Origin of the sequence: Brevibacterium sp. ZH18, assembly GCF_022748595.1 — a bacterium.
GTDB lineage: Bacteria > Actinomycetota > Actinomycetes > Actinomycetales > Brevibacteriaceae > Brevibacterium.
On the sequence record NZ_JALDSX010000012.1, the window covers coordinates 1 to 92,396 of the forward strand.

77 protein-coding genes are annotated in these 92,396 nt (G+C 62.3%); 33 read left to right on the forward strand and 44 right to left on the reverse strand.

The genetic code is table 11. The features are described from left to right. The 5 genes from MPN20_RS06660 to MPN20_RS06680 all read left to right on the forward strand — a co-directional run. Positions 1-305: hypothetical protein (locus tag MPN20_RS06660; RefSeq protein WP_242780715.1), on the forward strand; the 305-nt coding region annotated here is incomplete at its 5' end. A 20-nt stretch (positions 306-325) separates the two neighbouring features. Continuing rightward, a complete protein-coding gene (locus MPN20_RS06665; RefSeq protein ID WP_242780716.1) occupies positions 326-1,924 on the forward strand; it encodes a molybdopterin-dependent oxidoreductase in 1,599 nt (532 codons plus the stop codon). Positions 1,925-2,067: 143 nt separating this feature from the next. Next, positions 2,068-2,259 carry a hypothetical protein gene (locus MPN20_RS06670; protein ID WP_242780717.1) on the forward strand — a complete coding sequence of 64 codons (192 nt, stop codon included), beginning with the start codon at positions 2,068-2,070 and terminating at the stop codon, positions 2,257-2,259. After that, positions 2,256-3,794: a sodium/proline symporter gene (locus MPN20_RS06675; RefSeq protein ID WP_242780718.1), complete on the forward strand. Its 1,539-nt coding sequence runs from the start codon at positions 2,256-2,258 to the stop codon at positions 3,792-3,794. Before MPN20_RS06670 ends, MPN20_RS06675 begins: the two co-directional genes overlap by 4 nt. Next, a complete protein-coding gene (locus tag MPN20_RS06680; protein ID WP_242780719.1) occupies positions 3,787-4,452 on the forward strand; it encodes a hypothetical protein in 666 nt (221 codons plus the stop codon). The genes MPN20_RS06675 and MPN20_RS06680 overlap by 8 nt, the downstream gene beginning before the upstream one ends. A 22-nt stretch (positions 4,453-4,474) precedes the next feature. On the opposite strand, the gene MPN20_RS06685 is transcribed toward MPN20_RS06680, so the two are convergent. The 4 genes from MPN20_RS06685 to MPN20_RS06700 all read right to left on the reverse strand — a co-directional run bounded on the left by MPN20_RS06685 (position 4,475) and on the right by MPN20_RS06700 (position 9,725). Continuing rightward, positions 4,475-6,535, reverse strand: coding sequence for an acetoacetate--CoA ligase (locus tag MPN20_RS06685; protein ID WP_242780720.1), 2,061 nt, complete (start codon positions 6,533-6,535; stop codon positions 4,475-4,477). 28 nt (positions 6,536-6,563) lie between these two features. Next, positions 6,564-7,985 carry a TIGR00366 family protein gene (locus tag MPN20_RS06690; RefSeq protein WP_242780721.1) on the reverse strand — a complete coding sequence of 474 codons (1,422 nt, stop codon included), beginning with the start codon at positions 7,983-7,985 and terminating at the stop codon, positions 6,564-6,566. Between the two features lie 146 nt (positions 7,986-8,131). Continuing rightward, a complete protein-coding gene (locus MPN20_RS06695) occupies positions 8,132-9,265 on the reverse strand; it encodes a helix-turn-helix domain-containing protein (RefSeq protein ID WP_242780722.1) in 1,134 nt (377 codons plus the stop codon). 43 nt (positions 9,266-9,308) lie between these two features. Beyond that, positions 9,309-9,725 (reverse strand): VOC family protein, encoded by a 417-nt coding sequence (locus tag MPN20_RS06700; protein WP_242780723.1) that lies wholly within the window; start codon positions 9,723-9,725, stop codon positions 9,309-9,311. 18 nt (positions 9,726-9,743) lie between these two features. Between MPN20_RS06700 and MPN20_RS06705 the strand changes: the two genes are divergently transcribed. After that, the gene (locus MPN20_RS06705) at positions 9,744-10,685 is read left to right on the forward strand and encodes a helix-turn-helix transcriptional regulator (protein ID WP_242780724.1); all 942 of its coding nucleotides are present in this window, start codon (positions 9,744-9,746) and stop codon (positions 10,683-10,685) included. 11 nt (positions 10,686-10,696) lie between these two features. On the opposite strand, the gene MPN20_RS06710 is transcribed toward MPN20_RS06705, so the two are convergent. From MPN20_RS06710 to MPN20_RS06735, 6 genes are all read right to left on the reverse strand, one after another. Then, a complete protein-coding gene (locus tag MPN20_RS06710) occupies positions 10,697-11,515 on the reverse strand; it encodes an ATP-binding cassette domain-containing protein (RefSeq protein ID WP_242780725.1) in 819 nt (272 codons plus the stop codon). Next, complete coding sequence (locus tag MPN20_RS06715) at positions 11,515-12,300, reverse strand: ABC transporter ATP-binding protein (RefSeq protein ID WP_242780726.1); 786 nt, start codon at positions 12,298-12,300, stop codon at positions 11,515-11,517. The genes MPN20_RS06710 and MPN20_RS06715 overlap by 1 nt, the downstream gene beginning before the upstream one ends. Positions 12,301-12,302: 2 nt before the next feature. Then, a complete protein-coding gene (locus MPN20_RS06720) occupies positions 12,303-13,244 on the reverse strand; it encodes an ABC transporter permease (protein WP_242780727.1) in 942 nt (313 codons plus the stop codon). Then, positions 13,241-14,341: an ABC transporter permease gene (locus MPN20_RS06725; protein ID WP_242780728.1), complete on the reverse strand. Its 1,101-nt coding sequence runs from the start codon at positions 14,339-14,341 to the stop codon at positions 13,241-13,243. Before MPN20_RS06725 ends, MPN20_RS06720 begins: the two co-directional genes overlap by 4 nt. A 2-nt stretch (positions 14,342-14,343) precedes the next feature. After that, entirely contained in the window at positions 14,344-15,915 is a 1,572-nt protein-coding gene (locus MPN20_RS06730) for an ABC transporter substrate-binding protein (RefSeq protein ID WP_242780729.1), read from the reverse strand. A 225-nt stretch (positions 15,916-16,140) separates the two neighbouring features. Beyond that, the gene (locus tag MPN20_RS06735; RefSeq protein ID WP_242780730.1) at positions 16,141-17,061 is read right to left on the reverse strand and encodes a LysR family transcriptional regulator; all 921 of its coding nucleotides are present in this window, start codon (positions 17,059-17,061) and stop codon (positions 16,141-16,143) included. Between the two features lie 113 nt (positions 17,062-17,174). Between MPN20_RS06735 and MPN20_RS06740 the strand changes: the two genes are divergently transcribed. The 4 genes from MPN20_RS06740 to MPN20_RS06755 all read left to right on the forward strand — a co-directional run bounded on the left by MPN20_RS06740 (position 17,175) and on the right by MPN20_RS06755 (position 23,684). Then, positions 17,175-18,308 (forward strand): PrpF domain-containing protein, encoded by a 1,134-nt coding sequence (locus MPN20_RS06740; protein ID WP_242780731.1) that lies wholly within the window; start codon positions 17,175-17,177, stop codon positions 18,306-18,308. A gap of 98 nt (positions 18,309-18,406) precedes the next feature. After that, positions 18,407-19,777 carry an SLC13 family permease gene (locus MPN20_RS06745; RefSeq protein WP_242780732.1) on the forward strand — a complete coding sequence of 457 codons (1,371 nt, stop codon included), beginning with the start codon at positions 18,407-18,409 and terminating at the stop codon, positions 19,775-19,777. A 164-nt stretch (positions 19,778-19,941) separates the two neighbouring features. Next, positions 19,942-21,075: a metallophosphoesterase gene (locus tag MPN20_RS06750; protein WP_242780733.1), complete on the forward strand. Its 1,134-nt coding sequence runs from the start codon at positions 19,942-19,944 to the stop codon at positions 21,073-21,075. Further along, entirely contained in the window at positions 21,072-23,684 is a 2,613-nt protein-coding gene (locus MPN20_RS06755) for an AAA family ATPase (RefSeq protein WP_242780734.1), read from the forward strand. Before MPN20_RS06750 ends, MPN20_RS06755 begins: the two co-directional genes overlap by 4 nt. On the opposite strand, the gene MPN20_RS06760 is transcribed toward MPN20_RS06755, so the two are convergent. The 5 genes from MPN20_RS06760 to MPN20_RS06780 form a co-directional block, all read right to left on the reverse strand. After that, positions 23,677-25,377, reverse strand: a complete 1,701-nt coding sequence (locus MPN20_RS06760; RefSeq protein WP_242780735.1) for an AMP-binding protein — start codon at positions 25,375-25,377, stop codon at positions 23,677-23,679. The genes MPN20_RS06755 and MPN20_RS06760 overlap by 8 nt on opposite strands. 179 nt (positions 25,378-25,556) lie before the next feature. Then, on the reverse strand, positions 25,557-27,290 hold the full coding sequence (locus MPN20_RS06765) for an AMP-binding protein (protein WP_242780736.1): 1,734 nt from the start codon (positions 27,288-27,290) through the stop codon (positions 25,557-25,559). Between the two features lie 49 nt (positions 27,291-27,339). Further along, complete coding sequence (locus MPN20_RS06770) at positions 27,340-28,545, reverse strand: acyl-CoA dehydrogenase family protein (RefSeq protein ID WP_242780737.1); 1,206 nt, start codon at positions 28,543-28,545, stop codon at positions 27,340-27,342. Then, entirely contained in the window at positions 28,529-29,467 is a 939-nt protein-coding gene (locus MPN20_RS06775) for an SDR family oxidoreductase (protein ID WP_242780738.1), read from the reverse strand. The genes MPN20_RS06770 and MPN20_RS06775 overlap by 17 nt, the downstream gene beginning before the upstream one ends. Continuing rightward, positions 29,464-30,498, reverse strand: coding sequence for a phosphotransferase family protein (locus tag MPN20_RS06780; RefSeq protein ID WP_242780739.1), 1,035 nt, complete (start codon positions 30,496-30,498; stop codon positions 29,464-29,466). The genes MPN20_RS06775 and MPN20_RS06780 overlap by 4 nt, the downstream gene beginning before the upstream one ends. Before the next feature lie 153 nt (positions 30,499-30,651). On the opposite strand from MPN20_RS06780, the gene MPN20_RS06785 reads away from it, so the two are divergent. Further along, positions 30,652-31,623, forward strand: a complete 972-nt coding sequence (locus tag MPN20_RS06785; protein ID WP_242780740.1) for an NADPH:quinone oxidoreductase family protein — start codon at positions 30,652-30,654, stop codon at positions 31,621-31,623. A gap of 61 nt (positions 31,624-31,684) precedes the next feature. On the opposite strand, the gene MPN20_RS06790 is transcribed toward MPN20_RS06785, so the two are convergent. Then, complete coding sequence (locus tag MPN20_RS06790) at positions 31,685-32,851, reverse strand: acyl-CoA dehydrogenase family protein (protein ID WP_242780741.1); 1,167 nt, start codon at positions 32,849-32,851, stop codon at positions 31,685-31,687. A gap of 321 nt (positions 32,852-33,172) precedes the next feature. On the opposite strand from MPN20_RS06790, the gene MPN20_RS06795 reads away from it, so the two are divergent. Both MPN20_RS06795 and MPN20_RS06800 read left to right on the forward strand, forming a co-directional pair. Further along, on the forward strand, positions 33,173-33,835 hold the full coding sequence (locus MPN20_RS06795; RefSeq protein ID WP_242780742.1) for a TetR/AcrR family transcriptional regulator: 663 nt from the start codon (positions 33,173-33,175) through the stop codon (positions 33,833-33,835). A 44-nt stretch (positions 33,836-33,879) separates the two neighbouring features. Further along, positions 33,880-35,442, forward strand: coding sequence for an AMP-binding protein (locus MPN20_RS06800; protein WP_242780743.1), 1,563 nt, complete (start codon positions 33,880-33,882; stop codon positions 35,440-35,442). 33 nt (positions 35,443-35,475) lie between these two features. Here the strand turns inward: MPN20_RS06800 and MPN20_RS06805 are convergent, their stop codons facing one another. After that, the gene (locus MPN20_RS06805; protein WP_242780744.1) at positions 35,476-37,092 is read right to left on the reverse strand and encodes an NERD domain-containing protein; all 1,617 of its coding nucleotides are present in this window, start codon (positions 37,090-37,092) and stop codon (positions 35,476-35,478) included. A 137-nt stretch (positions 37,093-37,229) separates the two neighbouring features. Then, the gene (locus MPN20_RS06810) at positions 37,230-38,615 is read right to left on the reverse strand and encodes an MFS transporter (protein WP_242780745.1); all 1,386 of its coding nucleotides are present in this window, start codon (positions 38,613-38,615) and stop codon (positions 37,230-37,232) included. A gap of 515 nt (positions 38,616-39,130) precedes the next feature. Here MPN20_RS06810 and MPN20_RS06815 point away from each other — a divergent pair. From MPN20_RS06815 to MPN20_RS06830, 4 genes are all read left to right on the forward strand, one after another. Next, complete coding sequence (locus MPN20_RS06815; protein ID WP_242780746.1) at positions 39,131-40,624, forward strand: amino acid permease; 1,494 nt, start codon at positions 39,131-39,133, stop codon at positions 40,622-40,624. Continuing rightward, on the forward strand, positions 40,621-41,511 hold the full coding sequence (locus MPN20_RS06820) for a universal stress protein (protein WP_242780747.1): 891 nt from the start codon (positions 40,621-40,623) through the stop codon (positions 41,509-41,511). Before MPN20_RS06815 ends, MPN20_RS06820 begins: the two co-directional genes overlap by 4 nt. A gap of 238 nt (positions 41,512-41,749) precedes the next feature. Next, positions 41,750-43,354, forward strand: coding sequence for a BCCT family transporter (locus tag MPN20_RS06825; protein WP_242780748.1), 1,605 nt, complete (start codon positions 41,750-41,752; stop codon positions 43,352-43,354). Positions 43,355-43,471: 117 nt separating this feature from the next. Then, the gene (locus MPN20_RS06830) at positions 43,472-44,446 is read left to right on the forward strand and encodes an NADP-dependent oxidoreductase (RefSeq protein WP_242780749.1); all 975 of its coding nucleotides are present in this window, start codon (positions 43,472-43,474) and stop codon (positions 44,444-44,446) included. 56 nt (positions 44,447-44,502) lie between these two features. Here MPN20_RS06830 and MPN20_RS06835 read toward each other — a convergent pair whose 3' ends face one another. From MPN20_RS06835 to MPN20_RS06850, 4 genes are all read right to left on the reverse strand, one after another. Further along, positions 44,503-45,222, reverse strand: coding sequence for a DeoR/GlpR family DNA-binding transcription regulator (locus MPN20_RS06835; RefSeq protein ID WP_242780750.1), 720 nt, complete (start codon positions 45,220-45,222; stop codon positions 44,503-44,505). Between the two features lie 10 nt (positions 45,223-45,232). Beyond that, on the reverse strand, positions 45,233-46,276 hold the full coding sequence (pdxA, locus tag MPN20_RS06840) for a 4-hydroxythreonine-4-phosphate dehydrogenase PdxA (RefSeq protein WP_242780751.1): 1,044 nt from the start codon (positions 46,274-46,276) through the stop codon (positions 45,233-45,235). 86 nt (positions 46,277-46,362) lie between these two features. Next, entirely contained in the window at positions 46,363-47,802 is a 1,440-nt protein-coding gene (locus MPN20_RS06845) for a four-carbon acid sugar kinase family protein (protein WP_242780752.1), read from the reverse strand. After that, entirely contained in the window at positions 47,799-49,325 is a 1,527-nt protein-coding gene (locus MPN20_RS06850) for an SLC13 family permease (RefSeq protein WP_242780753.1), read from the reverse strand. Before MPN20_RS06850 ends, MPN20_RS06845 begins: the two co-directional genes overlap by 4 nt. A gap of 346 nt (positions 49,326-49,671) precedes the next feature. Between MPN20_RS06850 and MPN20_RS06855 the strand changes: the two genes are divergently transcribed. From MPN20_RS06855 to MPN20_RS06865, 3 genes are all read left to right on the forward strand, one after another. Beyond that, positions 49,672-51,048 (forward strand): MFS transporter, encoded by a 1,377-nt coding sequence (locus tag MPN20_RS06855; RefSeq protein ID WP_242780754.1) that lies wholly within the window; start codon positions 49,672-49,674, stop codon positions 51,046-51,048. 41 nt (positions 51,049-51,089) lie between these two features. Next, the gene (locus MPN20_RS06860) at positions 51,090-52,373 is read left to right on the forward strand and encodes an amidase (protein ID WP_242780755.1); all 1,284 of its coding nucleotides are present in this window, start codon (positions 51,090-51,092) and stop codon (positions 52,371-52,373) included. A gap of 110 nt (positions 52,374-52,483) precedes the next feature. Then, positions 52,484-53,524: a LacI family DNA-binding transcriptional regulator gene (locus MPN20_RS06865; protein WP_242780756.1), complete on the forward strand. Its 1,041-nt coding sequence runs from the start codon at positions 52,484-52,486 to the stop codon at positions 53,522-53,524. Between the two features lie 72 nt (positions 53,525-53,596). On the opposite strand, the gene MPN20_RS06870 is transcribed toward MPN20_RS06865, so the two are convergent. From MPN20_RS06870 to MPN20_RS06890, 5 genes are all read right to left on the reverse strand, one after another. Then, positions 53,597-53,866 (reverse strand): hypothetical protein, encoded by a 270-nt coding sequence (locus MPN20_RS06870; RefSeq protein ID WP_242780757.1) that lies wholly within the window; start codon positions 53,864-53,866, stop codon positions 53,597-53,599. Next, positions 53,866-54,618 carry an SDR family NAD(P)-dependent oxidoreductase gene (locus MPN20_RS06875; protein WP_242780758.1) on the reverse strand — a complete coding sequence of 251 codons (753 nt, stop codon included), beginning with the start codon at positions 54,616-54,618 and terminating at the stop codon, positions 53,866-53,868. Before MPN20_RS06875 ends, MPN20_RS06870 begins: the two co-directional genes overlap by 1 nt. Before the next feature lie 74 nt (positions 54,619-54,692). Beyond that, positions 54,693-55,472, reverse strand: coding sequence for an SDR family oxidoreductase (locus tag MPN20_RS06880; protein ID WP_242780759.1), 780 nt, complete (start codon positions 55,470-55,472; stop codon positions 54,693-54,695). 83 nt (positions 55,473-55,555) lie between these two features. Beyond that, entirely contained in the window at positions 55,556-56,779 is a 1,224-nt protein-coding gene (locus MPN20_RS06885; protein WP_242780760.1) for an MFS transporter, read from the reverse strand. A 123-nt stretch (positions 56,780-56,902) separates the two neighbouring features. Further along, positions 56,903-57,790 carry a polysaccharide deacetylase gene (locus MPN20_RS06890; RefSeq protein WP_242780761.1) on the reverse strand — a complete coding sequence of 296 codons (888 nt, stop codon included), beginning with the start codon at positions 57,788-57,790 and terminating at the stop codon, positions 56,903-56,905. Positions 57,791-58,121: 331 nt separating this feature from the next. On the opposite strand from MPN20_RS06890, the gene MPN20_RS06895 reads away from it, so the two are divergent. Then, positions 58,122-60,200 carry a heavy metal translocating P-type ATPase gene (locus tag MPN20_RS06895; protein ID WP_242780762.1) on the forward strand — a complete coding sequence of 693 codons (2,079 nt, stop codon included), beginning with the start codon at positions 58,122-58,124 and terminating at the stop codon, positions 60,198-60,200. Between the two features lie 56 nt (positions 60,201-60,256). On the opposite strand, the gene MPN20_RS06900 is transcribed toward MPN20_RS06895, so the two are convergent. Continuing rightward, entirely contained in the window at positions 60,257-61,210 is a 954-nt protein-coding gene (locus tag MPN20_RS06900; protein ID WP_242780763.1) for a VOC family protein, read from the reverse strand. A 218-nt stretch (positions 61,211-61,428) separates the two neighbouring features. Here MPN20_RS06900 and MPN20_RS06905 point away from each other — a divergent pair, with 218 nt between their 5' ends. Both MPN20_RS06905 and MPN20_RS06910 read left to right on the forward strand, forming a co-directional pair. Beyond that, entirely contained in the window at positions 61,429-63,060 is a 1,632-nt protein-coding gene (locus MPN20_RS06905; RefSeq protein ID WP_242780764.1) for an acetolactate synthase large subunit, read from the forward strand. A 79-nt stretch (positions 63,061-63,139) separates the two neighbouring features. After that, positions 63,140-63,637 (forward strand): hypothetical protein, encoded by a 498-nt coding sequence (locus MPN20_RS06910; RefSeq protein WP_242780765.1) that lies wholly within the window; start codon positions 63,140-63,142, stop codon positions 63,635-63,637. A gap of 131 nt (positions 63,638-63,768) precedes the next feature. Here MPN20_RS06910 and MPN20_RS06915 read toward each other — a convergent pair whose 3' ends face one another. The 5 genes from MPN20_RS06915 to MPN20_RS06935 form a co-directional block, all read right to left on the reverse strand. Beyond that, on the reverse strand, positions 63,769-64,830 hold the full coding sequence (locus tag MPN20_RS06915; RefSeq protein WP_242780766.1) for a 2,3-butanediol dehydrogenase: 1,062 nt from the start codon (positions 64,828-64,830) through the stop codon (positions 63,769-63,771). A 201-nt stretch (positions 64,831-65,031) separates the two neighbouring features. After that, complete coding sequence (gene rraA, locus MPN20_RS06920) at positions 65,032-65,499, reverse strand: ribonuclease E activity regulator RraA (RefSeq protein ID WP_242780767.1); 468 nt, start codon at positions 65,497-65,499, stop codon at positions 65,032-65,034. A gap of 39 nt (positions 65,500-65,538) precedes the next feature. Beyond that, complete coding sequence (locus MPN20_RS06925) at positions 65,539-66,564, reverse strand: D-cysteine desulfhydrase (protein WP_242780768.1); 1,026 nt, start codon at positions 66,562-66,564, stop codon at positions 65,539-65,541. Between the two features lie 68 nt (positions 66,565-66,632). Beyond that, a complete protein-coding gene (locus MPN20_RS06930; protein ID WP_242780769.1) occupies positions 66,633-67,100 on the reverse strand; it encodes a hypothetical protein in 468 nt (155 codons plus the stop codon). Positions 67,101-67,505: 405 nt separating this feature from the next. Continuing rightward, positions 67,506-67,736: a hypothetical protein gene (locus MPN20_RS06935; protein ID WP_242780770.1), complete on the reverse strand. Its 231-nt coding sequence runs from the start codon at positions 67,734-67,736 to the stop codon at positions 67,506-67,508. 451 nt (positions 67,737-68,187) lie between these two features. Here MPN20_RS06935 and MPN20_RS06940 point away from each other — a divergent pair, with 451 nt between their 5' ends. From MPN20_RS06940 to MPN20_RS06955, 4 genes are all read left to right on the forward strand, one after another. Continuing rightward, on the forward strand, positions 68,188-68,370 hold the full coding sequence (locus tag MPN20_RS06940; RefSeq protein WP_242780771.1) for a hypothetical protein: 183 nt from the start codon (positions 68,188-68,190) through the stop codon (positions 68,368-68,370). Between the two features lie 277 nt (positions 68,371-68,647). Beyond that, entirely contained in the window at positions 68,648-69,649 is a 1,002-nt protein-coding gene (locus MPN20_RS06945) for a universal stress protein (protein ID WP_242780772.1), read from the forward strand. Between the two features lie 207 nt (positions 69,650-69,856). After that, the gene (locus MPN20_RS06950) at positions 69,857-71,713 is read left to right on the forward strand and encodes an acyl-CoA dehydrogenase (RefSeq protein WP_242780773.1); all 1,857 of its coding nucleotides are present in this window, start codon (positions 69,857-69,859) and stop codon (positions 71,711-71,713) included. Between the two features lie 164 nt (positions 71,714-71,877). Further along, complete coding sequence (locus MPN20_RS06955) at positions 71,878-72,060, forward strand: hypothetical protein (protein WP_242780774.1); 183 nt, start codon at positions 71,878-71,880, stop codon at positions 72,058-72,060. Positions 72,061-72,227: 167 nt separating this feature from the next. Here the strand turns inward: MPN20_RS06955 and MPN20_RS06960 are convergent, their stop codons facing one another. Beyond that, positions 72,228-73,541, reverse strand: a complete 1,314-nt coding sequence (locus MPN20_RS06960) for an MFS transporter (RefSeq protein ID WP_242780775.1) — start codon at positions 73,539-73,541, stop codon at positions 72,228-72,230. A gap of 341 nt (positions 73,542-73,882) precedes the next feature. On the opposite strand from MPN20_RS06960, the gene MPN20_RS06965 reads away from it, so the two are divergent. The 5 genes from MPN20_RS06965 (at position 73,883) to MPN20_RS06985 (ending at position 78,801) form a co-directional block, all read left to right on the forward strand. Beyond that, a complete protein-coding gene (locus MPN20_RS06965; RefSeq protein WP_242780776.1) occupies positions 73,883-74,728 on the forward strand; it encodes a methylenetetrahydrofolate reductase in 846 nt (281 codons plus the stop codon). Positions 74,729-74,816: 88 nt separating this feature from the next. Continuing rightward, entirely contained in the window at positions 74,817-76,220 is a 1,404-nt protein-coding gene (locus tag MPN20_RS06970; RefSeq protein WP_242780777.1) for an aminomethyl transferase family protein, read from the forward strand. 86 nt (positions 76,221-76,306) lie between these two features. After that, on the forward strand, positions 76,307-76,909 hold the full coding sequence (locus MPN20_RS06975; protein WP_242780778.1) for a PadR family transcriptional regulator: 603 nt from the start codon (positions 76,307-76,309) through the stop codon (positions 76,907-76,909). An 82-nt stretch (positions 76,910-76,991) separates the two neighbouring features. Continuing rightward, entirely contained in the window at positions 76,992-77,993 is a 1,002-nt protein-coding gene (locus MPN20_RS06980) for an acetamidase/formamidase family protein (RefSeq protein ID WP_242780779.1), read from the forward strand. A 49-nt stretch (positions 77,994-78,042) separates the two neighbouring features. Continuing rightward, positions 78,043-78,801: an SDR family oxidoreductase gene (locus tag MPN20_RS06985; RefSeq protein WP_242780780.1), complete on the forward strand. Its 759-nt coding sequence runs from the start codon at positions 78,043-78,045 to the stop codon at positions 78,799-78,801. 15 nt (positions 78,802-78,816) lie between these two features. Here the strand turns inward: MPN20_RS06985 and MPN20_RS06990 are convergent, their stop codons facing one another. From MPN20_RS06990 to MPN20_RS07030, 9 genes are all read right to left on the reverse strand, one after another. Beyond that, positions 78,817-79,014 carry a hypothetical protein gene (locus tag MPN20_RS06990; RefSeq protein ID WP_242780781.1) on the reverse strand — a complete coding sequence of 66 codons (198 nt, stop codon included), beginning with the start codon at positions 79,012-79,014 and terminating at the stop codon, positions 78,817-78,819. Between the two features lie 142 nt (positions 79,015-79,156). Beyond that, positions 79,157-80,257: an NAD(P)-dependent alcohol dehydrogenase gene (locus tag MPN20_RS06995; protein ID WP_242780782.1), complete on the reverse strand. Its 1,101-nt coding sequence runs from the start codon at positions 80,255-80,257 to the stop codon at positions 79,157-79,159. A gap of 1,062 nt (positions 80,258-81,319) precedes the next feature. Next, positions 81,320-81,919: a hypothetical protein gene (locus tag MPN20_RS07000; RefSeq protein WP_242780783.1), complete on the reverse strand. Its 600-nt coding sequence runs from the start codon at positions 81,917-81,919 to the stop codon at positions 81,320-81,322. Positions 81,920-81,962: 43 nt separating this feature from the next. Beyond that, complete coding sequence (locus MPN20_RS07005) at positions 81,963-82,847, reverse strand: amidohydrolase family protein (RefSeq protein ID WP_242780784.1); 885 nt, start codon at positions 82,845-82,847, stop codon at positions 81,963-81,965. A 37-nt stretch (positions 82,848-82,884) separates the two neighbouring features. Further along, positions 82,885-83,823, reverse strand: coding sequence for a 3-hydroxyacyl-CoA dehydrogenase NAD-binding domain-containing protein (locus MPN20_RS07010; protein ID WP_242780785.1), 939 nt, complete (start codon positions 83,821-83,823; stop codon positions 82,885-82,887). Then, positions 83,820-85,847, reverse strand: a complete 2,028-nt coding sequence (locus tag MPN20_RS07015) for an acetoacetate--CoA ligase (RefSeq protein ID WP_242780786.1) — start codon at positions 85,845-85,847, stop codon at positions 83,820-83,822. The genes MPN20_RS07010 and MPN20_RS07015 overlap by 4 nt, the downstream gene beginning before the upstream one ends. 11 nt (positions 85,848-85,858) lie before the next feature. Continuing rightward, positions 85,859-86,713 carry a crotonase/enoyl-CoA hydratase family protein gene (locus tag MPN20_RS07020; RefSeq protein ID WP_242780787.1) on the reverse strand — a complete coding sequence of 285 codons (855 nt, stop codon included), beginning with the start codon at positions 86,711-86,713 and terminating at the stop codon, positions 85,859-85,861. Continuing rightward, on the reverse strand, positions 86,710-88,293 hold the full coding sequence (locus tag MPN20_RS07025) for a long-chain fatty acid--CoA ligase (protein ID WP_242780788.1): 1,584 nt from the start codon (positions 88,291-88,293) through the stop codon (positions 86,710-86,712). The genes MPN20_RS07020 and MPN20_RS07025 overlap by 4 nt, the downstream gene beginning before the upstream one ends. Then, complete coding sequence (locus tag MPN20_RS07030) at positions 88,290-89,717, reverse strand: MFS transporter (protein WP_242780789.1); 1,428 nt, start codon at positions 89,715-89,717, stop codon at positions 88,290-88,292. The genes MPN20_RS07025 and MPN20_RS07030 overlap by 4 nt, the downstream gene beginning before the upstream one ends. 168 nt (positions 89,718-89,885) lie before the next feature. On the opposite strand from MPN20_RS07030, the gene MPN20_RS07035 reads away from it, so the two are divergent. Next, on the forward strand, positions 89,886-90,692 hold the full coding sequence (locus MPN20_RS07035) for a PaaX family transcriptional regulator C-terminal domain-containing protein (RefSeq protein ID WP_242780790.1): 807 nt from the start codon (positions 89,886-89,888) through the stop codon (positions 90,690-90,692). Between the two features lie 509 nt (positions 90,693-91,201). Here MPN20_RS07035 and MPN20_RS07040 read toward each other — a convergent pair. Beyond that, positions 91,202-92,396: helicase C-terminal domain-containing protein (locus tag MPN20_RS07040; RefSeq protein ID WP_242780791.1), on the reverse strand; the 1,195-nt coding region annotated here is incomplete at its 5' end.

Sequence of the window (92,396 nt, forward strand, 5' to 3'; positions counted from 1 at the left end):
CCGAGGTCCGCCGTCTGCGCATCCGCATCATCGGGCTCAACCCCCGACACCTCGCCGAGGCGGGGGAGCGCACGCCGGATCGGTCCCGTCGGGACACCATCACCGAGGCGCTTGCCGAGTTCTCCGCGATCGGATCGGAGAGCCGTACGGTTCCCGACCTCGGTGACCAGAGTCTGGCCGATCAGGTCGTCGTGTTGCTCGAGGAAGGCAGGCTCAGCGCCGAAGAGCTGGGCGAAAGCGAACGCGACGAGCAGATGACGCAGCTCCTCGACGCCGCGGTTCGGCTGCGCCGCAATCTCGCCTGAAAGGCAATGTCGAGCTATGAATGATCAGCAATGACGGACCTGCCATGATCGACCGACGTCCGCTCCACTTCACCCTGGCCGGGATTGCCGCAACACTCATCTACTTCGGCACCGCCGAGTTCATCGCTGGTGCCTTCCAGTCCGCTGCAGCGCCGCTGCTCATCCTCGGACAGGCGATCATCCCGCTCACGCCGACCGCCCTGATCAAGGCCGCGATCGCCGTCTTCGGCACCCATGACAAGCTGGCGCTTGTCCTCACCATCGTTGTGGTCGGAGTGGCTATCGGAGCCGGCATCGGCCGGATCGGCGTCAACCGGCGGTCATTGGCTCTCGTCCTCTTCATCGGCCTCGGTCTCCTCCCCGTGGTGCTCGGTTTGAGCACCGGAGGATCACTGGCCGCGGCCGTGCCTGCTCTCGTCGGTCTGGCAGTGGGCATCGCCGCATATCTCGGACTTATCCGCCTCGGCGAGCGCTCAGAGCACTCCATGCGCGACGTCACACGCTCAGACAGAGGTCCAGCGACAGGAACTCCGGGCCAACCCGACCGACGTGCCTTCTTCGGCCTGGCCGCAGGTGTCTCCGCCGTCGGCATTGCCGCGATCGCAGCTGGTCAGTCGGCGGCGATCCTCGCACGGAATGCGGCAGGCACCCTGACGAAACTCGTGCTGCCACGTCCGGCCACCTCGGCGGCACCGGTTCCGGCGGGCGCCAGCTTCCAGCTTCCGGGCCTCGCCCCGATCATCACACCCAACGAGAACTTCTACCGGATCGACACCGCACTGATCCCACCAGCAGTCGATGCTTCATCGTGGTCGCTGCGCATCCACGGAATGGTCGAACAGGAGGTCGAGATCACGATGGACGAACTGCTTGGCCTGCCCTTGGAAGAGCACTACGTCAGCCTCGCGTGCGTGTCGAACGAAGTCGGCGGTGACCTGGTCGGGAACGCGAAATGGCTGGGCTACCCGGTGCGCGAGCTCCTCGCTCGAGCGCGACCGAAAGCGGGGGCCGACATGGTCCTGTCGGCCTCCGACGACGGGTTCAGTGCCTCGACCCCGCTCGAGGTGCTCACCGACGACCGCGCGGCACTGCTCGCGGTCGGCATGAACGGCGAACCGCTCCCGCGCGAGCACGGGTTCCCTGCTCGGCTGGTGGTGCCAGGCCTCTACGGCTTTGTCTCCGCAACGAAGTGGGTGACCGACATAGAAGTCACCCGGTTCGCGGACAAGGAGGCGTACTGGACGACGCGCGGATGGTCGACTCACGGGCCAGTGCTGGTGGCCTCCCGCGTCGATGTGCCCCAGGCTGGAATCCACGTCACCGCCGAGAATGGCGGCACGATCGTCACCGCGGGAATGGCATGGGCCCAGCACACCGGCATCGCGAAGGTGGAAGTACGTCTGGACAACGGCGACTGGCAGTCGGCGCAGCTGAGCGACGAGCTGACGAAGGACACCTGGCGGCAGTGGCGCTGCGAACTCACCGGCGTTCAAACCGGCTCTCACACGGTGACGGTGCGGGCGACCGATGCCGAGGGCAATGTCCAGATCTCCGAACGTCGACCTGCCATCCCGGGAAGCGCGACCGGACTGCACAGTCGGGATTTCACCGTCGACTGAGCCGACCTGCGCGGAAGCAGCAGAGTCTTCTCACACGCATGCGTCCCCGCGGGGACGCGTTTCTGAGAAGCTTGTGAAATATCTGACAGAACATTGTATGGTCACCGGTACGTCCTGTTCGACAGCACAATGAGGTGGTCTTCGTGTTCGGCTTACCGACGGCAACAGTCGTCATCATCTTCGGCATCCCGGCGATCTGGGTGATCTACACACTCGCCTTCGTCTACCTCTCTCGAGGGTGGAAGGCCGAGGATGTCGCTGAAGATCAGGACCTCGTCGCTCGAGCCTCGGTGACCGAGCAGGGCTCGGAAACTGAGAACGGGGGACTGGTATGAACCTCGAGACCTGGTTCCTCGTCATCTACTTCATCGCCATGGCCGGCATCGGTGTGTGGACGCTGAAGATCGGCAACAAGGACAGCGAAGGCTACCTGTTGGGCGGACGCAGCCTCGGGCCGGCCGTGACCGCACTGCGGCTGCAGAGCTCATCGATGTCGGGGTACATGTTCCTCGGTGCCGGGTCCCTGGCGTACACGAAGGGCTACTTCTCGCTCTGGTACGCGATGGGCGATATCGGCGGCGGTGTGCTCAACCTGTCCATCCTGGGCAGGCGGATGCGCAAGCTCTCACAGATCCTGGGTTCCCTGACCTCGATCGAATACCTCGAGCACCGTTACCCGTCGAAGTGGATCCGCGCGATCGCCGCCCCTGTCGCCGTGTTCTGCATCTTCTTCTACGTTATGAGCCAGTTCATCGCCGGCGGTCGCGGCCTGGAGATGGTCACCGGCGTTCCCTATGCATGGGCCCTGCTCATCGCCGTCGGCGTCATCGTCTTCTACACCTTCCTGGGCGGCTACCTGGCCGTGGCCTACACCGACTTCGTGCAGGCCATCATCATGCTCATCGGCATGGTGTGGATCCTCATCGGCACACTTCAGGCCGTGGGCGGTTGGACGGCCGGCAACAATGCCGTCGGTGAGATCAACCCGAACTTGCTCACAATGTGGGGCCCCGACGGCATCGACTCCGTCCAGTGGGGCGTCATCATCGGCGCGGTCCTCGTCTTCTCCATCGGCTACATGGGCTGGCCGCACGTCAACGTCAGCCATATGGCCATGAAGCGGCCCTCGGTCGCGCGCACAGCGAGCATGTACGCCACCGGCTTCAACCTCCTGTTCATCCCCGCGCCCTACATCGTGGGCATCATGGCGCTCATCATCCTGCCCAACCTCGATAACCCCGAGCTCGCGGTGTTCCAGGTCGCGGACACGGTGCTGCCGAACTTCGCCGTCGGCATCGTCATGGCCGGCATCATGGCAGCGATCATGTCCACCGCGGATGCCCTGCTGCTGCAGTCGGGCACGATCGCCAGCCAGGACCTGTTCCAGCGCTTCATCAAGAAGGACATGTCCGACAGCCAGTCCGTGTGGGTCTCACGCTTCACCGTCCTCATCCTCGCCATCATCGGCTACATTGTGGCGGTCAATGATCCTCCGGCCGTCGCCGAGGTGGTCATCTTCTCCACCACCGTGCTCGGTGCCGCATTCGTTCCCGTCTACGTGGCCGCCGCTTGGTGGAAGAAGGCCAACGTTCCCGGCGCAATCTCTTCGATGGTCTTGGGCACCGTGTCCTCGGTCGTCTGGCAGCTGACCGGGCTCGTCGATGTCACCGGAGTCGATCCTATGGGCGTGGGCATCGTCTGCTCGACTCTGGGACTCATCCTCGTGTCTCTGGCCAGCCAGAAGTCCCACCCGGTGCCGGCACACGTTGTCGCCGCGTTGAAGGAGACTGACAAGATCGGGGCCATCCCGGCCCACATGCTCACCGGTCAGAACGATGCCTTGGCAGCACAGGTGCCCAAGGATGCGTGAGCACCCGGAAAATGTGCCCGGTGGGGGAACAGGTCAGCCTGCTCCATCTGCTCGGGGCGATGCCGATGGTCCGGGCACTCGGGAACCCGCGCTGCGGCTGACCCCGAACATCACCGTCGCCGAGGCACTCGCTGTATTTCAGCGCAAGCTCCCCGGATCTCACGCCGAGGTCCGGGAAGTGCTCCACCCGTTCTGGTGGACGGTGCTTACTGCTCGCACCCGGGGCATCTTCAGCCGTTCCCGGAATGGTCCGCTGAGCAGCGGTGCTGTTGGTGTGGGCCCAGTGTCTGGTCAGCGAATGAATGTCCTCGTCAACGCGTACTCGGGCAAAGGGTTCATCGCAGACTTCGAGCCGCGAGGTACTGCCGTCGGTGCTGCCGAGTGGGACGCTGCACTCGAGCCATCGGACCAGGCAGGTCCGAGGCCGAGTCTGTTCGAGGTCTCGCGAACGGCCCGTTCGCTGGTGCGGACCAAGGTTGTGAAGACGGTGAAGCTGGGCATGGGAATCACCCTCGACGAGGTGGCGCCACCTCGGGGGATCCTCAAACCCAATTGGCTCGTCACCGGCGCCAACGAGAAGTTCTCAGCCACGATCCTCGTCGACGGTCTTGACTCCTCCCACTACATCGTCCGCGTCGAGAAGCTGATCCGGGACTGACTGAGAGCCAAATGCGGTGCGATCAGCTCTGGTAGGGGTTCGCATTCGGTGTTCGGCTCCGGGCGAATTCATAGGCATAGTTGAGGTACCACTCGAGTACCTTCGGGTCTTCGGCAGCGGTCCTGCTGACGGCTGAAGGATCAGCGCCTTGGAAGATCCTCTTGATGGGGATTTCCATGAGCTTTCCGGTGCGCGTCTTCGGGACTGCGGGGGCCTCGATGACTTCGTCGGGCACATATCGTGGTGAGAGTCGTGTTCGGATTGCCTGTATGATTGCCTCCCGCAGGCTATTGTCGACGTCGACTTCGTCATCGGGGACGACGAACAGCGGCATGAAATAGTCGCCCTGTTCGAGCTCGGCGCCAATGACCATCGACGCCTGGACACCCGGGACAGTATCGACTACATGACAGATGTCGGCGGATCCCATTCGAATTCCGCCCCGGTTGATCGTCGCATCAGAACGTCCATGGAGAACATAGCCACCGTCAGGAACCTTCGTCGCCCAATCCCCTTGCCGCCACATTCCAGGAATGTCGTCGAAATATGCGCTTCTGTATTTCTCACCTGTGGGGTCATTCCAGAGCTTCACTGGCATTGACGGAAGGGGCTGTGCAATGACGAGTTCGCCGACCTCACCCTCGACAGCCTCTCCGTCCTCGCGAACTGTGCGGGCATCGACGCCGAGGTAGGAACCTTGTAGCTCGCCAACATAGACGGGGTCCAAAGGATTCGAGCCCAGTATCCCGGAGGCAATGTCCGTGCCGCCGGAATCTGAGCCGAGCCGGATTTCAGAGTTGATCGAGCCATACACCCATTCCCACGCGGAAGCCGGGAGGGGAGACCCTGTGGAGAGAATCGAGCGCAGCTTGTCGAGCGAGTATAGTTCACGTGGTTGCACGCCAGAGCGTTCGATCCGAGAGAGTATCGCCGCTCCTGTGCCGAACATGCTCACATCTTCATCGCTGCAGATCAGTAGATGTCTGTCGACTCGCGGATAGGTTGGCGACCCGTCATAGGTGACGATAGTGGCGCCCCGCATCATTGAGTCGACCAGCATGTTCCACACCACCCAAGTAGTTGATACGGCAAAATGCACTCGATCACCTGGACAGATGTCGTATTGCAACCCGTTGCTCTTCAACGTTTCGAGAACGATACCGCCGTGCGAGTGCACAATGCCCTTCGGCTTTCCTGTCGTCCCTGATGAGTACAACACCCACAGCGGGTGGGAGAATTCAACTGTCGCAAATTCCAATTCCTGCGGTTGTGCCAGAATCTCGCGCAAACGGACACTTCGAACAGGAGTCGCTTGGCCTTCGCGAGATGTGTCCCCGTTCGCGCGCTCGGGCGTCAACGAATCGCTCCATCCGGTGAGAGTGTCGCTGCTGTCTGTTTCAATGAGGATGTGATTCCTGACTGAAGGTAGAGCCCCTAGTATCTTGGGCAACAGTGGCAACTGTTCATGGACCTGGCCTGCAAACTCGTTCACGTTGACGGTGATGAGTACTTTCGGTTGGAGCTGGGTGAAACGGTCGGCGATCCCATCAACACCGAAATCGGTATTCACAAGCGACCACACAGCCCCGATGCTTGCGACAGAAAGCAGAGCAGTCACTGCATCTGGAATGCTCGGCAGCACTGCACAGACAGTGTCGCCGGGTTCAACGCCGAGAGACCTGAGATGCGCGGCCAACGAGCCGACATCCTGGCGCAACTCTCGCCAGGTCTTCGACGTTCGCGGGGCGGATTCGTGGATGCCCACGATGGCCTCGGCATCAGGAGTGACCTCAGCTTGCTTGAGCAGGTTCTCGGCGTAGTTCACATTGGTACCTGCGAACCAGCGGGTGTTGACCATATCGTTCCCGGAACGTATAGGACCCAAACTGCGATCGCCGATAACGGAGAAATATTCCCAGATCGACTCCCAGAACGAGTCAATATCTGCGATGCTCCAAGCGTGCAGGTCGTCGTAGGAATCGGTAGATATGCCTCGAGTCTGCTCCAGCCATGTCTGATATCTGCGTATTTCGGATCCTGCGACACGCTCGACGCTGGGTCTCCAAAGTTCAACTCTTTTCATGTTGTTTTCCCGTCAGCCAATTGTTTAATCACCAGCCGAGTACTGGTACAAGTAAAAAGATCGCACCGCAGATCAGCATCAGCACAACCATCGCCGTCATGCAGTAACCCCATATGTCCTTGAGCCCGAGTCCCGACAGTCCGAGCGCAGGAAGGACGAAGAACGGTTGGAGGAGGTTAGTGGTCATGTCGCCGACTGAGATGGCATTGACGATTGTCGCCGGGGCGACCTTCATTGCGCCGAGGGCTTCGATCATGACCGGTCCTTGCACCTGCCACTGTCCGCCGGCAGAAGGGACGAAGACGTTGACGATCATTGCGGAGACATAGGTGAAGAAGGGGAAAGTCGCCTCGGTGGCAATCGAACCGAACAATTGGCCGATCAGCACGATGAGACCTGAACCTGTCATCATTCCGATGATTCCTGCGTAGAACGGGAATTGCAAAACGATGCCAGAGGCTGCAGGAATGCCTGCTGTGATGGATTGCGCATATTTCACTGGACTGCCGTGAAGAGCCATTCCGACGATCAGGAAGATGAAATTGATGATGTTCAGTTCGAGGTTGAACCCCTGCGCAATAAAATACGTCGTAATCGCGATGAGCCCGAATATGACAATGGTGATGTTAATGAGTCGGCTGTTGTTGATTCGATCGGAGACGGTCGCTTGAGCAGGTTCTGGATCGTCGTCTACAGCCACTGTTGTAGCGGAGACGCTGTTCTGCCTTCCGCTGGAAGTAGCTGAACGTGTTGCGAGAGTAGGATTCGAGACTCCCTGAGATGTGCCAGCCGAAGAGGGCGCTGAATATGACACGACTTCGGCATCTTTCGGCGCCATGAATATGAAAGCGACGAGGACCCCAAAGAAACCGAGTACGGCGGCACTTATCATTGTCGGACTGAACAATGTCTCTGTGACTGGGACGAGTCCGATCTTGTCCTCCAACGAATGACCGGGAGTGTTGACGAGGAGGGGAGCAGTCAGCGCCAGGGAGACCGGTTGAGTGGCGATTACCGCGGCATAGGATGCGGCGACTAGGAGACGGAAGTCGGCTACGCGAACCCGGCGCGCGATTTCGATGGCGATCAATGTGCCGCCGACAAAGCCAAGACCCCAGCTTATGAAGCCGAGAACGCCCGAGACAACCATCGTCATGATCAGCGCAGCGATCTGGGTCTTCGGAATCGAGGCGAAATGTGAGAGCAACCGATTCACGATCGGCGCTTTGGCCAGGGCATAACCAGTGACGAGGACAACAAGCATCTGCATGGCGAATTCGAGGAACGTCCAGAACCCGTTGTACCAATGTTCCGACATCTCAGGAAGCGACTGTCCTCCCAAAGTCATGCCAAGGACAAGAGTGATCAGAGTGAGAATCAGGGCGAACAGATAGGCATTCGGAAGGAACCGTTCCACTGCGAGGTTGAGGGCTCGCGAAATTGTTCTCATAGATTGCTCCTTTGCAATTGATCGCAGGTGTCGGGACGAGCGTTTTGAACCGTCGCGGTCCAATGCTCCGTCTCCCATTTTGGTTGTTTACTGGACACCTGTGTATGGGTGCAATTGCGAATTTTGCGCCCCTGGATTGTACTCAATTACAAACGAGACTGTGCCTCGAACATCCACTCGAGAGCGATGATGGTTTCCGTATTGGAAATCGTTGTGCCGGTGAGTTCTTCGAAACGGGAGATCCTGTACCGCAGCGTGTTCGGATGGCAGTGTAAAAACTGTGCTGCCTGTCGATATGAACGGTTGTGCCGCAAAAAGTGGTGCACGCTGTGCAGCAGGACTCCCTCGCCTACTTTGGAAAGATGAAGTGGGGCGAGGAAGCGGCTCTGTAGGTGGTCTATGAGGGGAGTCTGAGCAACTACGGCGATTCTCCAACTGGATTCTTCAAGCGTGTGATTGCCTTCCGTGCGGGCGCCTGAAGTAGCGGCGACCTGTTCGGCAGTGTCAAATGATGAGGCAAGCGTATCTAGGCGGCTGCGGTGCCCATACGACACCGACACTTCGGGCATTGGCGTAAACTCGTGCACGGTAATACCGATGATCTGGTCCGTGTGAATGACGCTAATTCCTCGACCGCCGATGAGCTGTGATTCGATGAGTGCCATCAGGCTGTAGATATCGATATCGGAATTTGGCGAGGGCCGTGCCGTGAACGCCCGAAAATGCAGTTCGGTATTGAGTCGGAACCGAGCTAGGGCCTTGCTCACCAGTGGCTCTTCAAAACTGCCCGTTTTCAACCGTTCAATGACATCCATCTTCAGCTCATGTGTGTGGGTGTCAAGCTGAATCCGGTGCTGGCGGTATTCAGCTGCCAGTGCAGCTGTGTACGCGTCTATAACATTGCGAATCGTGCGGTAGGTCTCGAGGATCTTCTCCGTCGGGACGCCGTGATCCCCAAAAAGTGCAGTCAGTTCGTCCGCGATCAGACCGATGCTGAACGTGTAAGACCGAATGAGATCGTCGATGGGCACGCCAGCTTCAAAACGCCGTCGGGCGATTCGTGCCCACGTATATAGGCGGTTTGACTGCGGAGCGGCGGGGTCGGTCACTGCGAGCGAGCACATTTCGATATTCTGTCGGAATGAGGATTCCAAAGCCTCGTCTCTGACATCTGCATAACTCGGAAAATCTGAGCGAACACGAGCAAGGACCTGCGCGAGCAGTTCGGTCTCCCGTTCTCCTAGTTCAGCAAGTGCAGTGAGGGCGCCTGGTTCAATCATGTTCCTGATTCTGGCACGCCTTCTGTGAACGAGTTGGGTCTCTTCAGCCCCAGTTCTTTGCGTCAGAGATGCAGAACGGGTGGCCGGCGGGATCGATGAGCACCACCCAGGTCTCACCCGGCTGCGGATCGGCGCGAGTTGCTCCGAGCTCGACGCAACGGTCGGCCGCAGCCTCGACGTCGTCGGCTGCGAGGTCCAGATGGAACTGTTTGTGCCCATCATCAGGCCAGCTCGGCCGTTTGAAGTCGGGGATCGTCCCGATGCCCAGTGCGTGGCTGGGGCCGGTGAGCATCGCATAGTTCTCATCCGAATACGCCACCGGCCAGCCCAGCACCGCTGAATAGAAATCGCCGAGCGCCGCGGCGTCCGGCGCGTCGAGCGTGACCATAGCGAGCTTCGCAACAGGAACTGTGCCCGCAGTGGCTGTGGAATCGGCTTCATTCATCTCTGTGTCAGTCATGTCTGCCATTCTTGTTCCATGGACGATGTCGTCGCTAGGAAAAATCCGCCACGTAACGGCACTGCGACGCCCAATCATGGGAAACAGGCTGGAGTGGTTCCCGAATCGCCTCCGGAGCATTTCTTCGGGATCGTGCTCAGACCGGCTCAGATGCTCGAGCACGCTCACTATTCGGCCGTCACTGATGTCGCTGAATCACTGCGCCCGTGGGTGAAGCGCTATTGGTCGGTGAATTGGGATCAGTCGGCCGGCGAGCGCTATCAGACGGCGACGGTCTCGGAGCCGACGATCAATCTCACTGTCGAATACGGTGACATTCACCGAGCGAATACAAGCGGCGCGGGAATCTGGCTGACCGGCCCGGTGACGGGGCATCGATTCGACGTCGGACTTTTCGGCCGCGGCGGCGTCATCGGAGTCAACTTCCACCTCGGCGGCACTGTGGCCTTCGCGAACGAATCTCCCGCGACGATTCGGGACACGACGGTGCCCGCTCGGACCTGGTTCCCGGGCGTAGACGACGACCTGTCTGTCGGGGATGACCTGAATGCTGGTGGTGGTCTGAGCGCCGATGACAACCTGGCAGCTGCTGTGGGGTCTTTAGAGAAATGGCTGCTGTGCTTTCGCCCGCAGATGACCAAGGGCTATGCCAAGTTCCGCCAGGTCCTCGGTCTGCTCGATGACCCGAGGATCATCAGCCTCGGCGATCTGTCAATGCGCAGCGGTACAAGCGAGCGGTCGCTGCAGAGACTGTTCCAGGCCCACTGTGGCGTCGGCGTCAAACAGATCCTGGTCCGGGCACGGATCAGGGACGCCATCGCCGCACTTGACCGGGGATGGGACGGAGGATTCAGTGACCTGGCTGCAGAGCTCGGATGGTTCGATCAATCGCACTTCACCGCTGACTTCCGCCGCGTCACCGGATACACTCCGAGCGAATACCTCAGCGCACGCGGGTGAAGCGCCCCGACCTATCCGGGAATGATCCCCTTGCCGTCGACCTTCGGGATGGCTGCGAGGAGCTTCTTCGTATAGGGATGTTGCGGGTCATTCCAGATCTGTTCTGTCGAACCCACTTCGACAATGTTACCTGCCTCCATGACAGCCACCCGGTCAGCGATCTCGCGGACCACCGAGAGGTCGTGGCTGATGAAGATCATCGACGCACCGGAGTCGATGGCCAGGTCCCTCATCATCCGCGCGATCCTCGCCTGGAGGAACGCATCCAGTGAGGCGATCGGCTCATCACCGACGAGCACCTTGGGCCCGGCCGCCAATGCCCGCGCGATCGCGATGCGCTGGCGTTGTCCGCCGGAGAACGAATGCGAGAACCTGTCCGCAGCATCGACGGGCAGATCGACCGCTTCGAGGAGAGATTCCACCGTCCAGGTGTGTTCGGGGTCGAGCGCGAGTGCGTCGGTGAGCTGATCCCTGATGCGTCTGCGGGGATTCAATGATGCGTAGGGATTCTGGAAGACCATCTGGACTCCCAGCAGGTTCTTGGGCCGGCGGCCAAGGCCGAGGGGTTTCACCGGGTGGGATTCGAAGGTGATAGTGCCGCCTGCCGTCTTCTCGAGTCCGCAGATGAGTTTGGCCAGCGTGGACTTCCCGCAACCGGATTCGCCGACGAGGCCCAGTACTTCCGAGTGCCCCAGCTGGAGGGAGACGTTACTGACGGCGCGGAATCGGCCGCCGCCATTGAGCTTGTATTCGCAGGAGACATTGTCGAGTTCGAGCAGCGGTGCCGCGGACTCACGAGGGATGTCTTCGGTCGTTGTTGTGGTTGTCATCAGCGTGAGACCTCCGCTCCGGGCAGTGATTCGATGAGTGACCTGGTGTACTCATGCTTCGGTGCGGTGATCACAGGTTCACGATCGCCGGTCTCGACGACCACACCGTTCTGCATCACGACGATGGTGTCGGCCACCGAGGACAGCACACCGAAGTCGTGAGTCACGAGCAAAACGGCAAGTTTGAGGTCATCACAGAGTTCGCGCAGCAGTCGCAGGATTCCCGCCTGCACGGTGACATCGAGGGCGGTGGTCGGTTCATCAGCGATGAGCACCTTCGGGTCGCAGATGATCGCCGAGGCGAAGGCGATGCGCTGCAGCTGACCGCCGGAGAACTGATGCGGGTACTTCCCGATCGCTTCCTCAGGGTGGGGCACGCGCGTGCGCTCGAGGATGTTGACGGCGCGTTCGAGAGCTTCCTTCTTCGAGACCTTCTTGTGGTGGCGGAGGTGATCGGTGATCTGGTCACCGACGGTGAGCATGGGATGAAACGCCGAGGCGGGATCCTGGAACACCATCGACAGCTGCACCCCACGCAGTCGGTTGTGGACCTTGGCGGGCATTCCCACCAACTCGGTGCCGTCGAAGTCGATGCTGCCGCTCAACTGGGCACCGGCGGGGGAGAGGCCCATGATCGCCAGCCCGGTCTGGGTCTTGCCGGACCCGGAGGCACCGGCGACACCGGTGATCTTGCCCGCCTCCAGATCGAATGAGACATTGCGCAGAATGTGCTTCTCGTCCTTGCCCGTCGTCACCGACAGGCTGAGGTCTCTTATGCTGATCATGCTCATGAGGTGGTCTCTCCCACTTCCTGTGCGGTGTGCGGGTCAAGGGAGTCGCGCAGACTGTCGCCGATGAAATTGAAGGCCATGACGATCGTGAGGATGCACAGGCCGGGGAAGAACGCGATCCACCACGAAGCGAACTGTGAGACGCCTTCGCTGATCATCGCGCCCCAGTCGGGTGTCGGTGGGACGACGCCCAGCGACAGGAACGAGAGTCCGGCCATGGTCAGGATCGCCGAACCCACATCGAGGGTGGCGAGGACAACGACGGGAGAGAGCACGTTTGGTGAGATCTCGCGCAGGAGTGACTTTCCGGCGCTGAATCCCAGCAGCCTTCCCGCGACGACATATTCGCTGTTGCGTGCCGTCATCACCAGAGATCTGGTGACGCGTGCGTAGGAGGGCCAGGAGACGAGGAGGATTGCGATGATGGCGTTCTTCAGACCTGGGCCCAGTGCTGCAGCGATGACCATGGCGAGGATGATGGTCGGAAAAGCGAAGACGAGGTCGGCGATGCGCATGATGACCTCGTCCACGGCTCGCCCGAAATAGCCGGCGATTGCGCCGAGGACCGATCCGAGCACTGACGAGCAGATGACGACGAAGATCGCTGCAGGCAGTGTGGTGCGCGCGGAGACAACGAGTCGGGAGAGCACGTCGCGGCCCAGGGTGTCGGTGCCCAGCAGGTTCTCACCTCCGGGTGGGGCCAGCCGGGTGAAGTCCTGGGCGAGCGGATTGAACGGGGCGATGAGCGGCGCGAAAATCGCGACGATCAGCCAGATGGCGAGGATGACGGCTCCGACGAATCCCAACGGGGTGCGCAGAGCCTTGGGAAATCGGACTCTCCACCGTTTGACACCGAGGTCGACAGGATTGCCCTCAAGCACCTCGGCGTCGGTGTCGGGGGAGTTCGTCGGTGGCTGTTTGGGTGAACTGATGCTCATCGCACCCTCACTCTCGGATCCACGAAGCCGTAGATCAGGTCGACGATGAAATTGACGAGGATGTACACGATTCCGATGACGAGACCCACGCCCATGATGACCGGAAGGTCAAGGGTCGTCGCGCCACGGAAGGCGTACTGGCCCAGACCATTCCAGGCGAAGACGGTCTCAGTCAGGACCGCGCCGGAGAGGAGTGAGCCGAAAGCCAGGCCGACCACCGTGATGATGGGGACGAGAGCGCCGCGGAAGATGTATTTGAAGATGACGGTGCGAGCAGGAAGGCCCTTCGCCTTGGCCGCCGTGACGTAGTCGAGTCTGATGATGTCGAGGACACTTGAGCGGCTGAACCGTGTGAGCAGGCCGATCGTGAACAGTGCCAGGACGCATGAGGGCAGGATCAGGTGGCCGAAGGCGTTGACGAACGTCGACATCTGGCCGGCCAAGAGGGAATCGAGAGTGTACAGACCGGTGACCCTGGGCGGTGGCTGGAGCCACGGATCAAGGCGCCCGGCACCGGGAACCACACGGAGTTTGAAGAAGAAGACGTAGTAGCCGACGGCCGCGATCCAGAACGTCGGTGCGGAGATGCCGATGAGGCTCAGCGTGCGGATGGCGTGATCGAGGAACCGGTTCTGGTTGAGCGCGCTGGCCAGACCCAGCATCAGGCCGATGATGACCGAGATGAGGATGGCCCCGATGCCCAGTTCGATCGACGCAGGGAAGACCTGTCCGATCGATTGGAGGACTGGTGTCCGGGTCTGGTTCGAGACACCCATATCACCCTGCAGCAGATTGCTCAGATAGGTGAAGTACTGCACGATCAGGGGTTGGTCGAGCCCGAGACGCTCGCGGGTCGCCGCTACGATCGCGGGATCCGCGGCCGCCCGGTCGCCGAGGATGGCGGCGACCGGGTCGGTGGGGACCAGGTTCGTGAGCAGGAACGTCACGATGGTCACGCCCCAGATGAGGAGCAGACTGATCCCTATCCGGATGAGGATGTAGCGCAGCAGCGGAGGCAGCAGGGGCGGTTTTATCCGCTGTGCCTCGTCGGTGCTCGGTGGGGAAGTGGTGGAGCTATCGGTGGTGCCGACCGTCATTCTCACTCAGCTTTCGCGAAGTCGAATGAGACGTCAGCGTTGGAGACGTACTTGGTGATGCTCGACCCCACAGCCACGGTATTGACAGGCTGGACCAGGGGGATCCAGACACCGGTGTCTGCAGTCGCCTTGTACAGCTTGGCGTAGGCAGCGTCACGAGCCTCACCCTCAGTCTTCTCGGCAGCCTCAGCAAGCTTGGTCAGCTCAGGGTCTCCATCTTTGCCCCAATTGACGCGTTCGGCGACGCTGCCGCCGGGGATGAAGACGTTGTAGTTGGTGGGATCCGGGAAGTCAGCACCCCAGGTGCCGATGCCCATGGGCTGCTTGGCCGAGCGGAAACCATCAAGCTGTGTCGAACTCGGTGCCGGTTTGAGCGCGAGGTTGATGCCCGCCTCTTTCAGCTGAGCCTGCAGGGTTTCAGCCAGCTGCGCCAGATCGACACCGTTGACGGACTGATCACTCGAATAGTGGAAGGGGATCTCTTCACCCTTGTAACCGGCCTTCTTGAGCAACTTCTTTGTCTTCTCAAGGTCACGTTCGGGTGCCTGGTCCTTGGGGACGGCTCCGACGAACTCATTGGGGACCAGGCTGGCCATACGCTGCGAGCCTTCACCGGCGAGCTCGGTGAGCTTGTCGTAGTCGATAGCGGACGTGACGGCCTTGCGGAAATCGGGGTTGGCCGCAGGTCCGCCGATCTTCTTGTCGGTGTTGTTGAAGATGTAGAGGCTCTTCGTCGACGGCAGGCTGGAGATCTTACCCATGGAGTCATCGATCTGTTTCGCCTGGTCGGAGTTGAGGTCGAAGGCGACCTGCGCCTGGCCGGACTGGATGTCGGTCAGCTGGGTCTCTGCGGAGACGTTGCGGAGGACGACTCGCTTGTACTTGGGAGCGGGACCGTTGTAGTTCTCGTTCGCGGTCAGCACGACCTGACTGTCGGCATTGTAGGTGTCGACCTTGTACGGCCCCGAGCCCTGCGAGTTCTCATTGAGGAAGGCTTCGGCTCCGTCCTTCTCATCGGTGTTGCCCTTGTTCTCCTTGACGACCTTCGAATTGACGATGCCGATCGAGGAGTTGGGCAAAATGTAGGGCAGAGCAGGATTGGGCTTCTTGCTGATGAGTTCGAGGGATTCGTCGTCGACCTTCTTCACGGTCACGCCGTCAAGGAAGAACGAGGGATTGCCCTTGAGGCCTTGGAGCCGTTTGAAGGAGAAGACGATGTCGTCAACGGTGACGGGATCTCCGTTGGAGAACTTTGCGTCCTTCTCTTTGAGCGTCAGCGTCATCTTCTTGTCGCCATCGGACATTGTGAAGGAGCACAGACCATCGCTTGGTTTGGTCTGGTCGCCGTCCTTGAATTCCAAAGCGGTCTGATAGATCGCGTTGTCGATGGTCGAGCCGGTGAATTCGAACTGCCGGTGGGGATCGATCGTCTTGAGGTTGAAGGCGGTCTCGGCGACGAGCGTGTCGCTGGCGTCACCCCCTCCCTTGTCTCCTCCGCTGCAAGCAGCCAGACCGAAGGTGAGAGCGAGAGCTGAACCGATTGCGAGCACTCGGTGGGGGAGACGAGCCTTCATGTGGGATTCCTTACGTTAGGTGTTGTAGCTCACACTAAATCCCAATCAGCCTCCGTTCAATCAGCCATGCCACAACGCTGAGTGTTTTCTGCTGTGGCATTCCACCAATGTCTCACCAGGTGGGAGGCCTGACCTGGGCGGGAAGCTGCTGGCCAAACGTGTACAGGCGCGGCGCCTCTGCACTATCTCTGCATGTTTGGCCTGCGGTTGCAGAATGCAGTCGCCTCAGCTGTGCCATTCCTTCGAGCTGCTGATTTTGCGGAAGGAACGGACCAGAGCCAGTACCGCCGGTGACGGAACGCGTTCAGGCAGCTGTGACAGCACGATCCGACGAGGCGCTGGGTTCCCTCTGATCGAAACCACTTTGACGTCGGAGCCGTGTGAGCGCACGGCCAGGCTGGGAGCGATGGCGACACCGAGGCCGGCCGAGACCATTCCGAGCAGCTCCTGATAGTCGTTGGCCTCGAAGACGATGCGCGGGTCGAATCCGGCTTCGCGGCAAATGCGGCCGAGCACCGAGGCGACAGGGTGGGAAGAGCGGGTGATCCACGGGTCCTCTGCGACCTCTTCGAGAGTGATGACTCTGCGTCTGGCCAGAGGATGCGAGGAGGGGATGAGCAGTTTCGTGGGCTCTTTGAGCAGGGTCGTCCGGACGGGGATCTCCTGGTCGATCGGCGCCCACGGGTAGTCCCACAGGGTTGCCAGGTCCACTTCACGTCGTTCAAGTGCCTCTTGGATCCGGCCGAGCCGGTAGCTCTTGACCGTCACGTCCACCTCGGGGTGGAGGTCGTGGAAGTGCTGGAGCACCTTCGGCATCACCGAGGCTGCGAACGTCGGGAATGTCGCAATTCGAACCTCGCCGCGTTCGAGCTGCGCGAATGCCGACATGTCATTGCGCGCGGCGGTAAGGGCATTGTCGATCGTCGTCGCGTACGTGGAGAGCTTGACTCCTGCATCGGTGAGCCGCATTCCTTTGGGATGGCGCATGACGAGGGGCAGTCCCACTTCGCGTTCGAGTTTGCTGATCTGCTGTGACACCGCCGAGGTGGACAGGGCAAGTTCGTCCGCTGCTGCCGACAGGCTGCCGGTCCGATAGACGAGAAGCAGCAGGAGGAGTCGATCGACGTTGTAGGGCGCTGAACTCATGGTTTAAGAATAACTTATAGAGATGTAAATAAGTATTGATTGAACTTAATATGCCGATGTGAAAACTTGATTCCTGTCGTCGCAGACAGCGGCGAAGGATCAAGGAGATTCGAGTGGCTCATCAGCTCCACGGCCAGTGGTACAGAGGTGGAACATCCAAGTGCTGGCTGTTCGCCAATGACGAGATGCCGGCTGACAGGGCAGGCATAGCGCTCGCCCTGGCCGCTGCCTTCGGCTCCGGCGACGAGCGTCAGCTCAATGGTGTCGGCGGCGCTTCGTCGACGACATCGAAGGCTGCTGTCATCTCGCCGTCTGCGATTCCCGGCATCGACATCAGCTATCTGTTCGCACAGGTCGGGATCGGAGCATCTGGGGTCGAGTTCACGTCGAACTGCGGCAACTGCGCCTCGGCGGTGGCGCTCTACGCGATTCAGAACGGACTGGTCCGTCCGCAGGGCGAAACCACCCCGGTGCGCATGGTCAATGAGAACACCCGCTCGGTCCTCGTTGCCGATGTGGCGACGCCGGACAAGAGGATTCCGTCGAACGGCGCTGAGACTATCCCGGGCTCGTCGATGCCCGGCGTACCCATCAACGTCTTCTTCGAGAATGTCGACGGTGCGTCCACCGGAGAGCTGCTGCCGACCGGAGGCGCGATGACTCGCTTGGCATACGCCGACCGGTTCGTCGCCGCCAGCTGCATCGATGCCGGTGCCCCAGCTTGCTTCGTCAACGCAGCAGAGCTCGGCATGACAGGAATCGAATCGGTTGCCGAGACACGGCTGAGACTGGGTGAGCTCATCGCGATCCGGTCTGCGGCATCGGTGGCTATGGGGCTCTCGGCTGAGGACGAAGTGCCGAGTCCCGCTGTTCCCAAAGTGGGGACAGTCGCCGCCCCCACTGACTACACAAGCATCTCGGGGGAGAGGATCTCCGCGGCCGACTACGACATTTCGGCTCGAATGGTGTCGATGTTTGACCCACATCCGGCCATTGGGATCACTTCCGCGATCGCTCTGGCCAGAGATGCCTTCGTCGATGGCAGTCTCGTCAACTCGATCGTCGGGAGCAGGGCGCTCTCGGCCGTCGCCGGAGGCGAAGAGATCTCCATCCGCATCGGGACACCGGTCGGAGTCATCTCCTGCCAAGTCCAACTCGACGAGGCAGGAGGTGTCGCCCGCCTGGGAGTCAGGCGAGTAGCCCGCCGGATCGCGCATGCGGACATCGATCTTCCTCAGGTCGGCTGAACAAGGTCGGCTGAACGAGGTCGGCCAAGCGACCGCAACACGGACACTCTGAGTCTTCGCAATGAAGATCAGCTGACAATGAAGTTGGAGGAACACCAATGACGATGATTCAAATTCTTATGCTCGTGGTGCTGGTGGTGATGTTCATCGCCGCGACGAAGTGGCCGGTCAACATCGGAATCATGGGGCTTGTCGCCGCATTCGCCTTCGGCACCTTCGTATTCGGGATGGATGACAAGGAGATACTGGAGGAATTTCCCGCGAGCATCGTTCTCACGATCGTCGGCGTGACGTTCTTCTTCAGCATCGCCCAGCGCAACGGCACCATCAAGATCCTCGTCGATCTTGCCATCCGCGCCGTGCGCGGTCGCATCAACGTCGTGCCGTGGATCTTCTTCGTCATCTCCTCACTGCTCACTGCACTGGGCACCTTCTCCCCGGCAGCAGTTGCGCTGCTGGCGCCGGCCGCCATGGGTTTCTGCGCGACGACCGGCTACAGCGGCGTCGTCATGGCCGCGATGGTCATCAACGGAGCACACGCCGGCGGTTTCTCTCCGATCTCCGTCTCCGGCAACATCGTCAGAGACATCGCTGAATCCAACGGATTCGAGATCGACTCCGGTGCGCTCTTCGTCGCCGCCTACGCCGTCAACCTCATCATCACGGTTCTCACCGTCGTCGTGATGAAGGCTCTCAAACGACTGCGGACAGTGCCGGAACCAGAAGATTTCAACACCGAGCCCACAGCGGGTTCCCCCTCGACGGGATCAGATACGACGGGATCGGATCCGGCAGGCGGGCGTTACATGACGAGCGGTGGTCAGCGGACGGCTGTTGCCGTTGCAGCACCCGCGCCGACAGCGACGTCGAGCATGACCGGCCAGGTGTGGCTGACCATCTCCCTCATCGTCGTCATGGTCATCGGCGCCGTCGGGTTTGCGCTGCCCATCGGATTTCTCGCGCTGGCCTGCGGGCTGGTGCTGGCGTTCACCTCATTGAAGAACTCGGAGAGTCTGGTCTCGGGAATCTCGTGGTCCACCGTCCTGCTGGTGACGGGCATGATCATCTACGTCAGTCTGCTCACTCATGCCGGAGTCATCGACTCATTGTCGACGATGGCGGTGGCCATCGGTGCACCTCTCCTCGTTGCCGTCGTCCTCTGCTATGTGATCGGCATCAGCTCGGCCTTCGCGTCCTCGACGGCGCTGCTCACCGCGCTGATCCCACTGTCGATCCCGCTGCTTGAGCAGAGCGATCTCAGTGCGACAGCGGTGATGGCCGCACTCGCCGTGTCCGCCACGATCGTCGATGTCTCCCCGTTCTCGACGGACGGTGCACTGATCATTGCGAACACACAGGGCAAAGAGGCAAAGACCATCTGGCGCGATCTCATGATCTACGCGGGCTTCGTCGTGCTCAGCGCGCCGCTGCTGTCATGGGCTCTGCTGGTGCCAACCGGCATCATGTGACGATGTGAGCGCCCCCGGGCACTGCCGACGGAATCCAACCGGTTCGGCAGGCCCGGGGCGCTTTGTTATGCGCGCGAAAACGACGCTTCTCCCTGTCCATGTCAGTGCCGAATCGTAGGGTGGGGTCTGACTACATAGGATGGGGGAGACCCAAGGAGGAACCCATGAGATTCGTAGCCACTGGCGACTGGCAGCTGGGCATGACTGCGCACTACCTCAGTGCTGAGGCCCGACCCCGGTTCCATCGTGCCCGCCTCGACGCTGTTAAACGTATCGGTGAGATCGCTGCTGAACAGTCCTGCGAATTCGTCGTCGTCTGCGGTGACGTGTTCGAGTCGAACCAGCTCAATCGAGCGATCGTCTCCCGCACCTTCGAAGTCCTCAGCGCCTTTACCGTTCCCGTCGTTCTCCTGCCGGGAAACCATGACCCCCTCGACGCCGCCTCGATCTACGACTCACCGGACTTCACCTCTCGCAAGCCCGACCATGTCCATGTCCTGCGAGACAGCAAACCGTTCGAGGTCATCCCCGGTGTTGAAATCGTCGGTGCCCCCTGGTTCTCGAAGCGTCCCCAGGCCGATCTGCTCGCCCAGGCAACCCATGACCTCGCCGAGGTTGTCCCCGGGAATGTGCGCATCATCGCCGGTCACGGTGCCGTGAGCTCTCTTGACCCCGATCGGGATTCGCTGGCGACCATCGATGACTCTTCCCTTCGGAGAGTGCTCGGCGAGAACCGAGCCCAATTCGTCGTCCTGGGCGATCGGCACGCGACTCACTCGGTGACTGATCGCATCTGGTATCCCGGTGCACCTGAGGTGACATCTCGACGCGAGGACGATCCAGGCAACATCCTCCTCGTCGACATCGATCCCGAGACTTCCGCCAGCTCCGTGGAGAAGGTGCACGTCGGGGCCTGGTCCTACCTCGTCGTCGAAGAGGACGTGAACTCCGATGACGATGTCACCCACCTCGAGCAGCGCTTGGCCGACGTCCCTGACAAAGACTGCACGGCTGTCTGGCTGATTCTGCGCGGAACACTGTCGACCGCGGCCAAGTCGAGACTCGATGAAGTCCTCGACCACGCCTCGGACCTCTTCGCTTTGGTCTCCTTATGGGAGCGGCACACTGACGTCGCAGTCATCGCCGCCGATGACGACTTCGCCGGACTGGGACTGAGCGGATATCTGCAGGAATCGCTCGACGAACTCTCCGCACAGGCTGCCGGAGACGACGAAAGCGCGGTGGTCGCACAGGATGCCCTGGGACTGCTCTACCGGTTTGCAAGGAGCGGATCATGAAACTCCATTCCATCCACCTGCGGAACTACCGAGGGATCACGGACGCGCGCGTCGAATTCGCGGACGGCGTGACTGTCGTCGAAGGGCCGAACGAGGTCGGGAAGTCCTCGATCCACCAAGCAATCACCCACCTGCGTGAGGACAAATCGAGTTCGCGCAAGGGAAGCATCAAAGAAATACAGCCGGTCGGAGCCGATGTAGGTCCTGAAGTCGAGCTGCATCTGACGACTGGCGACTATGAGCTCAAATATCGGAAACGGTGGCTCAAACAGCAGGAGACGCAGCTCAATGTTCTGAGGCCTGTCCCCGAGCAGCTGAGCAGTGACGACGCCCACGACAGATTCTTGACGATCCTCGAAGAGACCGTTGACGTCGACCTCCTCGTCGCACTCGATGTGGCGCAGGGAGAGAGCCTGGCACAGGCGCCTCTGGCGCAGATCAAAGCACTGCACAGTGCTTTGGGGGAATCCGGGGCCGAAGTCGCCGACCACGATGACTTCCTCGTCCGGGTCGAGGCCGAATACCTCAAGTACTTCACCGCCAAGGGGCGGGAGACAGGGGAGTATAAGGACCTCATTGCTCAGGTGCCTGTTGTCGAAGCCGCCTACGAGGACCTGCTCGATCGCAGTCGCGGAATGGACGATCTCGTCGACAACCATGCGCGAGCCGCGGCGCGATTGGAGACCGTGCGCACCCAGTTGGCGCGGGCTGTCGCCGACAAGGACGAAGCAGAGAAGGCCTCGGCAGCGATCGCCGAACTCAAGACCGTCCTCGACCAGATCGTCGATCGCGCGAAGTCCGCCGCGCGCGATGAACAGATCGCCCAGGAGTCCCGGGATCGTCGTACGGCACTCATCGACGAAGTGACCGCAGCGGAAGCAGCCGTGGGAACTGGTTCGAAAGAACTGTCCGAGCTGGAAACGTCCCAGAAGGAGAAAGACACAGAATTCGAGACTCTGCAGAGGGCCCTCGGCGAGAAGCAGGAGGTGCTCAATGAATCGCGCACTTCGGCGAAGGAACTGACTCGCGAACTCACCCGGGCCCGCGCCACAGCAGAACTGACCGAGCTGCGACAGCGCCTGGAAACTGTGAGAGAGCACGACGAGCGGCGAACACGGGCACAGGCGACGATCTCATCGATAGCGGTCACAGGTCGAGACGTCGAGACGCTGAACTCGTTGGCGACGGACCTGCGCATCGCTGAAAATGCGAAGACGTCCGCGGCGGCGAAGGTCGTCGCCACTCAAGTGGGGGACCGGCCGGTAACGATCGATGGCGCGGTCATCGGGGAAGCGGCCACTGAAGACGTCGCTGTCGTCAAAGACGTGCACATCACCATCGACGGAATCGCTGACATCATCGTCCGGCCAGGTGTCTCCCCGGGAGAGCTGGACAAGGCGATCACCTCGGCGAAGAGTGCCTTCGACGCCGAGTGCGAGAAGCTCGGGGTGGACTCGGTCGAGCAGGCACGGGAGCGGGCTCACCGGCGGGCCGACGCAGAGGCAGTCTTGGCTGAAGCATCATCGACTCTCACCGCACTGCTCGGCAATGATGAGCGTCAGGACCTCGAAGCGAAGCTGGCACGAGCCCAGGATCTGGCGGGGGCAACGGTCGAAGATGGTGCGAATGCCTTTGCCTCCCGCACTATCAAAGAGCTGGAAGCGGCACTCGACGAGGCTGAGAAAGCCGCTGAGACAGCGCAGCACGACGTGGATGAAGCCCGATCAAGACTTGACCGACTCCGCACCTCACGCGACGAAGCCCGAGTCGCCACCGTCCGTGCCCAGACCACGTTGCAGGAGGCCGCTGCACAGCACATTCGTCTCAAGGAATCGCTTGCGCAGGCCCGTGCTGCAGCAGCAGATGAGGATCTCGAGAAGGCTGCGACAGCCGCCGCATCCGATTCCGAATCCATCGCTGTGAAGATGGCCGAAGCCAAAGCGAACTATGAGGCTGCTGATCCGGAGACCCTGGAGATGCAGCTGCAGAACGCTCGCCAGCTGGTCATCAGCAAGGAGGCGCAACGGGAGACCGACCGGCAGAAGGTCGACCAGCTGTCGGCCCTCATCGACGACCGCGCGAGCGAAGGCATCTACGAGAAGCTCGCTGCCGCTGAAGAGACGATGGACTCGGCCCGTCAGAGGTTGGCGCGTCTGAGACGCCAGGCTCAGGCGATCGACCTGCTCAGGTCCACGGTTCTTGCGCACAAAGAAGAAGCGCAGCGGAAGTATGTGGCTCCGTTTAAGGAGCAGATCGAGCGTCTGGGACGCTTGGTCTTCGGGCAGGGACTCTCCGTCGAAGTGTCGGAGAACCTCGAAATAGTCTCGCGGACCGTCAACGAGCGGACCGTTCCCTTCGAGTCACTGTCCGGTGGCACGAAGGAACAACTGGCACTCATCGGCCGCCTCGCCGTCGCCACGCTCGTCGACGGAGATTCGGGAGCACCGGTCATTCTCGACGATGCCTTCGGCTTCGCTGACGCCGAGCGTCTCAACGCCCTCAACGTCATCCTCGGCAACGTCGGTCAGAGTGCACAGGTTATCCTGCTCACCTGCCAGCCGGACCGGTTCGGGAGCATCGGCGGAGCGACGACAGTCAGTCTCAGCTGAGTGCCGCAGCCCGGGCTGCTTGCGCAGCGTCGACCGCGTCTTCACGCAGCGTTCGGCGCAGGATCTTGCCCGAACTCGTCTTCGGCAGCTCGCCGATGAACGTCACTTGGTGCGGCGCCTTGAAAGAGGCGAGACGTTCGCGGCAGTAAGCGATGATATCGGCGCCGCTGACGGCATCGGTATCGGCGCTGGGTGCCAGCGTGACGAACGCGGCGACGTCCTCACCACGGTACTCATCGGGAATGCCGACGACCGCGGCCTCCTGAATCGCCGGGTGAGTGTAGAGGACATCCTCAACCTCACGCGGCCACACTTTGAAGCCGGAAGCGTTGATCATGTCCTTCATCCGGTCAACGACGAAGAGCCACCCTTCGGCGTCCATGAAACCCACGTCGCCGGTGCGCAGCTCCCCACCGGGAATCTGCTCGGCAGTGGCCTGTGGATCGTTGAGGTACTCGGAGATCACCTGCGGACCAGAGATCGCGATCTCGCCGACCTCGTTCGGCCCGAGCGCCTGACCTGAGCCGTCGAGGATCCGGATCATCGTGTCCGCCTGGGGGAGTCCGCAGGCGAGGTTGCCGCTGCTCTCATCCACCGGAGCGCGAAGGTCCGTCGGGACTGTAGCGGCCTGAGCGCAGGTCTCGGTAAGGCCGTACCCCTGAGCAAGGTAGAGGCCGGTCCTCTCCTCGAACTTGTTGACCAGTCCCTCCGGAAGCGGGGCGCCGCCGGACTTGATGCGCGTGAACGAAGCGAAATGATCCCTCGTGAAATCAGGATGAGCCATCATCGCCGTGTACACGGTGGCCGGTCCGACCATATAGGTCGGCCGCTCACGCCGGCACAGCTCGAGCATCGGACCCGGTGCGAAACGATAGTTCAGGACCAGACGCGCTCCACCGGCAACAGCCGCGATGAACTGGCTGACGAAGCCGGTGATGTGGAACAAAGGCGCCAGTGTCGCGAAACCGTCCCCCGGAGTGAACGAAGCTGAGCGCACAGTCTGGCGGGCGTTGTTCGAGACGTTCCCATGCGATGCCAAAGCACCCTTGGACTTGCCAGAGGTGCCTGACGTGAACACTACGAGCGCATCGTCATCCGGCGAGGGAGCAAAGGGGACGAAATCGGTGTCGAGGTACCGCTCGACGATCTCATGGAAGACCACGTTGTCAGGTGTTGCAGGCAGTTTCGCGAACCCGGAGAAGATGGCCTCCGGACCGTCCACCTGATAGCTGAGGTCATCGCTGAGGACGACGACGGGAACCGACTGTGCAAATGGTGCGACTCGATCGAGGTAAGCGGCCTTCGATACGACGAGGCCTTTCACCTCAGCAGTCGAGAAGATGTGCTCAAGCTCTCCGCGGTACATCGGGTTGAGTGGGACAACAGTGCCGCCCGCCTTCCAGATGCCGAAGGTGGCGATGGCGAATTCCGGGGTGTTCTGATCGTAGATGCCGACCCTGTCGCCGCGAGTGATGCCCTGATCGGCGAGGTAGGCGGCGAACGCGGTGGACCAGCGGTCGAACTGCGACCACGTGAGCGAGAATCCGTAGTAGCTGAGTGCCTCACGCTCACCATGCTCGTCAACAGTGGCGGCCAGATCGGCAAGCGTCGTCGACGCCTCCAATCGGTAGGGCTGCGGAGCATTCTCGCCCAGTGTCGCCAACCATGGTCGCGTCTCGCACCAATCGCTCATACCCGAAACTACCCTCTTCACATTTCCCTTGGTCGGCGAACGTCACCGGCTTCACAGAAGTACGCTACTGCGACCGCTCGCCAAGAGCAATCGAACGATCGAACAGTGGCGTATTCGTGACCCGGTGACGTTCGGAGTCGCTTGCACACAGAGCCTCATACGTTCAGAGGCTCAAACTCTCAGTTCGTGCCGGCGGCCTCCTGCGCGGCCTTCGCCGCGGCGACAGCATCGGCACGAATCGTACGGCGCAGGACCTTGCCTGAACTCGTCTTCGGCAGTTCGTCGATGATCGTCACCTGACGCGGAGCCTTGTACGAGGCCAGCTTCTCCCGACAGAAGGCGACGATCTCCGCCCCACTGACTGTGTCCGCTTCAGGTCCCGACTGCAGGGTGACGAACGCAGCGACGCTCTCGCCTCGGTACTCGTCGGGGATGCCGACGACGGCTGCTTCCTGGATGGCCGGGTGTGTGTAGAGGACATCCTCGACTTCGCGGGGCCACACTTTGAAGCCGGACGCGTTGATCATGTCCTTCTTCCGATCGACGATGAACAGCCATCCGTCGTCGTTCATATAGCCGACGTCACCGGTGCGCAGCTCGCCGCCGGGGATCTGCTCCGACGTGGCCTTGGCATTGTTGATGTATTCGGAGACGACTTCCGGTCCCGAGATCGCGACTTCACCGATCTCATTGGGTCCCAGCGGTTCCCCGGAGTCGTCGAGGATGCGGATCATGGTGTCGGGTTGAGGCAGACCGCAGGAGAGATTCCCGCTGTCGGGGTCGACCGGAGCCCTCATCCCCGGCGGTACGGTGGCGGCCTGAGCGCAGGTCTCGGTCAGCCCGTAGCCCTGTCCGATGTAGACGCCGGTCTTCTCCTCGAACTTGTTGACCAGTCCCTCGGGAAGCGGTGCTCCACCCGACATCATGCGCTTGAACGGTGCGAAGTGCGCTGGTGTGACGGCAGGATGAGCGAGCATCGCGGTGTAGACCGTTGCCGGCCCTGCCATGTACGTCGGCTGCTCCTTGAGGATGAGGTCGAGGAACGCGGTGGGTTCGAAGCGGTAGTTCAGGATCAGACGGGCACCGCCGGCGACACCCGCGACGAACTGACAGATGAACCCGGTGATGTGGAAGATCGGTGCCAGGGTGAGGAATCCGTCGCCGGCTTCGAAGGTCGGGGTCCGCAGGCAGTAGCGGGAATTGCTCGACACGGAGGCATGGGTACCGGAAGCACCTTTCGCCTTGCCCGACGTGCCCGAGGTGTAGACGACGATCGCCTCATCCTCAGAGGTGGGAGTCACCGGGGTGAAGTCCGCATCGAGGTGAGAGTCGACGACAGCCTGGAAGTCAGGTCGGTCGGGAACCTCCCCGGTCCCCGGATTCTTCCCGGGGGTGCCGGGCAGAGCGTCGAACATCGCGAAGATCGAGTCCGGGCCCTCGGTCTGGAAGGCGCGGTCGTCGCTGAGCACAACAACCGGGACGTCCTTCGCGTACGGAGCCACCCGGTCGAGGAACGCCGCCTTCGAGACCATCAGTGCCTTCACCTCGGCGTCGGCGAAGATGTGCTCGAGCTCCCCGCGATACATGGGATTGAGCGGAACGACGGTGCCGCCTGCTTTCCAGATTCCGTAAGTCGCAATCATGAAGGCCGGGGTGTTCTGGTCGTAGATGCCCACCCGGTCGCCGGAGGTGATGCCCTGCTCGGACAGGTACGCGGCGAAGGCCGTGGAGTACCGGTCGAAGTCCGACCAGGTCAGCGTGAACCCGTAGTAGTTGAGTGCCTCTGCCTCGCCGCGTGCGGAGACGGTCGCCGCCAGGTCCTCAAGCGTCGTGGACTTCTCCAAAGTGAGGGGCTCGGTGATCAGGTCGCCCCACGTGTTCAGCCAGGGGCGTGTGTCGAACCAAGTGCTCATTGCTTCGCTTCCTTCATCGTTGAATGGGTGTCGAACAGGGTGTGCTGGTTTACTTTCGGTACTTCTTGATCTCGTTGCGAGCGATCGAGCGCTTGTGGACCTCGTCGGGACCGTCGGCCAGGCGCAGGGTGCGCATGTGGGCCCACATGCTCGCGAGCGGGAAGTCTTGGGTGACGCCGGCGCCGCCGTGGACCTGGATCGCGCGATCGATGACCTTGAGCGCCATGGTTGGAGCGATGACCTTGATCTCGGCGATCTCGTTCTTCGCGACCTTGTTGCCGTGTTTGTCCATCATGTCCGCTGCGTGCAGGGTCAGCAGTCGCGCCTGGTCGATCTCGATGCGAGCCTCGGCGATCCAGTCCTGGATGTTTGAGCGCGACGACAGCTTCTCACCGAAGGTCACGCGCTCCTCGGCGCGTTTGACCATGAGTTCCAGCGCACGTTCGGCCGCGCCGATCGCGCGCATGCAGTGGTGGATGCGGCCCGGTCCCAGACGGGCCTGGCTGATTGCGAATCCTTCGCCTTCTCCCTTGAGGATGTCCTTGGCGGAGACGTGGACGTCCTCGAAGGTGATCTCGGCATGGCCTTCGCGGTCGTGGAAGCCGAAGACAGGCAAGTTGCGTACGACGGTGACACCGGGGGCGTCGATCGGGACGACGAGCATCGACTGCTGGCGGTGCGTCTCGGCGCTGGGGGAGGTCTTGCCCATGACGATGAGGACGCGGCAGTTCGGGTGCATGCCGTTCGAGGCGAACCACTTGCGGCCGTTGAGGACGAATCCGTCGTCGGTGGCTTCCATACTCATCTCGACGTTCGTCGCGTCCGAGCTGGCGACGGCAGGCTCGGTCATCGCGAAGGCCGAGGCGATCGTGCCGTCGAGCAGCGGCTTGAGGTAGTTCTCCTTGTGCTCGTCGGTGCCGAAGCGGGTGAAGACCTCCATGTTTCCGGTGTCCGGGGCGTTGCAGTTGATGGCCTCTGGGGCGATCTCGATGCTGTGGCCGGTGATCTCGGCCAGGGGTGCGTACTCGAGGTTCGACAGGCCCGGGCCCCATTCGGGATCCGGGTGGAAGAGGTTCCACAGTCCCTGACTCTTGGCCTCGGCTTTGAGGTCCTCGAGGATCTGCGGCTGCGTGTGCGGGCTGTCTGCAGCCGCCATCTGCTCGGCATAGACGGATTCTGCCGGGTAGACGAACTCGTCCATGAACTTCGTCAGGCGCTCCTGGTAGTCGCGGCTGCGGTCAGTGGTTTCCAGCATGTGTGCTCTCCTCGTTGAGTCGGGTCTGTTCGTTGAGTCGTCTCTGATAGCGGCTCATTCCCTTGAGCCAGCGGTCGTAGTCGCTGCCTTTCATGCGATACATGTCGAGCACCTCAGGGTGGGGCAGGATGAGGAACTGTTCGCTCTCGACGGCGTCGAGGACCACGGTCGCAACTGCTGCGGGGCTGAGCACGGTACCGGCTTCGGTGACCGCGGCCTGTGCCGGCCCGTCGGCTCCGCTGGCGCGCAGCAGGTCCGTATCGACACCCATCGGAGCGATCACCGAAGCTCGGATTCCGTCATCGCGATAGGTCAGCGACAGCCATTCGGCGAAGCCGACCGAGGCGTGTTTGGTCACCGAGTACGCCGCCGATCCGATCTGGGTGAGCAGGCCCGCCGCCGAGGCGGTCGCGACGAAATATCCCGACCCGGCCTCCTGCCAGCGGGGGACCAGGGCTTGGGCGGCGCGGATGTGGGCACGCATGTTGACGTCGATGATCGCGTCCCAATCACCGTCAGTGTCGCCGAGGCCGGCGGGTCCGATGATGCCGGCGTTCGCGAAGTACATGTCGACCCCGCCGAGGCGGTCGTCGGCGAAGCCGATGAGATCGTCGATCCCCGCCACTGAGGACACGTCCCCGACCCACGCGTGAGCCGAGGCATCAGCCGAGGCATCAGCCGAGGCATCAAGTGCCGCAGCGGTCTCAGTGACTGTGGGGGAGAGGTCGGCGAGGACCACTCGGGCACCGCGTGTGATGAGTTCGGTGGCCAGTGCTGCGCCGATCCCGCCTGCAGCACCGGTGACGATGACGCGTTTGCCGGCTGCGGGGGCTTTCACGATGTTCGTACCCGCAGCGTTGTCGCTGGATGTGTAGTCGCTGGATGCGTTGTCGTCGGGTGTGCTGTCGCTGTGCGTGCTCATGACTTCTCCAGAATGGTCAGGGCTTGGCGGGCCAGGTCTTCGACTCCGGCGCCTGCGGTTTCCGGATCGAGGTCGAGGTCGCCCATCTTGCCGGTCACGAGGCGTGTGTAGACACCCTCACGGATGCACGCGAGCTTCCACATGGCGAAGGCCTCGTAGTAGCCGACATCGTGGACCTCGTGGCCGCTGACCTTCTGGTAGCGGTCGATGATCTCGGCGGATTCGGGGAACCCCTGATCGGGGGTCGGGACCCAGATGCTCGTGTACTCCTGAGGCACGGTGAGCATCGCGACGAAGTAGCCCAGATCGGTGAGCACCTCGCCGACTGCTGTGAGCTCCCAGTCGACGACCGCGTTGACCGCGCCGTCGGGGGCGAAGATCATGTTGTTGGGTTTGAAATCGCCGTGGGCCAGACCGACGGGACTGCCTGCCGGGTCGGGCATTCTCTGGGCGAGGGCGTCGTGGACCTCGTGGATGACGGGGGTGTCGCGCATCGAGATCGCTTCGACCTGCCCGAGCCAACGCCGCAGCTGACGTTCGATGAGACCACCGTCGCGGCGCAGATCCCCGAGGCCGACCTCGTCGATGTTGACGTGATGGATCGCGGCCAGGGTGTCGACCATGCCGAACGCGCATGCTCGTTTGTCGTCGAGTCCGGGGCCATCTGAGATCCGCGCCCAGTCGGTCGCGGCGTTCATGGCGAAGCCGGGGCAGTGGTCCATGAAGACGAATGGCACGTCGAGGATCTCGGAATCGTCGACGATGTCGATGACGTGCGGGACGGGAACTGGGCTGTCCTTGAGCGCGGCCATGATCCGTCCCTCGCGGGAGACGTTGTGGGCGCTGCCGCCGGTGTGTCCCAGCGGCGGACGCCGGAGCACCCATCGAGGCTGGCCTCCAACGGTGATCGTGAAAGTGAGATTCGACCGTCCGACGGACATGACTTGGACGTCGAAGTCGGTGACTCCGAACCGGTTCTCAATCCATGGTCCGATGGTTTCGGCATCGAATCCTGCAGGTGCTGTGGTCAACGTCGACCCTCCCAAGTGAACAATCGTTCAGTTTCGTTCACAGTATTCAACCCGGGCGTGTGAGTCAAGCTGAAATCGTGATGCCAGTCACGGTCGAATGTGATAGTGATGATTGGGTTGTCCCAAGCACCTTTCATCGACAGTGAGGAAATCATGAGAGCCATTCGCGTAACCGCTCTGACCGGGCCCGACGATGTGGAGCTCGCCGAGGTTGATCGGCCGAGCCCGGGGGAGCGCGAAGTGCTCATCGAGGTCGCCTATGCCGGTGTGACCTTCCCTGAGCTGCTCCAGACCCGGGGCATGTATCAGGTCAAGCACGATCTGCCGTTCGTCCTCGGTTCGGAGGCTGCCGGCATCGTCGCCGAGGCTGGACCTGGGTCCCGCTTCTCCGTGGGCGACCGTGTGGCCGCCATCCCCGGCAAAGGCTCGTTCGCCGAATTCATGGTGGTCAATGATGAGCAGACGGTGCCCGTGCCGGACGGCATCAGTCTGGCGCATGCGGCGGGAATGCCGATGAACGTGCTCACCGCGGACTTCGCATTGCGTTTGAGGGCGCAGGCGAAGGCCGGTCAGTCCATCCTCGTCCACGGTGCCGCCGGCGGGCTCGGCTCGGCTGCCGTGCAGATGGCGCTGGCCATCGGCCTCGACGTCGTCGGTGTGGTCTCGACGGAGGCCAAGGCTGAGACCGTGCGAGGGCTCGGTGCCACCCACGTGGTCATGGCCGAGAGATTCAAGGACGCGACCAAGGAGATCTACCCGAACGGAGTCGACTATGTCTTCGACCCGGTCGGCGGGGACCGCTTCACCGACTCGACCCGAGTGCTCGCACCCTATGGACGCCTTCTGGTCCTCGGATTCACTGCCGGTGAGATCCCCTCGGTCAAGGTCAATCGTCTGCTGCTGAAGAACATCTCCGTCGATGGTGTGGCGTGGGGAGCCGCGACCCGCGAGCGGCCCGGCTACATTGCCGAGCAGTGGGACGCGATCGCCGACTATGTGGCCGCGGGCAAGCTCAATCCGGCGATTCACGGCACCTACCCGCTCAGCGACGCCGCGAAGGCGGTCGGCGAACTCGATTCCCGCAGTGTGCAGGGCAAGGTCCTCCTCGAACTCAAAGGCGAGTAGAGAGCGCTAAAACACAAGTGTGCGGTGCGGCTGTGGGCAATCCACGGTTGCACCGCACACCTCACTTTCGGCGGTGGCGCTTGGCGATGTCGCGGCCGACGAGTTCCTTCATCACCTCGTTCGATCCGCCGAAGATCGCCTGGACCCGGCTGTCCTTGAACGCTCGGGTGATCGGGTATTCGAGCATGTAACCATAGCCGCCGAAGAGCTGCAGGCACCTGTTGATGACCTCGATCTCGAGGTCGGAGCCCAGGTACTTCGCCTTGGCTGCGTCGACGGGAGTCAGCTCACCGGCGTTGAGTGCCAGCGCACAGCGGTCGACGAATGCCTCAAGGGCATCGACGCGGGTTTCGAGCTCGGCGAGTTCGAAGCGCGTGTTCTGGAAGTCCCCGATCGTCTGCCCGAACGCTGGCCGGGTGAAGACGTATTCGCCCGTCCATGCAAGTGCTGCTCTGGCGCCGGCCAGTGTTCCCGAACCGATGAGCATGCGCTCGGTCGGCAGGTTGACCATGAGGTGGATGAACCCTTGGTCGAGTTCGCCGAGGAGGGCATCGGCGGGCACGCGCACATCGGAGAAGGAAAGCTCCGAGGTGTCCTGGGCGTCCATGCCGAGCTTCTTGAGCTTGCGCCCGCGTTCGAAGCCCGGTGTGCCGTCGTCGACGATGAACAGTGAAGTCCCCTGGGACGGTTTGGCGTCGGGGTTCGTGCGGGCGACGACGATGACGAAGTCGCAGTGATAGCCATTGGTGATGAAGGTCTTCGCGCCGTTGATCACCCAGCCGTCCCCGTCGCGCACAGCCTTGGTCGTGATGCCTTGCAGGTCAGAGCCGGCATTCGGCTCGGTCATGGCGATCGCACCGATCGCCTCGCCCGAGGCAAGGCCTGGCAGGTACTTCTCCTTCTGAGCCTGGGTGCCGAAGGCCAGGAGGTAGCCGGGAACGATGCCGTCGGATACGCCCCATCCACTTGTGGTCCCACCGACGCCTCGGCGAGCGATCTCTTCGGCCCGGACCATCTCGAATCGGAAGTCATCGACTCCGGCTCCACCGAATTCCTCGGGGATGGTCAGGCCGATGACGCCCGCCTCGGCGGCCTTCTTCCACATCGATCGGTCGACGAGATGGTTCTCCTCCCAGGCCTCGACGTGGGGCACGACCTCACGGTCGAGGAAGGTGGCGACGGTGCCGCGGAAGGCTTCGTGGTCTTCGTTGTACAGGTTCCTCTTCACAGGTGGTGTCCTCTTCGTCGAGCGGGTTCAGTGCAGTTTCAGGGTGGCGAAGGAATCCGCTGCTGAAAATGTGACCCAGATAACTGATCGTGCGTTAAGATTTCCACGAAGACGAGAAACAGTCAAGGTCGACCGTAAGTCAGTGGACAGCAGTACGGCAGACACGGACGCATGCAGTGTGGCAGCGAATAGCCGCCGAGGCTGCTGTTCGTCCCAGCGATTGCAGAGGAGCCGTCAGATGGAGATTCGCGACATCGTGGCCAAGCCGATGCGCAACGGAGAGGTCATCAGGCTCGACGGCGCGATCCGGATGGCCTCGAAATGACTGACCCTGACCGAGTAGGCCAGGCAGATCGCACCGCCCGGTCGCAGGAGCTCATCCTCGACGCGACGATCGAGTGTCTGCTCGCCGAAGGCTATGCGGCGACGACCACGATGAAGGTCCAGGCGAAGGCGGGAGTGACCCGCGGCAGACTGCTCCACCACTTCCCGTCGAAGAGGGAGCTGCTCACGGCTGCGGTCACCCGCCTCGGCGAACAGCGCCTCAACCGGAATCTCGAGGACCGCACCGATGACTTCAGTCTGTCCCTGGCCGAAAAGCGTCCGCCCGCCGCCGAGGTGGAGAAGAGGTCCGACTGGGCCGTGATGATCCTATGGGCGGGGCTGATGCACTCGAGCTTCTTCACCGCTCTGGAGCTGTGGATAGCGTCGCGAACCGACGATGCGCTCGCCGACAAGGTCAGGGCGCATGAGAAGAACGTGTTCGAAAGAGTGAGAGAGAATGCTCGCGAGCTGTTCGGGCCGGCCATCGCGTCGCAGGCAGGATACGACCACATGTTCTCCGTGCTCTTCTCGAGCATGCGCGGGATGGCCGTGACCTACACGTTCTCCCACCTCGATCCCCAGACCGAACCGATGATCACAACCTGGCAGCAGATCGCCAGGTCCCTCCTGACGGACGCACCCGCCGTGGACCCGCGCTGAACCGACCCGATGACCACCGATGTCGACGATGACGAGGAAGTAACATGTATCCAGGAAAATGGGCAGCACAGAATCCCGACAAACCCGCTCTCATCATGGCGGACACCGATGCGGTGCTCACCTACGGCGAGCTGGAGGACCGATCACTTCGGCTGGCCAACCACCTGCGCTCGAAAGGCTTCGAGAAGGGCGACCACATCGCGGTCATGGCCGAGAACCGGTTCGAGATCATCGAGGCACTGTGGGCGGCGCTGCGCACCGGGACCATCATCACGGTCGTCAATTCTCATCTGACGGCGACGGAATCGGCCTACATCGTCGATGACTGCGACGCTCGTGCCTTCCTTCTCTCGACCCGTATGGAGAATGCAGGCGAGGTCGCTGCTGGGTGCCAGCAGATCGAGAACCGGATCCGCATCGATGCTGTCCCCGACGGTGAGGCGGGGGAAACCTTCGCTGGCTGGGACGACTATGAAGAGGTGCTCGCGGCCGCCTCGGCGGATAGGCCCGAGGTCGAGCCCCGCGGTGACGACATGCTCTACTCCTCGGGCACGACCGGACGACCGAAGGGCATCCTGCCCGGGGCCACGGACCTGCTCATCGAGGACGAGGACGTTCCGCTCATCAGCCTGTTCCGCGCCCTCTACGGGTTCGACGATGAGACGGTCTACCTCTCGCCCGCGCCTCTCTACCACGCCGCACCGCTGCGGTACGTGATGACGACGCACTCACAGGGCGGCACCGTTGTCGTCATGCCCCACTTCGATGCCGAGAACGCATTGGCGCTGATCGAGAAGCACCGTGTCACGCACTCGCAGTGGGTGCCCACGATGTTCATCCGGATGCTCAAACTGCCCGACGAGGTGCGTCGTTCCTTCGACGTCTCCAGCCTCAAGGTCGCCATACACGCCGCCGCCCCATGCCCACCGGAGGTCAAGCGGGCCATGATCGAATGGTGGGGTCCGGTGGTCCATGAGTACTATGCCGCGACCGAAAGCAACGGTATTACCATCATCGATAGTCAGCAGGCGCTCGAGAGGCCGGGCTCGGTCGGGCGTGACGGAGTCAAAGGCATCGTCCACATCTGCGGGCCAGGTGGGGAGGAGCTGCCAGCTGGTGAGGTCGGAGTCATCTACTTCGAAGCCGCCTCGGCACTGTTCGAATACTACAAGGATCCGTCGAAGACCGCGGCGTCCAGGCACCCGGATCACCCGGACACGTGGGCGACGACCGGAGATATGGGCTACCTTGACGAGGACCGGTTTCTCTACATCGCCGAGCGCACCACGGGCCTCATCATCTCCGGTGGTGTGAACATCTACCCGCAGGAGATCGAGAATGCGCTCGCCCTGCGGCCCCAGATCGCCGACGTGGCCGTGGTGGGCAAGGCCGATGACGAACTCGGGCAGATTCCAGTCGCGTTCGTGCAGTTGGCCGATGGCGTCGCTGGGGCGGGGCAGGCCGATGAGATCCGCAGCTGGCTGGTCGACCGGTTGGCTCGGTTCAAGATTCCCCGCGAGTTCTACTTCGTCCCGGAGCTGCCGCGCACGCCGACGGGGAAGCTGGTCAAACGCAAGCTGCCGGATCCCGCGACGCTGGCAGGATGAATCGCACTGTGCTGCGCGAGTCGTCAGCTTTTCTCACACGCCGTAGACCTGGTCGAACGCACTCATGTCGCCGACGACTACGAGTTTCGTCGTGGCCCGGGACATCCCCACGTAGAGCATGTCCACTGCCCGTTCGACGTCGCGGAAGCCGTTGATGCACAGGACCACGACGGGTCGTTCGAGGCCTTTGAACCCGAGGACGTGGCCGTAGAAGACGTCTTCGGTGGCGAAGAACTGGTCCCAGTAGGCCGACGTCCCCTCGGTCTCCACGATCGATCGCTGCTCGGGGTGTCGGCTGCCCGTGGTGAGCAGTGCGATGTCGCCGGGGTTCCAGCCTGCATCCATGAGCGATTCGACCTGCCCGTCCGCTTCGGCCAGAGCTGACTCGAGGTCGGTCTCGACCCAGTCGATCTCCTCGCCGGGACCGTTGCGGGGAATCGGCGGGTCGATGGCGAGGTCGGCGAAACCGGCCACGATCTGTTCGGAGTTGCGCAGATTCTCATCGAGTTGGATCGGGTTCATCGTGATCGGGGACGCGCCCTGACGGCCGAAGATCCGCTGCCGTTCATCGGTGAAGACGTAGAGCGTGCCGTCGACCTGATTGCGCAAGCATGATTGGACGGCTTCCCACCACAGGAGGCTGAAATCCTGGCCCTCGTCGATGACGATGGCATCGAAGAGATTCTTCCGCGGACGCTCGTCGGCGAGGTCTTTGAGCTGCAGCGGCAGGTCGCGCTCCCAGTACTCGGAATCGTCATCGCTGCCCGGTGCCGCTCCCCAGGAGATCGGCAGATCGTGGAACAGGCCCACATATGCTGGGCGGTCCTCTTCTGGCCAGTGGGCGGTGAAGAGCTGGAGGAACCGGCCCAGACCGCGGGAATAGCACATGAGGGCGACCCGTTTGCCCTCGCGCGTGAGCGACTGGGCTTTGAGCAGCGCCAGGTAGGTCTTGCCGGTTCCGGCGCCACCGCTGATCTCGGCTCGATTCTGGTGCCGCAGAATGTTGATGAGCTTCGCCTGCTCCCGGCTGAGTTCGTCGGCGCGGTCGGAGATCTCTGAGGCTCTGAGGCTGACGTTCTCCACCGCTTGATTCGTCCGGCGCAGGTTCTTCAGGACGAACTCGTGGGAAGTGGAGATGCTGTCGCGCTCAGGGTTGAAGTCGTATCTCAGCTGGGCGGAGATGACGCCGGCGATCGAACCGAGCTGCGTGGAATCGACGAGCTGGCGCCGGGGTGCGTCCGGCTGATCCCAGTCCTGTGGTAGCTGCGTGTAGGGAAGCACCGCAAGATGGCTGATAGGCCCGGGCAGCGTCGAGACCCGGTTGCGCAGATAGTCGACGAGGTTGTGCTTGGCGACCATCGCCTGCTCGACAGGGGAGACCTTGAGTCGATTTCGACGGCCATGCCCGTCCTGGGTGATCCACGTTCCGTCTTCGACGCTGACTCGGCCGCCTTTGACCTCGATGACGGCGATCCCGAACCCGGGCCAGAGCACGAGGATGTCGATCTCGACGTCCTTGTCGTCTCCGGTCAGACGTTGGCCGTGGACCATCGTCGCCTCGTCGGGGAGCTGTTCGCACAAGGACTCCCAGACCGTCGCCTCGGCGGTGGAGCCTTTGAAATCAGGTTGCTGCGGAATCAACGTGACCATAAGCCGAGACTAGCCGAGGATCTGAGGAATCCGGTGGAGGGCAGCCGGACAGACTTCGGGCCCGCTGGTCATCAGCGGGCCCGAAATCCTTCTCAGCGATCGGTGAGTCCGTCACATGTGGACGGCGAACTCAGAGCTCACTTCGCGTCGCCGGCGAGCTCCGATTCGTCGAAGACGACGTCGGCGCCCTCTTCGGGAAGACCGGAGCCGCGCAGCGACGCACCCTTGGTCTCCTTCATGAAGAACGTGGCGATCAGACCGATCACACAGGCGCCCATCATGTAGTAGGCAGGCACGATTGAGTTCCCGGTCGCCGCGATCAGCGCATCATTGGCCGACGGTGCCGTACCGCCGAACAACGCTGTCGAGATGTTGTAGGAGATCGCAAATCCGGCGAAACGGACGGGGCCGGGGAACATCGCCGGGAAGGTTGCGGAGATCGTGCCGAGCTGCGGGATGTAGAGCAGGCCCAGCACCGCGAATCCGACCAGCGCCCAAACCGGACCTTTGGCCATGAGCATGTACATCGGCACCGAGGCGACGATGAGACCGATGAGCGAGAAGTACCACACCGGTTTGCGGCCGACCTTGTCGGAGAGCATTCCGCCGAAGGGTATGAGCACCATCATGAAGGCCTGTGCCAGGAACATGACCGTCAGTGCGGCATTCGATCCCATGCCGACAGGTCCCTGCAGGTAGGACGGCATGTATGACAGCAGCGTGTAGTTGACGACATTGACGGCCACGACCATTCCGCCCAGGATGAGCAGCTGTTTCCAGTAGACGGTGAAGAGAGTATGGAAGACGTCCTTGACCGACTTGCCCTGGTCGTTGTCGTCGAGCTCCGAGTAGACGGGGGACTCGTCGAGCTTGGTCCGCAGGTAGAGGCCGATGACGCCCATCAGTCCTGCGAGGACGAATGGGATCCTCCAGCCCCAGTCCATCATCTTCTCTTCGCCGAGGCCCAGCTGCAGCAGCAGGACGACGAGCGAGCCCAGAGCCATGCCGGCCAATGTGCCGAACTCGAGGAAGCTGCCGAAGAAGCCGCGACGCTTATCCGGTGCGTACTCGGCCATGAACGTCGCAGCACCGCCGTACTCACCGCCCGAGGAGAAGCCCTGGACGACGCGGAGAAGGACGAGGATGATCGGCGCGGCGATGCCGATCGTTGCATAGCTCGGCAGGAAGGCGATGAGGAACGTCGATCCGGCCATGAGCAGAATGGTCAGGGCCAGGACCGTCTTGCGCCCGAGGCGATCGCCCATCGGACCCCAGACGATACCGCCGAGCGGGCGGAAGACGAAGGAGACGGCGAACGTCAGCAGAGCTAGGAGCTGCCCGTGGCTGCCGGGGAAGAAGTGCTGGGTGATGTATGTGATCGAGACTGCGTACAGTCCGTAGTCGAACCACTCTGTCGCATTGCCGACCGCAGAGGCTGCGACGGCTTTGCGGACAGTCTTGAGGTCTGGTTCGGGTGGGGCGTCGGGGGTGTCTGAACTGGGATGCGTGTTGGGGTTGCTCACGGAATCCTCCGATCGTGTGGGCCATCATCGAGGTGGCCCTCTAGAGAGAAGCGACTATGAACGCTACGAGCATCAGCTGAACGTTTCAACGCGAAAATACTGTCAAATCAACGGCGTGTCCCTGCCTCATTCCGGACTATACGAGCCTCTCACCAGGTGCGATGTAAATGAAATCCAAAATCTGATCTGCCGAAAAGGTTCACAGGCAATGCCATGGATATCGTTATCATCCGATGGTTGACAACAATTCGATTCGATGACCAACTTCGGATGGAGTCGATCAGCGAGTAAAATGCATTGTCACATATCCAAGCCTCCTCGAGGTGAAATCGTCGCATGAATTCGCGCCGATCTCGGTCCCCGAATTCATAATCTGCAATCGTCGAATTCAAAATCTGCAATCTTCGCAGTTCTCCCGAAATTTCTCCGCACCATTGATTGTCTCGGTGGTAGTCTGCCAAGCACCTGACCTGGGTCATACCGGAACTGGGCCGTCACGATGAGGAGATCTGCTCATGGGAGTGCTTCGGAAGAAGGATGTCAACGACGTCATTCACCAAAACGATGAGGCGAGCGAGGGCGGAAAACTGAGGAAGAACCTCAGCGCCAAGGACCTCATCGGCTTCGGCATCGGAATCGTCATCGGTACCGGTATCTTCACGCTCACCGGTCTCGAGGCCAAGGAGAATGCGGGCCCAGCCGTGATGATCTCCTTCGTCATCGCCGGATTCGTGGCCCTGCTGGCCGCACTCTGCTACGCGGAGTTGGCCGCAGCCGTCCCGACCGCTGGCAGCTCCTACACCTACGCATATTCCACGATCGGAGAGATCTTCGCGTGGATCATCGCGTGGGACCTCATCCTCGAATTCGCCCTCGGCGCATCTGTCGTCGCCCGCGGCTGGTCCGGTTACATCGCGGGTGTGTTCGACCTGCCCTCGCAGTGGTTCGCCGAGGAGGGATCGATCGTCAACCTCGGCGCGATCTTCATCTCCCTTGTCCTCGGCTGGGTGGCGATGCGCGGCATCCGCGAATCGAAGTGGGTGACCAACGGACTCGTCGTCATCAAGGTCCTCGTCTGCATCTTCGTCATCGTCGTCGGCGTCTTCTACATCAAGTCAGCCAACCTCGTGCCCTTCATCCCGCCGGCGAAGCACGTCGAGGCCGGAGCTGCTGAGGGTCTCCAGGCTCCGCTGTGGCAGTTCGTCTCGGGCATCGAACCCTCGAGCTTCGGCGTCGTCGGCGTCTTCGTCGCAGCCGCGGTCGTATTCTTCGCCTACTCGGGATTCGAAGCCATCGCCAACCTCGGCGAGGAGACGAAGAAGCCTGCCAAGGACATGCCGATGGGGCTGCTCGGCACGCTCGCGATCTGCACGGTCCTCTACGTCGGAGTCTGCCTCGTCGTGACCGGTATGGTCCACTACTCGAAGCTGTCCGAAGGCGACGCCGTCGCCGACGTGTTCACGCAGAACGGGCTCGGCTGGGCCGGAATCCTCATCGGCATCGCCGCCGTGGCCGGCCTGAGCTCGGTCATCCTCGTCGACATCGTCGCCATGGGCCGCATCGGCTTCGCGCTCTCCCGTGATGGTCTGCTGCCGGGCATCTTCGCCCGCATCCACCCGCGCTGGGGCACCCCGGTCCTGATGACGGCGCTGACCGTCGGAGCCGTGGTCATCCTCTCCGGACTCGTGCCGATCTCCGTGCTGGCGGAGATGGTGAGCATTGGAACGCTGTTCGCCTTCGTCGTCGTCTCGATCGCCGTCATCGTCCTGCGCAAGACGTCGCCGGATATGAAGCGACCATTCCGGACCCCGTGGGTGCCGTTCCTGCCGATCGTCTCGGTCATGGCCTGCCTCGGACTGATGGTCAGTCTCGCAGTCGAGACCTGGCTGCGCTTCATCGTCTGGTTGTTGCTGGGCTTCGTCGTCTATTTCGCTTACGGAAACCGGAAATCACGTCTGGCTCGTCAGGAACGCGAGGGCGCTAAGGAACGCGAGGGGGATTCGAAATGAGTGTTCTCGTCGGATTCGGCGTTGATACGAAGAGCCGTGCCGCTGTACGCTTCGGCGCCGACCTCGCCCGAGCCTCGGGCGAACCGCTCATCCTCTGCTGTGTCGTCCAGGATCGGTTCTCCTCCAGTCAGATGTCGGACTTCTCCGGCGTCTCCGACGACTGGAAGAAGGAGATCAAGGACATGACGTCCCAGGCGATCGCCGACGCCAAGGAGGCTCTTCCTGCGGATGTGGACGCCGAGGTGGTCACGCGATCCGGTCGATCCGTGACCCGGGTGCTCCACACCGAAGCCATCGACCACAACGCCCAAGTTCTCGTCACCGGGTCCTCGGTGCGCGGGCCGCTGGGGCGCATCGTCCTCGGCAGCACGACCGATCGTCTCGTCCACTCCTCACCGCTGCCGATTGCTCTGGTGCCCCGCGGCTACAACTCGGACCGTACGGAGATCAGGCGTCTGGTCTTCGCCGTCGACCCCTCGCGAAAGACGGAGCGATACTACGATTCCGTGGCACGACTAGCTCATTGGCTGGGCATCGGCGTCGAGGTCGTGACCTTCGCCGTCAGACCCTCGCGGCCCACCGGCATGGGAGCCTTCTCCGACCAAGGTGTGTATTCCCACTGGCGGAGCCAGGTCACGACAGGACACAGCGACATCGTGTCCGCGATCGAGAACAGTGAGGATGGGGTCAACGTCACCGGGACGGAAATCGTCACCGGCGACCGATGGTCGAGTGCGGTCAATGCCTTCGACTGGCAGGACGGAGACATCCTCGTCGCCGGATCGAGTGAGAGCGCCCTCCACGGTGTGTTCCTCGGGTCCACGGCCACTCACATCATGCGCCACTCACCGGTGCCGATGGTGCTGCTGCCCCGACCCAGGCGTTAGCTGGGTACAGAAGGGCCCAGTGCCTTACCTGGCATGACACAGTCAGCGAAATCGAGTGAGTCGACGCACATCCAGACGGTTTCGTGCTCAGGGAATGACTGTTCGTCCACCCGATGTCCTAGGCTTGAGCACTGCGAATCCTGACAGAACGCTCAACTCAACTGACTGTCCTGTAGCCGAATCCTCGGTCAGCGGGGCTCGGAAGGCAGCACGACACGTGGACCAGACCAGGAACCATTTGGAATCATCCGAGACGGATGCAGAACCTCCTCCCGCAAAGGAGGCGGACGCTGTCGGCACCGATCACGATTCCCCGACCGGGCCCGCCGAGGTGGCCCAACGCAGCCGTATCGACATCCCTGTCGCGGGAACCAGCGTCGGAATCCTTGCGATCTTCGTTGCCCTCGCCCTGATTCTTCCGGATAAGATGTCAGCCTGGGTGGGCACCGCATTTGCCGCCTGCGCCGACATCTTCGGCATGTACTGGCAGATCCTTCTGCTGGCCACGGCACTCATCGCCATCATCCTCATCTTCACCCCTTGGGCCAAGGCACGGTTGGGCAATCAGGCCCGCCCAGACTTCAACCGCTTCAGCTGGGTCGCCATGATCATGACGACATTGCTCGCTGCCGGGGGAGTCTTCTGGGCGGCCGCGGAACCGATGTACCACTACGCGACGACACCGCCCTACTTCGCCGACAGCGGAGACAGCGGCTTCGACGAGGTAGCCGCCGCGCTCGCCACGAGCTTCATCGACTGGGGCTTCCTGGCCTGGGCGATCCTCGGTTCCCTGGGAACGATCGTGATGATGCGCGCCGCAGAAAAGGGGATGCCCCTGCGTCCCCGCAGCCTGCTCTACCTTGTTCTGGGCAAGAAGGCTGCGACCGGCCCGATTGCAGCCGTGGTCGACATCGTCTGTGTCATCTCTGTCGCCGCCGGCACGATCGGCCCTGTCGGATTCCTCGGCATGCAGGTCTCCTACGGTCTGAACTCCCTGTTCGGCATCCCCGATATCTACCCCGTGCAGCTCGTTGTGATTGCGGTGCTCACCGCCGTCGCCGGCGTCAGCGTCTTCTCCGGTGTCAGCCGGGGCATCCGCTTCCTCAGCAGCGCCAACGTGTGGATAGCGCTGGCACTCATGGCCACCGTGCTCGTGGTCGGATCGGCCTGGTTCGTGATCAAGAGCTACTTCAGCGGCTTCGCTTTGTACATGACCGACTTCTTCGCCATGACGCTTTACCGAGGAGACACCGAATGGCTCTCGGGCTGGACAGTGTTCTTCTTCGGCTGGTTCCTCGGCTATGCCCCGCTGATGGCAATCTTCGTGGCTCGCATCTCAAAGGGCCGAACCGTTCGGGATCTGCTCATCAGCACCACGGTTCTGCCTCCCATCGCCACAACGTTCTGGTTCACTGTCCTGGGCGGCACAGGCATCTTCCTCGAACAGAAGTCTGCCGGTTCCATCTCGGGACCGCTGATGGACGGAGGGCTGCCCGCCGCAGTCATGGCCATCAGCGATAACCTGCCGCTGTCGTTGATCATCAGCCTCGGTTTCCTCCTCTTGACTATGACCTTCGTGGCCACGACCACGGACTCCATGTCGTTCGCGATGTCGCAGTCATGCATGACGAGCGGTGAACCATCGCCGAAGCTGCGGGCCACGTGGGCCCTGCTCATCGGTGTCACTGCGGCCGTGCTCATCAGCTTGGGAGACGGTGGGGTCGACGCGCTGCAATCGGCGATCGTCATCACCGCTGTGCCGGTGGGCTTTGTCATGTTGCCCTCACTGTTCGCGGCGCCGATCTATGTCAGGCAGATGGCCAAGGAACAGAACCTGGCCTGAGATGAGACTGACTGCGCCCCACCCTCGTCGAGGGCTTCTTCCCGTGTGGCACTGTTCTATCGAATATCGTCAATGTTGTTACTGGTGTTGGTCTTCGGCATCCGACATAATGAGGCTGTGAACGAAGAGAACAGCAGTGCCCAAGCAGACACAACGACGATGAAGGCTATGAGCCAGACCGAATTCGGCGGCCCCGAGGTCCTCCACGAGGTGGAGCTGCCCAAGCCGAAGCCGGGACCGAGCCAGCTCCTCATCAAGGTGAAGGCATCAGGCGTGAACCCCACGGATTGGAAGCACCGAAGCGGCCCCCGCTTCCTCCCCGACCCACCGTACGTCCTCGGCTGGGACGTCTCCGGGGTGGTCGAACAGGTGGGCGTCGGCGTGACCCTGTTCAAACCGGGCGACGAAGTCTTCGGCATGTTGCCCTATCCCTTCGGCGTCGGCGCGCACGCCGAGTACGTTGTAGGTCCGACACGAGCCTTCGTGCCCAAGCCCGGCAGCGTCGACCACGTGCAGGCGGGAGCGATCCCACTCGTGGCGCTGACTGCGTGGCAGTCCTTGGTTGACACCGCGAAGATCACCCCCGGTGAACGGGTTCTCGTCCATGCCGCTGCAGGCGGAGTGGGGCACGTGGCGGTGCAGATCGCCAAGGCACGAGGCGCCTATGTCATCGGAACGGCGAGTGCACCGAAACATGATTTCGTCCGAGGACTGGGTGCTGACGAGATGATCGACTATCGCGAGGAAGACTTCGTCGAGAAGGTTCGCGACATCGACATCGCCTTTGACACCATCGGGGGTGACTACCAGCTGCGCTCTCTGAGAACTCTCAAGCCAGGGGGAATCATGGTGTCGACGGTTCCTGTCCCGGCCGAGGGACTCTCCGAGGAGGCTGAGGCTCTGGGTGTTCGGGCTAAAACCATACTCGTCGAGGCCGATCAGGCGGGCATGCTCGAAATCGCTGCCCTCGTCGAAAGCGGGCAGCTGCGGGCCACGATCGCAGACACATTCCCGCTGACAGATGCCGCGAAGGCTCATCAGGCAGGGGAGACCAACGCGACGACAGGCAAACTGGTGCTGACCATGGAATGAAGCTGACCATGAAGTGAGCGAGGAGGTGGGCCCCTCGGTGAAGCTGGCCGTTGACCTTAGCCGTGCACTCCATGCTCGTTGATCCAGATCCACCCCTCGGGCAGGGGTGCCCACGCGGCCACATCGCGTCTGGCCTTCGACCTGTCGGCGAGCACCACGACGCGCTTGGCGCGTTCGGCGATGAGCTCCTTCGTCCGTGCCTCGTCGAGGGTCGGCTCGCCGAGTCCCTGGGCAGGATCCACCGCGTCGGCGCCGAGGAACGCGACGTCGACGTGGATCCGACCGAGGGCGTAGTCGCTGAGTGCCCCCGTGGTTCCGTGCGACATCGTCGAGACCTCACCACCGACCATGATGACCTTCGGCCCCATCGGATGGGCGAGCGTGAGCGCGATCTCGAGGCCGCGCGTGATGACCGTGAGATCGGCCCGATCGCGGATGCGCTCGGCCAGCCGCACGGTCGTCGACCCGGCATCGAGGAAGATCGTGCGCACACTCGAATCCTTGATGTGAGTCAACGCCCAGGTCGCGATGGTGTCCTTCGCCTCGGCGTGGAGTTCCATCCTCTGCCCCAGAGGCGGCTCGACATAGCCGGCCGCTGTGGCCCCGCCGATCGTGCGGATGACCTCGCCGGACTCCGCCATCTCCCGCAGGTCGCGGCGGATCGTCGATTCGGACGTGTCCAACTCCGCGGCGAGCCGGGAGATCGACCACGAACCGGACTTGAGCAGCGACCGGATGTCGTCGCGGCGCTTCTGGGTGCCCGTGCGGATTGCCATGGTGTGAAGCTTACTTCGGCAGGTACTCGGTGCGGATCCCGTCGACGAACGGCGCGTATCCGATGGCGGCCGTGTACGCCGAGCGCATGGTGCCCGCATCGGCGATGCCTTGGCCCGCGATGTCGAAGGCCGTGCCGTGGTCGACCGAGGTGCGCAGGATCGGCAGTCCTACGGTGACCGAGATCGTACCGTCGAAATCGAAGGTCTTCGACGCGATGTGGCCCTGGTCATGGTACTGGGAGAGGATTCCGTCATAGCGGCCGCTCAGCCCCTGGTGGAAGACCGAATCCGCTGGGATCGGCCCGGCGACCTCGAGCCCACCTGCGACCACGCGCTCGACTGCCGGGCGCAGAATCTCGATCTCCTCGTCGCCGAACGCACCATTCTCGCCACCGTGCGGATTGAGCGCAGCGACGGCCAACCTCGGCGAGGGGACTCCGTAGAGCTGCAGGGCGCGGTGGGCGCGCTCGATGGAATCGACCTGGGTGTCGATCGTCAGGGCGTCGATGGCCTTGCGCAGCGACATGTGGCGGGTGGCGAAGAAGATCTGGAGCTTGTGGTTCGGCACCTTCGTGTTCTCGACGACGAACATCGTGTCCTGCTTCGTCACGCCCGTGAGCTCGCCGAGCATCTCCGTGTGGCCCAGGTGCTTCGAGCCAGACTTCCACACGGCTTCCTTGTTGATGGGACCGGTGACGATGCCCGCGATCTCCCGATCCATGGCGGCCTTCGTGGCCAGCTCGATCGAAGCGACGGCCGCGTGGCCGGCATGGGCATCGACGACGCCCCACTCGGGCAGGTCATCACCGAGGACGCCGATGTCGAAGACGTCGATGACTCCTTCGCCAGCGGCAGGTGTCGACCAGTCACTGATGGCACGGAGTTCGACGTCGAGGCCGAGGACGTCCACGGCCCGCTTCATCACGGCGAGGTCAGCGACGGCGACGCCATGCTGGTCATCGCGTCCGGCGAATTCAGAGAGGACCTTGGCGGTGATCTCGGGGCCGATTCCCACCGGGTCACCGACGGTCACAGCGAGTACGGGCGCGGTCATGTCATTCTCCTTGTGTTGTGTCATCAGTCTCGACGGTGCGGGAGGACGGGGTCCAGGCATTGGGCTCCGGTCTGATCTGTGAAATGTCATCCTTGTCCGACGCGGGAGGTCGCCATCAGGTAGTCGAGGCACTTGACGGCTGTGCTCGAGTCTCCGATGAGCCCGCCTTTCGTCACGATCGGCAGTCCGTCTGAGCTTCCTCCGACAAGGTGACCGCCCACGGCCAGCGGGATGATCTCCTTCTCGATCTCCATCCCGACCGCGCCGACGGCTCTCATCACCATGGCCGTGACATCGCCACCGGTCGTATAGAGGCCGGTGATGACAGGGGATGTCATGACTGCGGCTGCGATCATGGCCAGCCGCTTCGTCGTCAGCTCCGACTGCTCGTTGGTGAGATCAAGCAGGTCGCCCGACTCGAGTACGGTGGCGATGATGATCGCTCGCGCCGAGGTGACTTCCTCGACCAGCTCGAGTGTGGCATCGACGTCGGGGAGGTTCTCCTCATCGAGGACGGTACGGATGATGGTGATTGTGGGGTCGTCGGCCAGTGTGGCCAGCTGAGCTCGAGTCACCTCGGTGGCTGATCCCGAGATGCCGAGGATGGCGCCGCCGGGACGAGTCGGCAGCAGCGACAGCGCGAGGGCGAGGCTGCCGGGACCGGGGTCGATGGTCACCCAGTCGATGATCTCGCCGTTGCGCAGACCTGACCTTGCTCGGGCGCCGAAGCTGTCGTCCCCGGTGGGGTCTTCTGCGATTTCCTGAGTCACTGAGGCGACGACAGATCCGACGAGTCTGACGTGATCAGCAGTCAGGGCATCGGCGATGATGATGTCAGCCCCACCGGAGATGGCATCGAGGACCGCGGACCGAATCGCCCAGTGGCCGGAGAGCACCGTCGAGATCTCGATGAGGTGAGAGTCGAGATCGGTGCCGGTTCGCAGGATCGCGTCGACATCGGAGGTGTGCATGGGGGAGCGGACATCGTGTTTGAGCTCAGTGTGTTCGAGCAGTCGTCCCTCAAGGAGCTGTTGACCTTGGACGGTGGTTCGCCCCGCAGTGGGAAACGCAGGGACGCACAGACCCATGACCCGCTTCTTCTGTCCACCGTGTCCGGCGGCCGACTCGGCTACTTTCCTGCGGGCGTTGAGGGCCGCCTCTGCGGAGGGTCCGACATTGCCGCGCAGGGTTGTGTCGATACGGCAGGCGACGAGATCGATGTCGCTGGTGATGCTGATGAGCGATTCGGTAATCTCAGCGGCCTCCTCCGGCGGTAGGTGCCGGGAGTCGGCGTTGAGCACGACGGCGTCGTAGTCATCGAGAAGGTCATCGAGGTTGACCTTCTCACTCCGGTTCGTCCCGGTCACGGTGATGGTCCGCAGCCCCGCCTCGGCGAAGAGCGCACCGCAGGCGTTGCCGCCGGTCAGGTCGTCGGCGACGATGAGGATACGTGGGCTGGCCGCGTCACCGAATCCTGGTGCGGACTTGTCCGGCTTCGGAGCCGGGGGCGTGGAATGTTCACTCATACGATCAAGTCGAGCACAAACAGGAGCGGAAGGGAACAGATCCAGACCGCCGTCGTAATGCCCGACCAGCCCTTGATTGCGTTAATGCCGTCGAGGCCGGTGAAGCGGGTGACGACCCAGAAGTACGAATCGTTGAAGTACGAGAAGACCATCGAGCCGGCGGTGCACGCCATGACCGCGACCAGCGGGCTCAGACCCAGGGGTGCGATGAGCGGTGCGGTGACCGAGGCGGCGGTGATCATCGCAACCGTACCCGAACCCTGTGCCAAGCGTACGAGCGAGGCGATGAGGAACGGTACGAGGAGTGCGGGCAGACTGATCGAGGCGATCGCCTCGGCGAGGGCATCGCCGACGCCCGACTCGCGCAGCACCAGGCCGAAGCTGCCGCCGGCGCCGGTGATGAGCAGGATGAGTCCGGCGGATGCGGCGCCGTCGGCCAGCCAGCTCTGGACCGTGTTGTTCTTGGTCCGGTGCGGCAGGAGCGTGTAGACGGCGAGGACGAGGCCGATGATGAGCGCGACGACGGGGTTGCCGAGGAACGCCAGGGGTGCGACCCAGGAGGATGGTTCGTAGGCGTCGCCGGCGAGTTCTCCCTGAGCGTTCTTGTCGATCGCGGTGCTCACCGTGTTCGCGACGATGAGCAGCAGCGGGACGATGAGCGGGAGGAATCCGAGGAAGGCTCCCGGCTTCTTCGCGGAGGTGGTCCCATCGTCGGCGTCGGATGTGCCGGTGTCCGTGTTGTCCGCTGTGCCGGCTGTGTTCCAGTCGCTGCCGGTGAGCGTGTCGACTCCACCGCGGGAGGATCCTGCGGATCCTTCAGAGGCGGTGGCCGAGCCGGCCGAATGCGCATCCGCCGAGGCGGTGGTCACCGAACCGTAGACGTCGTGTTTGACGGCCTTGTTGAGGACGGGTTCGAGCTTGGGTCCGATCCAGCGGGCGTAGATGACGACGACGGGCAGGAGGCAGGCGGTGAAGACGAGGCCCGCGAGGATGACCGAACCGATGTCGGCGCCGAGGATGCCCGTCGCAGCGAGCGGCCCCGGGGTCGGCGGCACCATGTGGTGAGTCAAGGTCATGCCGCAGCCCAGTGCGAGTGCGAGGGTGACGTAGCCGCCCCTCTTCACACGGGCGATGGAGCGGGCGAGCGGGTTCATGATGACGTAGCCCGAGTCGCAGAAGACAGGGATGGACACGAGCGAGCCGACAGTGCCCATGGCCCAGGGCTCGCGGCCCTTGCCGAAGATGCGCAGGAAGGCTCGGGCCAGGGAGTCGGCGGCACCGGAGACTTCGAGGATCTTGCCGATGCCCACGCCGAGTCCGATGACGATGCCGATGCTGGCCAGAGTGTCACCGAAGCCCGTGGTGATGGAGTCGATGATCGAGAGCAGGTCTTGACCGGCGACGATGCCGGTGACGACCGCTGCCAGGAGAAGAGCGATGAAGGCGTCGAGCCGGGTCGCCAGGACGATGACGACGATCGTCACGATCCCGGCTACCAGAGCCAAGATGAGTTGCAGGTCCATGTGGTCCTCCGGAGTGAGGCCGGCTCAGCTGAGCCGGGGTAGAGCCGGGCCGACTCTCGGCGCGGCCCGGGGCTGGTTACCTTGGGCAGTTGCCGATGTCTGAGCTGTGGTGAGGTGCCGAGCGCGGGCATCGAACATGAGAGTCGGATGTGAAGTTGAACAACATGAGCAAATATTACTCATACATGAACATTTATGCAATGTTCGACGGCGCGGTTCGACGCTGCGGCTAGACGCTCGCGGCGCTGCACTTCAGGGCGGGTGGGCCGTCGACAATTCCTGCGGTCTCGTTTCGCATAACTACAATCGATTGCAATAATGTGATCCAGACTATATCGTTCTGATCATGTCGAACACCAGCGCTCGAAGACGAGCAACCGAAACAACCCGCCCGAGGCTCTTCGCCGACAAGTTCCGGTGGGTGATACTCACCGGAATCGTCGCCATCACCGTCATCAACTACGTCGACAGGGGAGCGATCTCCTACGCCGCTGAAGGCATCATGGGTGAGTACGCGCTCGACCCTGCCGAGTGGGGCAATGTGCTCGGCTTCTTCGGGTACGGCTACATGTTCGGAGCACTCATCGGCGGCTTCCTTGCCGACAAGATGGGGCCGAGATGGATGTGGACGGTTGCAACGTTGAGCTGGTCAGTCCTCGTCGTGGGTGTCATCTTCGCCGGAGACCTGGGCGTCGCACTCGCCGGTTCCGCTCTGGTCGGCTTTGCCGTCTTCCGCATTACGTTCGGCCTGGCTGAAGGCCCGACCTACGCAACAGTGAATAAGACGGTCGCCAATTGGGCGACCGTGAAGGAACGCGGCTTCATGTCCGCCGTCGGCCTGCTGGGAACCCCATTGGGGGCGCTGCTCACAGCGCCGATCGCCGTCGGACTCATCACTCTTACCGGATCGTGGCGCTGGGTCTTCGTCATCCTCGGTGCGGCAGGGTTCGTGTGGCTGTTCTGGTGGCTGCGGATCTTCACCAACCGTCCCGACGAGAACCCGCGTGTCTCACCGGTCGAGTTGCGCACGATCCGCAGTCAGGCCGACGTCCTCGCAGTGGAGACCACTGTCGACGAACCGAGCAGGAAGCTCGCCTGGTGGGACTTCTTCAAGAGTCGGACATTGGTCTTCAATGCCATCGGCTATTTCGCCTTCATGTACGTGAACTTCATGATCCTCACCTGGACTCCGCGCTACCTGCAGTCCGAGTTCGGGTTCGAGCTTGGATCGCTGTGGTATCTGGGCATGATCCCGTGGATCGGGGCCTGCTTCACCGTGCTCTTCGGCGGGCGGATCAGCGACTGGCTGCGACGCCGCACCGGTAGTCTGTGGATCGCTCGCAGCGGCTTCGCCATGGTCTCCTTGGCACTGACGACCATCTGCTTCCTCTTCATCCCCACACTGAATTCGGCTGCGGCAGTGTTGCTCGTCATGGCGATCGGCAATGCCCTGAACTCGCTGCCCAATGCGGTCTACTGGACCGTGGTCATCGACACCGCGCCGGAGCGCACAGGTACCTTCGGCGGAATGACGCACTTCATTGCGAATATTGCCGCAGTCGCAGCACCGACCGTCACCGGTTACATCGTCAGCGCTAGCGGCTTCGGCGGAATGTTCATCGCCACCGGTGTCGCCACCGGAATCGGAGTCATCGCCATGGCGCTCGTCCGTCCCGGTCGTTTAGGGGCGCCAGCGCGCAGATCCACCGGGGTCGGGGCATGACAGAGGGTACAGACGAGGAAAGACGCAGCGGGGGAGACGCAATGGACAGAAACTCACAGCTGACCGCATCGCGACGGACGTTGGAGTCCCTGCAGGACAGGCGATCCGGAGCTCGTCGGATCAACGCGATCGTCGACGTCGATGAGAGCCAGATCGACGAGGCTCAGATAGAGACGGCCGCTCGTCGTGGATCGTCGCTCGCTGGTCGGATCGTGGCCATCAAGGACATGATCGATGTCGCGGGAATGCCCACCCGATGTGGTTCCGACCTGGGCAGCGACACCCCGCAGACAGAGGACGCCGAGGTTGTCGCCAGTCTGCGACGTGCCGGTGCGATCGTCGGGGTCAAGACCGCAACGCACGAATTCGCCTATGGCCCGACCGGCGACGTGACGAACCGCGGGCCGGTTCTCAACCCGCACGACAAGACCCGAATGTCGGGCGGCTCCAGCGCCGGTTCGGCAGCTCTGCTGGGCGAAGGCTCGGTCGAACTGGCGCTGGGTACCGATACCGGCGGATCCGGGCGGACCCCAGCGGCCTTCTGCGGCGTCTACGGTCTGCGACCGACCTCGAATTCGCTGAGCGTGGACGGTGTCTTCCCGCTGGCCAAGAGCCTCGACACGGTCAGCCCGATGGCTAGAGACGCTGTAGGGCTGAGCGACCTGTGGGCCGCGCTCACCGGAGAAGCGATCGACGTGACGGTGAGGTCGGCCGACCTGACGATCGCCGAACTCGAAGGTGGGCAGTGGTCGAGTCTGCAATCCGAGGTCGCCGAGGCGGTCGTGACCGTACGTGCCCGCCTTTCCGAGCTGGGGCATCGGCTGACGAGAAGTGAACTGCCGGAGACTGCGCAGACCATCGAGCTCTACAATCTGGTCCAAGGCGCCGAGGCTGCTGCTGTGCACAGCGAGAATACGGCCGACCGTCCGCAGCTGTTCCAACCCGAGGTCCGCAGCCGCCTAGAAAGCGCCCGCGAGATTGCCGGATGGCAATACGTCAACGCACTTGAGGCGCTGATCAGCCTGCGTGAGCACTCTGATGACGTCTTCGGCGACGCGGACATTCTCCTGTGCGCCACCTCGCCGGTGACGGCGCCACTGGTCGGTGCCCGCAGCGGATTCGCCGCAGGCCGGACGTCTGCGCGCGAGGTGGCACTCCACCACACCATTCCCTTCAGTGTCCTCGGGCTGCCTGCTGTGAACATCCCGGTTTGGAGCGCAGGACGCCCGCTGCCGGCAGGAGTGCAGCTCGTCGCCCGTGCCGGAGCGGAATCCCACCTGCTCGCACTCGCCCAGGCCCTCGGCGACCTGCGCCACGTGAGCTGAGCAGCCGCTGGGGTGACACCCCCACCTCGGCGGTGGTGGAGGTCTTCTCAACAGGGGCAATGGCCGTGTATGGCGGCGAGATCGCACGGCGATGTTTGTACGATGGGAAGATGCAGAGTCCACAGGGTTCCGACGGCAGGCGAATCAGCCGCATCACCATGGCGGATATCGCTGCAGCCGCCGACGCAGACGTGTCGACGGTGTCACGCACCCTCAGCCGGGAACGGGACTCGATCCGGACCAAGAAGGGCAAGCGGATCTGGGAGATCGCCGACGAACTCGGCTATTCGCCCAACCTCACTGCCTCCTCGCTGCGGACGAACACGACCAAACTCATCGCAGTATTCGTCCCACGACTCCGCGACGAAGTCCTCGCCCTGATGTACGAAGGGATCGAGGAGGAGCTGCAGAAACACGGTTATCAGTGCATGGTGCTCTCGACCGGCGACGACCCCGATGTGCAGCTGGCCAAGCTCGATGTCGCGATTCAGCGCGGAGTCGACGGGATCCTCTTCGGTGACGCAATGGTCGGATCCAAGGTGCTTCCCAAGGTCAAGAAGGCCGGCATCCCGTATCTGCTCTTCAACCGTCCCTTGGAGGGCCACCGGTCGGTGACCTGCGACGACTTCGGCGGGGGAGTCCTCGCGGCGAAACACCTGATGGAGCTGACTGACGGGCCGCTCGTCGTCTACAAGGCGATGGACTATGCGATGAACCTTGTCCACCGGTCTGCAGGCTTCCTCCAGACGGTTCGCGAACATGGACGGATTGCCGTCGACGGATTCCACCTCAACGGGGGAATCTACGCCGAGGACGGAATGAGGGCAGCGCGGGAGATGGTCGCCGAGTCCCGTGCACCGTTCGGAGCATTCGTCGTCAACGACACAGCGGGAATCGGTGCTCTGGGCGAGTTCACACGATCCGGGCTCAAACCCGGCGATGATGTCTATGTCGTGGGCTTCAACGACATTTCGTTGGCCAAGGCCACCCCGATAGCGCTCACCACGATCGTCAGCCCCACGCGGGAACTCGGGCATCTGGCAGCCTCGTCGCTGCTGACGATCATCGGTGGTGGAGACCCCGAGTCGGTGCAGCTTCCGGTCGAGTTGGTTGTGCGCGAGTCCTCGACTCCGCTCGCGAAACAGTCCTGAATGCAGAAACAGTCCTGAATGCAGAAGCTGCCCGGTCGCAGGATACGACCGGGCAGCCAACGGTGGCCGAGATCAGCCGCGGCGGATCGTTCCCTGCTTCCAGTCGCTGATGTCGATGTTGAACGTGTCGTGGACATGGGCGAGCAGTTCGTCGATGTCGTCAAAGACAATGTGCGAGCCATTGCGGGTCTTCAGTGCCCACCGATCCTGCATCGCCACAAGTGACTGGCCGGCAGGCAGGGCAGAGCGCAGCTGGCCCAGCAGTCGATACTTCAGACCCTTCTCATTGACCAGGGCCGTGGCCGCTGAAACTTTCCGCGATGACCCGCACGCACCGCACATCAGGGCATCACATCTCCGCTGTTGGGCCCAAGTGTCTGCCCGGTGTAGAGATCCCCGCCGGGGGAGGACGCCAAGAGCAGCGCTGTCGGAGCGACCTCTTCCGGTGTGCCGAAGCGCCCGATGGGAAGCTCAGCCTGTTTGGCACTCTTCCACTCATCGCTGAGACCATCGACGAGCGGAGTGTGGATGGGCCCCGGCGCGATCGTATTGACGAGGATGTTCTCCGGTGCGAGTTCGAGAGCCATGGCCTTGGACATGCCGATGACTCCGGCCTTCGCCGCCACATAGTGGCTCAGCCCGGTTCCACCCTTGATCCCCAGCTGCGAGGAGATGTTGATGATCCGGCCACCGCCTCGGTGCTGGAGATGCGGCAGAGCGAAGCGTGCCGTGAGGAACACTCCTTTGAGGTCGATGTCGATCGTCCTCTCGAAGGTCTCGACACTCATCTGTGCCAACGGGGTTTCGTCGAGGATCCCGGCTGCCGAGACGACGATGTCGAGCCCGCCGAGGCGCTCTGCCGCTTCATCGATCGCCGACTTCATCGAGTCGGCGTCGGTGACATCGGCGGCCACGGCGATGGCCCGTCCATCGGCGGACAGCGATGCGGCAGTGGCTTCTGCCTGTTCGCCGTTGACGTCGAGGATGGCGACGGCAGCTCCCTGCTGAACGAAGAGCTTCGCAATCGCGGCCCCGATTCCACTGGCACCGCCGGTGATGAGGGCGGTCTTGGACTTCAGCTGTTCCTGTGTCATATCTTCCTTTGCCAGATGTCGTTCATTGTGGACCCGATTCTTCGCAGCTGCACGGGCTTCGTAGCTGTACGGGCTCAGCTGGGCCAGCGGATCGTGAGTCCGCCGTCGACGATCAATTCCTGGCCGGTGACATAGGCGCTGTCATCGCTGGTGAGGAATCGGATCGTGCGTGCGCATTCGTCGGTGGTGCCGACGCGGCCCCAAGGAATGATCTTTCCTGCGGCGTCAAGGCCCTCTTTGCCCAGCGAGTTCTTCCCGTCCAGTGACTGGGGGCTTTCGATGAGCCCTGGGATGACTGCGTTGACGCGAATCCCGCGAGGTGCCAGCTCGACGGCAAGCGATCGGCACAGTCCCAGGACGCCGGACTTCGCGGCGGCATAGTGGGCGTGCTCCTCCCAGCCGTACACGCCGCCCGCGATCGACGAGGTGGCGACCATCGCTCCGCCGCTGCTCATCTTCGCGGCTGCTGCCTGGAATACGCGGAAGACTCCGTTGAGGTCGACGTCGAGCATCTCACCCCACGAGTCATCGGTCATGTCGTCGATCGAGTTGCGGCGCAGAATTCCTGCCGCGGCAACGGCGATGTCGAGTCGACCGAACTCGTCGATGGCTGCCTGCGCCATGGCTTCGCATTCCTCGGTGCTGCGCACATCGGCGGGCAGTGCGATGCACTTGGCGCCTTCGGCCTCGACTGCCGAGATCGTCTGCTGGACGTCGTGATCGTCGCCGGGGATGTAGTTGACCACGCTGTGGGCTCCGGCCCGGGCGTACGCGACGGCCAATGCCTGGCCGATACCGCTCGCGCCGCCGCTGATCAGAGCGACCTTTCCTGCCAGTCCATCATCGTTTGCCATTGATTCGTCTCCTCTTGTTCGTTGGTTGTTCTGTTCTGAACCGGTCTTCGCAGCTGTCGGTGGTCATCGCGACTGTGGGGTCTTCACTGTTCGACCTTGCGGGTGCCGAGCATGCACAGTGCTGCCAGGAACAGGCCTGCTGTTCCAGTGAAGACGGCGGCCCAAGTCATGCTGACGCCGGCGACGAGCAGGAAGCTCAGCAGTCCGGAGTCGATGATGCTGCCCATCGGTGCCATGACGTGGGCGACGTTGGTGCCCATGCCGCGCACGTGTGCGGGGAAGGACTCGCCCATGTAGTAGAGCAGGGCCGCGAAGGGGCCGGTCAGGAAGAACAGCGTGAGACCGTACATGGCGATGATGAAGAAGGTTCCACCGGGAACCAGCAGCATGACCAGTGAGGCGATTCCGCCGGCAAGCCATCCGAAGATGACTGTCGAACGTCGGCCGATGCGATCGCCGAGCCAGCCGTGGAAGAGGTAGCCGACGAACCCGACGGCATTGGCTCCGACGAGGATGACCAGGGCGTTCTCGAAGCTGACTCCCTTGGACTCGACGAGGACTGTCGTACCCAGGACGGAGAAGACCTGAATGCCGATCCAGCTGAACAGCCATGCCGCGGCGAGCAGAGTGGTGTGACGCCAGAGAGTCTTCGTGAAGACGTCCTTGATGCCGGTTCTCTCACCGGAGTCCGGTTCGAGTTCGTGTTCGTCGAGCAGTCTTGCCGCACCAGCCTCATCACCGGCTTCGGCGCGACGACGGGATTCCTTCATCGCGGCGAAGACCGGGGATTCGGGCAGTCGGGTGGCGACCAGTGCAACGCACAGCGCGAGAACCGCAGCTACGACGAAGCTCCAGCGCCAGCCGATGACCGGCAGCAGCAGAGCGGACATACCGGCTGCTACGAGTGCGCCGATCGGATATCCGGCCTGAACGACAGAGTAGAAGAGGCCCTTGTTCTTGACCTTGCGGTAGATCTCGGAGAGATAGACCGCGTTGACCACTTCCTCGGAGAGCGAGAGGCCGGTCAGCGAGCGGACGATGATCATGCTGACCGCGCCCATCGCCATGCCCGTCATCCCCGATGCCACTGCACCCGCCAGCATGAGGATGATGAGGGCGTTCTTTCGACCCAGGCGGTCGATGAGTGATCCGACTACGAGGGAGACGATGAAGACGCCCACCTGAGCAACGGTGTTGACAGTGGTGGCCTGCGCGGTGCTCCAGCCGAAGTCTTCAGCGATGACTGGAAGCAGTGTCCCGAACAGGGTGAAGTCGTAGACGGAGACGATCCACGCCACGAAACACACGGCTGAGATCTGGCGGATGATCTTCGGGGTGAGCTCCAGGTCTCAGGGTGCTGGTTTCTGCCCCTGGGCGGGAGCTTCATTCGTCGTACTCATATGTGATCCTCGTCAGCGACCGGAGCCGCCTCAGCCCTTCTTCCGCGGTGAGCGCTGGGCGAAGTTCGTGGCAACGTCCTTCATGTAGGCGAACTCGACGCCCTCGTGGGAGGCCATGTGGTCGAAGAGGCGCTCGAGCATGAGGAGGTTCTGCGGACGACCGGAGACGTCGGGGTGGATGGTGATGGGGAAGACTGCGTAGTCCATTTCGCGGTAGACCCAGTCGAACTGGTCGCGCCAGAGGTCTTCGACGACGCGTGGGGAGACGAAACCGTGCGAGGTGAACGAGGACTTGATGAACATCATCGGAGGCAGATCGTCGAGGTACCAGGAAGCCGGAATTTCGATCAGATCGGTCTCGGTGCCGCGGACGAGTGGCTTCATCCACTCGTGTGCAGATTCGGCCTCGTAGTTGATCTTGGTCCATTCGTCGCCGACGCGAACGTAATAGGGGGTGTGGTCGTCGTGCATGAGGGAGTGGTCGTAGAGGAATCCACGCTCGGCGAGGAGTTCGTTGGTGACGGTGGAGAATTCCCACCACGGCGCGACATAGCCGACGGGCTTGGTGCCGGACCGCTCGGTGATGAGGTCCGTGCAGTAGTCGAGAATCTCCTCTTCCTGCTTGCGCGTCATGGCCAATGGGTTCTCGTGGGAGTAGCCGTGGACGCCGATCTCATGTCCGGCTTCGACGACCTTGTCGAACTGTTCGGGGAAGGTCTCGATGGAGTGGCCGGGCCAGAACCAGGTGGCCGGCATGTTCCTGCGGCCGATCAGTTCGAGCAGTCGGGGAACGGCGACTTCACCGGCGAACATTCCGCGAGAGATGTCGCCGGGGGAGTCCTCACCGCCATAGGAGCCCAGCCAACCTCCGACAGCGTCGACGTCGATTCCTACGGACACGTAGATCTTCTTGGACATGTGAACTCCATTTCTCCATTGACATGTGTTTTGCTGCGAACGGCAGCCTTCGAATCGGTCGTCGACAGAACCATCAGGTGTTGTGTTCCTAGTGGATCGTCGGTCTGAAGACAGCGTGCGTTTTCGTCGGATCTGGTTGGGATCCGAGCTGTTCGCCGTCGTCTGCGACTCGTGAGCATTCATTTTTGCAATCGATTGTAAAACCGATAGTGCGACTTTAGCGCAGACATATGTGGTGCGCAACACTTTCTTGCCTGAATGGCTCGTTGGGTCTGCGGGGGTGGCGATCGACCCCGTTGTTTTATACCCCTAAGGGGTATACGGTGGTGGAATGGGAGCACATCACGAACCTGAGAATCACACCAGCCACGAAGGTGTCGATGACCATACGAGCCACGACGGCCACGGCGGCCACGCTGGCCACGACGGCCATGTCGCGCAATTCCGTCGACTGTTCTGGATCATGCTCGTCATCGCGATCCCTGTCGTTGCGTTCAGCCCAATGTTCGGCCACCTCGTCGGCTACGAGGTCCCGGAGGACGGTGTCCTCGGGTGGCTGCGGTGGCTTTCGCCGATACTTGGCACTGTCATGTACTTCTGGGGCGGCAAGCCGTTCCTGACCGGCGGGCTGAGCGAGATGAAGGAACGCAATCCGGGCATGATGCTCCTCATCGCCTTGGCCATCACCGTCGCCTTCCTGTCCTCGTGGGGGTCCTCGCTCGGACTCCTTGATGCCGAACTCGACTTCTGGTGGGAGCTGGCGCTTCTCGTCGTCATCATGCTGGCCGGGCACTGGCTGGAGATGCGCTCCTTGGCACAGACCTCTTCGGCGCTCGACAGCCTGGCGGCCCTGCTGCCCGATGAGGCGGAGATGATTGTCGACGGGGAGACTGTGATGGTCGACCCGGCTGCTCTCAGGCTCGGCGATACGGTCGTGGTCCGTCCCGGTTCTTCTGTTCCCGCCGACGGTCGGGTCATCGACGGCTCGGCCAGCATGGACGAATCCATGGTCACGGGCGAATCGACGACCGTCCGCCGTTCGGTAGGTGACAGAGTTGTGGCAGGCACCATCGCCACGGACTCCGGGCTGCGCATCGAGATCACAGCGATCGGTGATGACACCGCACTCGCCGGCATTCGAAAGCTGGTCGCTGAGGCTCAGAACTCGACATCGCGGGCACAGCGCATCGCAGACACGGCCTCGGCCTGGCTGTTCTGGTTTGCACTCGGCTCCGCCGTGATCACCGCGCTTGTCTGGTCGATCGTCGGCATGCCGGACTCGGCGGTCGTGCGGACCATCACCGTCCTCGTCATCGCCTGCCCCCACGCCTTGGGCCTGGCCATTCCGCTCGTCGTATCCATCGCCACCGAGCGCGCAGCCCGCGCGGGAGTCCTCATCAAAGACCGCTTGGCGCTGGAGACGATGCGTTCCGTCGACTCGGTGCTCTTCGACAAGACGGGCACGCTGACTAAGGGCGAACCGACAGTCACCGCGGTCGAGATTACGACCAATGACTACACCGAGGATGAGACCCTTGGGCTCGCGGCGGCTGCTGAGGCCGACAGTGAGCACCCATTGGCACGTGCGATCGTTCGCGCCGCCCAGAGCCGTGGTCTCGATGTCCCGGCAGCGACGAATTTCTCGTCCTCCCCGGCGGTCGGCGTGAAGGCTGAGGTCAATGGCGCCGAGGTGGCTGTGGGCGGACCGAATCTGCTTCGTGAGCATGGCGTGGACGAGGCCTCCATCGTCAGACGGTGGAGCGGAGAAGGGGCCATCATCCTTCATGTTCTTGTCGATGGACGCGTCATCGGAGCACTGAAGCTGGCTGACGAGATCCGACCTGAATCCCGCGAGGCCGTCGATGCGCTGCACCGGCACGGAGCACAGGTCGTCATGATCACCGGTGACGCCGAGGCGGTTGCGCAGACGGTGGCCGCTGAGCTCGGCATCGACCGAGTCTTCGCCGGTGTCCATCCTGCTGACAAGGCCGCAAGGGTCGCCGAGCTGCAGGGGGAGGGCCGTAGGGTCGCCATGGTCGGTGACGGAGTCAACGACGCGCCCGCGTTGGCTGCCGCAGATGTCGGCATCGCCATCGGAGCAGGAACCGATGTGGCCATTGGTTCGGCGGGAGTCATTCTTGCGTCCGATGACCCGAGGTCCGTGCTCTCAGTCATCGAACTCTCACGGGCGACGTTTCGGAAGATGAAGCAGAACCTGTGGTGGGCTGCCGGCTACAACCTCATCTCGGTGCCGCTGGCCGCCGGTGTGCTGGCCCCCATCGGCTTTGTGCTGCCGATGAGCGTAGGAGCGATCCTCATGTCGATCTCCACGATCGTGGTCGCGCTCAACGCCCAGCTGCTGCGTCGGCTGGACCTTCGCCCGGAGGTGTCGGTGTCAGCCTCACAGTGAGAAAGGCCCTGGCAGGAGCCGAAGTTCCTGCCAAGGCCCTTGTCCGAGAGGCGAGGTTACCGCGTCAGAGTCTGATCGATCGAGCTGCCGCCGATGCCCAGAGTCACCTGCGTTCCCCAAGGGTCGGAGAGGCGGACCGAACGTCCGTTGTCGGCGAAGTCCATCTTGCGGGCCTTCAGGCGAGCGACGAGTGCGTCGAGGTCCTCGCGGCCGGGGACGGTGATTGCGACATCCCCGAGGCCGAGGCTGGCCGCACGTGGACCGGCGCCGCGGCTGTTCCAGGTGTTCATCGCGACGTGGTGGTGGTAGCCACCGGCTGAGGCGAAGAGGACGCCTGGCATCGAGGCAAGAGTCGGCTCGAAGCCGAGTGCGTCGACGTAGAACTTCCGCGCTGTCGGCACGTCGCCGACCTGCAGGTGGACGTGGCCGATGATGCCCGGAAGGGTATTGGCCTGGGCCAGAGTCTGTTCGTCGAGGTGCTCGGCCAGGAAGGCGTTCGGGTCGAGGTAGATCGTGTCCATGCGGACCTCGCCGTCGGCTGAGAGCTTCCACTCCGAGCGGTCGCGGTCGACGTAGAGTTCGATGCCGTTTCCCTCTGGGTCGGTGAAGTAGAAGGCCTCGCTGACGAGGTGGTCGCTCGAGCCGACGAACTGGCTGTTCGTGTTCTGTGCGGCGTGGGCGACGGTTGCGGCCAGGGAGGCCTGGTCCTCGAAGAGGAACGCGGTGTGGAAGAGGCCAGCCTGGGTGCGGTCGACGCCGGGCAGATTCGGGGTGGCGACGAGCTTGACCAGCGGGGAAGTGCCGCGGCCGAGGACGCGGTGGATCTCATTGCCGCGTGAGACCTCTTCGAGGGGCTCCATCGCGAGGGCGCTGGAGTAGTAAGTCGACATCTTCTCGAGATCGCCGACGCGCAGGGTGACGGCGTCCATTCCGGTGTCGGCGCTGAGCAGGGTGTCGTTGACGACGGCTGATTCAGCGGGTGATGCTGTGGTGTTCTCGATGACGGTCATGTCGTCCTCCTGGCGATGCGAATGGCTGCGATCTCTATAGTTTAACTTTCAATTACCACTGTACAGAGGTGTTACTGGAAGCGCAAGGCTGTTATTCCCGTGCACTGATCCGGCTGTCTCTGGTGCCGCCGAGTCCTGCGTCTGAGTGGCCACGGGTCAACACGCTCGAGCGGGCGAACCGCAGATCGTGATACGACAGAACCACATGCTGACTGCGGATGCCCAAGACCTCCGCGGCCGACTTCAAAGGAGATGATGGCATGAACGGCGCCGAGAGCCTGCTGGAGACACTGGGGCACAACGGAATCGAGGTGTGTTTCGCGAACCCCGGAACGTCGGAGATGCACTTCGTGGCTGCACTCGACCGGCAGCCCCATGTCCGAGGAGTCCTCGGACTCTTCGAAGGAGTCGTGACCGGTGCCGCCGACGGGTACTCGAGAATGCTCGACAAGCCCGCCGCCACCCTGCTTCACCTGGGGCCTGGCGCTGCCAATGGTCTGTCCAGTCTGCACAACGCGCTGCGCGCTCGCGCCTCGATGGTCAATATCATCGGCGATCATGCCGGTTACCACCGGGGCCTCGACGCCCCGCTGACCTCGGATATCGAAGGAGCGCTGCGACCCTTCAGCAACTGGGTCCGGACCTCGCCATCGGCGAATGCGATCGCCAAAGATGCCGCCGACGCCATCGGCTACAGCCTTCCCGGCAAGATCAGTTCTCTCATCCTTCCTGCTGACACCGCGTGGAACACCGCAGATCAGTACACGACCCCACCGGCCGCGGTCACGCCCCCGTCAGCCGCAATTGACCCTGCCGTGGTTGACGCTGCGGCAGTCCGACTGAGGGATTCTGGACCACGCACGGCCATCCTCCTCGGCGGGCGTGCTCTGCGATCCGCGCAGCTCGAGGTGGCTGCTCAGATCGCAGCGGCCACCGGTGCAACCCTGTTGGCGGAGACCTTCGCCGCGCGCACCGAACGTGGTGCCGGTCGGCCGACGGTGACGAAGATTCCCTATCCCGTCGAGCCGTCCGTCGAGCTGCTGAAGAATTTCGATGCGTTCGTGTTCATCGATGCGAAACCGCCCGTTGCGTTCTTCGCCTATCCCGACAAGCCGAGCGTGCTCACCCAGCCGGGGTCGATGTTCTTCACGCTCAGCCCCATCGGCGCCGACTCGCTGCAGACACTCGGCGCGCTGCGTGATGCCGTCGGTTCGGGAACCTCAGAAACCACCCTCGCCGAGGCTGCCAGCAGTTCATCTGCCTTCCCGTCGGTGCGTGCGGAGTTGGCTCCGGCCCCCGTTCCCAGCGGCACCATCACCGTGGGGAAGCTTGCCGCCTGGCTTTCCGGGGCGATCCCGGAGAACGCGATCGTCGTTGACGAATCGATCACCACGGGTCGGGACTTCTACGCTCAGACGGCTGGGTCGCAGCCGCACGACTACCTCGGCGGGACGGGTGGATCCATCGGTTGGGCGTTGCCGGTCGGCGCGGGGGCTGCGATCTCGAGCCCTGAGCGGAAGGTCGTGGTCCTGGAGTCCGATGGTTCAGGAATGTACATGCCGCAATCGCTGTGGACCTATGCCCGTGAGCAGCTCGACATCGTCGTCCTCATCTTTGCCAACCGGAAATATCAGATTCTGCGCAATGAGATGTCGAACGTCGGCGTCCCCGCCTTCGGCCCGAAGGCGGAATCGCTGCTCGACATCGGCAACCCGGATATCGACTGGGTCTCGCTCTCTCAGGGTATGGGAGTTCCGGCGACCAGAGTCGAGACGATCGAGGAGCTCGATCGGGACTTCCGGTCGGGCTTGTCAGATTCCGGTCCTCGGCTCATCGAGGTGCTGCTGTAGCGCAGAATATCTGCACGCCTGGGAGCAGTCGACGTGGCCGCCAGGATGAAGCAGGGCCAGTCCCGATAGGGTGGATTCCATGAAGTCAGTTCCTCGGGCATTTTCTGCCCTGTCGGTGGCGGTCGCCCTCGTGCTCGCCGGATGCAGCTCCGACAACAGCGCTGGCGGTGACGCCGAAGCCGGGCAGAGCGCTGAAGTGCCGTCGGGGGCGTTCAAGGACACTGGCGAGCTCGGAGAGTTCCTACTCGGCAGCATCGACGAGGTCGAAGTGCACCGAGAATCCGAGAGCAATCCGGACTTCGACAAAGATAATGAGGCCGACCGGCTTCATGTCGAGTTCCCCTCAGTGGGCAAGCCGAACTCGGATCAGAAGGCGACTGCGGATGCGGTCCAGGGTGCAGCCAGCGCGGACTTCGACTACGACGTGCTCATGGTCACCGGCACTACGGACACCGGCACCTGGTCATACATGTACAGTGCCGACACCGTCGACAAGCTGACCAAGGACGGCGCGGTCGTCGAGGCCGACTCGGTCTGGGACTCGGCTGATCAGGTGTACGACTCCGTGCATCAGTGATTCGCCTGGCAGTACCTGGCATCGCCGCTGATAGTCAGCCGCGGGCAATCGCTCACCAACTATTGGGCCGGGGACAGGGCCCCGACTCATCAGAGAAGGGGCCCTGCAGAGATAAGAAAACCGGAACTCGGTCAGGCTCGGGGGTCGACGATGATCTTCACATGATGCTCGTTGTTGTTGATGAGTTCGTCGAACCCGCCCGTGATCAGCTCATCGAGACCGATGCGACCAGTGATAAAGGGCGAGAGATCAAGTTCGCCGCTGCGCACGAGCTCGATCGTCGCAGGGTGATCGCCCGAGTACCCGATGGTACCGCGGAGATCGATCTCCTTGAGCACGAGTTTCGGCATGTCGACCTCTGGCTTATGTCCCCAGATGGAGACATTGACGACGACCGCGCCAGGGCGAATAGCGTCGAGGAGCATGTCGAGAACGACGGGTACTGATGCGCATTCGAAGCCGACGTCTGCACCACGACCATTCGTGCGTTCGCGGACCTTTTCCGCCACGTCACCCTCGCGCGGATCCAAGACTTCGTCTGCGACTCCCGTCGAGATCGCCATCTTCTTCCGTGCCTCGGAGAGCTCAGAGATGTAAACGGTCAGCCCCTGGGCTTTGAGCACTGCGGCAGTGAGCAGGCCGATCGGACCAGCTCCACCGACGATAGCGACCTGCCCGGATTCTGCTCCGGACCGGACAACCGCGTGGTGAGCCACGGAGAGAGGCTCGATGAGTGCCGCTTGGTCGAGTGGAATATCGCCTATGGGGTGCACCCACCGACGTTGAACCACGATCTTCTCCGCCAGACCTCCGCCGCGACCGCCGAGCCCGATGAAGTTCATATCTTTCGACAGCTGATAGCTCTGGCCGATACTGGTATCGACGTCATCAGCGATGATGTAGGGCTCAACGACGACGTTTTGGCCGACCTCGAGGTCTGCGACGCCTTCGCCGAGGCTGGTGATCGTTCCAGAGAACTCGTGTCCCATGGTCACCGGTGCGGATTCTCCGGAGATCGGGTGAGGATGCCCTGCCGGGGGTACGAAGATCGGGCCTTCGAGGTACTCGTGCAGATCAGTGCCGCAGATCCCGCACCAGGCGACGTCGATGGCGACAGTTCCGGGGAGAAGTTCAGGCTCGGAGATGTCTTCGATTCGGATGTCATTGCGGTCGTAGAAACGTGCTGCCTTCATGAACATGCCCTTCGTCATTGAGAACAGAGCCGTGTCGGCTGTCAGTCGGTTCGATCGACAATATGCGACGGCCGTGGCTCATGTTCGAGACTCTACTCGGTGGGTTCGTCGACTGTACTTGCCGTTCATTGACAGGCGAGAACTTCCGGCATCCGTTGCGATGCCGGACAGTTGCAGTTCAGAAAAGCGAGCAGGGGCTGCCTACTTCTCCACAACGACACCATCGGGATCGGCGAATACCATCGCACCGGGACGGATAGTCGCGCCACCGATCTCAACCGTGACGTCTACCTCGCCTGCGCCGGCTTTGGAGCTCTTGCGCGGGTTGCTCGCCAGAGCCTTGACCCCGATGGCCATCGACTTCATTGCCACGCGGTCGCGGATGGCGCCATTGATGACGACACCGGACCAGCCGTTGCTGACCGCGGATTCGGCGATCATGTCGCCCATCAGGGCAGTCGAAATCGAGCCGCCACCGTCGACGATGAGAACAGCACCGTCGCCGGGCTCAGACAGCGTCGACTTCACGAGTGCATTGTCTTCGAAGCAGCGAATCGTTCGAGCCGGACCCGAGAACAAATCCTTTGCACCGAAGTCACCGAAGTTCAGCGCCAGCGATTCGAGTTCCGGTCCTCGTTCGTCCCAGAGATCAGCGGTTGAGACTGTCATAATGATTCCCTTCGACAGGTGCAGTTATATGTACCCAGACTACGCAAAAGCCTGACCGCGAGCATAGAGGCCCGGCACTCCACCTGAGTGGATGAACACGACGTTCTCGTCGGCGGAGAAGCGTCCCCGACGGATCAGATCGATGAGGCCTGCAGCAGTCTTTCCCGTGTAGACAGGGTCGAGGAGGATCCCCTCGGTCTGCGCGAAGAGACGCACCGCTTCCACCATCTCAGACGTGGGCAGTGCATATCCGGTGCCGAAGTAGTCGCCGAGCCCCACACTGCGATCTCGGGGGACCGGCGGCAGGTCGAGGAACGCTGCAACCTCATCGACGAGGCTGATGATCTTGGGTTCCTGGTCTTCTCGGGTACGGCTGACGTTGATGCCGACCACCGGGATCTGGCTGTCGGCTCCGTGGAGCCCGGCGATGAGCCCCGCCTGCATCCCGGTCGAACCGCTCGGGGTCACGATCGTCGAGACGGTCAGGCCCACCTCGGCGAATTGGTTCAGCAGTTCTTGCGCGCAGTCCACGTAACCCAGCGCTCCGGTGACGTTCGACCCGCCCACCGGAATGACATACGGCTTCTTCCCCTGCGCCTTGAGCTCGGCGGCGAGCTCGTTCGCACGAGTCATGAGGTCACTGCCGTTGGCATGGACCTCAACCGAATCCGCGCCGAGGAGGTCGAAGAGGAGGAAATTGCCTGTGAACTCAGGCGGATTGCCACCTGTGCCAGCCGGCACCGGCTTCCCGTCCGACCCGAGGTCCTCCTCGAGCACGAGGTGACACTCGAGTTCCTCGCGCCGAGCAGCCGCGAGCGTGAGCCGACAGTGATTGGACTGCACCCCACCGGCAGTGACGAGCGTATCGGCGCCCTGAGCCAGTGCCTCGGCGATGAGGAATTCGAGCTTGCGCGTCTTGTTCCCACCCTGGGTCAATCCCAGCTGGTCATCGCGTTTGATCCAGATCTGGGGCCCACCCAGCCTCGCACTCAGGCGTGACAGGTGCTCGAGCGGAGTGGGGCCATCGGTGTAGTGACGGCGGGGGAGTTCATTCAGGTCGACCATGATTCCCGAGTCTACTGGGAGCTGCAACGTCGACCAGATGACAGGCGATCGTGAGGAATTGCCCGCCTTCAGCCGTGAAATCTGACCTGGCGGACAGCCTGGGCATCGCCCTCGTTGGACCGCACATTGTCGACACGAAGCGTCATCACCTCGTCAGTATCCCAATTCACATAGGCAACATGAGTCGTGCCCACCTTCGGGTCCTCACCCGTGTCCGCGGCGATACGATGCCAGCGAGTCGCGTGCTCATCTCCGTGGGCGGCAAGGTCGTCGACGACCGTCTGCGAGGCCCGGTCCCTGACCCCGGAGTCGTCGCCAGCACCCCACGACCGCACCATCCGATCGGCATACTCGGCCGAAACCTTCGGATATCCCGCGCTCTGCGGCTGCTGGGCAAGCGACGTCTTCGCCGCGGGCTGCTCAGCCTCCGAAGTCGTTGATGCCAGAGCGGGCCCGCCTGCGACCCCGATTCCGACGAGGCCGGTTGCTGCTGCGATTCCCAGTGCTGCTGCTCGATTGCGGATGGTGATTCTCATGGCGTCTTCGCCTCCTGCTTGTGATCGGTCATCGACGCGATCAAGTATTCCCACCCCAGGTGGGAGCCGAGTGACGGAGGCTGTGAAGAGACTCAGAGACTGTTACGGTTCTGCGAATCTCTCATTGCGACGGTGCGACAAAGCCAACATATTTAAAGGTTCCTTGTCTTTTCATTCACGCGAGCGAGGTGACTGCGACGATTTCACCGGAACCTTGAGACCCGATCGTAATCAGCAGTCCCGATGTCGGCAGAGTGCCGACCGTCCGACGCCTCTGCCTTCTCCATTCAAACCTGTCCATACCGATGCCCCGCGCCGAGGTTGGGGTCGGGTTGCGCATGAGAGAACCCGGCCGCAGCTGTTGGCTGCGACCGGGTTCGGATTGGTTCAGGCGTCGAGCTCTCGTCAGCCGAGGGTGTCGCCTGCTTTCGATTCGTCAATGGCCTCATGCGAGCCATCAGGGTTGAGATAGAGCTTCACCCCCTCGTGTGCTGCGACGGGCTGAAGACGCGCTTCCGAATGGTCTTCGGTGTAGCCGACCTTCTCACCCTGGCCGATGTTCACGCTGGTGAATCGTTTCGCCAGATGGCTCACCGAGCTGGTGAACCTGTGTGTTCTCTTCACTTCTGCGGTCATGATGATTCGCCTCGATTCATGGCAGAGCGTGTAAGAGAATTATACGTCTGCCGCGTGTGAAAGGACCCTGGATCAGACCGTCTGTCTGGCTGTCTGGGGCGAGAACACATGCGAGGGCGCTTCGGACAGCACTGAGTCCGGCGCCATGAAGGTGCCGGACTCAATGTGGTTTTGTCGTTGGTGCTCTCGTCATTCATTGCGAAGCTCCTCTCGTGGTCGCCAGACCACCTGGTTGTCACGATCGACAACGCATCGGCGAGGTGGCGACTTTCTGTGGGGACAACCTCGGCGATGTTGGTATTCACACCACCTACGTTGTACAGCGCTATGACGGCAGACGATATTTCCCGCATCGCGAATTGGGGCGCTGACTTTGTTAGCGTGGACAGTCAGGCAGGCCGGGCAAACAGGCTCGGTCGCCTGAGAGCAGAAAGAGAAAGGACGGTTCTCTATGACTGACGCAACAGACGCTGAGAAGACGGAGACGAACCTCAACGGTGTCCCCGACGAAGCGCGCAACGATCAGGCCGAGCGGCCGGGGTCGGAATCGGCGAACGACGAGCACGCTGACGAACTCGTCGACGAATGGGTAGAGGACTCGTTCCCCACGAGCGACCCGCCGGCGCATTACTGATCTGCAGCTCTTGGCAGCGACCGCCTCCGCGGTCACTGACCTCGACGAGATGAGGGCGGCCACAGCACTTCTGCTGTGGCCGCCTTTCTCTTGTTCGACGAGGCAGGCAGGGGCGGGGGCAGGTTGAGGCGGCGAGCACCGCAAGCACGAGAACGGCGAACGACCGATTATTCTACATATTGTAGAAAAAGGTTGGTAGAATGAGCAGTGCGAGAGCGGTTTTCGCCATCGGGGTATCCGCGATCGCACGGAGCCGCGTAACCCCGTGGAGAGGCCCATGATGAACAACGACGTCACCAATACCACTGGCGGTCACTCCGCCGAGATGAACAACCGCGACCTCGGAGTCCTCGTCGGATTCGACGCCTCCGCGCACTCCCGGGCCGCACTTCGCTTCGCAGCAACCGAAGCCCAGCGCCGCAAGACAGTTCTCACCGTTGTCACGGCATACGCGATTCCGGTCGAGATCTACCCGAACCTCGCATCGATGCCGAAGGAACACGAAGACACCGCGAAGAAGAAGGTGGCTCAGGACACCTTGGAACTGGCGCGGAAATATCTGCGCGACTACACCGGCGAGACCATCTTCGGCACCGCTCAGGGTGATGCTGCCGGAGTGTTCGTCGACTTTTCGTCTCGAGCGCAGCTGGTCGTCGTCGGAGCCCGTGGCCGAGGTGGGTTCGCCGGGCGGATCCTGGGTTCGGTCGCAGCCGCCCTTCCTGCTCACTCACGCTGTCCCTCTGTGGTCGTCACCGGTGCCGTGGGTGCAAACTCGAGCGAAAGCGCGGCGATCACAGATTCGGGCACTGTCGGCGACGCCGAGGTGTTCGTTCCGACGCATGCTCAGGGCCCCGTTGTCGCTGCCATCGATGGGTCCGAACGCAGCGCCGAGGTCGTTCGAGTCGCGGCCGATGCGGCAGAGCGCAACGGTGCCGGCCTGACGGTGCTCATGGCCATGCCTCTCATCGAGGAATGGCTGTACTGGTACCCCGAGCTTCGAGTCGACGATGAGGCGAGCAGGAAACGCCGTGTCGACCTCGAAGAAGCCGTCAAGTCCGATCTTGCATGGCTCCGTGACGCTCACCCCACGCTGGACTACTCAGTCTCGGTGGAGATCGGTGATCCGGCAGACCTCATCGTGAGGCAGACCGGAAAGGCACAGCTGACCGTCGTCGGCACGCGGGGGAGAGGCGCAGTCAGGAGTGCGATCCTCGGCTCGGTCTCTCGCGCGGTGCTCAACCAGGCACAGGGCCCGATCATGGTGGTCCCCGGCAGGTAGATCACACTCCGTGTGATCAGCCTCGTCGATCGGCTCGAGCCCTGCAGCGGGCTGGGGAGGAATGTGATGGTCCGGGCCACCTCGGTGGGTTCGGCGATGCGATCGGCGCGGCCTGCCTCGGCCTTCTTGAGGACGGCGAACAGGATATCGAAAGAGGTCGGATCGAACACTCACTACTTAACGATCAATTAGTTTAGACTGGGCCATGTGAAAGAACAGAACCTGGACAATGTTGTCCCACCGGCCACCACCGACGCTCTGCTTTCGTCAGCAGACATCGAGTTCCTCCTCTACGACTGGTTGCGCGTCGACGCCCTCTGTGAGCGTGAACGGTTCGCCGGGCACTCCCGCGAGACCTTCGACTCGGTGCTGGCCGCCAGTGAAGAGCTGGCAAAGGAACACTTCGCCCCGCACGCCAGGAAGTCCGATCTCAACGAGCCGACCTTCGACGGCGAGCGCGTCACCCTCATCCCTGAGATCAAGACCGCGCTCGACCGCTTTGCCGATGTCGGGCTGCTGTCGGCGACCATGGACGAGGAGATCGGTGGCATCCAGCTGCCGCAGACCGTAGCCACTGCCTGCTTCTCCTGGTTCCAAGCGGCCAACATCGCGACCTCGAGCTACCCGATGCTGACTATGGCCAACGCGAGCCTGCTGTTGGAATACGGGACACAGGAGCAGATCGAGACCTTCGTCCTCCCCGAGATCGAAGGCCGCTTCTTCGGCACCATGTGTCTGTCGGAACCCGAAATCGGGTCCTCACTTGGCGACGTCACCACGCGTGCCGTCCCTGACCCCGACGGGCCCGACGGTACCTTTCGGGTGTATGGCACGAAGATGTGGATCTCCGGCGGCGACCACGAACTGTCCGAGAACATCGTCCACCTCGTCCTCGCTCGTGGCGACGGCGATGGACCGGGGACCAAGGGCCTGAGTCTCTTCATCGTTCCCAAATTCCTGGTCAACAGCGACGGCAGCCTCGGCGAACGCAATGACGTCGTGCTCTCGGGACTTAACCACAAGATGGGCTGGCGCGGGACGACGAACACGCTGCTCAACTTCGGCGAGGGCACGCACACACCGCAGGGTTCAGGCGGTGCCATCGGCTACCTCGTGGGGGAGCGCGGCAAGGGCTTGACCTACATGTTCCACATGATGAACGCGGCACGCATCGGTGTCGGTGCCGGGGCCGTCGCGCTCGGCTATCACGGGTACCTCGACGCCCTGCGCTATGCCCGTGAGCGTCGCCAGGGCCGGTCCGATGACGGCCGCGGCAAGGATTCCCCGCAGGTGCCGATCATCGAGCACGCCGATGTCCGCCGCATGCTCCTGTCCTCGAAGAGCTACGTCGAAGGCGGTCTCGGCCTCGTCCTCTACGCGGCCACGCTGCTCGACGAATCCGAAACCGCAGCCACCGAGGCCGACCGCGCACGTGCAGCACTCCTCCTCGATGTGCTCACCCCGATCGTGAAGACCTGGCCGAGTGTGTGGGGACTCAAGGCCAATGACCATGCGATTCAGGTCCTCGGCGGCGCCGGCTACACCCGCGACCATGCCGTCGAGCAGCTCTTCCGCGACAACCGACTCAATCCGATCCACGAGGGCACGCATGGCATCCAGGCCAAAGACCTCCTGGGCCGCAAGGTCGTCATGGGCGGGGGAGAAGGTCTGAGGGTCCTCGTCGAGGAGATGCGATCCACCCTCGCCGAGGCGACCGTCGGGTCCTCGTGGAACGACGAATCCGCGGCCTTGGCGCAGGCCATCGACCGCATCGAGACCGTCACCGCCGCCGTGTGGAAGTCCGGTGAACCTGTTCGTGCGTTAGAGAACGCGTGGACTTACCTCGAAGCGGTGGGACATACGGTCATCGCCTGGCTGTGGCTGCAGCAGGGTATCGCTGCCGAGGCTGCCACGGCGTCGCGTGGTGACTCGACGCTGTTGCGCGGCAAGATCGCCGCCGCTCGCTACTTCTTCATCCACGAACTCCCACTGACCGGGCCGTGGTTCGATCTTGTGGAAAACGGCCCGGCGACATTCACCGACCTGGACGACACCTGCCTGTGAGGACGTGAGGCTCAGCCGTTCGAGTCGGTTTCGGGAGTTGTCGTCGCGACGATTGAGGCCGAAATGGTACGCGAAAATCACGGGCTTGCCGTATCGCAAAGGTGATTGGGCGCGCATGATGGTGATACCAGGTTCGAGCACTGAGATCCCGAGGAGGTGCAGTCATGTCTGAAAATCATCAGCCGGAGAACGGGCAGGACGGGTCCTCGACCCCTCCCGCCGAGGCGACCGTGGGTTCCGCTGAAAGGTCGGAGTCCGAGCAGATCCGTTACGACCACGATGACAAGATGGTCGACGAATGGGAAGACGAATCATTTCCCGCAAGCGACCCGCCGGGACACTACTGATCAGTTCACGATTGATCAGTTCACGATTGAGATGACGAGCGCACTGCCGCGAGAGCCGAGGGATCGGGCCGTCTGCGGTGGTGCGCTTTGTCGTGGAGCCCAGAGGAGACTGAACCGCCGAGTCTCGGTCAGGAGAATGTGCTGAATGGCGTCGTTGTCACGGGGCATCACACAACAGCGGCCTCTCTGACTTCTGGGCGACGGTTCGCCTCAACATCGACTCCGCGCATGCCCAGCAGCACGACTGCCGCCAGTAGGAGCACAACGCCGACGAAGACGTAGATCGCTTGCGGAGTCCACCCGCCGTCGAGCATCGCACCGGTGGCTGTCGGGGCGATGATCGCGCCGAAGCGACCGATCCCGATTCCCCAACCCACACCGGTCGAACGCAGCGAGGCCGAGTAGGACTGCGGGGTGAGGACGTAGAGACCGGCGATGCAGCCGTTGCTGAACATGCCCACCAGGACGCCGACGATGACGACCAGGACGATCCACTGCGCGGTGAAGATGAACACTGCCATCAGGATCGCGGCCAGCACCGAGAAGCACATCAGCACAGACCGGGTTGACCAGCGTGAGGTGAACAGTCCGAAGACGACCGAGCCGATGGCTCCGCCCAAGGTCAATCCGACAGTGACGATCATCGACAAGGTGTCGGTGAGCCCTGTTTCGTGCATGAGGCGCGGGGTCCACGAGTTGACGAAGTAGAAGCCGAACATCACGATGAAGAACGTTGCCCAGACGACGAAGGTGACCCGACGATTGCGACGATTGAACAGGGCCAGGACACCAGAGTCGCTCGTCTCGCTCTCCTCAGCAATGGTCGTGGCAGAGAGATTAACGGGGTCGGTGCATCCCAGCCTGCGGGCAATGAGTTCGAGTTTCTTCTGCGCGTTCTGCGGTTGCCGGTTGTAGAGATAGGACGGCGATTCGGGGACCAGCAGGAGAACGAGAACGAGGGAGACGGTGGCGAGGCAGCCGCCGAGGACGAAGACCGAGCGCCACCCGGAGGTGGCGATGAGCGAGACCATCACCGAGCCGCCAAGCGCCGCACCGAGTCCGTAGCCGGCAGTGTAGATGCTGATGACCAGACCGCGACGCTTGCGGGAGGCGTATTCCGCACAGATGACATTGGTGCCCACCAGGATGCCGCCGATTCCCAGACCCGTGACGACGCGCCAGATACCCAGCTGAGTCGCCGAGGTGGCGGTGGCGGAGAGGAAGAGACCGCAGATATTGACGAGGAGAGCCACGATCGTCATGTTCCGTCGCCCGATCCGGTCCGCAACCGGCCCCAGGACCAGGGCACCGATCGCCATGCCGAGCAGCGCGGCGCTCATCACCAGGCCCAGTGCCGTTCCCGAGAGGGAGAACTCCTCACTGACTTGGTTCGAGGAGAAGGAGATGGCAAGGACGTCATAGCCGTCGAGGGCGTTGAGGAAAGTGCAGATGCCGACGATCAGCCATTGATAGGCCGACATTCGAGAGGTGTTAAGTCGTTCGCGCAGGTCCACCGCATACTCCGATTCTGTGGTGAGATAAGCATCCGCATCATTGCTGGATACCTATGACGATAGGTAAAGCGTGACGCTCAGCACATTATCAGTGGCTTCAGGCTCGGGCAATGGCGGCGCCTTGCCGAGCGGGTCGATTGCACCCAGGTGTCATCGGCCCAGGTGTCATCGGCCCAGGTTCCATCGGCTCAGGTTCCATCGACCCTGGGTTCATCAGCGAGAAACCATTTACCTATGGACATAGGTAAATGCCTATGCGTATAGTGATTTCAGGAACCCACCGCAGTGTTCACGAAAGGAATCACCACGTGGAGGCAACAACCGCAACCACCGTGCTCGACGACTTCTCCCTGGAGATGACAGGCAAAGACGTGCCCAGCCTTCAGCAGGCCGCCCACGCGATTCCGCAAGGAACACGCGTCAACGTCACGTTCCTCGGTAACGAGAATCTGGAAATGCGTGTCGAAGCCGCCAAGGAAGTGCTCGAACTCGGGTTCGTTCCCGTCCCTCACATCCCGGCCCGCAGACTGAAGTCAGAGTCCGAGCTGCGCGAGTTCCTCGATGCTCTGCAGCAGGCTGGAGCCAGTGACCATGTCTTCGTCGTCGGGGGAGACCCGGCAACTCCCGAAGGCCCCTACTCTGATTCGCTCTCGGTCATTCGCACCGGCATCCTGCAGGACTACGGCGTGACTGAGGTGGGAATCGCCGGGTACCCCGAGGGCCACCCCGACATCAGCACCGAGATCTTGTGGGAACACATGTCGGCCAAGAGCGCCTCGCTGGCAGAACAGGGGCTGGGTCAAGTCGTCCTCACCCAGTTCGCCTTCGATGCCGAAGCAGTCGTGGCGTGGGTCCATGAAGTGCGCAGCCGCGGAATTGAGGCTGACCTTCGGATCGGCACGCCCGGGCCCGCAGGCATCAAACGCCTCCTGGGCTATGCCCGCCGGTTCGGTGTGGGCACCAGTGCCGGAATCGCGAAGAAGTACGGGTTCTCGCTGACGAACCTCCTCGGCACCGCCGGACCGGACAGATTCCTCACCGACCTGTCCTCCTATGAGTCCATCACCGCTCAGTCATCAGGAGTGAAAACCCACTTCTACACCTTCGGTGGGCTCTCGGCCACAGCCGAATGGGTGCAGGACTTCACCGCATAGGCCTAAAACCGATACCCGACGGCACAACAAGCGCTCACCTTAAAGCAGCTGCCACACACAGAGACAAGAACAGAGAGGTTCATCGATCATGAGCGACAATCTCCAGCAGATTCTCGATTCGACCAGTCCTGTCGATTTCCTGCGCAATTCGCAGATCGGATCGTACATCTACCCGGTTGTCCCCGCCGATTTCACGAACTGGATCAAGGAACAGCAGGCGTGGCGCGACACCGCTGTGCTCTACGACCAGTCGCATCACATGGACAATGTGTTCCTCAAAGGCTCGGACGCCATCAAGCTGATCTCGGACACGGCGATCAACTCCGTCGAGAAGTTCGCTGTCAACAAGGCCAAGCAGTATGTGCCGACGACGGCCTCGGGTCATGTGATCGGCGACGGCATCCTCTTCCATGAGGCAGAGGACGAGTACACGTACGTCGGTCGTGCGCCTGCGTCGAACTGGCTGCTCTATCACGGGGAGACCGGCGGCTACTCGAACCTCGACATCGAGATCGACCGTCGTTCCCCGTCAAGGCCCTATGGTCATGGGGTCAGCCGTCGGTACTACCGGTTCCAGATCCAGGGGCCGAGCGCGTGGGCGATCATCGAAAAGCTCAACGGCGGCGAACTCGAGAAGCTGAAGTTCTTCAACATGTCGACGATGACGATCGCGGGCAAGCAGGTGCGCACCCTGCGCCACGGCATGGCCGGTGCCCCGGGCCTTGAGGTCTGGGGGCCGTATGAGGATCACGATGTGATTCGTGATGCCATCGTCGAGGCGGGGGCCGAATTCGGTCTGCTGCCCGTCGGTTCGCGCGCATACCCCTCGAACACGCTCGAGTCGGGTTGGATTCCCTCGCCGCTGCCTGCCATCTACTCGGGTGAGGAGGAGCGGGGCTTCCGTGAGTGGCTCGGCGCTGACAGCTACGAGGCTACGGGCACGCTTGCCGGCTCGTTCGTCTCCGACAACATCGAGGACTACTACCTGACTCCATGGGAGCTGGGTTACGGTTCGTTCGTGAAGTTCGACCATGACTTCATCGGCCGCAGCGCACTCGAAGCCATGGACCCGGCGGCGCAGCGCAAGAAGGTCACCTTGGCCTGGGACGCCGAGGATCTGGGCAAGGTCCTGACCTCCCCGCTCAATGTCGACGGACCGAACTTTAAGTACTTCGACCTGCCGTTGGCCAACTACGGTTCGGCGAACTACGACTCGGTCGTCGACGCGGACGGCAATGTTGTCGGCTTCTCGATGTTCACCGGGTACTCGGCCAACGAGCGTCGAGGCCTGTCCTTGGCCACGGTCAACCCGGATGTTCCCGAAGGCGCTGAGCTCAAGGTCGTGTGGGGCGAACCGAACGGCGGCACCTCGAAGGCATCGGTGGAGCAGCATGAGCAGACCGAGGTCAGAGCCGTCGTCAGCCCGGTTCCGTACTCGACGGTCGCTCGCGAGACGTACCGCGGCGGATGGCGCACCGGTCACGAGTCCTGAGAACTTCAGTCGGTGAGAACTGTAGTCTGAGGGGGCCTGAACAAGATGTTCGGGTCCCCTCGCTGATTCACAGGATAGGAACCACGATGAGTCTCCGAAGCGCGATTCTTGCGCTGCTGCGCATCGGGCCGATGTCCGGCTACGAGCTGCAGAAGCAATTCTCCCAGTCCGTTGGGCATGTGTGGCATGCTCCGGACTCGCAGATCTATCCGGAGCTGCGGAAGATGGAGAAGGAGGAGCTTGTTTTTGCTGAGGAGCAGGTGCGCGGCACTGCCGGGATGCGCCGCGTCTATCACGTCACCGACGCGGGGGAGCATGCGTTCGTCGGATGGATGAACGCGCCGCTGAAGTATCAGCGCACTCGCGATTCCGCGCATTTGAGAGCTGCCTACCTGGAGACGGCCAGCCCCGACGCTGTGCTTGAGTTCCTGAACAGCCACATCGCTCATTGGATGGGCGAGTTGGAATGCTGGGAAGACGAGATCGCGACGATCGACGCCTATGAATCCCCGATGCTCAACCGCCGCCTCGCCGTCACCGCTGACGAGGACCGCGAGGAGACAGTCGCCTACAAGCGATTCGCCTACGAAGGTCTGGCGGCACGCGCTCGTGCTGAAATCGACTGGGCCGAACGCGGTATCAAGCTCAGCAAGAAGCTTGGGCCGAAGGCAACGAAGTCGGAGAAGTAGGGCTTCGCCTAAGCCGGTGACGACAACAGTGCGAGATCACTGACCCCATTGGCCTTATGACCTGGGTCACGTAACATCAAGTATGGACGTCATTGACTTTGTTCCAGAGCGCAATCAGTTCGTCTACACGTTCGGCGGTTCCCAACCGGCCGCCACAATCAAGCCCGGTACCGCGTTGCGTCTGTGGTCCGAGGACGCCTTCAACAATGCGATCACCTCGGTCACTGATATCCCGAGTGAGAAGCTTGATCCGCAGTTCCTGAACCCGCAGACGGGGCCGTTCTACGTCGAAGGCGCTGAACCAGGGGACACCTTGGCTATCCACATCGTCGATCTCACGCCTGCACGCAGTTGGGGAGCCTCGGCGATGATCCCGTTCTTCGGCGGTCTGACGGCCACCGACAGAACCAGCCTCCTGCACGATCCTCTGCCAGAAGGCGTCTGGATCTACGAGATCGACTCCGCCTCCAGCACCGTTGGATTCCAAACACGCCGAGGCGACTTCGAAGTCGCTCTTCCGATCGAGCCCATGCTCGGCACCGTTGGTGTAGCGCCGGCCGGTGGAGAAGTGCATTCGTCTCTGACCCCTGAACGCTACGGCGGAAACATGGACACCCCAGAGATGAAGGTGGGCACGACCGCTTACTTCCGCGTCAACGTCGAGGGCGCCATGTTCTCCATCGGAGACGGACACTATCGGCAGGGTGAAGGAGAAGCTTGCGGTACGGCGGTTGAGGGAGCAATGAACTCAACAATCATCGTCGACCTGGTCAAAGGCGGGGGCCCGGCCTGGCCTCGTCTGGAGAATGATGACCACTGGATGGTTGTGGGGTCCTCGAGGCCAATGGAGGACTCATGGCGGATTTCCCAAGTGGAGATGATCCGCTGGCTCGGCGACCTGTACAAACTGGACGCCATGGATGCCTACCAGCTGCTCACCCAGATCGCCCTGGTTCCAGTCGCCAATGTGGTCGACACCAACTACAGCGTCGTGACGAAGATAAAGAAGTCCCTGCTGCCAGCGAGCAGCGCGTTCGACGGGCTCCACGCAGACCTGCGTGATCGCGCCCGTTCATTGGTCTAGCTCGTTCATTGGTCTAGCTCATGAGAGCAGAGAAGAAAGAAGGCACATTGTGGACTTAGGAATCAGCGGAAAGACAGCAATGGTCACCGGTGGTACACGCGGTATCGGTCGAGCGATCGTCGAGGCCTTCCTCGCGGAAGGCGCACACGTTGCGTTCTGCGCCAGAAACGGCACGGAGATCGCCGAGGCGGAAGAGGCCCTGGCTGCAAAAGGAAAAGCCGTCGGCACAGTACTCGACGTCAGCGACGCCACGTCCCTGTCTGCGTGGGTTGAGGCCACAGCTGCCGAGTTCGGCGGAATCGACATGGTCGTCAACAGTGTCAGTGCCTTGGCGATTCCGGATACAGAAGAGAACTGGTACGAGTCGTTCAACGTCGACATGATGGGCACGGTGCATCTGTCGAAGCTCACGAGTCCGCATTTGGAGAAGAGTGAGGTCGCCTCGCTGATCTCCATCTCGAGCGTCTCGGGGAGAGAAGCTGACTTCGCTTCAGGCCCTTATGGCACGATGAAGACCGCGATCATCGGCTATATGGCCGGGCTCGCGCTCAGCCTTGCCGACAAGGGGGTCAGGGTCAATACTGTGTCACCGGGCAACACCTATCACGAGGATGGAGTGTGGCCCGGAATCGAATCGTCCGACCCCGAACTGTTCGCGCAGGCGATGAGCCTGAATCCCACTGGACGGATGGGCACGCCTGAGGAGACGGCAGCGAGCGTCGTGTTCTTGTCGAGTCCGCTGTCGAGTCGCACCACTGGCGCGAACCTACTGATCGATGGAGCATTGACCCGCGGTATCCAGTTCTGAAACTAGGCGGAAGGCTCAGCTGTCGGAGTCGTCGATGTCGTTAGAGTCGTTGGAGTCCTCGTGTTCGTCCTCCGACTCGACTTGGTCTTTCTTGTCTGCGTTCTCGTCCTTTATGCCGAATTCGCTGTCATCGGGAAGCTGAGAAGTTGGTGCCGCGTTGGCGGCTTCGTCGAGGTTCTTCGCGGCTTTGCGGATACCGTCTTCGATCGGCACGATGTTCACCCTTCGCTGTCGAATGTGAGGTGGCGGCCAGTCTACGCGCGGCTCGAGTCAGGGTATAGAGAAGCGCGTGAGGAAACTCGAATGAGATTCCCCACGCGCTGGTCCAATCACCGATAGATCAGTACACGACGGATCAATACACGATGATGGGTTTGATCGTTGAACCCGACTCGCTGTCGGCGAATGCCTGGTTGATGTCCTTGAAGTCGTAGGTCTTGACGAGCTTGTCGAACGGGAACATTCCGCGCTCGTGCAGCGAGATCAGCTTGGGGATGAACTCGCGAGGCAGGGCATCGCCTTCAACGACCATCGAGACGTTGATTCCGCTGGTCAGCAGTGTGCCGATGTCGAAAGGAGCTTCAGTTCCGAGCTTGGCCGCACCGACGAGTGCACCGTGGCCTCGTAGGGCCAGCGACTTGGTCATCTGCGAGAACACCGGAGGAACGCCTGTGGTGTCGAGCGCATAGCTGACGCCACGGCCTCCGGTGATTTCGCGGATGGCCTCCACCGGGTCGGTCTCCTTGGAGTTGACGACGTGGGTTGCGCCGAGCTCCTTGGCGAATTCCAACCGCGACGGGATGATATCGACCATGATGATTGTGGTGGCGCCTGCAGCCTTGGCGGCGAGCATGCCGGACAGCCCGACTGCTCCGGTGCCGAAGACTGCGATGGACTCACCAGGTGAGGGCTTGAGGACGTTGAGGACCGCGCCGGACCCGGTCATGATGCCGCAGCCCAAGGGGCCGAGGAGCTCGACCGGAGCATCGTCATCGATCTTGACGGCGTTGCGGGCGCGGACGTTCGAGGCCGTGGCAAACGACGACTGGCCGAAGAAGTTCGAGGATACGGCGGTGCCGTTGTCGTCGAACATTGTGCTTCCGTCTTTCCTGCTGCCGCCGAAGTTCAGATCGTAGAACTCGACGCAGTACTGCGGGTGCCCGGCGATGCAGTTCTCGCAGACTCCGCAGGACGCGGGCGCCAGGACAACCTTGTCGCCGACCTTGAGATCGACGACATCCGCGCCGACGGCTTCGACGATTCCTGATCCTTCGTGACCGAGCACGGCGGGAAGCGGAGTCGGATACCACTGGTCGCGGACGATTGCATCCGTGTGGCAGACACCGGAGGCAACCATCCGAACCGTCACTTCGTCGGCTCGCGGTTCGTCGAGGGTGAGCTCTCGGATATCCAAATCAGTCTGTGGCGCTGTAGCGACTGCAGCATTGACCTTCATAATTCCTCCTCATAGAGCAAGTAGTGAACGATTGGCTGCAATTGCCAGTTCTGAGACATCTTCACAGGGGAGAGGTGCAACCGGCAACTGGTTTATCATCGCCAATCTGTTGGATTTCAACTATATCAATGAATGCTTATATGGGCTGTGTCTAGTCGGTCACCTCTTGGCACTGGTCCGAGTTCAGCGGGCGTTCGTGGCGATCAGGAACTGAGCATCCAGATGAGGGCAGCCCAACGTATACATCGATGTCGTCCGAGCATTGCCGGCAGCAGCCCGCAACCCGGCAATCGCGTACCCACCGCTGACGATCGAACCGATCACGGTGACGATGGCTCAGGTCCAGACGGCGAGGGTTATGCCATCAGTGTATAGACGGCAATTCTCACCGGAGTATCTAACAGAACGTCGGTGGTATTGCTCGCCAGGGACGGTTCTAGAGAATGGGCCAGTTAAGCGACTGTGCGGACTTCGTCGCCATGACCTTCACTGCTTGGTGCGTCAAGAGCTCAGAAAAGTGAGGAGCTGTCGGAAAGGCGGACAGTGCCGAAGAGAAGAGCACTACCATCGGCTCCAACGTCATTGTCGAAGGCGTGTAGATCCCGTCGAGGTGGACTTTTGCTCCCTCGACATGGATAGCCTGCGCCCATGCGCGGCACGTGGATTTGGGTGCTGAGTGCAGTGAAGCGGAGGCTCCGTTTCGAGTTGCCCACAGTCCGGTGAGATCAAGCAGTTTCAGCTCCCGAGATGGCATCCACGCGCTGAGGGCTCGCGTGGATGTGACTCGAATGATTCGCCGCGATTGAAAGACCTCGGCAAAAGCTGTCGTGGGATCCGTCGCGCAATAGGCGACTCCGAATCCCGGGTGAAAGTCGCGCGGCAGTGGCTGCGGATCCCAACGCATTTGGCGCAGTGGCCCGAATTCGCGAAGCCCGTTCCATTGCATGGGGTGCTGCCCCTGAACTGTGTGGATGCGGAAAAGTGGGTCCTTCGCGCTGAAAGTCTTGATGTCGGATCTATCGATCACTAATGGGCCAAGCGGAGTGCGAGGGTTCTTCGCACTCATTCCCATGCCATTTCATCGGCAAGGGTCACTACTTCGTCGACGTTGCCGCCTTCGGCCAACCACGTCACGGGCGACATTCCGCGAAGTGCTTCCGACTCTTCGGTCATGAACTCTTCGATTTCCAGCGGATGATAGCTGCGTGGCAAGGCGCTGATCGCTGCGTTCAGCCCCGGTAGCGCTCGCCCGTAGGGGAACTGCCATCTGGGGAATAAATGGTGCCCCGCCGGAGAAGTCTTGACTGAAAACAGTGCTCCTTCACGGACGGCGCGACGGACATTCGCCGGCGCCATCTTCAGGACAGCAGCGACTTCCTGAGTGTCGTAGGACTTCTCTTTCACGTCTCTTGCCGCTGCCGACCGGTTGGCAGCAATCTCAGTATCAGCGGCGTCAACGGCTTCCTGCGTCAGATCCTCATCGCTGAGCCCCGCATAAGTCGTGAGGAAATCTTTATCGCCGCGTGTCAATGGTGCCGAATGGTCCGCGACGTCGGACAGTACGGCCAGGAAATCTTGTGGCGATACTGATAGACCGCGCCGGCTGATCGCCTTGCTCAGCCGGTCTTCCCATTCGTAGATAGATGCGGATTCGATGCTCATGCATCGATTTTACGCTGTGATACGGCGTATCACAATGATAACTTCACAACCCCAGCACCCGCACCGCGTTCTCCTTCATGATCAGCGGCACGGCTTCTTCCTTGATGCCCAGGCCTTCGAAGTCGTTGATCCACCGCTCGGGGGTGATGAGTGGGAAGTCGGAGCCGAAGAGAGTCTTCGTCTTGAGCATCGACCCGATGGCACGGGTCAGCTGTGGTGGGAAGTACTTCGGTGACCAGCCGGAGAGGTCGATGTAGACGTTGGCCTTGTGGGTGGCGATCGAGATCGAGGCATCGGCCCATGGAACCGAGGGGTGGGCGAAGATCATTGTGAGTTCCGGCAGATCAGCGGCCACGTCATCGAGGAGCATCGGGTCCGAGTATCGGAGTTTGATGCCGCGGCCACCGGGCAGTCCGGCACCGATTCCCGTCTGGCCGGTGTGGAAGAGTGCAACGAGTCCGTGCTCGGCGCAGGCTTCGTAGATCGGGTAGTACTTGCGTTCGCTGGGGTCGAAGTCCTGCAGGCTCGGGTGGAATTTCATGCCCCTGACCCCGTAGTTCACGGCGAGGTCCTGGACCCGGGCGACCGCCTCGGCGACATTGTGAGGATCGACGGATCCGAACGGAATGAGGACATCATTGTGTTCGGCAGCCTTCTGGGCGATCATCTCCGACGACACCGGGGGATGCCCACCCAAGGCGGTCCTGGCATCGACGGTGAAGATCACCGCGGCCATGTTGCGTTCCCGGTAGTAGGCGGCGAGGTCATCGACGGTGGGCGTGCGGGGGACCGGTGCCTTGAAGTATCCCGCCGAGGCGTCGAGGAGTTCTTGATCGAGCGACGTGTGCTGGTGGTCGTCGGCCTCGACATGGGTGTGCACGTCGATCGCGGTGATCTTTGAGAGGTCGATGTTGGGTTGATAGATCATGAGTGTCCTTCGATGCTGATGATTGTGATGCGGCAGGTCACGGCAGCTCGCCGTACTTACGTTTGAGGGCGATGAGTTCGAGGAGCATGTCGTCGCGCTGCTTGGCGAGGACCGCCGGGTCACGACCTCGAAGTTCCTCATCAACGCCGGAGATGAGCTTCTCCTTGAGATCCTCGCCGAGGTGGACCTGTCTGAGGTCGCGCATCCACACCTCCTGTGGTGGCCCCAGATGGTCGAGTACGTGCCGCATTCCGCCGGCACCACCCGACAGGGACTGCTGCGCGAGCGGTCCGAGGATGGCCCAGCGCAGGCCAGGCCCGTAGGAGATCGCGGTGTCGATGTCACTCACGGTGACGACTCCGCGCTCGACGAGTGAGTACGCTTCCTGCCACATGGCAGCCTGGAGGCGGTTGGCCACATGGCCGGGGAGTTCGGCGCGGACGAGGATCGGTTTCTTCCCGATCGCCCGGTAGACCTCCAGAGCGCGATCGACGACCGCCGCCGAGGTGTCCGCTGAGGGGACGACCTCGACCAGGGGAACCAGGTGGGCCGGGTTGAACGGATGACCGACGACGATGCGTCCCGGCGCCTTCCTCGCCTGTGCGTTCAACTGGCTGGGGGAGAACCCGGACGTGGAGGAGGCGATGATCGCGGACTCGGGTGCTGCGGCGTCGATCTCGGCGAGCATCGACTGCTTGACCTCGAGACGCTCGGGGCCGTTCTCCTGCACGAAGTCGGCACCGGCGACCGCCTCGGCGAGGCTGGGCGCGAAGGTGAGGTTGTCCAGCAGTGAGGCGGCACTGCCCGAACCGGCATCCTCAACACAGTTGGTCACCTGCTCGCGCAGCCGTTCCTCAGCTCCTTCAGCCGGGTCGAATGCCGTGACCCTGTGCCCTGCCGTCAGAAACCCGGTCGCCCAGGCGGCCCCGATGACTCCGGTGCCGATGATCGCCAGGTTGATCGACTGTGTGCTCATGCGTTCACCTTCGCCTTCCGCAATTGCGCATACTCCACATACTCGTCGAGAGAGCGTGGGTCCTGCAGAGCTCCGGCGCTCGCCACCGAATCGGCGGTCGCGCCCTGAACGATGCGTTTGACTGGGACTTCGAGCTTCTTGCCAGTCCGACCCAGCGGGATCCGGGTCACCGGAACCACCTCGTCGGGGGCGTGACGAGGCGAGAGCCGCGTCTTCAGCTCACGCGAAATCCGGTCCGAGAGCTCAGAGGTGAACGACACACCGGGCTCACATTGGACGAAGAGGACGAGTTCGCCCATCCCACCATCGGGATCCTCGAGGTGGATGACCAGGGCATCGGCTACCTCGGCGAGGGTGTCAAGCACGGAATAGAAGTCCGCGGTGCCCAGCCGCACCCCACCCCGGTTGAGGGTGGCGTCGGAACGGCCGGTGACGACGACCCCGCCGCCGCTGGTGAACTTCGCCCAGTCGCCGTGGCGCCAGATGCCGGGGTATTTGTCGAAGTACGCGGCCGCGTAGCGGGCATCGCCGTCGGTACCCCAGAAGGTCACGGGCATGGACGGTGTCGGCTGGGTGATGACGAGTTCGCCCAGATCATCGATGACCTCATTGCCGGATGTGTCGAAGGCAGTGGCGGCGAATCCGAGGGAGGCCCCCGACATCTCACCGGAGTACACGGGGGTCAGCGGTGAGGCTTGGAGGATGCCGGTGCACACATCGGTTCCGCCGCAGCCGACGTTGAGCAGCACCGACTGGCCGAACTGGTCCATGACCCATTCGTAGCCCTCGGCGGGCAGAGGTGCGCCGGCGGCTCCGAACTGTGCGACGGCGGACAGGTCGAATTCCTGGGTGGGGTTGAACCCGGCCTTGCGCGCGGACATGATCGCCCCGGGAGCCACGCCCATGAGGGTCGCCTTCGTGTTCGCGGCGATGCGCCAGAGTTCCTTGGGATCGGGGTAGTTCGGATTGCCGTCGATCATGACGATTCCCGATCCGAGGAGCAGCCCGCCGACCAGGGTGTTCCACATCATCCATGCGGTCGTGGAGAACCAGCAGAACTGGCTGCCCGGGCCCAGATCGAAGTGCAGCCCGTGGTTCTTCAGCGTCTCGAGCAGGATGCCGCCGTGGCTGTGCACGATGGCCTTCGGCTTGCCCGTCGTGCCGGAGGAGAAGAGGATGAACAGCGGATGGTCGAACGGCACGGCCTCGAATTCCAATTCCGCTGACCCACCCGCCGAGGCGGTCCCGAGTCCCGCATAGTCAACGACGTCGACCGCGTGGTCGAGTCCCGTTCCGGTGGTGAACTGTTCGCGGGTGTCGTCATCGAGGGTGAAGTCCCCGTAGTCGAGGGACACGAGGTGGGTCAGTGTGGGGAGTGCTGCGAGGACCTCGGTGAGTTCGGCGCTGCGGTCGACGGTCTTGTTGCCGTACATGTATCCGGGGATGGCGAAGAGCACGGTGGGTTCGACCTGGCTGAAGCGGTCGATGACGGACTGCGTGCCGAACTCGGGAGCACAGCTGGCCCAGATCGCGCCGAGAGTGGCCGAGGCGAGGAACGCGACGAGCGCCTCGGGCTGATTGGGCAGATAGCCGACCACCCGATCACCCTTGGTCACGCCCAAATCCACGAGCCCGGCGCGGACTCTGGCGACCTCAGTGCGCAGTTCGGCGAACGTCAGAGTGAAGCATTCGCGAGTCTGAGACACCGCGGTCACGGCCACATCGACGGCCTGGTCGGGAGTGCCGAAGGAGCGCTCGGCGTAGTTGAGTGTTGCTCCAGCGAACCACTGAGCGTGCGGCATGACCCGTTCCTCGAGCACCGAAGTGTACGGGCTGTGGGACTGGACGCCGAAGTACTCCCAGACGGCTTCCCAGAAGTCCTCGATGTCGGTGATGGACCAGGTGTAGAGCTCGTCCCAGCTGCTGAACGTGAACCCGAATTTCTGGTTGACCCAGCTGAGGAAGTCGCCGATGCGGCTGGTCTCGAGAGCATCAGTGGGAACCTCGCGGATGATTGTCGACATATCGGGTCCTCTCACTTCGTGACTTTGGGGCCGGAGCCGTCGAGGAAGGCGCGCATGAGTTCCTTGGCCTCGGTGCTCGACTGGGCGACGGTGGCCATGAGGGACTCCATCATGTAGCCCTCGTCGCGGCCGGATTCGACGATGCGCGGCAGTGCCTGGGTGATCGCGTAGTTCGTCACCGGGGAGTTCGAGGCGATCGAAGCGGCGAGTTCGCGAGCCTTGGCTAGTCCTTCACCAGTGCCGACGCGGTAGTTGACGAGTCCGATGGCTTCCGCCTCGACCGCGTTGAATCGACGGCCGGTGAGCATCATGTCCTGGACGCGGCTCAGTCCGATGAGGCGGGGGACTCGGACAGAGGCGCCGCCGCCGACGAAGAGTCCTCGTTTGCCCTCGGGTAGGGCGAAGTACGCGGTCTCTTCGGCTACCCGCAGGTGTGCGGCGGAGGCGAGTTCGAGTCCACCGCCGATGACTCCGCCCTGGAGGACGGCGACGACGGGGATCTGGGACTCGGTGATCCGGTTCATCGTCGTGTGCCAGCCCCGCGAGTGGTGGAGGCCGGCCACGGCGTCGCGTTCGGCCATCTCTGACAGGTCGAGGCCGGCGCAGAAGTGATCGCCGGTGGAGTTGAGGATGATCGCGGAGACCTCGGGTGGGGTGCGGAAGAACTCGCCGAGGCTGGCCACCGTCGCGTCGTCCAGAGCGTTGCGCTTGGCCGGGCGGTCGAGGGTGAGGATGCCGATGTCGCCCTCGGTGGTGAAGCGAAGCGTGTCCGACATGTCGACGGTAGTCGGTTGCGCAGAGGTGCCCGCAGAGGTGCCTGCGCTGGTGGCGCCGTCGGTGAGGTGGGAGGTCGGGAGGTCGGTCATGCGTTGTCCTTTGGTGCTGGTGCTGGTGCTGAGTTGTCAGTGTCGTGGTCTGAGGGCTCGGTGGTCGAGTGGGCGCCGAGGCCTCCGGTGGTGCGCAGGGAGACCTTGTGCACCTTGCCGGAGCCGGTGCGCGGCAGGGAATCAACGAAGTCGAAGTACCTCGGCACCTTGTACTTGGCCAGGCGGGCCAGCAGGAAGTCCCGAAGCTCGGAAGCGCTCGGCTGCTGCGCCTGAGCTTCGGCGGAGACGACGATGAACGCGTGCCCCACCTCGCCCCAACGGTCGTCGGCAGCGGCGACAACGGCGGCCTCGGCGACGGCCGGGTGATCGAAGAGGATGGATTCCACCTCGGCGGGATAGACGTTCTCCCCACCAGAGATGAACATGTCCTTGAGGCGGTCGACGATGAAGAGGAATCCGTCCTCGTCGAGGTACCCGATGTCGCCGGTGTGGAACCAGCCGCCGGGGGAAAACGCCGTATCGGTGGCGGCCGTATTGTTCCAGTAGCCGCTCGTGACATTGGGCCCGCGGACGACGATCTCACCGTTGACTCCCGCCGAGCAGGCATTGCCCGAGGCGTCACGGACCTCGACCTCGGTGAAGGGCACAGCCCGTCCGGCCGACCCGGCCTTGTCCAGGGCAAACGCTGCGGGCAGGAAGGTGCACCCGGGGGAGGTCTCGGTGAGTCCATAACCCTGGCAGAACATGATGTCCTTCGCCTGGTACGCCTGGATCAGTGAGACAGGGATCGGCGCGCCGCCGGAGTTGACGAATCGCAGCGATGACAGGTCAGCGGTCTCCCACCTCGGCGACTGGAGCATGTCAGCGAACATAGTTGTCACACCGGCCATCCAGGTCAGCCCCTCGTGCTCGATGGCGTCGAAGGCGCGATCCACGTTCCACTTGGACTCGATGAGCATGCGCCCGCCGCGCAGGTAGCTGGTCATCACCTGCTGGTTAAGGCCGATGACGTGGAAGAGGGGAGCGGTGACCAGCGTGGCGTCGTCGGCGGTGAGATCGGTGTTGAGCAGGAGGTTGAAGGAGTTCCACAGCAGGTTCGCGTGCGTCAGCACCGCGCCCTTCGGCCGCCCGGTGGTCCCGGAGGTGAAGAGGAGGAACGCCGGTTCGTCGCCTGTGACCTCGGCTGCGGGGACCGCAGGCACCATCGCCGAGGTGGGGGCCGGGTCCCAGTCCACCGCGACCCGAGCGACGTCGACGGTCAGCCCCTCGGCGGTCGCGGAATGCTCGGGGGCGAGGATGAGCAGTGACACCTCGGCGTTGGTCAGCTGAAAATCGAGCTCGGCCGGGGCCAGGCGCCAGTTGAGCGGGATAAAGATGGCACCAAGGCGCAGGCAGGCAAGCAGGACTTCGATGAGCGCTGGGTGGTTGGGTCCGAGGTAGGCGACCCGGTCGCCTCGGCGGATGCCCCGCGAGTGGAGGTCGGCAGCCCGGCCCAGTGTGCATTCGTGCATCTGGACGTACGAGTAGTCGATGCCAGCGAAGGTGATCGCGGTCTTCTCGCCGTAGTCGATGGCCTGGCGTTCGGAGAGCCGGGCCAGGCTGGGGTGGGTGAAGGTCAAGGAGTCGGTCCTTCCACGGCTGCTGGTGGGGTGTCGGTCGCCGGTGCAGTCCTGGCGGCAGCGCTGGCGGGAGTGGATGTGCTGGGGGCCGAGGTGTCGGCAACAGGCGTCTCAGCGAAGTGCTGGTCGGACAGAGTTCGTGATTTCGTCTCTCCCAGGCGCCAGATGCAGAAGATGCTGAGGGCGGCGACGACCGTGATGATGATCGAGAGCGGAATGGTCGAGGGCGAACCCGTCGAGCTCATGATCGCGGCGAAGAGGACCGGGGAGATGCCCGCACCGATGCCGGCGATCTGATAGCCCAGGGAAGCTCCGGTGTAGCGGTGTTCGGTGTCGAAGAGCTCCGAGTAGAGGCCGGCCAGTGGGCCGTAGATCATCGGGTGGATGATGCCTTGGCCGACGATCATGCCGATGGTGATGATGAGGCCGTTCTTCGTCTCCAGCATGGGGAAGAGGGCGAAGCCCCAGACCGCGATGAGCACGGCACCGGCGATGACGAGTGGCCTGCGCCCGATCGTGTCGGAGAGGCGGGACCAGCCGATGATGCCGAAGATCGCGAAGAAGGAGGAGAAGGACAGGGCGTTGAGGATTGTCTGTCGTTCGATGCCGATCTGGACGCCGTAGGCGATGGAGTACGTGGTGAGCAGGCCTTGGAACATGAACGCGGAGAGTCCCACGCCGACTGCGAGCACCAGGGTGAGCGGTTGTTTGCGCAGGGTCGCGATGATCGGGAGGCCGCGCTTGGGTGTGCGCTTCTTCGCTGCGAGGAACTCGGGAGACTCGTCGACGGCGGAACGGACGATGACGCCGATGATCAGCAGGAGGATCGAGGCGAGGAACGGCAGGCGCCAGCCCCAGGCGATGAAGGCATCCGGGCCCATGGCTGCCAGGGTGCCGGCGATGACGAGCGCGGAGACCAGCTGACCGGTGGGTGCCCCGGCGCTGGTGAAGCTGGCCCAGAAGCCGCGGTTCTTGGTGGCGTGCTCGGCTGACATGAGCATGGCGCCGCCCCATTCGCCGCCGATCGCGACACCCTGGATGACGCGGATGAGGATGAGGAGGACCGGTGCGATGAGCCCCGCCTGGTCATAGGTGGGCAGCAGGCCGATCGCGGTGGAGGCGATGCCGATGGTGAACATGCTGACGACGAGCATCCGCTTGCGGCCGAGTTTGTCGCCGAAGTGGCCGAAGATGATGCCGCCCAGGGGGCGTGCCAGATAGCCGGTGGCGAATGTGGCCAAGCTGGCCAGTGTGCCGACGGCTGGGGTGAGGTTGGAGAAGAAGACGTCCTTGAAGACGAGGGCGGCGCAGACGGAATAGACGAAGAAGTCGTAGTACTCGATGACACTGCCCAAGTACGCCGAGGCGGCTGCTCGTTTGAGCATCGGTGTCGATTTGGTTGGTGTGGAGTTCGCGGAAGCCATGTGATCCTCGCTGATTTGGTGGCTCGGATGATTGCGATGTGTGGTGGGGGAGGAAACCCGATCGTCTCTGACCGGGCTCTCGTCGATACTATGCAACATTACGTTGTCGCGTCAATGAATTGCGATATATTAATCTTCGCGGTGAACCGGAGACCGTAAAGTAGAGGCATGACGGTTCAGCCTCAGTCACTCTTCTTCGCGCTCGCTGGTGTGCACATGCTCGATGACCCCAGGCCGCTGAGTGGTGCGTCGATCGTCTTCGTCATGGGCAAGTTGGGTGTGGGGGAGTCGGCGTCGAGGTCTGTGCTGCAGCGGATGACGGCGAAGAAGTTCATCGTGCGACATAAGGAAGGGCGCAAGACGTTCTACACTCTGTCCGATCGGGGCCGGACAATTCTCCGCGAGGGCCAGGAGAAGATGTTTGCCGGGTGGCAGCCGCAGGACTGGGATGGCCGATGGACCTTCGTGCGCATCCAGGTGCCCGAGTCGAAGAGGACTCTGCGTCATCAGATGTCATCGAGATTGTCATGGGCCGGATTCGGTCAGGTCGACGGAGGCCCTTGGGTGGCGCCTGGTCAACATGATGTCACTGCGATCCTCGGTCCGGAGCAGTCCGAAATTTCCCCGATCGTCGTCTATGGCAGGCCTCAGCTCCCGACGACCGACGAGATGCTAGTCGGCGCGTTCGACCTAGGGGAGCTGGCAGCCGACTATGAGGCATTCGGCGAGAAGTGGCGGAGCGTTGATCCCGAGTCTCTGTCGCCGGTGGACGCGCTGGTCAAGCGCGTCGAGCTCCACTTCGACTGGCTGACGTTGACACGGACTGACCCGCAGCTGCCAGCGGGACTGCTGCCCGACGAGTGGTCGGGGACTACGCAGGGTGAGCTGTTTCGAGGGCTGGGTGCTTCTCTGGCACGTGGAGAGTCATCTGTCCTGGCGGGGTACTTTGCTGGAGATCTTGACGACTTCGGATGATTGTGTCGGGTGGCTCTTGTGGCGCGAGGGGGATCGAGAGTGTCTGACCACTGATGTGTTGAGGCCTCCATTTCCGTGTATGGTCAAGAGCGAACTCGACGAGCGCCTGCACCCGGGCTGCCACGTGAGCGCCCGAGAGCCAGATCACCTCGACACTGACCGAATCGACCGCCGGTTCGACGTGAAAACGCCCCCACCTGATTCCGATCGAAGACTCTGTGGTCGATCGGGTTGTGCAACTGGGCAGGCGAGACGACTGGCAGCTCTGGTGGGAGACGTTCGACGAGGCTGGCGAGTATTTGGAAAGACGGGCGGAACGACTTCGGCAGTCGGTGAATTGGCCTGACCTGTCTACGCGGCGGGTCTTCGACGTCTTGCTGTGGAGCTGGGGCAAAATCGATGGACTACTGATCTTTGATCTGAGCGCACTGGCAGCTCGCTCCGATCAGGACGATCTCTCAGGAGGCCTCTGGGCGGTCGACACAGTAGACGCGCAAGTGGATTGAGAATCACTCCGTTTGTCTTTTCGGCGCTCGCAGATCGATGGGAGGAATCGTGGAACCGTCGATTCCGCGCTTATCCAACAATTCGAGCATGTCCTCTTGCCGCGGCTGCCCCAAAGCGAGCCGGTAGCTGACAAGCGCGTCCTTGAGGCGTTCGTAACGGGCAACGTCCTTGCTCAGCGGATACTTCGCGATGATGCGGTTAATTCTGGCGTCGCCCGGATACATCCACCACGGGTAAAAATCGCCAAGCTCAGCAGCCTCCGCCTCCGCCTCAGCTGCCGAGGATGCGTCCCGCCACGCAAACGGGTCATTTCCTTCCAATATGTCTGCCCAATGTTTCTGAGCAATATTCTTGCGGACTGCGTGGCCACCGAATCGGTTGACTCTACCTTCACGCTGTTCGAAGTCGACAGGATTGGACGGCACATTCCAATGGACAACAGAATGACTCCACCAGTGGAAGTCAATTCCCTCTTGGCCCACACTGGTGGAGGCGAGGACGAAGGGTGCAAAAGGACTATTGAATGCGCCGCGCACTTCGGACATGCGCGCGGTTGACGATTCTCCTTCTGATGACTGAGCCGACCCGTATCGAACTGCGAATCCCGACGAGAAGCGAATCTTCTGACGTTCGCCATCGGCGGTGCGGGCGGTGTAGTTCGCTGTTTTGAAGGTCAAAGCCCCTACTGCCGTCTCGACCATGTTCTCAAGGGTCTTGCCGTCCAACTCTTTGGAACCGGTCTCGCTGTGCAACTGGAACAGATACTCGTCGAGAACCGAGCGCAAATTTCCATCGGCACAGTAATTGAGGACTTTGCGCCAATATGGGGAATTGTCGGTGTAGAGCTCGGTCAGCAGCGCTACTGATTCTGGGCGGTTGAATAGCGAACGGAGTCCCTCGGAAAGCCGGAACGCCGTCTGCCATATCACTTTGTCGGCGATTGGCGACCCGTGCGCGAGCGAACGGATAGACCGCAGGGCGACGTTGCCGGGAGAAAAGGCGGCCAACTGCGCAGTTGCGGAGTCGATCTGGACAGTTTCTGCTTGATGCTCTTCCGACAGGTTCAGCGCCTCTTGGATGTGTTCGGCGAGGCTTGCTGTTGAGCTAGGGCGTGTCTCCTTTATTGACCATTCCAGGACTGGCACGGTGGAGACGTGACTACACAGCAACGACACCGAGTCTTCACTGATGAGCAGT

Excerpts from the sequence above, each read along its gene's own strand:
- MPN20_RS06765 (WP_242780736.1), bottom strand. The coding sequence starts at position 27,290 with ATGAGCACTTGGTTCGACACACGCCCCTGGCTGAACACGTGGGGCGAC.
- MPN20_RS06705 (WP_242780724.1), top strand. The coding sequence starts at position 9,744 with ATGGACGATGTCGTCGCTAGGAAAAATCCGCCACGTAACGGCACTGCG.
- MPN20_RS06995 (WP_242780782.1), bottom strand. The coding sequence starts at position 80,257 with ATGAAGGTCAATGCTGCAGTCGCTACAGCGCCACAGACTGATTTGGAT.
- MPN20_RS07035 (WP_242780790.1), top strand. The coding sequence starts at position 89,886 with ATGACGGTTCAGCCTCAGTCACTCTTCTTCGCGCTCGCTGGTGTGCAC.
- MPN20_RS06860 (WP_242780755.1), top strand. The coding sequence starts at position 51,090 with ATGGACAGAAACTCACAGCTGACCGCATCGCGACGGACGTTGGAGTCC.
- MPN20_RS06925 (WP_242780768.1), bottom strand. The coding sequence starts at position 66,564 with ATGGTCGACCTGAATGAACTCCCCCGCCGTCACTACACCGATGGCCCC.
- MPN20_RS06680 (WP_242780719.1), top strand. The coding sequence starts at position 3,787 with ATGCGTGAGCACCCGGAAAATGTGCCCGGTGGGGGAACAGGTCAGCCT.
- MPN20_RS06770 (WP_242780737.1), bottom strand. The coding sequence starts at position 28,545 with ATGCTGGAAACCACTGACCGCAGCCGCGACTACCAGGAGCGCCTGACG.
- MPN20_RS06900 (WP_242780763.1), bottom strand. The coding sequence starts at position 61,210 with ATGACCGTCATCGAGAACACCACAGCATCACCCGCTGAATCAGCCGTC.
- MPN20_RS06700 (WP_242780723.1), bottom strand. The coding sequence starts at position 9,725 with ATGACTGACACAGAGATGAATGAAGCCGATTCCACAGCCACTGCGGGC.
- pdxA (WP_242780751.1), bottom strand. The coding sequence starts at position 46,276 with ATGACCGCGCCCGTACTCGCTGTGACCGTCGGTGACCCGGTGGGAATC.
- MPN20_RS06870 (WP_242780757.1), bottom strand. The coding sequence starts at position 53,866 with ATGTGCGGTGCGTGCGGGTCATCGCGGAAAGTTTCAGCGGCCACGGCC.
- MPN20_RS06755 (WP_242780734.1), top strand. The coding sequence starts at position 21,072 with ATGAAACTCCATTCCATCCACCTGCGGAACTACCGAGGGATCACGGAC.
- MPN20_RS06745 (WP_242780732.1), top strand. The coding sequence starts at position 18,407 with ATGACGATGATTCAAATTCTTATGCTCGTGGTGCTGGTGGTGATGTTC.
- MPN20_RS07015 (WP_242780786.1), bottom strand. The coding sequence starts at position 85,847 with ATGTCGACAATCATCCGCGAGGTTCCCACTGATGCTCTCGAGACCAGC.
- MPN20_RS06880 (WP_242780759.1), bottom strand. The coding sequence starts at position 55,472 with ATGGCAAACGATGATGGACTGGCAGGAAAGGTCGCTCTGATCAGCGGC.
- MPN20_RS07000 (WP_242780783.1), bottom strand. The coding sequence starts at position 81,919 with ATGAGCATCGAATCCGCATCTATCTACGAATGGGAAGACCGGCTGAGC.
- MPN20_RS07020 (WP_242780787.1), bottom strand. The coding sequence starts at position 86,713 with ATGACCGACCTCCCGACCTCCCACCTCACCGACGGCGCCACCAGCGCA.
- MPN20_RS06975 (WP_242780778.1), top strand. The coding sequence starts at position 76,307 with ATGAGTCTCCGAAGCGCGATTCTTGCGCTGCTGCGCATCGGGCCGATG.
- MPN20_RS06800 (WP_242780743.1), top strand. The coding sequence starts at position 33,880 with ATGTATCCAGGAAAATGGGCAGCACAGAATCCCGACAAACCCGCTCTC.
- MPN20_RS06720 (WP_242780727.1), bottom strand. The coding sequence starts at position 13,244 with ATGAGCATCAGTTCACCCAAACAGCCACCGACGAACTCCCCCGACACC.
- MPN20_RS07030 (WP_242780789.1), bottom strand. The coding sequence starts at position 89,717 with ATGGCTTCCGCGAACTCCACACCAACCAAATCGACACCGATGCTCAAA.
- MPN20_RS06855 (WP_242780754.1), top strand. The coding sequence starts at position 49,672 with ATGTCGAACACCAGCGCTCGAAGACGAGCAACCGAAACAACCCGCCCG.
- MPN20_RS06960 (WP_242780775.1), bottom strand. The coding sequence starts at position 73,541 with ATGTCGGCCTATCAATGGCTGATCGTCGGCATCTGCACTTTCCTCAAC.
- MPN20_RS06760 (WP_242780735.1), bottom strand. The coding sequence starts at position 25,377 with ATGAGCGATTGGTGCGAGACGCGACCATGGTTGGCGACACTGGGCGAG.
- MPN20_RS06710 (WP_242780725.1), bottom strand. The coding sequence starts at position 11,515 with ATGACAACCACAACAACGACCGAAGACATCCCTCGTGAGTCCGCGGCA.
- MPN20_RS06730 (WP_242780729.1), bottom strand. The coding sequence starts at position 15,915 with ATGAAGGCTCGTCTCCCCCACCGAGTGCTCGCAATCGGTTCAGCTCTC.
- MPN20_RS06845 (WP_242780752.1), bottom strand. The coding sequence starts at position 47,802 with ATGAGTGAACATTCCACGCCCCCGGCTCCGAAGCCGGACAAGTCCGCA.
- MPN20_RS06735 (WP_242780730.1), bottom strand. The coding sequence starts at position 17,061 with ATGAGTTCAGCGCCCTACAACGTCGATCGACTCCTCCTGCTGCTTCTC.
- MPN20_RS06725 (WP_242780728.1), bottom strand. The coding sequence starts at position 14,341 with ATGACGGTCGGCACCACCGATAGCTCCACCACTTCCCCACCGAGCACC.
- MPN20_RS06940 (WP_242780771.1), top strand. The coding sequence starts at position 68,188 with ATGACTGACGCAACAGACGCTGAGAAGACGGAGACGAACCTCAACGGT.
- MPN20_RS06715 (WP_242780726.1), bottom strand. The coding sequence starts at position 12,300 with ATGATCAGCATAAGAGACCTCAGCCTGTCGGTGACGACGGGCAAGGAC.
- MPN20_RS06815 (WP_242780746.1), top strand. The coding sequence starts at position 39,131 with ATGGGAGTGCTTCGGAAGAAGGATGTCAACGACGTCATTCACCAAAAC.
- MPN20_RS06970 (WP_242780777.1), top strand. The coding sequence starts at position 74,817 with ATGAGCGACAATCTCCAGCAGATTCTCGATTCGACCAGTCCTGTCGAT.
- MPN20_RS06930 (WP_242780769.1), bottom strand. The coding sequence starts at position 67,100 with ATGAGAATCACCATCCGCAATCGAGCAGCAGCACTGGGAATCGCAGCA.
- MPN20_RS06910 (WP_242780765.1), top strand. The coding sequence starts at position 63,140 with ATGAAGTCAGTTCCTCGGGCATTTTCTGCCCTGTCGGTGGCGGTCGCC.
- MPN20_RS06945 (WP_242780772.1), top strand. The coding sequence starts at position 68,648 with ATGATGAACAACGACGTCACCAATACCACTGGCGGTCACTCCGCCGAG.
- MPN20_RS06865 (WP_242780756.1), top strand. The coding sequence starts at position 52,484 with ATGCAGAGTCCACAGGGTTCCGACGGCAGGCGAATCAGCCGCATCACC.
- MPN20_RS06795 (WP_242780742.1), top strand. The coding sequence starts at position 33,173 with ATGACTGACCCTGACCGAGTAGGCCAGGCAGATCGCACCGCCCGGTCG.
- MPN20_RS06915 (WP_242780766.1), bottom strand. The coding sequence starts at position 64,830 with ATGAAGGCAGCACGTTTCTACGACCGCAATGACATCCGAATCGAAGAC.
- MPN20_RS06850 (WP_242780753.1), bottom strand. The coding sequence starts at position 49,325 with ATGGACCTGCAACTCATCTTGGCTCTGGTAGCCGGGATCGTGACGATC.
- MPN20_RS06955 (WP_242780774.1), top strand. The coding sequence starts at position 71,878 with ATGTCTGAAAATCATCAGCCGGAGAACGGGCAGGACGGGTCCTCGACC.
- MPN20_RS06875 (WP_242780758.1), bottom strand. The coding sequence starts at position 54,618 with ATGACACAGGAACAGCTGAAGTCCAAGACCGCCCTCATCACCGGCGGT.
- MPN20_RS06775 (WP_242780738.1), bottom strand. The coding sequence starts at position 29,467 with ATGAGCACGCACAGCGACAGCACACCCGACGACAACGCATCCAGCGAC.
- MPN20_RS06690 (WP_242780721.1), bottom strand. The coding sequence starts at position 7,985 with ATGAGAACAATTTCGCGAGCCCTCAACCTCGCAGTGGAACGGTTCCTT.
- MPN20_RS06905 (WP_242780764.1), top strand. The coding sequence starts at position 61,429 with ATGCCCAAGACCTCCGCGGCCGACTTCAAAGGAGATGATGGCATGAAC.
- rraA (WP_242780767.1), bottom strand. The coding sequence starts at position 65,499 with ATGACAGTCTCAACCGCTGATCTCTGGGACGAACGAGGACCGGAACTC.
- MPN20_RS06820 (WP_242780747.1), top strand. The coding sequence starts at position 40,621 with ATGAGTGTTCTCGTCGGATTCGGCGTTGATACGAAGAGCCGTGCCGCT.
- MPN20_RS06695 (WP_242780722.1), bottom strand. The coding sequence starts at position 9,265 with ATGATTGAACCAGGCGCCCTCACTGCACTTGCTGAACTAGGAGAACGG.
- MPN20_RS06785 (WP_242780740.1), top strand. The coding sequence starts at position 30,652 with ATGAGAGCCATTCGCGTAACCGCTCTGACCGGGCCCGACGATGTGGAG.
- MPN20_RS06675 (WP_242780718.1), top strand. The coding sequence starts at position 2,256 with ATGAACCTCGAGACCTGGTTCCTCGTCATCTACTTCATCGCCATGGCC.
- MPN20_RS06835 (WP_242780750.1), bottom strand. The coding sequence starts at position 45,222 with ATGGCAATCCGCACGGGCACCCAGAAGCGCCGCGACGACATCCGGTCG.
- MPN20_RS06665 (WP_242780716.1), top strand. The coding sequence starts at position 326 with ATGATCAGCAATGACGGACCTGCCATGATCGACCGACGTCCGCTCCAC.
- MPN20_RS06750 (WP_242780733.1), top strand. The coding sequence starts at position 19,942 with ATGAGATTCGTAGCCACTGGCGACTGGCAGCTGGGCATGACTGCGCAC.
- MPN20_RS06895 (WP_242780762.1), top strand. The coding sequence starts at position 58,122 with ATGGGAGCACATCACGAACCTGAGAATCACACCAGCCACGAAGGTGTC.
- MPN20_RS06805 (WP_242780744.1), bottom strand. The coding sequence starts at position 37,092 with ATGGTCACGTTGATTCCGCAGCAACCTGATTTCAAAGGCTCCACCGCC.
- MPN20_RS06980 (WP_242780779.1), top strand. The coding sequence starts at position 76,992 with ATGGACGTCATTGACTTTGTTCCAGAGCGCAATCAGTTCGTCTACACG.
- MPN20_RS06685 (WP_242780720.1), bottom strand. The coding sequence starts at position 6,535 with ATGAAAAGAGTTGAACTTTGGAGACCCAGCGTCGAGCGTGTCGCAGGA.
- MPN20_RS06935 (WP_242780770.1), bottom strand. The coding sequence starts at position 67,736 with ATGACCGCAGAAGTGAAGAGAACACACAGGTTCACCAGCTCGGTGAGC.
- MPN20_RS07005 (WP_242780784.1), bottom strand. The coding sequence starts at position 82,847 with ATGATCTATCAACCCAACATCGACCTCTCAAAGATCACCGCGATCGAC.
- MPN20_RS07010 (WP_242780785.1), bottom strand. The coding sequence starts at position 83,823 with ATGAGCACACAGTCGATCAACCTGGCGATCATCGGCACCGGAGTCATC.
- MPN20_RS06890 (WP_242780761.1), bottom strand. The coding sequence starts at position 57,790 with ATGTCCAAGAAGATCTACGTGTCCGTAGGAATCGACGTCGACGCTGTC.